Origin of the sequence: Mycobacterium sp. Root265 (assembly GCF_001428895.1) — a bacterium.
Classification (GTDB): domain Bacteria; phylum Actinomycetota; class Actinomycetes; order Mycobacteriales; family Mycobacteriaceae; genus Mycobacterium.
Genome location: NZ_LMJA01000009.1, coordinates 113746 through 203040 on the forward strand (window position 1 = coordinate 113746; position 89295 = coordinate 203040).

At 67.6% G+C, this 89295-nt stretch carries 84 protein-coding genes and 1 pseudogene (1 of these 85 only partly in view); 48 read left to right on the plus strand and 37 right to left on the minus strand.

The genetic code is table 11. The features are described 5' to 3' along the window. A protein-coding gene (gene map / locus ASE48_RS10770) for a type I methionyl aminopeptidase (protein ID WP_057167065.1) crosses the window boundary here: on the plus strand, positions 1-547 show its 3' portion. It extends 248 nt beyond the left edge of the window; the window shows 547 of its 795 coding nt (coding positions 249-795); its start codon lies off the left edge, out of view; its stop codon occupies positions 545-547. A 10-nt stretch (positions 548-557) separates the two neighbouring features. On the opposite strand, the gene ASE48_RS10775 is transcribed toward map, so the two are convergent. From ASE48_RS10775 to ASE48_RS10785, 3 genes are read right to left on the minus strand one after another with little or no spacing between them, the layout of a single operon-like run. Then, positions 558-1223 (minus strand): GntR family transcriptional regulator, encoded by a 666-nt coding sequence (locus ASE48_RS10775; RefSeq protein WP_057167066.1) that lies wholly within the window; start codon positions 1221-1223, stop codon positions 558-560. Between the two features lie 10 nt (positions 1224-1233). Further along, positions 1234-2808, minus strand: coding sequence for a GMC family oxidoreductase (locus ASE48_RS10780; protein ID WP_057167067.1), 1575 nt, complete (start codon positions 2806-2808; stop codon positions 1234-1236). Between the two features lie 47 nt (positions 2809-2855). Beyond that, the gene (locus tag ASE48_RS10785) at positions 2856-3671 is read right to left on the minus strand and encodes an alpha/beta fold hydrolase (protein WP_057167068.1); all 816 of its coding nucleotides are present in this window, start codon (positions 3669-3671) and stop codon (positions 2856-2858) included. Between the two features lie 208 nt (positions 3672-3879). On the opposite strand from ASE48_RS10785, the gene ASE48_RS10790 reads away from it, so the two are divergent. From ASE48_RS10790 to ASE48_RS10820, 7 genes are all read left to right on the plus strand, one after another. Further along, positions 3880-4404 carry a sigma-70 family RNA polymerase sigma factor gene (locus tag ASE48_RS10790; protein ID WP_057167069.1) on the plus strand — a complete coding sequence of 175 codons (525 nt, stop codon included), beginning with the start codon at positions 3880-3882 and terminating at the stop codon, positions 4402-4404. Beyond that, positions 4401-5114, plus strand: coding sequence for an anti-sigma factor family protein (locus tag ASE48_RS10795; RefSeq protein ID WP_057167070.1), 714 nt, complete (start codon positions 4401-4403; stop codon positions 5112-5114). The genes ASE48_RS10790 and ASE48_RS10795 overlap by 4 nt, the downstream gene beginning before the upstream one ends. Before the next feature lie 70 nt (positions 5115-5184). Continuing rightward, positions 5185-6861 carry a thiamine pyrophosphate-binding protein gene (locus ASE48_RS10800; protein ID WP_057167071.1) on the plus strand — a complete coding sequence of 559 codons (1677 nt, stop codon included), beginning with the start codon at positions 5185-5187 and terminating at the stop codon, positions 6859-6861. Beyond that, positions 6842-7498 carry a hypothetical protein gene (locus ASE48_RS10805; RefSeq protein WP_057167072.1) on the plus strand — a complete coding sequence of 219 codons (657 nt, stop codon included), beginning with the start codon at positions 6842-6844 and terminating at the stop codon, positions 7496-7498. The genes ASE48_RS10800 and ASE48_RS10805 overlap by 20 nt, the downstream gene beginning before the upstream one ends. After that, positions 7495-8526: a 3-oxoacyl-ACP synthase III family protein gene (locus ASE48_RS10810; RefSeq protein ID WP_057167073.1), complete on the plus strand. Its 1032-nt coding sequence runs from the start codon at positions 7495-7497 to the stop codon at positions 8524-8526. Before ASE48_RS10805 ends, ASE48_RS10810 begins: the two co-directional genes overlap by 4 nt. Then, positions 8523-9557 (plus strand): pyridoxal phosphate-dependent aminotransferase, encoded by a 1035-nt coding sequence (locus tag ASE48_RS10815; protein ID WP_057167074.1) that lies wholly within the window; start codon positions 8523-8525, stop codon positions 9555-9557. Before ASE48_RS10810 ends, ASE48_RS10815 begins: the two co-directional genes overlap by 4 nt. A 33-nt stretch (positions 9558-9590) precedes the next feature. Continuing rightward, complete coding sequence (locus ASE48_RS10820; protein ID WP_057167075.1) at positions 9591-10094, plus strand: MarR family transcriptional regulator; 504 nt, start codon at positions 9591-9593, stop codon at positions 10092-10094. 6 nt (positions 10095-10100) lie between these two features. On the opposite strand, the gene ASE48_RS10825 is transcribed toward ASE48_RS10820, so the two are convergent. Beyond that, positions 10101-11306, minus strand: coding sequence for a GAF domain-containing sensor histidine kinase (locus ASE48_RS10825; protein ID WP_057167076.1), 1206 nt, complete (start codon positions 11304-11306; stop codon positions 10101-10103). Further along, positions 11303-11965: a response regulator gene (locus tag ASE48_RS10830; protein WP_057167077.1), complete on the minus strand. Its 663-nt coding sequence runs from the start codon at positions 11963-11965 to the stop codon at positions 11303-11305. Before ASE48_RS10830 ends, ASE48_RS10825 begins: the two co-directional genes overlap by 4 nt. 119 nt (positions 11966-12084) lie before the next feature. Between ASE48_RS10830 and ASE48_RS10835 the strand changes: the two genes are divergently transcribed. Beyond that, a complete protein-coding gene (locus ASE48_RS10835; RefSeq protein WP_057167078.1) occupies positions 12085-12882 on the plus strand; it encodes an HAD family hydrolase in 798 nt (265 codons plus the stop codon). On the opposite strand, the gene mmsB is transcribed toward ASE48_RS10835, so the two are convergent. The 7 genes from mmsB to ASE48_RS10870 form a co-directional block, all read right to left on the minus strand. Further along, entirely contained in the window at positions 12879-13754 is an 876-nt protein-coding gene (gene mmsB / locus ASE48_RS10840; protein ID WP_082614110.1) for a 3-hydroxyisobutyrate dehydrogenase, read from the minus strand. The genes ASE48_RS10835 and mmsB overlap by 4 nt on opposite strands. Before the next feature lie 18 nt (positions 13755-13772). Then, positions 13773-14927 (minus strand): acyl-CoA dehydrogenase family protein, encoded by a 1155-nt coding sequence (locus tag ASE48_RS10845; RefSeq protein ID WP_200962127.1) that lies wholly within the window; start codon positions 14925-14927, stop codon positions 13773-13775. 6 nt (positions 14928-14933) lie between these two features. Further along, positions 14934-16454 carry a CoA-acylating methylmalonate-semialdehyde dehydrogenase gene (locus tag ASE48_RS10850; protein WP_057167081.1) on the minus strand — a complete coding sequence of 507 codons (1521 nt, stop codon included), beginning with the start codon at positions 16452-16454 and terminating at the stop codon, positions 14934-14936. Between the two features lie 401 nt (positions 16455-16855). Beyond that, positions 16856-17737 carry an LLM class F420-dependent oxidoreductase gene (locus tag ASE48_RS10855; RefSeq protein WP_057167082.1) on the minus strand — a complete coding sequence of 294 codons (882 nt, stop codon included), beginning with the start codon at positions 17735-17737 and terminating at the stop codon, positions 16856-16858. A gap of 37 nt (positions 17738-17774) precedes the next feature. Further along, a complete protein-coding gene (locus ASE48_RS10860) occupies positions 17775-18620 on the minus strand; it encodes an LLM class F420-dependent oxidoreductase (RefSeq protein ID WP_057167150.1) in 846 nt (281 codons plus the stop codon). A gap of 58 nt (positions 18621-18678) precedes the next feature. Further along, complete coding sequence (locus ASE48_RS10865) at positions 18679-20217, minus strand: ATP-binding protein (RefSeq protein ID WP_057167083.1); 1539 nt, start codon at positions 20215-20217, stop codon at positions 18679-18681. 26 nt (positions 20218-20243) lie between these two features. Next, on the minus strand, positions 20244-21947 hold the full coding sequence (locus tag ASE48_RS10870; protein WP_057167151.1) for a response regulator: 1704 nt from the start codon (positions 21945-21947) through the stop codon (positions 20244-20246). A 113-nt stretch (positions 21948-22060) separates the two neighbouring features. Between ASE48_RS10870 and ASE48_RS10875 the strand changes: the two genes are divergently transcribed. The 9 genes from ASE48_RS10875 to truA all read left to right on the plus strand — a co-directional run bounded on the left by ASE48_RS10875 (position 22061) and on the right by truA (position 27461). Next, on the plus strand, positions 22061-22531 hold the full coding sequence (locus ASE48_RS10875) for an SRPBCC family protein (protein ID WP_057167084.1): 471 nt from the start codon (positions 22061-22063) through the stop codon (positions 22529-22531). Positions 22532-22771: 240 nt separating this feature from the next. After that, a complete protein-coding gene (gene infA / locus ASE48_RS10880) occupies positions 22772-22993 on the plus strand; it encodes a translation initiation factor IF-1 (protein WP_003418601.1) in 222 nt (73 codons plus the stop codon). Between the two features lie 81 nt (positions 22994-23074). Continuing rightward, positions 23075-23188, plus strand: a complete 114-nt coding sequence (rpmJ, locus tag ASE48_RS10885; protein WP_003879483.1) for a 50S ribosomal protein L36 — start codon at positions 23075-23077, stop codon at positions 23186-23188. Between the two features lie 178 nt (positions 23189-23366). Then, positions 23367-23741: a 30S ribosomal protein S13 gene (rpsM, locus tag ASE48_RS10890; RefSeq protein ID WP_057167085.1), complete on the plus strand. Its 375-nt coding sequence runs from the start codon at positions 23367-23369 to the stop codon at positions 23739-23741. A 6-nt stretch (positions 23742-23747) separates the two neighbouring features. Further along, the gene (rpsK, locus tag ASE48_RS10895) at positions 23748-24164 is read left to right on the plus strand and encodes a 30S ribosomal protein S11 (RefSeq protein WP_019512358.1); all 417 of its coding nucleotides are present in this window, start codon (positions 23748-23750) and stop codon (positions 24162-24164) included. A 17-nt stretch (positions 24165-24181) separates the two neighbouring features. After that, entirely contained in the window at positions 24182-24787 is a 606-nt protein-coding gene (rpsD, locus tag ASE48_RS10900; protein ID WP_057167086.1) for a 30S ribosomal protein S4, read from the plus strand. An 83-nt stretch (positions 24788-24870) separates the two neighbouring features. Next, positions 24871-25923 carry a DNA-directed RNA polymerase subunit alpha gene (locus ASE48_RS10905; protein ID WP_057167087.1) on the plus strand — a complete coding sequence of 351 codons (1053 nt, stop codon included), beginning with the start codon at positions 24871-24873 and terminating at the stop codon, positions 25921-25923. An 88-nt stretch (positions 25924-26011) separates the two neighbouring features. Continuing rightward, positions 26012-26584, plus strand: a complete 573-nt coding sequence (rplQ, locus tag ASE48_RS10910; RefSeq protein WP_057167088.1) for a 50S ribosomal protein L17 — start codon at positions 26012-26014, stop codon at positions 26582-26584. Positions 26585-26591: 7 nt separating this feature from the next. Beyond that, entirely contained in the window at positions 26592-27461 is an 870-nt protein-coding gene (gene truA, locus ASE48_RS10915; RefSeq protein WP_057167089.1) for a tRNA pseudouridine(38-40) synthase TruA, read from the plus strand. Between the two features lie 23 nt (positions 27462-27484). On the opposite strand, the gene ASE48_RS10920 is transcribed toward truA, so the two are convergent. From ASE48_RS10920 to ASE48_RS10940, 5 genes are read right to left on the minus strand one after another with little or no spacing between them, the layout of a single operon-like run. Beyond that, positions 27485-28174, minus strand: a complete 690-nt coding sequence (locus tag ASE48_RS10920; protein WP_082614111.1) for a cutinase family protein — start codon at positions 28172-28174, stop codon at positions 27485-27487. A 50-nt stretch (positions 28175-28224) separates the two neighbouring features. Continuing rightward, positions 28225-28935 carry a cutinase family protein gene (locus ASE48_RS10925; protein WP_082614112.1) on the minus strand — a complete coding sequence of 237 codons (711 nt, stop codon included), beginning with the start codon at positions 28933-28935 and terminating at the stop codon, positions 28225-28227. A 24-nt stretch (positions 28936-28959) separates the two neighbouring features. After that, positions 28960-29607, minus strand: coding sequence for a cutinase family protein (locus tag ASE48_RS10930; RefSeq protein WP_057167091.1), 648 nt, complete (start codon positions 29605-29607; stop codon positions 28960-28962). A 40-nt stretch (positions 29608-29647) separates the two neighbouring features. Further along, positions 29648-30325: a cutinase family protein gene (locus ASE48_RS10935; RefSeq protein WP_057167153.1), complete on the minus strand. Its 678-nt coding sequence runs from the start codon at positions 30323-30325 to the stop codon at positions 29648-29650. Positions 30326-30340: 15 nt separating this feature from the next. Then, positions 30341-31351: an EamA family transporter gene (locus ASE48_RS10940; RefSeq protein WP_156409146.1), complete on the minus strand. Its 1011-nt coding sequence runs from the start codon at positions 31349-31351 to the stop codon at positions 30341-30343. Positions 31352-31424: 73 nt separating this feature from the next. Between ASE48_RS10940 and ASE48_RS10945 the strand changes: the two genes are divergently transcribed. After that, positions 31425-31982 carry a CGNR zinc finger domain-containing protein gene (locus ASE48_RS10945; RefSeq protein ID WP_057167092.1) on the plus strand — a complete coding sequence of 186 codons (558 nt, stop codon included), beginning with the start codon at positions 31425-31427 and terminating at the stop codon, positions 31980-31982. Here ASE48_RS10945 and ASE48_RS10950 read toward each other — a convergent pair. The 8 genes and pseudogenes from ASE48_RS10950 to ASE48_RS10985 all read right to left on the minus strand — a co-directional run bounded on the left by ASE48_RS10950 (position 31949) and on the right by ASE48_RS10985 (position 43575). Beyond that, positions 31949-35070 (minus strand): annotated as a pseudogene (locus tag ASE48_RS10950) (FAD-dependent oxidoreductase). The gene ASE48_RS10945 and the pseudogene ASE48_RS10950 overlap by 34 nt on opposite strands. Continuing rightward, a complete protein-coding gene (locus tag ASE48_RS10955; RefSeq protein WP_057167094.1) occupies positions 35067-35471 on the minus strand; it encodes a hypothetical protein in 405 nt (134 codons plus the stop codon). The pseudogene ASE48_RS10950 and the gene ASE48_RS10955 overlap by 4 nt, the downstream one beginning before the upstream one ends. Next, positions 35464-36486, minus strand: coding sequence for a hypothetical protein (locus ASE48_RS10960; RefSeq protein WP_057167095.1), 1023 nt, complete (start codon positions 36484-36486; stop codon positions 35464-35466). The genes ASE48_RS10955 and ASE48_RS10960 overlap by 8 nt, the downstream gene beginning before the upstream one ends. Further along, entirely contained in the window at positions 36483-36749 is a 267-nt protein-coding gene (locus ASE48_RS10965) for a hypothetical protein (RefSeq protein ID WP_057167096.1), read from the minus strand. The genes ASE48_RS10960 and ASE48_RS10965 overlap by 4 nt, the downstream gene beginning before the upstream one ends. After that, a complete protein-coding gene (locus ASE48_RS10970) occupies positions 36746-37204 on the minus strand; it encodes a hypothetical protein (protein WP_057167097.1) in 459 nt (152 codons plus the stop codon). The genes ASE48_RS10965 and ASE48_RS10970 overlap by 4 nt, the downstream gene beginning before the upstream one ends. Next, positions 37201-38400: a polyprenyl synthetase family protein gene (locus ASE48_RS10975; protein ID WP_057167098.1), complete on the minus strand. Its 1200-nt coding sequence runs from the start codon at positions 38398-38400 to the stop codon at positions 37201-37203. Before ASE48_RS10975 ends, ASE48_RS10970 begins: the two co-directional genes overlap by 4 nt. After that, positions 38366-39202, minus strand: a complete 837-nt coding sequence (locus ASE48_RS10980; protein ID WP_057167155.1) for a hypothetical protein — start codon at positions 39200-39202, stop codon at positions 38366-38368. The genes ASE48_RS10975 and ASE48_RS10980 overlap by 35 nt, the downstream gene beginning before the upstream one ends. A 68-nt stretch (positions 39203-39270) precedes the next feature. Further along, positions 39271-43575 (minus strand): AAA family ATPase, encoded by a 4305-nt coding sequence (locus ASE48_RS10985; protein ID WP_057167156.1) that lies wholly within the window; start codon positions 43573-43575, stop codon positions 39271-39273. Between the two features lie 565 nt (positions 43576-44140). Here ASE48_RS10985 and eccB point away from each other — a divergent pair. Beyond that, positions 44141-45517 (plus strand): type VII secretion protein EccB, encoded by a 1377-nt coding sequence (eccB, locus tag ASE48_RS10990; protein ID WP_327049647.1) that lies wholly within the window; start codon positions 44141-44143, stop codon positions 45515-45517. Here the strand turns inward: eccB and mycP are convergent. Further along, the gene (gene mycP, locus ASE48_RS10995; RefSeq protein WP_156409147.1) at positions 45446-46786 is read right to left on the minus strand and encodes a type VII secretion-associated serine protease mycosin; all 1341 of its coding nucleotides are present in this window, start codon (positions 46784-46786) and stop codon (positions 45446-45448) included. The genes eccB and mycP overlap by 72 nt on opposite strands. A 17-nt stretch (positions 46787-46803) precedes the next feature. After that, on the minus strand, positions 46804-48108 hold the full coding sequence (gene eccD, locus ASE48_RS11000) for a type VII secretion integral membrane protein EccD (protein WP_057167101.1): 1305 nt from the start codon (positions 48106-48108) through the stop codon (positions 46804-46806). 110 nt (positions 48109-48218) lie between these two features. Here eccD and eccCb point away from each other — a divergent pair, with 110 nt between their 5' ends. From eccCb to glpK, 9 genes are all read left to right on the plus strand, one after another. Beyond that, positions 48219-51785 (plus strand): type VII secretion protein EccCb, encoded by a 3567-nt coding sequence (eccCb, locus tag ASE48_RS11005; RefSeq protein WP_057167102.1) that lies wholly within the window; start codon positions 48219-48221, stop codon positions 51783-51785. Further along, entirely contained in the window at positions 51782-52927 is a 1146-nt protein-coding gene (locus ASE48_RS11010) for a type VII secretion-associated protein (protein ID WP_057167103.1), read from the plus strand. The genes eccCb and ASE48_RS11010 overlap by 4 nt, the downstream gene beginning before the upstream one ends. A gap of 99 nt (positions 52928-53026) precedes the next feature. Continuing rightward, complete coding sequence (locus tag ASE48_RS11015; protein WP_057167104.1) at positions 53027-53335, plus strand: WXG100 family type VII secretion target; 309 nt, start codon at positions 53027-53029, stop codon at positions 53333-53335. A gap of 35 nt (positions 53336-53370) precedes the next feature. Next, on the plus strand, positions 53371-53667 hold the full coding sequence (locus ASE48_RS11020) for a WXG100 family type VII secretion target (protein ID WP_057167105.1): 297 nt from the start codon (positions 53371-53373) through the stop codon (positions 53665-53667). A 180-nt stretch (positions 53668-53847) separates the two neighbouring features. Beyond that, entirely contained in the window at positions 53848-55128 is a 1281-nt protein-coding gene (locus tag ASE48_RS11025; protein ID WP_057167157.1) for a helix-turn-helix domain-containing protein, read from the plus strand. A 102-nt stretch (positions 55129-55230) separates the two neighbouring features. After that, the gene (locus ASE48_RS11030; protein ID WP_057167106.1) at positions 55231-56151 is read left to right on the plus strand and encodes an alpha/beta hydrolase; all 921 of its coding nucleotides are present in this window, start codon (positions 55231-55233) and stop codon (positions 56149-56151) included. A gap of 97 nt (positions 56152-56248) precedes the next feature. Beyond that, a complete protein-coding gene (adh, locus tag ASE48_RS11035) occupies positions 56249-57772 on the plus strand; it encodes an aldehyde dehydrogenase (protein ID WP_057167107.1) in 1524 nt (507 codons plus the stop codon). Positions 57773-57806: 34 nt separating this feature from the next. Next, positions 57807-58235: a DUF779 domain-containing protein gene (locus ASE48_RS11040; RefSeq protein ID WP_057167108.1), complete on the plus strand. Its 429-nt coding sequence runs from the start codon at positions 57807-57809 to the stop codon at positions 58233-58235. Positions 58236-58243: 8 nt separating this feature from the next. After that, positions 58244-59761: a glycerol kinase GlpK gene (gene glpK, locus ASE48_RS11045; RefSeq protein WP_057167158.1), complete on the plus strand. Its 1518-nt coding sequence runs from the start codon at positions 58244-58246 to the stop codon at positions 59759-59761. 72 nt (positions 59762-59833) lie between these two features. Here the strand turns inward: glpK and ASE48_RS11050 are convergent, their stop codons facing one another. Then, complete coding sequence (locus tag ASE48_RS11050; protein WP_057167109.1) at positions 59834-60232, minus strand: GlcG/HbpS family heme-binding protein; 399 nt, start codon at positions 60230-60232, stop codon at positions 59834-59836. A gap of 279 nt (positions 60233-60511) precedes the next feature. Here ASE48_RS11050 and ASE48_RS11055 point away from each other — a divergent pair, with 279 nt between their 5' ends. Beyond that, positions 60512-61225 (plus strand): MIP/aquaporin family protein, encoded by a 714-nt coding sequence (locus ASE48_RS11055; protein WP_057167110.1) that lies wholly within the window; start codon positions 60512-60514, stop codon positions 61223-61225. A gap of 31 nt (positions 61226-61256) precedes the next feature. On the opposite strand, the gene cobA is transcribed toward ASE48_RS11055, so the two are convergent. The 3 genes from cobA to ASE48_RS11070 form a co-directional block, all read right to left on the minus strand. Next, on the minus strand, positions 61257-62408 hold the full coding sequence (gene cobA, locus ASE48_RS11060) for a uroporphyrinogen-III C-methyltransferase (protein ID WP_082614122.1): 1152 nt from the start codon (positions 62406-62408) through the stop codon (positions 61257-61259). Next, the gene (locus tag ASE48_RS11065; RefSeq protein ID WP_057167111.1) at positions 62401-63135 is read right to left on the minus strand and encodes a response regulator transcription factor; all 735 of its coding nucleotides are present in this window, start codon (positions 63133-63135) and stop codon (positions 62401-62403) included. The genes cobA and ASE48_RS11065 overlap by 8 nt, the downstream gene beginning before the upstream one ends. A gap of 69 nt (positions 63136-63204) precedes the next feature. Then, positions 63205-63930 (minus strand): (2Fe-2S)-binding protein, encoded by a 726-nt coding sequence (locus ASE48_RS11070; RefSeq protein ID WP_057167112.1) that lies wholly within the window; start codon positions 63928-63930, stop codon positions 63205-63207. Positions 63931-64135: 205 nt separating this feature from the next. On the opposite strand from ASE48_RS11070, the gene ASE48_RS11075 reads away from it, so the two are divergent. From ASE48_RS11075 to ASE48_RS11140, 14 genes are all read left to right on the plus strand, one after another. Further along, entirely contained in the window at positions 64136-64564 is a 429-nt protein-coding gene (locus ASE48_RS11075) for a diol dehydratase small subunit (RefSeq protein WP_057167159.1), read from the plus strand. A 9-nt stretch (positions 64565-64573) separates the two neighbouring features. Further along, positions 64574-66301, plus strand: a complete 1728-nt coding sequence (locus tag ASE48_RS11080; protein WP_057167113.1) for a propanediol/glycerol family dehydratase large subunit — start codon at positions 64574-64576, stop codon at positions 66299-66301. Between the two features lies 1 nt (position 66302). Then, positions 66303-66875 (plus strand): propanediol/glycerol family dehydratase medium subunit, encoded by a 573-nt coding sequence (locus tag ASE48_RS11085; protein WP_057167114.1) that lies wholly within the window; start codon positions 66303-66305, stop codon positions 66873-66875. Further along, a complete protein-coding gene (locus ASE48_RS11090; protein WP_057167115.1) occupies positions 66875-68743 on the plus strand; it encodes a diol dehydratase reactivase subunit alpha in 1869 nt (622 codons plus the stop codon). The genes ASE48_RS11085 and ASE48_RS11090 overlap by 1 nt, the downstream gene beginning before the upstream one ends. Next, on the plus strand, positions 68736-69131 hold the full coding sequence (locus ASE48_RS11095) for a glycerol dehydratase reactivase beta/small subunit family protein (protein WP_235571029.1): 396 nt from the start codon (positions 68736-68738) through the stop codon (positions 69129-69131). Before ASE48_RS11090 ends, ASE48_RS11095 begins: the two co-directional genes overlap by 8 nt. Positions 69132-69375: 244 nt before the next feature. Continuing rightward, complete coding sequence (eat, locus tag ASE48_RS11100; protein ID WP_057167117.1) at positions 69376-70788, plus strand: ethanolamine permease; 1413 nt, start codon at positions 69376-69378, stop codon at positions 70786-70788. After that, positions 70785-72194, plus strand: coding sequence for an ethanolamine ammonia-lyase subunit EutB (locus tag ASE48_RS11105; RefSeq protein ID WP_057167118.1), 1410 nt, complete (start codon positions 70785-70787; stop codon positions 72192-72194). Before eat ends, ASE48_RS11105 begins: the two co-directional genes overlap by 4 nt. Beyond that, positions 72191-73003, plus strand: a complete 813-nt coding sequence (gene eutC, locus ASE48_RS11110) for an ethanolamine ammonia-lyase subunit EutC (protein WP_057167119.1) — start codon at positions 72191-72193, stop codon at positions 73001-73003. The genes ASE48_RS11105 and eutC overlap by 4 nt, the downstream gene beginning before the upstream one ends. A gap of 229 nt (positions 73004-73232) precedes the next feature. Further along, positions 73233-73676: a 50S ribosomal protein L13 gene (gene rplM / locus ASE48_RS11115; protein ID WP_057167120.1), complete on the plus strand. Its 444-nt coding sequence runs from the start codon at positions 73233-73235 to the stop codon at positions 73674-73676. A gap of 95 nt (positions 73677-73771) precedes the next feature. Next, the gene (gene rpsI / locus ASE48_RS11120) at positions 73772-74206 is read left to right on the plus strand and encodes a 30S ribosomal protein S9 (RefSeq protein ID WP_082614123.1); all 435 of its coding nucleotides are present in this window, start codon (positions 73772-73774) and stop codon (positions 74204-74206) included. A gap of 390 nt (positions 74207-74596) precedes the next feature. Beyond that, entirely contained in the window at positions 74597-75088 is a 492-nt protein-coding gene (locus ASE48_RS11125; RefSeq protein WP_156409148.1) for a hypothetical protein, read from the plus strand. A 157-nt stretch (positions 75089-75245) separates the two neighbouring features. Beyond that, positions 75246-76583, plus strand: a complete 1338-nt coding sequence (gene glmM, locus ASE48_RS11130; protein WP_057167122.1) for a phosphoglucosamine mutase — start codon at positions 75246-75248, stop codon at positions 76581-76583. A gap of 49 nt (positions 76584-76632) precedes the next feature. After that, the gene (locus ASE48_RS11135; protein WP_082614116.1) at positions 76633-76938 is read left to right on the plus strand and encodes a type VII secretion target; all 306 of its coding nucleotides are present in this window, start codon (positions 76633-76635) and stop codon (positions 76936-76938) included. Further along, positions 76935-78260 carry a hypothetical protein gene (locus ASE48_RS11140; protein WP_156409149.1) on the plus strand — a complete coding sequence of 442 codons (1326 nt, stop codon included), beginning with the start codon at positions 76935-76937 and terminating at the stop codon, positions 78258-78260. The genes ASE48_RS11135 and ASE48_RS11140 overlap by 4 nt, the downstream gene beginning before the upstream one ends. A gap of 1 nt (position 78261) precedes the next feature. Here the strand turns inward: ASE48_RS11140 and ASE48_RS11145 are convergent, their stop codons facing one another. From ASE48_RS11145 to ASE48_RS11160, 4 genes are all read right to left on the minus strand, one after another. After that, positions 78262-78939: a histidine phosphatase family protein gene (locus ASE48_RS11145; protein ID WP_057167125.1), complete on the minus strand. Its 678-nt coding sequence runs from the start codon at positions 78937-78939 to the stop codon at positions 78262-78264. 112 nt (positions 78940-79051) lie between these two features. Then, positions 79052-80422 carry a DEAD/DEAH box helicase gene (locus ASE48_RS11150; RefSeq protein WP_057167126.1) on the minus strand — a complete coding sequence of 457 codons (1371 nt, stop codon included), beginning with the start codon at positions 80420-80422 and terminating at the stop codon, positions 79052-79054. Between the two features lie 168 nt (positions 80423-80590). Further along, complete coding sequence (locus ASE48_RS11155) at positions 80591-81631, minus strand: LLM class F420-dependent oxidoreductase (RefSeq protein ID WP_057167127.1); 1041 nt, start codon at positions 81629-81631, stop codon at positions 80591-80593. Between the two features lie 47 nt (positions 81632-81678). Beyond that, complete coding sequence (locus tag ASE48_RS11160) at positions 81679-82521, minus strand: dienelactone hydrolase family protein (RefSeq protein ID WP_057167128.1); 843 nt, start codon at positions 82519-82521, stop codon at positions 81679-81681. 110 nt (positions 82522-82631) lie between these two features. Between ASE48_RS11160 and glmS the strand changes: the two genes are divergently transcribed. After that, positions 82632-84500 carry a glutamine--fructose-6-phosphate transaminase (isomerizing) gene (glmS, locus tag ASE48_RS11165; RefSeq protein WP_057167129.1) on the plus strand — a complete coding sequence of 623 codons (1869 nt, stop codon included), beginning with the start codon at positions 82632-82634 and terminating at the stop codon, positions 84498-84500. A 5-nt stretch (positions 84501-84505) separates the two neighbouring features. Here the strand turns inward: glmS and ASE48_RS11170 are convergent, their stop codons facing one another. Continuing rightward, positions 84506-85261 carry a helix-turn-helix domain-containing protein gene (locus ASE48_RS11170; protein ID WP_057167130.1) on the minus strand — a complete coding sequence of 252 codons (756 nt, stop codon included), beginning with the start codon at positions 85259-85261 and terminating at the stop codon, positions 84506-84508. A 217-nt stretch (positions 85262-85478) separates the two neighbouring features. Between ASE48_RS11170 and cynS the strand changes: the two genes are divergently transcribed. Together cynS and ASE48_RS11180 are read left to right on the plus strand one after the other, a co-directional pair. Continuing rightward, the gene (gene cynS / locus ASE48_RS11175) at positions 85479-85925 is read left to right on the plus strand and encodes a cyanase (RefSeq protein ID WP_057167131.1); all 447 of its coding nucleotides are present in this window, start codon (positions 85479-85481) and stop codon (positions 85923-85925) included. 23 nt (positions 85926-85948) lie between these two features. Then, positions 85949-86806, plus strand: coding sequence for a formate/nitrite transporter family protein (locus tag ASE48_RS11180; RefSeq protein WP_057167161.1), 858 nt, complete (start codon positions 85949-85951; stop codon positions 86804-86806). On the opposite strand, the gene ASE48_RS11185 is transcribed toward ASE48_RS11180, so the two are convergent. Then, entirely contained in the window at positions 86779-87681 is a 903-nt protein-coding gene (locus tag ASE48_RS11185; protein ID WP_057167132.1) for a DMT family transporter, read from the minus strand. The two genes, ASE48_RS11180 and ASE48_RS11185, sit on opposite strands and share 28 nt — an antisense overlap. A 66-nt stretch (positions 87682-87747) precedes the next feature. Here ASE48_RS11185 and pdxR point away from each other — a divergent pair, with 66 nt between their 5' ends. Beyond that, positions 87748-89163, plus strand: a complete 1416-nt coding sequence (gene pdxR, locus ASE48_RS11190; protein ID WP_057167133.1) for a MocR-like pyridoxine biosynthesis transcription factor PdxR — start codon at positions 87748-87750, stop codon at positions 89161-89163. Positions 89164-89295 lie beyond the last annotated feature (132 nt).

Here is an 89295-nt window from a genome sequence, read left to right on the forward strand (position 1 = left end):
CCGCGTCGTGCACGGCATCCCGTCGGACTCCGAGATGCTCGTCGCCGGCGACCTGGTGTCCATCGACTGCGGGGCGATCCTCGACGACTGGCACGGCGATTCCGCGGTCACCTTCGGCGTCGGCACGCTCATCGCGGCCGACGAACTGCTGTCCGAGGCCACCCGGGCGTCCATGGAGGCGGGTATCGCCGCGATGGTGCCCGGTAACCGGCTGACCGACGTGTCCCACGCGATCGAGGTCGGCACCCATGCCGCCGAGGCCCGCGATGACCGGAAGTACGGCATCGTCGCCGGCTACGGCGGTCACGGCATCGGCCGCGAGATGCACATGGACCCGTTCCTGCCCAACGAGGGAGCGCCCGGAAAGGGCCCTTACCTGGAGGTCGGCTCGGTGCTGGCGATCGAGCCCATGCTGACGCTGGGCACCGCGAACACCAAGGTGCTCGACGACGATTGGACCGTCGTCACCACCGACGGTTCACGCGCCGCGCATTGGGAGCACACGGTGGCTGTCACCGCGGACGGCCCGCGCATCCTGACGCTGTAGCGCGGCAGGCTCAGTGCACGTCCTGGTCACTGGCCAGTAGCGTGAGCGTCTCCCAGTTCTGTTGCGTGGCCGCTGCCGCCGCGTCGGCGTCTCCCCGGCGGCACAGTTCGATGATGCGGTCGTGTTGAGCGATCGACTGACGCCCGGACAGCGATGAGAAGCGCTGGAATTCGAGGCGTCTGAGCACCGGGGTCACCGATTCCAGAGCCACCGGAATCACCTGGTTCTGACTCGCCTCGACGGCGACCTGATGGAAGCGATCGTCGGCCCGCATGGCCGCCGCGGGGTCCCCCGCGGTGAGCGCCTCCGCGAACTCCTTGTTGGCGTCCACCATGGCGGCGAACTCACCCTCGTGCATCAGCGGAACCGCGATCCGGACGGCAAGAGCATGCATGGCGGCGGCGACGGCCTGCGCGTCGAGGACGGACTTGCGTTCGATGGTCGACACCACCGTCGACCGTCCGGGCAGTGTGTGCACCAGCCCGGCCGTCTCCAGACGGGCCATCGCCTCCCGGATCGGTGTGCGACTGATCCCGAGCCACTTCTCCAGCTCCGGGTCGCGCAGTTTCTCCCCGGGAGCCAACGTGCCGTTGACGATGGCATCCCGCAGTGACAGGTAGGCCTGCTCGCGGAGCAGCGACCTCTTGTGTTTGCCCTGTTCACCCGGTACCGGCATGGAGAGGATCTTAGTTTGCGTGCTGATGGACACCGACTTCTGCAGGGTCTTTGGGATCCCGGCGTGGCCGGATCAGGTCGGCGGCCTTCTCGCCGATCATGATGGTGGCCACGTTGGTGTTGACCGACACGATCCTGGGCATGATCGAGGCATCGGCCACCCGCAGCCCGGTCAGGCCGTGCACGCGCAGCTTCGGGTCGACGACTGCGCCCGGTCCAATGCCCATCGCGCAGCTGCCGACCGGGTGGTAGTAGGTACTGGTCGCGTGGGCGATGAACGCGCGCAGTGCCGGTTCGCCGGTGGCGTCGGGGCCGGGGAGCACTTCGCGGCCGCGCCACGGTGCGAATGCCCGGGTCGCCGCGACCTCGCGCGCCACCGTCAACCCGTGGATCATCCGCCTCATGTCGGACTCCGCACCGAGATAGTTCGGATCGATCAACGGCGCCGCGGCCGGATCCGGTCCCGTCAGCCGGATGGAGCCGCGGGCGTCGGGGACCGTCGCGAACGCGATCGTGAAGCTGTTGGCCGGCGCCACGAGATGCGGCGGGTGAAAGGGCACGTGGATGAACATCAACTGCATATCGGGCCCGGAGAGTGCGTCGCTGCTGCGCCACTGCATCGATGTCTCAGCCAGGTTGGTGCGCCCGGCAGGAATCGGCTGCAGCGCTTCGTAGACGACACCGCACAGGGGATGGTCGTGCAGGTTGCGGCCCACACCGGGCAGGTCGTGGCGCACCGGAACCCCGGCGGCCTCGAGTTCTCCGGCTGGGCCCACACCGGAGAGCAGCAGCAGGCGAGGGGTGTCCACCGTGCCCGCACTGAGCACCACCTCGGCGCGGGCACGGGCGGTCAGCAACCGGCCCGCTCGCTCGAATTCCACACCGATGCAGTGCTTTCCGTCAAAGATCAGCCGGTGTGCGCGGGATTCGGTGGCGACGTCGAGGTTGGCGCGCTCGCGTGCCGGGTGCAGGTAGGCGGCCGCGGTGCTCTGCCGGATGCCACCGGAGATCGACAGATCGTGCCAGCCGGCGCCTTCGGGGTGGGCGCCGTTCAGATCGTCGGTCAGCGGGAAGCCGGCCTCCGATGCGCCGTCGAGGAAGACCTGCGACAGGACATTGGCCGCATCGGCCGCCGCCGGCGCGGGCAGCAGCGGCCCATCGGTGCCACGCACGCGCGGGTCCCGCCCAGAGGTTGTCTCCATTCGCCGGAAGTACGGCAGGACGGACTCGTAATCCCATCCCGTACAACCATTGTCGGCCCATCCGTTGAAATCGTTCGGGTGCCCGCGCAGGTGCACCATGGCATTGATGCTGCTGCTGCCGCCGAGAGTGCGCCCGCGTGGCCAGTTGTGGGATAGCCCATCGGTGCCCGGCTGCGGGACCGTGCGGTACCGGTGGTCGACATCGCTGCCCCACAGGGTCGGCCACGCCGGAGGCAGGGCAATCGCGGGATGGGAGTCGGCCGGCCCCGACTCCAGCAGCAGCACGTCGATATCGGGGTCCTCGGCAAGTCGCGCGGCCACGACGCAGCCTGCCGAACCCGCTCCGACGACGATGTAGTCATAGTCCTTTTTTGATCCCGGCATGGTTCTGTCTCCTCGGTCATGGGAGCTGGGCCCCGACATGTTGGGCATCAGCTGTTGGTGGCGTCGGCGGCCTGGTCGATCAGGTCGGCGACGGCCTCGGGCCGAGAGACGGTGACGGCATGGGAGGCGTCGATCTCGACGGTGTGCGACCTGGCACGGTCACCCATGAAGCGCATCGATTCGGCGGGGATGGCCAGGTCCTTGGTGGTGACCATGTTCCAGGACGGGATGGTCTTCCATGCCGCCTTGGTTGCCGGATCCGCAAGCGCCGCAGCGGCGATGGGCCGCTGGGTGGCCGCCATCAGGGTGGCGACATCGGCGGGGACGTCGGCGGCGAACACCGTGGCGAACTGGTCCTGCTTGATGTAGAGCTCGTCGGCGGTGCCACCTTCGGGCAGCGGATAGGGCACGGCGTTCAGGGCGGGTCCGAGTTCGGCGCCGGGGAACTGTGCGGCCAGTTGCCCGGTGCTCTCGCCCACCTCGAGGATGAAGCTCGCCACGTACACCAGGGCCTTGACGTGGGGGCTGCGGTCTGCGGCCTCGCTGATCACCGATCCGCCGTAAGAATGTCCGGCGAGGACCACCGGCCCGGCCACACTGTCCACCACGCTGCGCACATAGGCGGCGTCGGAGGCCAGGCCGCGCAACGGATTGGCCGCCGCGACGACCGGGTAGCCGTCGGCCTCAAGTCGTTCGATGACGCCGTTCCAGCTGGACGAGTCCGCAAAAGCCCCGTGCACGAGCACCACGGTGGGGCGGTTCGTCGGGTCGGGCGGTTCGGCTGCTGCGCCGGTGCAACCGGCGCTCAGCGATGCCGCGGACAGCGCGGCGGCCAGGGTGATCAGAGCGGTGCGGATGGTCATCGGGTGTCTCCAGGGTCGGTGGTAAATGCAATATATTGCATATCGGTGGTTTGCGTCCAGCCCGAATGGGGAGGAACGGGTGGCGTCGAGCCTCGGGCCTCCCGCACGGGGAGGGTCAAGCAGTGCCGACGGCGGGCCACCGCCCTGGTGTTCGGCGTTAGTTTGAACTGGACCGCCACCCACGTCGTGTCAGAGACGGAGGTTGGGAGTGGACGATCCGGAGGCCGCGATGATGCGGGTCTTGTATGACGAGCACGCGGGAGCGCTGTGGCGCTACGCGCTGCGCTTGACCGGCGATGCCGCGCGGGCCGAAGACGTCGTGCAGGAAACGCTGCTGCGGGCATGGCGCCATCCGGAAGTCAGCGCCGATCCCGAGCGGCCGGCCCGGGCATGGCTGTACACCGTGGCGCGTAATCTCGTCATCGACGAGCGGCGCAGCGCGCGGTTCCGCAATGAGGCAGGAACGCCCGATGTCGAAACGGTCGCCGGCAATACCGCCGCTGCCGGCCCCGACGAAGTGGATACCGCGTTGGACCGACTTCTGATCAGTACCGCACTGAGCGAACTCTCCGAAGACCACCGTGCGGTGATCCGGCGCGCCTACTACCAGGGCTGGAGTACCGCGCAGATCGCCGCCGACCTCGGGATCGCCGAAGGCACCGTGAAATCCCGGCTGCACTACGCTGTGCGGGCACTGCGACTGAACCTGCAGGAAATGGGGGTGACCCGATGACCGATTTCGAGCAGGCCGGCGCGGGCGACCCGTACCGCACCTGGGACGCCGGCTACGTGCTGGGTGCGCTGTCTCCCAGCGAGCGCCGAGATTTCGAGGCGCACCTGCAGACCTGCGCACGCTGCCGCGACGCGGTCGGCGAGCTGACCGGGATGCCGGCGCTGCTGGCGATGGTGGATCTCGACGAGGTGGAGGCACTCGACCACCGACTGCCCGATCCGCCGCTGCGCCCGGAGTTGCGTGAACAGGTGCTGGACCGGGTGCGTACCCGGCGCCGCCGCTCCAGGTTTGTGACCACCGTCGCGGTGGGCCTGGCCGCCGCCCTGCTGGCTGTCGGTCTGGTGGTGGTGATCGCGCCGGAAACGCTGGGCCTGCAGCAGGGTTCACCGCCGGTGGCGATGCTGGAGATGAACAAGATCAACGAGACGCCGATCAATGCGAGTATCGCGTTGTCCGGCTACAGCTGGGGCACGCGCATCGACATGGCCTGCAGTTACGGGGACTGGGGCCAACGCGACGCCGCGGCACAGAATCTCGGGATGGTCGTGATAGGACGCGACGGTAGCCGCACCCAGATCGCGACCTGGCTCGGGTTGTCCGGCGCGACCGCGCTGCCCAGCGGGAACATTCCGCTGCCGCAGAGTGAAATTGCCTCTGTGCAACTGGTTTCCGCCGACGATGGAAAGGTCCTGCTGGAAAAGAACCTGTGAATCACCTGGTGTGGTGAACCCGGGCACGAGGCGCCACGTGTCTCCTGCAGAACGGGAAAGCAGGTGCACGATGAACAGCAGTCCGCGGGTGGTCGACCATATCGTCGACCGGCTGGTCGGCTACGGTATCGGCCACATCTTCGGGGTCGACGGCGCCAATATCGAGGACCTGTACGACGCCGCCGCTCCCCGTGACGGCCTCACCGCCGTGCTGGCCAAACACGAGTTCTCCGCGGCGACGATGGCTGACGGCTACTGCCGGTCCGGGGCGTCGCTGGGCGTGGTGGCCGCAACTTCCGGTGGTGGATGCCTCAATCTCGTTGCCGGCTTGGGTGAGTCGTACGCCAGCGGGATACCGGTGCTGGCGCTGGTGGGTCAGCCGCCCAGCGCGCTGGACGGTCACGGCAGCTTTCAGGACACCAGCGGACACAACGGCGCGCTGGACGCGCAGGCGCTTTTCGCGGCGGTCTCCGTGTACTGCCGCCGCATCCTGGAGCCCGGCGACATCGTCGACGCCCTACCCGCGGCCGTCGCGGCCGCGCGTCGCGGCGGGCCCGCGGTGCTGTTGCTGCCGAAAGACATTCAGCAGAGCCGGATCAACGCTGCTGGGGGTGAGGTGCCGGACTGTGCATACGTGGGAGACCCGGCCGTGTTGGCCGAGCGGCTCCGCCACGCCCGCGGACCGGTCACCATCATCGCCGGGCAACAGGTGGCCCGCGATGACGCGCGCGACGAACTCGAACGACTACGCGCGACCCTGCGGGCCAGGGTGGCCACCGAGCCGGATGCCAAGGACGTCAGCGGAGCGCCGGGGCTGGGCAGCTCATCGGCACTGGGCATCGTGGGCGTGATGGGCCACCCCGGAGTGGCCGAGGTCATCGCGGACAGCGCGGTGTGCCTGTTGGTGGGGACCCGGCTGCCGGTCACCGCACGGGCCGGGCTCGATGCGGCGCTGGCCCCGGTATCGGTGCTCTCCATCGGGTCGGCGACCCCCCACGTGCCCAGCGTGCATGTGCGGACGGAGGATCTGCGGGCCTCACTGGCTTTGCTCAACGCGGCACTCTCGGGTGCGGGGAGGCCGGTCGGTATCACTGTGCCCGAGAGCATCCCGCATCGAGAGCTGGATCCTCCCGCCCACCGGGGCCCCGGCATCCGCTACCGCGACGCCATCACCGCACTGGACCGCGCGCTGCCCGACGGCACCGATGTGGTGGTCGACGCCGGCAACGGCGGCGCGTCGGCGATCCACCTGCTGCCGGTACGGCGGGACGGGAGATTCCTCGTCGCACTGGGGATGGGTGGCATGGGATACAGCTTCGGCGCCGGCATCGGCATGTGCTTCGCGCGGCGCCGCCGCACCGTCATCATCGCCGGCGACGGTTCCTTCTTCATGCACGGTCTGGAACTGCACACCGCGATCCAGTACCGGTTACCGGTCACACTGGTGCTGTTCAACAACAATTCCCACGCCATGTGTGTCACCCGCGAGCAGCTGTTCTACGGAGATCGATACAGCTACAACCGATTCACCGAGAGCCGCCTCGGTGCGGGGCTCGCCGCGATGTTCCCCGGCCTGCCCTCGCAGGATGTCGACGATCCCGCAGTGCTGCCGGACGCCTTGCGCGCGGCACTGGACGCCGATGGACCCTCGGTGCTCAGCATCGGGTGCTCCGCCGACGAAATACCCACGTTCGCAACGTTTCTCACCACACAGGAGGTTGGCGCCCATGTCCCTGCCCGCACTTGACGATATCGCCGAGCCGATCGACGGATTGGTGCGCATCGAGTCCTCGCCCAGAGAGCGCGCGACGCCGATCATCATGGAGATGATGCGCTCGGTCTATCCGCACGACCAGGTGTTCGGTGCGTTCTGCACCGTGCACAGCTATGTCGATTGCCCGCCGGCCGAACTGTTCGAATACCTCTCGGACACCCGCTCGCTGGAGGAATGGACCTACAGCCTGCGCGGTTTCGTCCGTACCGAGGAGCCGGGTCTGTGGCTGGCCTATGACCGACTGGGCTCGGAGACCAAGATCTTCACGCGCACCGTGACCGACCGCGCCGCGATGACCGTCGACTACCACTGCGCCTGGGATCAGGGTCGCCACCTGTGGATGGTCTACCTGATGCGGGTGGTCGACGCCCGGGTGGTGCTGAACAAGCCGGGATCGGTGGTGTTGTGGACGAATTGTCACCACCCGTTCTACGACGACAACCCGTACCCGGAAGCGGCGCCGCCGCAGCGCCCGGTGTGGGTCGGGGACTTCTGGGACATGTTCGGCGCCGGCCACGAACTGGAGCTGCGCAACCTCAAGGAGATCGCGGAGTACCGGCACCGCAACGGCTTGCCGGTCACCCCCGCCTGGATGAAGGAATCCCGATGACTGCAGCCACTCCCGTGAGCCTTCTGGATGTCGCCACTTACCTGCCGGGCGAACCGATCGGTGCGGACTACTACCTGCAATTTCAGGCGCAGGGCGCGACATCCGATGACCTGCGCGAGAACCTGATGTTCCGGGCACCCGCCTTCCGGCATCACGTCGCACCCGAGGAGAGCGCCACCGATATGGTCGAGCGGGCCGCCGCCGGATTGGTCGAGCGGCACGGCGCCGATGCGCTGGCCGGCGTCGACGTGCTCATCACCCACACCCAGCTGCCCGATATGCCGTTCTACGGTGGCGGCGGCGCCATTGCGCACCGGCTGGGTATGAAACCCGAATGGGTGCTCGACCTGCACAACGGTGGCTGTGCCGCATTCGTGCTTGGGCTCAAGCTCGCCCGCAATCTGCTGGCTTCCGGGCAGGGGCGCACCGCTTTGGTCGCCGTGGTGCAGAACGCGGCCGGACAGATCTTCGATCAGCAGACCGTTCGGTGCAAGGCCCAGGCGGCGGTACCCGGTGACGGCGCCGCGGTCGGTCTGGTGGCCTGCTCGGATCGGTCACCGATCCTCGATGTCGAATGCCGCACCTACGGCGAGTTCGCCGGCGACATGACCATCGCGGTCGACCCGCCCCGCAAGTGGTGGGCGGCCGGTCCGGGGGAGGGCTGCATCGGCTTCACCGAGTCCAAGATCACCAAAGTGCTCGCCAGGGGCAACCGGCAGGTTCCCGAGGTGTCCTACGCGGTGTGTGACCGGATCGGTGTGGCGCCCAGGGATATCGACATACTGGTGACCAACCAGCCCAACCGGGTATTCCTGCGTAACTGGCGGGAAGCACTCGAACTGCCCGCCGAACGGCACGTCGACACCTTCGACGAATGCGGCAACTTGTTCGCTGCGGGCATCCCGGTCAACCTGGACCGGGCGGTGACCGATGGCCGGGTCGGCGTGGGGGACACCGTGCTGATGGCCGCCTTCGCGCACGCCGGGGACTTCGCGGGCGCCGCCGCGGTCCGTTGGGGTGGGCGATGAGTATGCCGCGACCGGAGCCTGCCGCGCGCTGCGTGGATCTTCCGGCCGCGGTCGATCCATCGGCACTGTCGCTGAACGAGAACCCCTTCCCGCCACTGCCATCGGTGCAGTCCGCGCTGATCCAGGCCGTGGGGTCGGCCAACCGGTACCCGGAGTTCCTGCCGCTGCGCATGCGGTCGCTGATCGCCGCCCAGATCGGTATCCGCGACGAGCAGGTGGTGATCGGTGCCGGCGCCACCGGAGTGATCCTGCAGGTGCTGCAGGCCCTCACCGAACCCGGCGATGCCATCGTGCTGACAGCACCGACCTTCGACGGGTACCCGATCCTCGCGCAGATGGCGCGACTACGGTCGGTGACGGTGCCGTTGAATGTGCACGGCCACCACGATCTCGACGCGATGGCCGATGCCGCCGGCACCGCACGGGTGGTGGTGCTGTGCCGGCCGCACAATCCGACGGGAACCATCGAACCGGCAGCAGATGTCGAGCGTTTCCTGCACCGCGTCGGGACGGACACCACGGTGCTGCTCGACGAGGCCTATGTGGAGTTCCTGGCCCCGGCGGAGCGTGTCGATGCCCGGGCACTGGTATGGCGTTTCCCGAATGTGGTTGTCATCCGGACGTTCTCGAAAGCCTACGGACTGGCCGGGCTGCGGATCGGATACGGCATCTGCGCGCCGGATCTCGGCCGCCGGTTGTGGAGCATGCAGCTGCCTTTCGGGACCGCCTTGACAGGACTGGTCGCCGTCGCGGCGTGCTACCGGGCCGAAGACGAACTCCAGCACCGGATCCGGGTCATCGGCGCGGAGCGCAGGCGGCTGCGCGCCCAATTGTCCCGGCTCGGCGTCTACAGCACCGATGCACGCGCCAACTTCGTCTATCTGCCCGGAGGCCGGCCCTGGCCCGAGGTGTTCGACCGCGCCGGTCTGCGGGTGCGGCACTACGCCGACGGCGGGGCACGCGTGAGCGTCGGCACCCGGCAGTCGACCCGCGCGGTGCTGGCCGCGGTGAGCACCGCGGGGCTCCGATAAGGGAAAAGCCCAGCCGGTGCGGTAAGAAAGGTCATGCCCTCACATCCCGGCAAACGTGACCCGATCACGCTGGCGCGCGCGAACTGGGAACGCGCCGGCTGGGGGGAGGTCGCCGACGGCATGGTCGCGGTGACCTCGGTGATGCGGGCCCACCAGATTCTGCTGGCCCGGGTGGAGAACGCGCTGCGACCCTACGACCTGAGTTTCTCCCGGTTCGAACTGCTGCGCCTGCTGGCGTTCACCCGCAACGGTGAGCTGCCCATCACGAAGGCCTCCGACCGGCTGCAGGTCCACGTCACCAGCGTCACGCACGCCATCCGCCGGCTGGAGAGCGACGGCCTGGTGGAACGTCTGCCGCACCCCACCGACGGACGCACCACCCTGGTACGGCTCACCGAATTGGGCCGCTCCACCGTCGAAGACGCCACCGAGACGCTCAACAAGGACGTCTTCGCCGATATCGGTATCTCCACCGACGAATCGCGGTCGCTGGCAACGTCGATCGAGACGCTGCGCCGGCACGCCGGAGATTTCTGAGGCGGGCTACGCCGAGGGCAGCGGGATGGTGGCGGTGACCGTGGTGCCGGCATCCGGCCGGGAGCGGATATGCAGTCTGCCGCCGACGATCTCGGCACGTTCGGCCATCGACAACAACCCGTATCCGCCCATCTCGTCGCTGCCCAGCGGGTGCTCGAAGGTATCGAATCCGACTCCGTCGTCGACGATTTCGAGGCGCGCGAGGTCGTCTCTGACGCTGTAGGTCAGCTTCGCGCGGGTGGCCTGCGCGTGCTTGACGACGTTCTGCAGGCATTCCTGGGCGATCCGGTACAGCGCCAGTTCGATGTGATCGGGCAGCCGGTCCTGCGCGAGGTCGACGTCGATGGCGGGCTCGGGTATCGACCGGGCCAGACTCGCCAGACCGCCGGCCAGCCCCAGATCATCGAGCACCGGTGGACGCAGCCCGCCGATCGCGGCGCGGGCCTCCTGCAGCGTCAGGTCCACCAGTTCGCGGGCCTTGGCGAGATGATCCGCGGCGACGTTCGAGGACGCACCGGCCTCGGCGGCCACTGCACGGGTGGCCGCGTCCAGCCAGTAGGACAAGGTGACGAGGCGCTGGGAGATGCCGTCGTGGATGTCGCCGGCCAGCCGACGGCGTTCCAGTTCCTGGGCTTGAATGACCTGCTCGACGAAGTTCTCGTGGGCGCGTTCGCGGGCCACGAGCTGGCGGTGCAGCCGGGCCTGGTGCAGCGCCCCGGCGATCAACCGCCCGATCACCAGCAGCAGTTCGACGTCACGCGGGGTGAATTCGCGCCGGTGCACGGTGTGCACGTTGAGCACCCCGACCAGCCCACCCGGGTCGGTCTCCATCGGCACCGACACCATCGAGGTGAAATCCGAGCCGCGCAGCGACTCGAACGGCAGGTAGCGCGGGTCGGATTCCTTGTCGTGGCTGATCACCACCGGCTGCCGGTTGCTGGCCACCCAGCCGGAGATGCCGCTGCCCAGCGGCAACCGGATCTTGCCGACCTCGCTGTCGAAGGGTGGGGTGGCTCCGGTGAGTGTGAGCGAGCGATCGGTGTCGTCGAGGACGTGCACGAAGCAGACGTCGGTGGCGGTGGCATCGGTGATCATCCGGGCGGCGGCCGCGGCCAGCGGCTCCACACCCGGCCCGCTGGAGGTCGCCTGGATCAGTTCGCGCAGCAGCGCCAGTTCACGATCGGTGGTCAGTACGTTGCGGCGGGCAGTCACTGGTAGATCCCCTCGCGCAGCGCGGTGGCCACCGCACCGGTGCGGTCACTGACGCCGAGCTTGCGGTAGATCGAGCTCAGGTGGGTTTTGACCGTCTCTTCGCCGATCACCAGCTTGCCGGCGATGCCACGGTTGGACAGCCCGTTGACCACGTAGGACAGGATCTCGCTCTCGCGCTGGGTCAGGCCCTGCCGGACGCCGGGCCAGAACTCGTCGCGCTGCAGGCGGGCGGCGGTGTCGGCGGCGCGGGCAGCCATGCTGGGGTCGATCGCGGTCTGCCCCCGGTGCGCGAACTCCAGCTGGCGCACCAGTTCGTCACTGCTGATGCTCTTGAGCAGGTAGCCCGACGCCCCGACCCGCAGAGCCTGGAACAGATATTGCTCATCGTCGTAGACCGACAGCATCACGACCTTGCGGTCGGGATCCCGTTCGCGGAGGGTCAGGCACAGATCCAGGCCGCTGGATCCCTGCATGCGGACATCGCACAACACTATGTCGGGTTGCAGCTCCTGCACCACGGTGACGGCCTGTTCGGCGCCGATGGCCTGCCCTACGACCTCGACCCGGTCCCCGAAGGTCAGCAGCATCGCCTTGAGGCCCTCGATGACCATCTCGTGGTCATCGACCAGTACGAGGCGCAGGGGGCTGGGGGGCGCCATGGCATCACCTTAGAGGGGGCGACCCACCCGCTTCCGAACTTTGGCAAGCCCGACTTGGCCTGCCCAATCCCCCTTACGGGGGACGCGGCCGGTATGTGATGTGCGCCACTCTGTGGGGCATGTCCACGCATGAGGAAAAAACATGGCCCGCCGCCGGTCAGTTCTGGTGGCATGGCGACGAGCCCGACGACCCGGCCGCCTACCCGCTGCACGCGGTGGTGTTCGACCTCGATGCCCTGTCCGACATGGACCTGGAAGGGCATCGCGTGGTGTACAACGCGGCGTTCGCGTCGCTGGGGCTGGACCTGCAGTGGAGCGTCGGGCGCTACCAGCGGCTGATGGCGCTGCCGGACGAACGCCAGCGGGTAGCCGCCGAGCTGCGCAAACGGTGCGTGGGCACGGAGTGCGATGTGCTGGTCAACCTGCTCGTCGACGAGATCTGCGCCGCCAAGGACATGATGTTCGAGGAGATGATCCTGGACGCCGGTCTGACCCCGCGCCCGGGTCTGGTGGACCTGGTGATGGACGCCTTCGTCGCGCATATCCCGGTCAGTGTGGTCACGACCGGACGGCGCAGCTGGGCCGAGCCGTTGGTACGCCAACTCGTCGGTGAGGGTCTGGTGGAATCCGTGGTGACCGCCGACGACGTCACCGGACCGAACCTGTTCGGTCACGCACTCGCCGAACTCGGCGTCGCGCCCCACGATGCGCTGGCGGTGGCCGGTTCACCGGCCGGGTTGCGCGCCGCGAACGCGGCGGGCCTGGCCACGGTCCTCATCGATGCCGACGCCGGACGCGGACGGGCGGCCGCCGCGGTGCGCTCCGGGTACAGCGACACCGGGGATGCGTTGCGGCTGGCGAACTGTCGACGGCTACACGCCCGGTGGTGGGATCAACACACTCCGTCGGCGGCTTAGCCGTTGCGGATGTACTCGATGACGGCGCTGAAATCTTTGTCGCCGTGGTCGCGAGCGAACTCGGCGTAGATCTCAGCGGCGTGACTGCCCAGCGGCGCCGCCGCCCCGGTCGAGGTCACGGCGGCCATCGCCAGACCCAGGTCCTTGTTCATCAGAGCTGTCGCGAACCCGGGCTTGAAATCGTTGTTGGCCGGTGAGGTGGGAACGGGCCCGGGGACCGGGCAGTTCGTGTGCACCGACCAGCAGTTGCCGGTGGCGCCGGTGATGACGTCGAACAACGACTGCTTGTCCAGACCGAGCTTCTCGGCGAGCACGAATGCCTCGCCGACGGCGATCTGCTGAACCGCGAGCACCATGTTGTTGCACACCTTCGCGGCCTGGCCCGCACCGCAGTCACCGCAGTGAATGATCTTGCCCGCCATGGCTTCCAGCACCGGGCGGCCACGCTCGACAGCCTCGGTGTCGCCGCCGACCATGAACGCCAGCGTGCCGGCCACCGCGCCCTTGACGCCACCGGACACCGGCGCGTCGAGCTGGGCGAAACCGTGGTCGGCTGCCAGCTTGTGCACGTCGCGGGCGTCATCGACCGAGATGGTCGAGCTGTCGATGAACAGGGCGCCCTCGGCGGCCTTGGGCAGGATCTCGGCGTAGCAGCTCTTCACCAGCGCGCCATTCGGCAGCATCGTGATGACGACATCGGCCCCGGCCACAGCCTCGGCGCCGCTGTCGAAGACACTGGCGCCGTTGGCCTTCGCAGCGTCCTTGGCTGCGGCGACGGGGTCGAAACCCTGCACGGCATGCCCGGCCGCCAGCAGGTTGGCGGCCATCGGGCCGCCCATGTTGCCCAGTCCCAGAAAAGCAACGGTGCTCATCTTCTGCCTCACCTCTCGTTAGCCGGCGGCCTTGGCCCGGGCAGCTTCTGCCCGGCCGATGACCACGCGCATGATCTCGTTGGTCCCCTCAAGGATGCGGTGCACCCGCAGATCCCGGACGATTTTCTCCAACCCGTATTCCTTGAGGTAGCCGTAGCCGCCGTGCAGTTGCAGGGCCTGATCGGCGACCTCGTAACAGGTGTCGGTCACGTAGCGCTTGGCCATCGCGCACAGCGTCACCTTGTCGGGGTGATTGCTGTCAAGAGCAGATGCCGCCCGCCACAACATGTTCCGGGATGTCTCCAGGCCGGTGGCCATATCGGCGAGCGCAAACCGGATGGTCGGCTCGTCGAGCAGCGACCCGCCGAAGGCCTGGCGGTCGGCCAGATAGGCCACCGTCTTGTCGTAGGCGGTCTGCGCGCCGCCCAGCGAGCACGCCGCGATATTGATGCGGCCGCCGTTCAGCCCGTTCATCGCGATCCCGAACCCGGTGCCCTCGGTGCCGCCCAGCAGCGCCTCAGCCGGCACCCGGGCACCCTCGAAGACGACCTGAGCGGTGGGCTGGGCGTTCCAGCCCATCTTCTGCTCGGCGGCGCCGAAACTCACGCCCGGCGTGTCCTTCTCGACGACGAACGTCGAGATACCGCGGGGCCCGTCGGCGCCGGTGCGGGCCATCACCACATACAGGTCCGAGACACCCGCCCCGGAGATGAACTGCTTCACCCCGTCCAGGACGTAATGGTCACCGTCCCGAACGGCCTTGGTGCGCAGCGCCGCCGCGTCCGATCCCGCTCCGGGCTCGGTGAGGCAGTAGCTGGCGATGGACTCCATGGACGCGAGCTTGGGCACCAGCGTCTTGCGCTGCTCGTCGGTGCCGAAGCTGTCCACCATCCAGGCACACATGTTGTGGATGGACAGGAACGCGGCGATGGTCGGGTCGGCGGCGGCCAGCGCCTCGAAGATGCGCACCGCGTCCAGGCGGCGTAACCCGCTGCCGCCGGCGTCCTCGGCACAGTAGATTCCCGCCATGCCCAGTTCGGCGGCCGCCCGCAGCACATCGGTCGGAAAGTGATGGGACTCATCCCATTCCAACGCGAACGGCGCAATGCGTTTCTCCGCGAAGGCAGCCGCCGTCTCGGTGATGACGCGCTCGTCATCATCCAACTCGAACACCGGCACCTACTTCATGGTGGGGATGACGAACTCGGCGCCATCCTTGATGCCGGAGGGCCAGCGCTCGGTGACGGTCTTGACCTTGGTGTAGAACTGGATCGAGGCGGGTCCGTGCTGGTTGAGGTCGCCGAATCCGGATCGCTTCCAGCCACCGAAGGTGTGATAGGCCACCGGGACCGGGATCGGCACGTTGACTCCGACCATGCCGACCTGCACGCGGGAGACGAAGTCGCGGGCGGCATCACCGTCGCGGGTGAAGATCGCCACACCGTTGCCGTATTCGTGCTTGGTGGGCAGTTCCAGGGCCGCTTCGTAATCCTCGGCGCGCACGATGCACAGCACGGGCCCGAAGATCTCGTCGGTGTAGATGGACATGTCGGTGGTGACGTGGTCGAACAGGGTGGGCCCGATGAAGTAGCCGCCTTCGAGGCTCTGGTCGTCGAAGGTGAGTTCGTCGGTGGCGCGTTCGCGGCCGTCGATCACGATTTCGGCGCCGGCGTCCACGCCCTGGCCGATGTAGTCGCGGACCCGCTCCAGCGCGGCGCCGGTGACCAGTGGGCCGTAGTCGGCCTTGGGGTCCAGGCTGTGCCCGACGCGTAGTTGGTTGACCCGCTCGACGAGCTTGGCGCGCAGGCGGTTCGCGGTTTCCTCGCCGACCGGTACCGCGACACTGATGGCCATGCAGCGCTCACCGGCGCTGCCGTAGCCGGCGCCGATCAGGGCGTCGACGGCCTGATCGAGGTCGGCGTCGGGGAGCACGATCATGTGGTTCTTGGCGCCACCGAAGCACTGTGAACGCTTGCCGTGCGCGGCGGCGGTGGAGTAGATGTACTGCGCGATATCGGAGGACCCGACGAATCCGACGGCCTGGACGTCGGGGTGGGTGAGGATGGCGTCGACGGCTTCCTTGTCGCCCTGGACGACCTGGAAGACGCCCGGGGGCAGCCCGGCCTCGATGAACAGCTCGGCCAGGCGCAGCGGGACCGAGGGGTCACGCTCGGAGGGTTTGAGGATGAACGCATTTCCGCAGGCCAGGGCGGGCCCGGCCTTCCACAGCGGGATCATGGCCGGGAAGTTGAACGGGGTGATGCCCGCGACGACGCCGAGCGGCTGGCGGATCGAGTACACGTCGATTCCGGTGCCTGCGCCTTCGGTGAACTCGCCCTTGAGCAGGTGCGGGATGCCGATGGCGAATTCGATGACCTCGATGCCGCGCTGGATGTCGCCCAGCGAGTCGGCGACGGTCTTGCCGTGCTCGATGGACAGCAGCTGGGCCAGCTCGTCGGCGTTCTGGTTGACCAGGTCGACGAAGCGCATGAAGACCCGGGCGCGGCGCTGCGGGTTGAACCCGGCCCACACCTTCTGGGCTTCGACCGCGTTGGCGACGGCGGTCTGCACGTCGGCGGTCGAGGCCAGCAGTACCTGGGCCTGGACCTCGCCGGTGCTGGGGTTGAGCACATCGGCAGTGCGGGTGGATGCGAGGGTGCTGCGCTCGCCGTTGATGAAGTGCGGAATCTGTGTGGTCATGACGTCCGTCCAAGGGGTGAGCAGAATTCAGGAGCCCGGCGCACGGCCGAGATACTTGCATATCCTAGTAATTGGTTTCGGGGTTTGGCAAGGACTGTTTCTGGGGCAGGGACCGATCAGTGGTAGGCGCGCAGTTGCTCGACGAACGCGCGGGTGTCCGCCCAGGGTGTGCACGGGCCGCGGCGCGTAGCCCGCGGAGCACAGGTGCATCTCCGTCGAATCATCTTCCAGCACAAGGAAGTGTGGCCAGACCCTCGGACAGGTAGATCGATGTACGTTCGCGGTCGTCGAAGAGCAGGCCGCCGTCGACGTGCAGGGTCGGCGTCATCTCCCAGGCGCCGGGGGAATCTTGAACCCGGCGCCATCGGTGACCGACAGTCCCGTGGGTGAAACCTGTCGGGCTACTTCTTGAGGCCGAGCGGGCCCGCCAGTTCGGTCAGCGTCGGGATGAGCTTGTCCCAGCCGCCGAGCACCTGGATGGCCACGTGATCCGCCCCGGCCTCCAGATGCTGGTGCAGTCGCGCCGCGACGGCACCCGCGTCGCCGTGTGCCACCACCGCGTCGATCAGTCGGTCGCTGCCGGGCTTGGCGATGTCGTCCTCGGTGAAACCGAGCCGGCGCCAATTGTTCAGGTAGTTGCTCAAATTCAGGTAGAAGTCGACCGCCCCACGACCGACCTCCCGGGCCTCGTCCGCGGCAGCATCAGGGTCCTCGCGCAAGCGCTCGTCCGGCGTGAGCACCACCTTGTGCTCGGGCGCCAGGAAAACGGTGTTCCCGATCAGGTTGTGGGCCTGGCCGGTGTGCTGGGGTGTGGTCAGGTAAGGGTGGGCGCCGGCACTGCGGGCGGCCGCCAGCTTGAGCACCTTGGGCCCCAGCGCGGCGATCACCCGGCGGCTGGTGGGCACCTTCTTCGCGTCGAGGGCGTCGAGGTACTCGACCAGCACGTCATAGGGTTTGCGGTACTCCTCGGTGTGCTCGGGGTGGCCAATGCCGATGCCGAGCAGGAACCGGCCGGGAAAGGCCTTCTCCACGCGGTGATAGGCCTCGGCGACCTCTTCGGCGTCGGCCGTCCACACGTTGACGATGCCGGTCGCCACCTGCAGGTTCTCGGTGGCCTCCAGTAGCGGCTCGACATAGTTGAGATCGCCCTTGGGGGATCCGCCGATCCACAACGCCCCGTAGCCGAGTTTCTCGATCTCGGCGGCCTGATCGGGCTTGGGGACGCCGAATGTCCAGACGCCGTAGCGGCCGAGGTCGGGTTTGAGCGTGACAGCGTCGGTCATGTGATGTCCTTAATTCCGGGTTGATTCCGGGTCCGGGTTACTGCAGGCCGAGTGGCCCGGCCAGTTCTGCAAGCGCAGGCACCAGCTTGTCAGTACCCGTCAACACCTGAACCGGAACGTGGTCGGCGCCGGCGCTGAGATGTTCGCGCAGTCGTGCGGCGATGGCCTCGGTCGTGCCGTACGCGACGACCGCGTCGACCAGCGCGTCACTGCCGGGTTTGGCCACGTCCGCATCGGTGAAGCCCAGCCGCTTCCAGTTGTTGAGGTAGTTCGCGAGATTCAGGTAGACCTCAAGCGCGTTGCGACCCACCTCGCGTGCCTTCGCGGCGTCCGTGGTGAGTACCACCTTGTGCTCCGGGGCAAGGAAGGCGTCGGCGCCGATGAGCTCGCGGGCCTCACGGGTGTGCTCGGGGGTGGTGAGGTAGGGGTGGGCGCCCGCGCTGCGACGCGCCGAGAGCTTCAGCACCTGCGGGCCGAGAGCCGCCACCACGATGCGGTCCTTGGGCACACCGTGCTGATCCAGCTCGCCAAGATAGTCGTTGAGCGCGTCGTAGGGCTTCTTGTACTCGGTGTGCGCCTCGGGGTGGCCCACGCCGATCCCGAGCAGGAACCGGCCCGGGTACTCCTTCTCGATGCGATGGAAGGACTCGGCCACCGGGGCGGCCGCCGCGGTCCAGATGTTGACGATGCCGGTCGCGAGCTGGATGGAATCGGTGGCGCCGAGGATCGGGTCGATCCACTCCAGCTCGGCCGGCGGCGAACCGCCGGCCCAGATCGCGCCGTAACCGAGGCCTTCGATATCGCGGAGTTGTTCCCGCGAGAGCTGCTGCCACTGGCTGTAGTGACCGAATACGCCGAACGTGCCCAAGTCTGGTTTGCTCATGGTCAGGTCAACCTCGGGCGAAACCGTGCGCATTCCGATCCGCGCACATTGATTCGAATTACTCGGTGCCGGCTGCCGAGAGTTCACCCGGCGTCGGCGTGACGGGCGCCGGGGCGACCAGCGGGAGACAGACCGCGAACCGGGTGTCGCCCGGCTTGCTCTGCACCGAGATGTTGCCGCCGTGCTTCTCCACCACGATGCGCCAGGCCAGATCCAGGCCCAGCCCGGTGCCCTCACCGAACGGCTTGGTGGTGAAGAACGGCGTGAAGATCCGCTCGATGACGTCCTCGTCGATGCCCGGGCCGTCATCGCAGATCTCGACCCGGATCATCTGGTCGTTCTCCCGCGAGGTGCGGATGGTCAGCGTCCCGTGCCCGTCCATCGCCTGAATCGCGTTGTCGATGATGTTGGTCCACACCTGATTGAGATCGCCTGGGTAGCACTGTAATTCGGGGAGTGTCTTGTCGAGGTCCTTGACGAGGGTGACCGGTCGGCCCTTGCCCTGATGTCCGATTTTGTCGCCGAACATCATGATGGTGCTGCGCAACAATTCGTGGACATTTGCGCTGCCGTAGGCTCCGCGGTCCATCTGCGAATACTGCTTGGCGCCGGCCAGCAGTGCCGATATCCGCTTGCTCGCCTCGGCGATCTCGTTCATCCGGAGCTCGTTGTCGATGGTGTACTTCAGCCACCCGACCGCGGCCTGCAGTGACGCTGTCGCGTCGACGGCGTCGACGGAGGTCAGCACCTTTTCCAGCCAGTCGGTGTCCAGGCCCGCCTCGACGAACGTCGGTGCGTAATCCCAGGCCCCGATGATGTCGTGGTCCTCAAGCCAATCGCCGATCGCGTCCTCGCGGTCCGATGCTTCGAGGGCCGTGAGTTCGACATCGCGGTTCTTGGCGACCTGCTCGGCCACGTCGTCCTGAATGCGGACCAGCACCCGCAGCGCCTCGGGGGTGAACTTGCCGTCCGCGAGCATCGACAGCTTGTGCCGCATCTTGCCGACCGTCTCGCGCAGATCCGAGACGGCGCGCGCGGTAGCGGCGGCCGGGTTGTTGAGCTGGTGGGTCAGGCCCGCCGTGATGGTGCCCAGCGCGAGCAGTTTCTCGCGTTGCCCGATGATCTGGCTCTGCCGGCGGCCGCCGACCAGTTGGCCCTCCATGAGATGGACCGCCATCGGGAACTGATCCCGCATGAACTGGGCGAAGTCATTGGAGTCCAGGACGAAGCACCGCGAAGGCTTGGTCAGCCGTACCGACGCCTGGTAGGTCTGCTCCTCACCGGGAATGTAGGCCGACCACGCGCCGAAGTACACGCCGCGCTGCGAGGTGCGGTTGGTCTGGATGTCGACGCCACCGGAGCGCTTCGACATGATGAGCTCGCCGTCGATCATCACGTAGAAGCACGTTGCGGGTTCGCCCTCCTTGCTGAGCGGCCCGGCCGGGAAGATCTCGATATGCCCGGCCTCGCAGAGGATGTCCAGTTGTTCATCGGAGAGGTCCTCGAACAGGAAGAGCGTGCGAAGTTCGTCCCGGATGCACTCCTCCTCATGGGACAGCACGTCTTCTTGAGACAGGACACCGTCGGGTGAGCTCATGGTCGTCTTTCCTCTCGGCCGGAAGGTCAGGCTTCCGCCAGATACCTGTGCACCAACATCACTGCCATCGAGCCTTCGCCGACAGCGGCGGCCACCCGCTTGGCGGACTCCGATCGCACGTCACCGGCGACGAACACGCCGGGAACGCTCGTTTCCAGGTGGTGCGGAGGACGATCCAGCGTCCAGCCGACCTTGTCGCGGAGATCAGGCCCCGACAATATGAAGCCGTTGTCGTCGCGGGCTATTCCCGCTTCCTCGAGCCATTCCGTGCGGGGGGTCGCCCCGATGAAGCAACACATCCGGTTGCACGGGACGGGTTCGGTTTCGCCGGTCCGCTTGTCGAGGAGAACCAGCCCGGAGAGGAAGCCGTCGCCCGGGGTGATGTCGACGACCTCGGTGCAGGTCCGGACCTTGATGTTGTCGGTCCGGTTGATGCGGTCGACGAGGTACTGCGACATCCCGGCCTCCAGCGACGAGCCGCGGATCAACATGGTGACCGACTTGGCCGTCTGCGACATGTACATCGCCGCCTGGCCTGCCGAATTTGCGCCGCCGACGATGTAGACGTCCTCGCCCGCACATTCGTTGTTGTCGGCCACCGAAGCGCCGTAGTAGACGCCGCGGCCGATGTAGTTGTCCCCGGGGGCGTCGGGATTTTCCCAACATCCGGTGATCTCCAACTGGCGGTAGTCCACGCCGGTGGCCAGGATGACCGCACGGGCACCGATCGTCTGGTCGTCGTTGAGGTGGATGGTGTGGGCCGCGCCGATCCCACCGGTCTTGAGCCGGCCGGCCTCCTGGGTGGTGATGACTTCGGCGCCGAACCGTTCGGCTTGCCGCCGTGCGGTCGTCGTCAGCACGGCACCCGCGACGCCGTTCTCGAAGCCGAGGTAGTTCTCGATCTTCGAGCTGCGGCCCGCCTGGCCGCCGGTGGTCGCCTTCTCGATGAGCACGGTCTTCAGGCCTTCGGAGGCGCCGTACACCGCGGCGGCGAGGCCGGCGGGACCGCCGCCGATCACCGCGAGGTCATACATGTCCAGGGAGGGACTGGTGGACAGCCCGAGCAGCGCCGCGAGTTCCGCGTCGCTGGGTGCGACCATCGTGTGGCCCTTCTCGGTGATGACCACCGGAAGAACGCTGTCGTCGAGGCCCGCGGCCTGCAGCAGCTGTTGGCCCTTGGGCTCGTCGGCGTTCACGCTGCGGAACGAGTACTCGTTGCGCGCCAGGAACTGGCGCACCTCCCAGGAACGGTCGTTGTACCGGTGCCCGATGACCTTGGTGTACGGCATGCCGCGGTCGCCGACCGAGCGCCACTCCTCGAGAAGCCCGTCGATCACGGGATAGAGCTTCTCCTCCGGGGGATCCCACGGCTTGAGGAGATAGTGGTCCAGGTCCACGACGTTGATCGCGTCGATTGCGGCGTGGGTGTCGGCGTAGGCGGTGAGCAGCACCCGGCGGGCCATCGGGAAGAACTCCATCGCCTTTTCGAGGAACTCGATACCGCTCATCTGCGGCATCCGGTAGTCCGCGACGAACACGGCGACGGTGTCGCCGCGCAGCTTCAGTTCCTTGAGGGCCTCCAGGGCGTCGGCGCCGGATTCCGCACGGATGATGCGGTAGCGCTCGCCGTAGTGGCGGCGCAGGTCGCGGGCCACCGCACGGGAGACGGCCGGGTCGTCATCGACCGTCAGGATTGCGGGTAAACGGGGTTGGTTCTCAGATCCGGGCATCGCATATAAGTATGCGCCGCTGGTCTGACGAATTTCTGCCCAGATGTCCGGTCCGGCCATGGCATCGCCCAGGGCGAACACGTCACCGTCGCGGACTTTTCTAAACTTCGAGGATGACCATCCTCGAATTCTCCGACTCCGTCACCGTCGCGCTGGCCCCCGAAGAGCTCTACGCGCTGGTGTCCGATGTCACCCGGATCGGGGAGTGGAGCCCGGTGTGCAAGGCGTGCTGGTGGGACGATCCCGCTGCCGGAGCCGTGGTCGGGGCGTGGTTCACCGGCCGCAACGTCTTGCCGGAGCGCACCTGGGAAACCCGCAGCCAGGTGGTCGCCGCGGAACCGGGCCGCGAGTTCGCGTGGGAGGTGAACAACGGCTGGGTGCGCTGGGGTTTCACCGTCGAACCCGACGGCGCCGGGTCTCGGCTGACCCAGCACTGGCGGTTCCTGCCCAAGGGCATCGAAGGGTTCGGTGAGCGTTTCGGTGCGGACGCCGACGCGCAGATCGCCGAGCGTTCCCGGCTGGCGCTCAGCGGTATCCCGGCGACGCTCGCGGCCATCAAGGCGACCGCCGAGCAGACCGGCTGAGCCCTGTCTGGCTCCGCGTTCCCGGTGCCCGCCCGGAGCACTGGTTTCGCGATTTTGAAGCACACCCCGACAGCGGGTATCGTGGACCAACGGTGCGGCTTCCGTGCCGACTCTTTGCGTGCCTGTCTTGGAACCTTAACGATTTCGTTGATCCGGCTCACGTGCTCAGTCGGTGGCGCGGCCGTGCCGAGCCGAGGGCGCACAGGATACGAAAACGAAGGCAAGGATCGCTAACACAGTATGGCCAAGAAAGACGGTGCCATCGAGGTCGAGGGCCGTGTCGTCGAACCTCTGCCCAATGCGATGTTCCGCATTGAGCTGGAGAACGGACACAAGGTTCTGGCCCACATCAGCGGCAAGATGCGGCAGCACTACATCCGCATCCTGCCCGAGGACCGCGTAGTGGTGGAGCTTTCGCCCTATGACCTGTCCCGGGGTCGCATCGTGTACCGGTACAAGTAACACGCCTCTCAACTGCAACAACCACTACCTGTGGCGGGCGCTCATGTGCCCGTCACAACGACCAAGAAGGATCGCGAAGCCGTGAAGGTGAACCCGAGCGTCAAGCCGATCTGCGACAAGTGCAGGGTGATCCGCCGGCATGGGCGGGTCATGGTGATCTGCTCGGATCCGCGGCACAAGCAGCGGCAGGGTTAGTCCCAGCCAAAGCAACGCAGCGTCCAAGCAAGCAGCACCACCCACAACTGAATGCAGACCTCCCAGTACCAGTGAGCGGATTCGCTGCTCACTACACGCCCGGCACGGAGGCCGGGCCCCGCCAAGACGGGGAACGGACTGGGAACAGACCTCCGCATAGAGAAGGAATCACTGCCTGATGGCACGTCTCATGGGCGTCGATCTCCCGCGTGACAAGCGCATGGAGATCGCGCTGACCTATATCTACGGCATCGGCCGTACCCGCTCCCAGGAAATCCTGGAAGGCACCGGCATCAGCCGGGACCTGCGCACCAAGGACCTCACCGACGATCAGGTGAGCCAGCTGCGCGAATACATCGAAGGCAACCTCAAGGTCGAGGGTGACCTGCGCCGCGAGGTCCAGGCCGACATCCGTCGCAAGATCGAGATCGGCTGCTACCAGGGCCTGCGCCACCGTCGTGGCCTGCCCGTGCGTGGACAGCGCACCAAGACCAACGCGCGTACCCGCAAGGGCCCGAAGCGCACCATCGCCGGCAAGAAGAAGGCCAGGTAACCCCGGATGGCACAGGCAAAGAAGGGCGGCACCGCCGCCAAGAAGGGTCAGAAGACCCGCCGCAGGGAAAAGAAGAACGTCCCGCACGGCGCTGCTCACATCAAGAGCACCTTCAACAACACCATCGTCTCGATCACCGATCCCCAGGGCAACGTCATCGCCTGGGCCTCGTCGGGTCACGTCGGCTTCAAGGGTTCGCGTAAGTCGACCCCCTTCGCCGCACAGCTGGCCGCCGAGAATGCTGCCCGCAAGGCGCAGGAGCACGGTGTCAAGAAGGTCGATGTCTTCGTGAAGGGCCCGGGTTCGGGCCGCGAGACCGCGATCCGTTCGCTTCAGGCCGCAGGCCTCGAAGTCGGCGCGATCTCCGACGTCACTCCGCAGCCGCACAACGGCTGCCGTCCGCCCAAGCGGCGCCGGGTCTAGGGAAGAGGATTTAGACAATGGCTCGTTATACCGGCCCCGCGACCCGCAAGTCGCGTCGCCTCGGCGTCGACCTCGTCGGCGGCGATCAGTCGTTCGAAAAGCGTCCCTACCCGCCCGGCCAGCACGGCCGCGCGCGGATCAAGGAAAGCGAATACCGCACGCAGCTGCAGGAGAAGCAGAAGGCTCGCTTCACCTACGGCGTCATGGAGAAGCAGTTCCGCCGCTACTACGAAGAGGCCAACCGCCTCTCGGGCAAGACCGGCGAGAACCTGCTGCGCATCCTGGAAAGCCGGCTGGACAACGTCGTGTACCGCGCGGGCCTGGCCCGCACGCGTCGCATGGCCCGCCAGCTGGTCAGCCACGGCCACTTCACCGTCAACGGTGTGAAGGTCGACATCCCCAGTTACCGCGTCTCGCAGTACGACATCATCGATGTCAAGGACAAGTCGATCAACACGCTGCCCTTCGAGGCTGCACGTCAGGCCGCGGGCGAGCGCCCGATCCCGGGTTGGCTGCAGGTTGTCGGCGAGCGTCAGCGCATCCTGGTGCACCAGCTGCCCGAGCGGGCACAGATCCAGGTGCCGCTCACCGAACAGCTCATCGTCGAGTTCTACTCGAAGTAATCGTGTGACCGTCCCAGGTCACGGTGGCCTGGGACACCCAGACGGCATCAAATAGCGGGTGCCGAGAAGGAGATAGAAACACCATGCTGATTTCACAGCGACCCACACTGTCCGAAGAGGCGTTGGCCGACAACCGGTCTCGGTTCACCATCGAACCGCTGGAGCCCGGTTTCGGTTACACCCTCGGCAACTCGCTGCGGCGCACGCTGCTGTCGTCCATCCCGGGCGCAGCGGTCACCAGCATCCGCATCGATGGTGTGCTGCACGAGTTCACCACCGTCCCCGGTGTGAAGGAAGACGTCACCGACATCATCCTGAACCTCAAGGGTCTGGTCGTGTCCTCGGAAGAGGACGAGCCGGTCACCATGTACCTGCGCAAGCAGGGCCCGGGTGCGGTCACCGCCGGTGACATCGTGCCGCCGGCCGGTGTGACGGTGCACAACCCGGATCTGCACATCGCGGCACTGAACGACAAGGGCAAGCTCGAGGTCGAGCTGGTCGTCGAGCGCGGCCGTGGCTACGTGCCCGCCGTGCAGAACAAGGCCTCCGGTGCCGAGATCGGCCGTATCCCGGTCGATTCCATCTACTCGCCGGTGCTCAAGGTGACCTACAAGGTCGAGGCCACCCGCGTCGAGCAGCGCACCGACTTCGACAAGCTGATCCTCGATGTCGAGACCAAGAACTCGATCAGCCCGCGGGACGCCCTGGCGTCGGCAGGCAAGACCCTGGTCGAACTCTTCGGTCTGGCACGGGAACTCAACGTCGAGGCCGAGGGCATCGAGATCGGGCCGTCGCCGGCCGAGGCCGACCACATCGCCAGCTTCGCGCTGCCGATCGACGACCTCGACCTGACGGTGCGTTCGTACAACTGCCTCAAGCGCGAGGGTGTGCACACGGTCGGCGAGCTGGTCTCGCGCACCGAGTCCGATCTGCTCGACATCCGTAACTTCGGCCAGAAGTCCATCGACGAGGTCAAGATCAAGCTGCATCAGCTGGGTCTCTCGCTCAAGGACAGCCCGGCCACCTTCGATCCGTCCGAGGTTGCCGGCTACGACGTGGCCACCGGCACCTGGACCGGTGACGCCGGCTACGACCTGGACACCGACCAGGACTTCGCCGAAACCGAACAGCTCTAAACAGGGCACAACCCCCGGGCTACGTCAGCCCGGGATCCGTCCCGGTCCTACCTGATACGGGGATCGGCCACATTAGGAGATAGTCGCAATGCCCAAACCCACCAAGGGTCCTCGCCTCGGCGGGTCGTCCTCGCACCAGGCCGCGCTGTTGGCCAACCTGGCCACCTCGCTCTTCGAGCACGGCCGCATCAAGACGACCGAACCGAAAGCACGGGCGTTGCGTCCGTACGCGGAGAAGCTGATCACCCACGCCAAGAAGGGCACGCTGCACAACCGGCGTGAGGTGATGAAGAAGATCCGCGACAAGGATGTGGTGCACACCCTGTTCGCCGAGATCGGTCCCTTCTTCGCCGATCGTGAGGGTGGCTACACCCGGATCATCAAGGTGGAGGCACGTAAGGGCGACAACGCCCCGATGGCCGTCATCGAGCTGGTCCGGGAGAAGACCGCGACCTCTGAGGCCAACCGTGCTCGCCGTGCGGATGCGTCGCAGAAGGTTGCGGCGGCCGCCGCCCCGCAGGCTGCAGTCGAGCCTGAGGCCACCGAAGGCCCGACCGCCGACGAGGCTGTCGAGGAGACCACCGAGGCGCCTGCCGACGAGGCTGTTGCCGAGGAGACCACCGAGGCCGACGCCGAGGACAAGGCTGACGACGCCAAGTAGCAACGCAATGAACAAACCCGCCATCGACTCCGGTGGCGGGTTTGTTCGTTTGCGCTTGGACATCGCCTATGACGGCACCGAGTTCGCCGGCTGGGCCGCCCAGGACGGGCAGCGCACCGTCGCCGGTGTTCTCGAAGAGGCGCTGTCGACGGTGTTCCGCACCCCGGTGATCCTGCGGGCCGCCGGACGTACCGATGCCGGTGTGCACGCCACCGGGCAGGTGGCGCATGTCGACGTGCCTGAGGATGCGCTGGGCCACGCTTACCCGCGCAGCGTGCGGCCGCCGGGGGAGCCCGAATTCCTGCCGTTGACAAGGCGTCTCGCACGGTTCGTGCCCGAGGACGTCCGGGTGCTCGGCATCGTGCGCGCCCCGGACGGTTTCGACGCGCGGTTCTCCGCGCTGCGCAGGCATTACGAATACCGGCTCGCCACAGCGCCATACGGCGCGACCCCGCAGCAGGCCCGGTTCGTCACGCCGTGGCCACGCCCGCTCGACGTGGACGCCATGGTGGCCGCGTCGCGGCACCTGATCGGGCTGCACGATTTCGCCGCGTTCTGTAAGCACCGCGACGGCGCCACCACGATCCGCGAGATGCAACGGCTGGACTGGACGAGGGACGGCGACCTGCTCACCGCCCACGTCAGTGCCGACGCGTTCTGCTGGTCGATGGTGCGCTCACTGGTCGGTGCGCTGCTGGCGGTGGGGGAGGGCCGCCGGGAACCGGCATGGTGCGCGTCGCTGCTCGACGCGACGAAACGCTCCAGCGATTTCGCGGCGGCACCGGCTCGTGGTCTGACCCTGGTGCGGGTGGACTATCCGGCCGATGATCAGCTGGCCGCGCGTATCAACGTGACGCGCGATCTGCGCACCCTCTGAACGGTCAACGAGGGCAAGGGCACTCAGAGGCGCGGCGCCACGAAATCTGCAGCCTGGTTGACCATGCCCGCTTTGATGTACGCCGGTGCCAGGTGATCAGCCCAATACGACTCCCAGTTCTCCGGGTCGGTCGGATTGCAGATCGGATCGTCGCCGTGGCAGAGCTCGATGGTGCGTTCCTGATAGAGCGGGTTGAAGTTCGAGATGGGCCCCACCCAGGCGATCCCGTTGCCGAACAGGGCCACCGCGGCGACCTTCTGGTCGATGCCGGGAGGCAGCGGTTTCTGGAATCCGAAGGCCGCGAAGGGGACCGCGAGCACCACATCGGTCACCGCGGCCCCGAGTGAATAGCCACCCAGAATGAGCCGGGTGTCCGGGCAGTTGGTCGACATGTACTGCGCGCGGGCGCTCATATCGTTGGCGCCGATGTCGATCTGGGTGTCCGCGGGGTACTTCACCGCGTACATCGCCACATTCTTGCCGGTCTTGGAGCGCAGGGCGCTGACGAGGGCGTTGCCGATCTGGCCGGCGCCGGGAGATTCCATCCGGCCGCGCGCGAAGATCAGCTCGGCGTCGGGGCAGGACACCGCCCCGGCCGTCGGCAGGAGGGCGGGCGTGGTGAGAGTGGGCGTGGTCAGGGCGGCCAGCACGACGAGCACTGCAGACGACAGCACGGTGAAGCGGCGGACCCGACCCCTCGGCTTCAAGATCACCGCTCCGAGTGTAGTCGCCGGAATTGACGTCTGTGTTGCGAAGTTCGCGGTTACCGCACGCGCGCAGCGGCGAAGTCGGCGGCCTGGTCGATGAGTCCGGAGCCGATGTAGCCGTCCTGCAGGTGGTCGCCCCAGACCCGCTGGAGGTCGTTCAGGTCGTTCGGCAGGCCGCCCGAGCAGACCGGATCCTCTGCGTTGCAGACGTCGATGGTGCGGTCCAGGTACTGCCCGGCGATCTGATGCCCCGGAATCGACTTGGAGAAATTACCGACCAGCACGACGGCGGCGATGTGGCTGTCCATCCCGGGCGGCAGGGGGCGGTTGAACCCCATGCCGGTCTGGGTGGCCGACAGTGCCAGCGCGGCCGACGCCGCACCGAGCGAGTAGCCACCGACGATCAGCCGGGTGTCCGGGCAGGCGCCGGCCATGTACTGGATGCGGTTGCTGATGTCGTTGGCGCCCTGGGGAATCTCGGTGTTGGCCGGATAGTTCACGCCATAGACGCCGATGGGCTGCGGCAGCCGGGCGTTCAGCGCGGCCACGAGATTGTCGCCGAGGCGTCCGACACCGGGCGCTTCGTTGCGGCCGCGCGCGAAGATCAGCTCCACGGGTGCGCACGGTTCGGCCGATGCGGTGGGAACCTGTGCGGTCGGCCCGGCCGTCGTCGTGGCCAGGAACCCCCCGGCGAGGGCCGCCACCGCGGCGACGGTGGCGGCGAACTTACGCGCACGGCGCTTTGCTGGAAGCGTTCGGATAGGCACCTGATGCAGTGTACCGGGGTGCGCTCAGAGCAGACCGGCCGCGAAGCTTGCGGCCTGATCGGCGGGGCCGCCGTCGTAGGCGCGGTGCGCGGCGACGTCGTCGCCGGGGCTGCAGACCGGGTCGCCGAAGTTGCACAGGTCGATGGACCGGCCACCCCATACCGGGCTGGCCGTCAGCGGCAGGCCCACCTTTGCCGACGGGTTGCCGAACGCCACCAGCGCGGCGACGTGCTCGGGCGTATTGGGCGGCAGTGGGGCGTTGAAGCCGATGCCGGGCACCGGCACCGCGGCGATGACGTCGATGACGGCGGCGCCCTGGGAGTAGCCGCCCAGCACCAGTCGCGTGTTGGGGCAGTTGTTCATCATCCATTGGATGTGACCGCTGGCGTCGTTGGCGCCGCCCGCGGCGGCCAGGAAGTCGAAGCTCGCCGGATAGTTCACCGCGTAGGTGCCCACCGAACGTCCGCCGACCTTGTTGCGCAGCGAGTTGACGAAGGCACTCCCGATGCGGCCCAGGCCCGGATCCTCATTGGTTCCGCGGGCGAAGACGACCTCGATATCGGTGCATCCCTCGGCCTGCGCCGGCGACGCGGGCGTCAGGATCAGTGCACCGGCTGCCGTGGCAGCGGCGGCGACAAGGACAGAACAACGGCGAACAAGATCAATGGCCACGCCAAAGCATAACGCGAAGACGGGCTAAATAAGTCCCGAGTCAGACGCGGCCGGCGATGAACCCGGCTGCCTGCGGAATGAAACCCGACGATTCGTAGTGGGTGTGCGCGAACGGGTTGCGCCCGCGCGAGCAGATCGGATCGCCGTCCGCGCAGAGGTCGATCCCGCGCCCGCTGAACGGCGGTCCCGCTGCGGTCAACGGGTAGCCGAACTTCGCGCCGGCGTTTCCGAATCCGACCATCGCGGCGACATTCCCGGCCAGGTTGCCGGGCAGCGGTGGCGCCGAACCCATGTCGCCGATGCGATCACCGACCGGCGGCAGGCCGACAAGCATGTTGACGATTGCGGCCCCCTGCGAGTACCCGCCGAGCACCACCCGGGTGTTGGGGCAGTTCTGGGCCAGGTAGGCGACACGTCCGGCCGCGTCGACGGCGCCGTCGGCCGCGGTGAAGAAGTCGTAGGTCGCGGGATAGTTGATCCCGTAGGTGCTCAGGGTGCGCCCCCCGAGTTGCGGGCGCAGCGAATCCGCCAGCGCCTGGCCGACGCGGCCGATGCCGGGGGGCTCGCTGGTGCCGCGGGCGAAGAGCAGTTCGACGTCCGAGCACGGCTCGGCGGACGCGATCGGTGCGGGACCGGCCAGGACGGCGAGTGCAGTTATCAGTGCGGATCCCAGTGCGGCCGACCGGGCAGCCATCGTGCGCAGCTTCACGATCAACATCTTCACATTCAAAGGTTAGCTACGGCTAATCGGTTGCCCGGCCGACGGTTGCACGGGCGGGACGTCGGGCCAATTGGCCTGCGCCACCTGCTCGGTGCGGTCGCCCTGACGGGCAAGTGCCAGGCCGAGCAGAACCACTGCGCCGCCGACGGTCTGAGTGATGGTGATCGCCTCACCCAGCAGCGCCCAGGCGGTGAGCACGGCGAACAGCACTTCGGACAGCCCGACCAGCGAGGCGAACCGCGGGCGCAGCCGGGCCACACCCATGATGCCCAGCGTGTAGGCGATGGCGGTCGGGATGAGCGCGAGCGCGATGACGGGGACGAACCACGGCACCGTCAGTCCGGCCACCACGGCGTTCTCGGCGCTGAAGTGCATCGGCATGATGCCGGAGACGCCGAGTGCGGCGACGGAGACGGCGCCGACGACCAGGCCGGCCGCGGCCAGCGTGATGGGGCTCAGTCCGGTGCCGTCGGAGCTCGCCTTCTCCGACATCATGAAGTAGCAGGCCGCGCAGACTGCGGCGGCGAGTCCCCACATCACGCCGGTCGAGTTGATGTGCGCGCCGGCGAAGACGTCGAGTACCAGCGTGATGCCGGTGATCGCGATGGCGACACCGGCCAGCGTCAGATTGCTCGGTCGGCGCCGGGTCCGTGCCCACAACCAGCCCACCACCAGAATGGGCGCGGTGTATTCGAGCAGCAGTGCCACGCCCACCGACAGATGAGAGACGGCGTTGTAGTAGCAGAACTGGGCGCCCGCGACGGGGACCACGCCGTAGGCGATGATCGTGCGGCGATGCTCCAGCGCCTCACGGACCCAACCCGGCCTGGCGAAAGTGGCGAAGACGGCCATGGCCAGCGCCCCGCCGGCCAGTCGTGCGGTCACCGCGGCGGTGGGGGTCCAGCCCGCCTCCATGAGCGATTTCGCCAGGGGGCCGGACAGGCCGAACGCGAAGGCGGACGTGATGGCGAACGTCAGGCCGAGCCGGAACCGGCTCGTGGACCGCGCGTCGGTCATCGTCATGAGGCGCTCCAAGATGTAATGAGTAAAATGAATGTTGCTCATGACAATATCGGTGACGGGAGTCATGCGTCAAATGATTTTCACTCATGACACGGAGCTCACACTGCGGGCCGCGTGCGTACTGATCAACAGCGACAGGGTCGACGGCGACGAGCTGGGCGACATCGCCGGACTCGACGACTACCTGGCCGAGTTCGGCTGGACCGGACGCCGCGACCGCGACGACGCCGAACTCGCCGAGGTGCACCGCTTGCGGGAGCGGATCGGGCGGCTGTGGGCGGCCGCCGATGACGAGGAGCGCGCGGTCGGACAGGTCAACGCCCTGCTTTCCGACACCAAGGCCTCGCCCTGGCTGACCCGGCACGCCGAGATGCCGGAATGGCATCTGCATCTGGCCTCGATCCACGACCCGCTGGCGCGCAGGATGGGCGCCGAGATGGCCATGGCGCTGGCCGACCTGATCCGCGGCGGCGAGCTGCGCCGGCTCAAGATCTGCGCGGCACCCGACTGCGAAGCGGTGCTGTTCGACGTGTCACGGAACCGGTCCAAGATCTTCTGCGACACCGGGAACTGTGGGAACCGCCAGCATGTGGCGGCCTACCGGGAAAGGCGCGGGAAAGAGGGGGACTGAAGGTCGTTCACCGGGCGAACGGACAACAAGTCGGCCGCATGGTGCGACAAAGGGCTCAGCGGGTGCAGCGAACCGCCGGGGTCTCTTGGTCCGAGCAGTTCCTTCCATTTCGGCGGATCGAGCTTCGACCCGTTCGAAGCATCACCAAGGCCGTTGTTGGTGTCGGACTGCGTCTGATCGGCGTCCGGCGCAGACTTCGACTGATCGGAGTCTGGCCTGCCGGCTCGTGTCGGAGCGCCCGCGACGGGGGTCTCCCTGCTCCACCACTCGGTGCCTGAGACTGAATAAGGTTCTGCAGCAGAAGAATAAAGGGATCGCGGCGCCGGATCGGTGGTCCCTCCGTAGGTGCCGGCTCCGCCTTCGGGTGCATAGGCCGAACCTACGCGGGGTGCGGGCGTCTCATATCCCGGGGCCACCCAAGGTGCAGTCTCCCCGGCATCGGCTCCGGTGGTGGTCTCTGAGGTTCGGCCGCCGTTGTCGATCAGCGGTGGAACACGGTCCTTCTCACGGCGTGACGAGTCGTCGACGGGTGCCGGCGCGGCGCCCCCTGCGGCAGGGGTGCGGAGCGCTTGTTCGAGGAATTGCCGCCAGGCTTGCAGTGCCGTCAGCAGCTGCTGGGTGTGGTCGGCGGGCGCGACTGTCGGCTGAATCGGCGGCGGGCCGAAGGCCGGCGGCATCGGGGTGCCGAACCCGGGGGGCATCGGGGGGATCGGCGGCGGAACGAGCGGCATTGCCGGAGAGGGCAATTGGGGCATCACCGGGAATGCGAAGCCGGGCGCCACTGCTGCGCTCGCGACCTGTTCCAGGTACTGCCGCCACGCTTGCAGATAGGCAAGGAGGTTCGGATCGTGCTGCGGCATGGTCATCTTCGTTCCTCCAGGAATGGCGATGGGAAGCTGGCGCTACTCGGTGGCGAGGACGGGGCGTCCAACGGGTGGGGAAGTGACTGCGCGGCATATCGGGCATCGAGGTTACGCAGCGGACGAGTGTCGGCCGGTTCCCGATTCTCCAGATCGAAGATGTAGCAGTAGTCACCGGCCGGTGTCGGCATCCGGATCGGGCTCGACAAGCTCTGGTCGAGGAACCCATAGGGAAACCGCCAGTCGAGCGTGGTGTTTTCGCGACGATCGGCACCCCGGGTCGCGACCCAGACGTAGTGGTCCAGGATGGCGTTGACCGCGTGACGGCCCGATTCGCAGGCCGCTTCCATGGAGGTCATCCGGGTGAAGGTCTTGGTCCACGTGCCGGCGAAGACGACCGAGTTGTGGTGCACCTGATAACCGCCGTGGCGGGCTTGCCACACGTGGCGCTGCAGCAGATCCTCCAGCCACCACTGCTCGTTCGGCCGGTAGGTCCAGGACGTGCCGTGCGGATTCCAGGGATCGCCGCCGGGACGGTTTGGCCAGTCGCCGACGATCGGTATGAGATAGGGCGTTTCGTTGCGGATCGGGTGACCGGTGTCCGGCGCCAGATGTAGCCCGGTGTCGAGTGTGTACCAGGCGGGCCACGGCAGGATCCCCTCCGGACGGGTCCCGTCGACGGTGGTGAGCGCGTCGACGATCTGCCGCCACACCTCGGTGGCGATCTCGTCTGCGGTGCAGTCGCGGGCGGCCTTGCCGCGGCCGGATTCGTCGCGCAGGTGCTGCGACGCAGTGTTGAAATCGCCGATATCCACCGACAGCACCGAGACGTAGCCATTCTGGGCCAGATTGGGTCGCTGTTCCCACATTCCGTGTTGGTTGATCGAGGACAGCGCCCACTCGGTGCCGGAGTAGTACATGTGCCCGCGCAGCAACTGGAACTCGGTATCGAAGAAGTACTGGATACCACTGAGGGTTTGAAACCGGTCCCACGGCACTCGGCCCATCTGATTTACGGCGTATGGATCTCGCCTCGTGTGCGGCCGGGTGGACCCCGGCTGGAGCGGGCCGTCGGGTGGAGGTGCCGACGTCGTGAAGCCGTCCAGTTCGGCCACCGTGCCCCCGGTGCCGGTTGCGCGCATCGTCGCCGTGATCCGCTCGGCGCCGGGAGCATCGACGGCCACCACGGTGTAGTCCGGTGTCACCCGAGTTTCGTCGGCCAGTGTCACCCGGGCGCGGGGGCGAAGATATGGCGGCTGTGCCGGGTCGACCACGGGCGGATCGATGCTCGCGGCCGCTGCATGCACGAATCGCACACCGAGCCGGACCAGATGGCGATACCAATGGTCGAACCACGACTCGGTGGTGGGCGCGTTGAGGACTCCGTCGGCCTTGTTGTCGCGGCGGTCCATCTGGAGTTGCAGCTGCAGATAGGTGGTCAGATTGGTGCGGGCGTCTCCCCAGCGGGCGTCGAATGCGGCCAGCACCTTGGGCATTTCGAGCAGGTACCGATCGAACTGCGGCGAATAGTGGAAGCGACGGGTGCCATCGGCCTGCCGCCCGACGAAGAAGTCGTAGGCCGATTGGTTCTGCAGTTCGGTGGCGCGGCGCGGCGGGCTCGTCACGAGGTACTGCAGCAGCCGGCTCACGAAGTTCTGCACATCGCCGGGCGAGAATCCCAGACTCATGAGTTGTCGAACAACGCTGACGAATTCACCGGGGCTGCGGGGCGCCTCGCGCGGAAACACCAGGGACGGCTTGCCGGCCAGCGTCGTGCCCTGGGTGACAACGCGTTTGACGTTGTCCAGTACCGTCCGTGAACTCGGCTTCCACCGGAGCGCGCCGCCCGGGTCGGTCGTCGGCTCATATATCGGGATGCGGTTGAACAGATCCCAGGTGTGCAGGTAGTAGGCGGGGAAGAAGCGAAAGCCATGCTCGCCCGCGACGGCATCAACGGGCGGTGTCGGGCGGCCGCGGCAACCGGGAAAGGGACGCAGCTGCGCGCAATTTCCCCCCGTGGTTACGGCTTTCGCGTACTGCGACGCCGCGAGTCCGCCGAGTTTGACCGGCAGATTGCCGCGCTCATCCGCTCGGGCCTCGTACACCGTGACCTCGAAGCCACGTTCGGCGAGTTCCTGAGCTGAGGTCAACCCGGCGATGCCCGCACCCAGCACCGCCACGGTGGGGCGGCGGGCGCTGGACGCTGGGGTGATGATCGGTTCGTTCATCCGCGATCCGCCCGGAGCGCGTTCAATAAGCCGGGTTGTGAGGGTGCCCGCACGGCGGCATGCACGTAGGCCTTGAGCGTGTCGTGGGCTCGCAGGATGTCGTCGAGCGTGCCGTGCACAGTCAAACTGCCCGTCTCCACGGCGCGGTCCAGCGTGATCACCGCGTCGAGCACGTCGAGCACCGTGTCCCGTGACACCTTGACCCGAGTGCCGGCCGTCGGGTCGACGCCATTGGTCACCTCGAGCCGCCGGCCCCCGCTCAGTGAGAAGCATTCGGAGTCGATGTCGAGGCCGACCACCAGAGGTCCGAGGGTGTCGAGCACGATGCGGTAGCTGTCCGGTGCCTCGTCGGCAAGGTGGCCGATGGACTGCCGCAGGAGTGCCGAAATACGTTCAGCCATGGAGAAACTCGAATACTCCGGTACCGATGAAGTCGATGTCCTTGCCGTTGATCGACCCTGTGACCGCTGCCGTTCCAGTGGATTCGCAGAGCACAGTGGAGTCGGTGAGTGACATCTCGCTGGGCTGCGCGAGCCGCGCGTAGGACTGCGGCCGGAACTCGACGTGCACGGTGTCACCGGCTCTGCTCGCGGCCACGTCGACGCATTCGGGTACGCCGGGTACATCGCCATCGAGCAGCAATCGCATCGGTGGTGGGAGCGTGCAATCCGCCTGACGGGCGAGCACACCGGACGTACGGACCGTAACTGACGCATGGCGGAAGATGGCGGCAGGTTCGTCCTGGTGCCATACATAGAGTGCCTGTGACAGGTAGCGATGTCGTCGCCGGTCGGTCATCCGCAGGAACACCAGCGACCATGGCACGTCCGGATCGCTGGGAAGCACCGTCGCCCATTCCCAGCCGAAGTCGTCGCCCCACCAGAACCGGCCCCAGTTGTGGTCGTGATAGGCGATGTCGTTGTCGAAGCGGTGTTCTCGGTCGCCAATGCGCAGCCACCCGGTGGCGTGCAGGCGTGGTACGAACAGCCAGCTCATCCGGCCCGACCCCACCGGTTGATTGTTCACGACGAAGGGCCGGCTGACCGAGACGAACCAGAGTTCGCCTTTGATGCCCTGTTGGGGGAGGTCGATTCTGAGCTCGTAGCCGTTGCGTCCGATGTGCATGCCGCTGTCGCCAATGGACAGGTTACCGAGATCGGCTGCAATGACGAGATCGTCCTCATCGAAACGTTGGATAACGCCGTGCCATTCGTCATCGTGTCCGATGACGATGATCCTGGGGACGGCGCGAATCCGGCCGCCCGGCGCGACCTCCGTGTCGAGGCTGAAGTTGATGAGTACACGGCACTCCTCGGCGTGAATGACGAAGTGGTGCCATTCCTTGAATCCGTGTGGGTTGGCCGCACCGATGGTCGGTGTCCGCATGAAGTCGCTGGCGGCCAGTGAGGCGGTCATCGCAACCACCGCGTTGCGTCGGTGGTCGTGCGCACGGTGTTGGTGGCGGCGGTGTCGGTGTGCTGTCCCAGGCTTTCGATGCCGGCACCCATGCTGGCAAGACCCAGCAGCAGGTGCACGAAGTCGTCGGCAGCGCCGGCTGTGACTGCTTCCGGGGCTCCGGCCAGGGTGTGCACCATTCGTCCGATGCTCGCCAGGCCGACCAGATAGCCGATGAAGCTGCAGTCATCGGCAAGTGCGGCAGTGGGATCGGTCAGTGTCATGCGAATCCCTCGGGCCGCAGACGCGCGAGCATGGCGTCGTCGAGGCCCTGCCCGACGACCGCGTCGGCCAGCAACTCGGCCCAGGCGGTCGGTGCGGCATTGGGTTCGGCTGGACCGTCGAGCACGTTGAGGCTGACCGTTTCCCAGACGCGGCGCAGATTCTCCACGGCATCGGAGGCCACCAGGCGATCGCGCAACAGTGCGCCTTCCGGTGTCCGGCCATAGCGCATGCCCTCGGAGACGAGCATGTCGTGAATGCGGCGCGCCGCAGCGGGGTTGCCCAGCACCGCACGGCGGGCACCGAGGAGCAGGTCGAACACTGCCGGGCTCTGTCCCTCGACGTCATCTGGGGGCGCGGGTAACAGTTGCGGTGCCGCGTTTTCGGCGAGGTCGAGGGTGGCTTCCGTGATCCGCTCCAGCTCGGCCAGCACGCCGATCAGGTCCTCGGCGTTCATCGCGTGCGCTCGTGTACGTAGTCGACCAGGCTGCTCAGCATCTCGCGGTGCTGGCTGGGCGGTAGCCAATCCAGCTCGGCCAGCACGGACTCCGCCGCCTCAGCGTGGCGGGCGGCAACGTCGCGGGCATGGCCCAACGAGCCGACCCGCTGGATCATCTCGAAGAGCCACCGGATGTCGTCGAGTGTCTTGGCGTCGGTGTGACGCTGGGCGTGCAGGAATCCGTCGATCTCAGTTCGCCCGGCCAGGGAAAGCTCGCCGCGCCCGGCCAGGCGATCCAACAGGTCGGTGAGGTTGAGTTCAGCGTCCATGGCGGGTCGGCGTCTGCCGAGAATCTGTACGGCGCGTTCGCGCTCACCGTCGGGGAGATTCCGCAGCATGTGCAGCAGCATCAGGGTGCGCTTGCCTTCCCACAGGTCGCCGCCGATCTCCTTGCCGTAGTCTTCGGGATCCCCACGCAGATTGAGCAGGTCGTCGGTGATCTGGAAGGCGGCACCGATGTGCCGGCCGAATGCTTCCAATGGGACGAGCCGGTCGACCGGAGCGCCGGCGGCGAGGGCGCCGGCTTGTAGCGGTGTGATGAACGAGTACCAGCTCGTCTTGAGCTCGACCATCTTCAGGTAGTCCGCGTCGTCCAGCTGCCACGTATTGCTCTTGACCCAGTCGAGTTCGATGGCCTGACCGTCCACGGTCTGCCTGGTCATGTGGGCGACGGCGCGCAGGATGCGCAGAGCCGGTCCGAGCCCGACGCGTTCGACATTGTCGAGCAGTGGTTGGAGCGTGAGCGACAACATGGCGTCACCGACGTTCACGGCGATGGGGACGCCGTGATCGATGTGCATGGTGGGTTTGCCGCGACGCCACCAGGATTCGTCTTCGATGTCGTCGTGGATGAGGAAGGCGTTGTGATACAGCTCGAGCGTTGCCGCGGTGGGTAGGACCGCTTCGAGGTGCCCGCCGAGACCAAGGCAGATGGCGATCGCCAGCGCGGGCCGTAGCGCTTTGCCGCCGCGTTGCGGATAATCGAGGATCAGGTCGTGCAGGCTGCTGGAGCCTTGTTGCCCCGAGCCGTACAGCCTTTCGATCTCGCCGTCGCAGAGGCTCTTGCATTCGGCGAGATACGTTTCGAGCGAGTCCGCCGCATCCTGAGGCCCAGCCGTTTCAGGGACCCTTGACGGCGACGATACCGCTGGCATCCTTGATCCTCGTCGCGAAGCTGATACGCACCGCAAGTTCGACATGGCCTGCAGCAGTTTCTCCGATCACCGCCAGACTCGGTGGAACGCCGATCGCAATATCCACCGGTTCCTCGCCGGGAGACGCACCTGCAGCCCGACCGTGGGCGATCAAATTGCGCCGACCCACCAGAAGAATTCGAACCTTGTCCTTATTGGCGGCGACCCCATCGATCGTCGTCGATCGGTGTAGCGAATTTGCGTTCGCAGCGGCGAGTAGCGAGTCGAGGACTGAGTAGCCGCTTACAAACTGGCTGAGCTTCACGAGACCGGCGGTGTTGGTAAGCAGCGTGGAAGGCGCGCGATATCCGGCGTCCTCTACCCTGGCCCTAGCAGGAATCAGTTGATCGAGGATTTCCTGTGGCGTAATAACGGTTGGAGCGACCGGGGCGATAGTCAGACCGACGGCTTGGACAGCGGTGTAAAGAAATTTCAGAATGATGTCATCGACCGTGCGGGCCAGTTCCACGGTGTGGCTGATGACAGTTGCGAGCAAGGCATCAGGATTGGGACCTGACGCTTGTGCGAGCGTCACGTTGATCTGAACGTCTTTGGGGTCGAGTGTCAGCGAAGCAGTGAAGAACGGTCCAGGAACTGATGGATTCGAAGGCTGGACCGCAGTTGCTGTGTCGCCGCGAACCTTGGTCGCGCCAGGATCGCCCGTCTCCCAGTGAGGAATGCTCTGCCAGACGATACTGGTTTGCTCAAAAGTCTCTCGAACTTGTTTATTGGCGAGCGCCAATCGGTCGGCAGTCAAGTACATGCCCACCACCCCCTCGGTGTGTCATCGATTCTCCCAGATCAGCGTGTGTTTCGCGTCCGCCGATCGAACTATTTCTGTAGCAAGGCGACTTCACCGCCGGGTGGCAACTCTCCTCGCAACGCCGCGTCGCAGTGCGCCATGTGCAGCGTGGCCACCGCATCTCCGGGCAGCAAAGTGCTGCAGTGCTCAAACGCTGCACGCGCTCGGTCGAATTCGCCGTAGTCGAACAATGCAAATGCCTCATCGAATGCGGGCTGCGCAGCGTATTTCGCCGCACGCAAGAGTTGTGGATCCTCGTCGTAGACCTCATAAACGGTCACCGGCCGGCGCCGATTCACCACCATGACCCGTTCCATCCGGCGGATGCGGAACTGCTCTGGATCCGCCAGTTGAGCGTATGTCGCGTCAGAGATGAGCAGGGCCGAGTCGTAGCGTTTGGTGGTGCCTTCGATGCGGGCGGCCAGGTTCACGGCGTCGCCGATGATGCTGAGCACCATACGATTCACGCCGCCGACGAGCCCGAGGCCGACGACGCCGGTGTTGATGCCGATGCCCACCCGAAAGGCATTCGAGCCGAGGGCCAGTCGTTCGGCGTTGTGTTCCTGCAGCGACCGCAGCATCCCGAGGCCTGCCCGCAAGGCGTTGTCGGGACCGGATTGGAACACGGCCAGGATCTCGTCGCCGCGGAGGTCTTGGATCACCCCGTCGGACGCGATGATCGGCAGTTCGACGGCACGGAAGAAGCCGGTCGCAAGGTTGTTCGCCTCAGCGATATCCATGTCCTCCAGCAACGTCGTGTATCCCCGGATATCGGAGATGAGTACCGTCATCTGCCGCTCGACGCGATGGCCGCTGCGGACGCGGCGGATGTCGTCCAATTCCAAGATGCGGAGCAACTCGTTGGGTACAAAGCGCGATTGCATGTCGAGAAGCGACAGCCGCTGCTCGTCGGCCTCGCGCAGTCGCGCCTCGAGTTGAAAGTTCCACAGGGGAGCGGCGCACTGGGCGCACACGAACATGACCGCGTCCTCGTGTTCGGGGGTGAAGTTGCGGTCCAGTTCGGTGTGCTCGGCATAGATGACACCGATGACGTTCTCCTGCAGTTTGATCGGTGCGGCAATCACCGACGGCGTCCCGCTGGTGGGGTTGGCCATCACCCGGATCGGCGCGCCGGTTTCGGCGACCCGGCGGACCAGGTCGCGGTCGAACGGCACGTCGGTCCACGGGCCCTCGACCACCGAGGTGACGCCGCCTTCGTGGACCGCGCGGACACCCAGACGTTCACCCTCGCCGGTGAGCCCCACGATCCGGCCGGCGCCGGTCATGTCCGCAACGGTGCCGAGCGCCAGGCCGGCCAGGCCATCACGGGTTCTCGCTGCCGAGAGGGCACGCACCAGCTGGTGCGCTCCGGCAGGGTCGATGCCGGCGGATTCGTCGTGCACCAGATCGCGGCTGAGCAACCACGGATAGGCATGGGCAAGACGTTCCGTACGCACCGTCAACCCCACGCTCTGGAAGCGTTGGTAGGCCGACCGGAGCATGTGCTGGCGAAGCCTGGGCCGGCCGGACCGGGCGTACAGGGTCGCCGCCTCCTCATAGGCGGTGGCCGCGATCAAGGGCAGCTGATGCGTCTCGGCCAGTTCGATGGCCTGCTCCAGCAACCGTTCCGCTTTGCGGTGTTGTCCGCGGGCGCTGGCCCATGTCCCCTCGATCAGCGCATATTGAGCGGCGTAGTTGGCCGGTGCATCGGCCGCCCATTTACGGTGCAGGGCAAGGGCCGTGCGCACCGAGCGCCGGGTGGCGCGGTCGTTCGGCGCCGCCTGAATTCGGCTCAGGGCGTCCACCATGTGGATGAGCTGCATCACCGGGTTACCGGCCATGCCACCGATATGCCTCAGCGCTTCGTCTGCGACGGCCAGCGCGCCGGTGTAGTCACCAGCCCAGAAATGCAGGCCGACCTTCATGGTGGCGGCCACGCTCAAGCCGACTCCGTCATTTTCGAGCCGGGCAGCGGGAACCACAACGCGTTCGTCGTATCCGCTCTCGCCGGCCAGCAGGAACACATCTTCGCTGCGCCCCATCAGGTTCAGGCAGATCTGTTGCACGGCCTGACACAGCGTGGCGGGCGCGAGTTGCGACCTGATGCCGGGAACGATGGACTGCGCCAGAGCATCGATCTCGGCCAGCGGCCGCCCCAGCCAGAAGGATTGCGAAAGGACCGCTGCGGCTTGGTATCCCGCGAACTCCTGGTCGCCTTGGTCGAGTGCGGGGCCGATGGCCTCGCGAAGCTGGCTCAGGCTCTCCCGAATCGGGTGCCGCCAGTGACGGATGAAGTGCAGGTAGATGAACAACGTGTGTGGGTGCGCTTCGCGGAACTCCTCCCGCTCGGCCAGTGTCAGCGCGACCTCGCCGAATCGTTGGCTACCCGCGCGGTCCCCGGTGACCACCAACAGGATCGCGTAGTTCGCGAGCATGAGTGGCGAGGCCGGGGTGTGGCCGTGAGCCAGCGCGAGATCGAGTTGTTTGCGAACCAGCAGAGGGAAGTAGTTGGGCTGGATGCTGTAGCAGATGTGAAAGAGCTCGCCGAGGATCCGCTGGATCTCGATGACGCGCTGATCTTCGCAGTACCGGAGCGCGAGAAGCCGCTCGTTGCTCCAGTGCCGCATCGTCAGTTTCATATTCGCCAGGGCAAGGCCCATCCGGGGCTTGCCCGGATTCCGCGGCAACGGTTCACCCAGCTCGTCCAGCGCTTGCAGGCCGGTCTCCAGGGCATCTTGCAGCCGGTTCTGGGCCAGTCTCCCCTTGATCCGCAGGTATGCCACCCGCGCGCGATCGGCCGGGTCGGTCAGGACGTCGTCGGCCTCATCGAGCAGGGTGTGCAATGCCGGAACGTCGCCGACGAGCAGCGCGGCCTCGGTGGCATCGAGATGCAACTCCCGACTCAGGGCGAAGTGCGTTTCCCAGCGCCGTTCGCCGAGCAATGACAGACCGTTCCGGCAGTAGTCGAGTGACAGCGGAAAGGACGCCTGTGCACGGGCTTTGCGTGCCGCGCGGCGAAGGACCTCGACGTAGTGAGCGCGTTCGGGACCGTCGGGTAGCCCCTCGCCTCCGATGCCCACGTGGCGCGCGGCCTCGAAGAGTCGGTCTTCGCCGAGTGTGACCAGGCGCCGGCCGATGCGTAGATGCGTTTCCCGGCGTGCCTCTGCGCTGAGTCCGTTCCCGGCCACCTCGGCCACCCGGTCGTGACTGAACCGGTACCGGGCATCGTGACTGATCGCGTTGGCAATCCGCTGACCCCGGTGGTCCAGTGCCTCCAATTGGCGCAGTTCGAGCGCCGCCCACAGTGCCTGTGCCACCGCGTGTGGTGGCTGGGCGGCCGCGGCCACGGCGTCATCGAGATCGAATTCTGCACCGATGCACGTCAGCGACCGCAGGACCTCGCGGTCAGGCGGACGAAGCTGATCCAGGTAGCGGCCCATCGACTCGGCGGCCGTCGCCGTGACCTCGATGGAGCTGAGCATCCGTAGGTCCCAGCTGGGATCGCCGGTCACGGCTGTCGGCGTGAGTGCCCCTTCGATCTGGGCGCGGTATAACAGCTGTCGGATCTGGAGTGGGTTGCCGTCGGTCCGGTAGTGGAACTCTGCGGCCACGTCGGAGAGCTCCGCAGTGGGACCGCCGGCCGTGGCCAGCAAGTCGTGGACGTCTGCGCGAGACAGCGGCTCCAGGCGCATCTCGCGCACGTTGGCCAGTGTGATGCCGGCTGCGGCCGGATCGAACTCGCCGGCACGATGCGCACCCAGCATTACGACGTTGCGCGGCGATACCGTCAGCAGTTCGGCCAACAACAGCAGAGAGTCACGATCCGCCCACTGCAGGTCGTCCACGGCGAGCACCACAGGACGGTAGGCGGCCGTCTCGGATATCAGGCGTATTGCCGCACGGTGCAGGCGCCGCCGGGCGTCGGCGGCGTTGAGGTCGGTGATGCGAGAGCGCTCACCGAGGACGGCAGCGAGTTCGGGCACGAGGTCGCCCAGCACGCCGGACATCGTCGACATCGCGGCGCTCAGCCCGTCGCGCCAACGGTCGCGTTCGGCAGCGGGGGTGGACTCCATGGACCGAACGATCGAGCTCAGCGCATCACCGAGCGCAGCATAGGGAGCCGGCGCGCCGTCTCGGCAGCGCCCGTAGGCGAATATGCAATTGCGGCTTGAGACCTCGGCGCCGAAGGCCTGGATGAGCGTCGACTTGCCCACTCCCGGTACGCCGGCGAGCAAGATGCATCCGCCGCTGTCTCGGCCCGCTTCATCTACTGCTGTTCGTAGATCCGCAATCTCCTGCCTTCGATCGACCACCCGCCCGTCGAAGTCGAACACGGGCGTTGTCATGGACAGCGTGCCCGAAGGCGTGAGCCGGACGAAGGCCGTGGAAAGGGAACGGTTGGACCCTGCGCCCGACCGTTTCGAGACGGTGCCAGTTCTGAGTGCATCGCCTGACCGAGACTCCTCACGATCACCGGTGACCTGCTGCGTAGCCGGTGACCGGGATAGTGCGGAAGCTTAACCTCTTCCTCCATCACCGGCTTGGTGTTTTCCGTTGCGCGCGATATCGATGTCGCGGCTCTCGCATCCGGCTAAGTTGATTCAGCGCACTTCGCGACGTTGTCCCTCCTGGAGACCGAACCGCGGACGGCCTTTGAACTCGCAAATAAGTTGCTGTGCAATGCATTTTGGGTGATGCGCGGTTGACCACGTTTCGCGAGATTCTGCTATTCGGGTGTAGTTGCACCCAACGCGGATCGCGTAAGTCTTCGGACCGTCCGTCACCAGCTAACCCGTATTCCGATCCCCATGTTTCGCCGGCAAGGACCAGAATTGGTGCGGCGGACCTGCTCGCAGCCCGGTTAGGGTCGAATCCGGGGGACATATGGTTCGGCGTTCGGTGACACGGCTACAGGTGAGCGGCTACCGCTTCCTGACGCGCAGAATGGAATACGCGTTGGCATGCCGGGATACCCGCATGCTCGACGACCCCATCCGCAGCCAGTCGATGGCACTGGCGGCCGGCGTCGTGCTGGCCGCGATCGTGGTGGCGGTGTGTGCGGTGCTGGCACTGATGCGTCCACACGGAAGCCTGGGCGCCGATCCCATCGTCATGGCCCGGGACTCCGGTGCGATGTACGTGCGCGTCGGCGACATCATGCACCCGGTGCTGAATCTGGCGTCCGCGCGGTTGATCGCCGGGACCCCGGCGGTGCCGCGGCTGGTGAGCGCGGCCATGATCGCCGACGCCGAACACGGTCCGCTGATGGGTATCCCGGGCGCGCCGGGCAATATCGCACCGGCGCTCGCAGACGATCAGCAGGCCTGGACCGTATGCGATGACGGCGGCGACCGGACCACCACGGTGATCATCGGCGCGCCCGGGCAGCACCCGGTCGCTCCGCCGGTGCTGGTCACCGCGGCCCAGGAACGCGCGCGCGGAACCTACCTGCTACACGCCGGGCGCCGCGCCGCGGTGGATCTGCGCGACCGCGCAGCGGTGCGCGCGCTGCGACTGGACCGCGTTGTCCCGCTGCCAGTTTCGGCCGCACTACTGGACCCCCTCCCGGAGGCGACGCCGATCGTGGCGCCCCGGGTGCCCGGCGCCGGAGGACCCGGACCCGCCGGGCTGGCCGAGTTCCGGGTCGGCGAGGTGCTGCGGGTGCCGCGGGCGGACGCGGCCGATCACTACGTGGTGCTCGCTGATGGAGTGCAGCGCGTGGGGCCGGTGGCGGCGGATCTGATTCGTTTCGCCGACTCTCACGGCGGCGGCGAGATACCCGATGTGCCGGCCGACCGTATCGCCGCCGTGCCGGTGGTGGACACGTTGACGGTGACCGATCTGGCCGATCCGACGGTGGCCGGTGCCGACCTCGGTGGCGGGCTGTGCACGCGCTGGCAGTGGCGCAACGGATCGGTGCCGGACACGGCCGTGCTGGCACCCGGCACCCTGCCCGACCAGGAACGCGCCCTGACACTGGTCCAGGCCGATGGCGACGGGCCCCGGGTCGACGCCGTGTCGGTTCCGCCCGGGCACAGTCTCTACCTCCGGGCGGCAGGCGTCGCCGGGGAGGGCATGTCGACCGGACCGCGGTACCTGGTCACCGAATCCGGGGTGGCATTCGGCGTCGGTGACGCGCACGCTGCCGAAGCCCTCGGGCTGCCGCAGGCACCGGGCGCCGCGCCGTGGCCGCTGCTCGCGCTGCTACCGCGTGGACCGGAGCTCAGCGTCGCCCGCGCTGCCGTCGTGCAGGACAGCGTCCGCGTCCCGTCGTGACCTCAGAGCCGCCGAGGCCACCGCGAGTGCCGCACACACCGCGGCGCCCATCAGCGCGAACCGCCGTGGCTCAGCGTCGGTGACCACGGTGGGCGGCGACGCCAGTGGACGCGGTGCGTCCGGCGGCGCGGGAGCGGCGATACCGCGCATCGCGGCCAGCACATCGACCACGCCGTGTCCCACCAAGGGATTCCAGTCCGACCCGGGATGGCGTGCGGTGCTCTCGATACGGTGCATCACCTGGCGGGCCGTCAAGGTCGGGGCCGCCGCGCGCAGCAGCGCCGCGACGCCCGACACCACCGGGGCCGCGTAGCTGGTCCCGGAGATCGGTTGCGGATCAGGGTGTCCCGGCATCGTGTCCGCCAGTCCCTCCCCGGCCGGATTCAGCGATGTCACGGACTCGGCGGGGGCGGCGACGTCCACCCACGGACCGGCCAGGGTGAAATCGGACGGTGCCCCGTCGGCGTCGACCGACCCGACCGTCAGCACGTAGTCGTCATACCAGCTGGGGCTCGCCACCACGTCGACGCGATCCCAGTCGGGCCCGCCAGCAGGATCGGGCAGCGGATTCTGTTTCGGGCATGTGCCCTGTCCGCCCACATTTCCGGCCGCGGCGACCACCACCACGTTGCGGGTGTCCACTGCGTACGCCAGGGCCGCACCCAGCGCCCGGTCATCGAGAGCATCGGCGACGGCGAGGCAGGCCACCGAAGAGATGTTGATGACGGTGGCACCCTGGTCGGCGGCGGCCCGCACCGCCGCAGCGAGCGACTCGACGTCCCCGACGCCGTGGCCACCGGCATCGGCGGCGCGGAACTTCATGCTGGACTGGCGGATCGCGAGAATGGCGGCATCCGGTGCGATACCGCTGAACCCACTGGCCGGGTCGGGAGCCGCCCCGATGATCCCGGCGACGATGGTGCCGTGGCCGTCACAGTCGGCGGTGCCGTCGCCATCGGCGACGTAGTCGCCACCCGGCACCAGATGCGGCAGCAGCCGGTGCCGCGCCACACCGGTGTCGATGACCGCCACCGTCTGCCCGGCGCCACGGGTGCGAACCCACGCGGTGCGCAGATCGGGTCGTTCCCGGCGCGGCACCGTCTCGACGAGCGGGGCGGTCGCGCAGGTTTCGAATTGTTCGGTGGGGTAACGCGAAGCGGCCGGCCCGGGCTGCGGCAGTAACCGGCTGTCGATCGGCGGCGGACCGACCGCGACGGCGGGCGCCGCGGTGAGGACCGGTGCCACGGTGAACAGCACGGCCGCGAGCATCGGGGCAGCCCGGCCGATCATCCGACACTCAGCGATCGCACCAACCCGTACACGTCGGCGGCCCAACATGCCAGTGGCACGACGGCAGCAAGCAGGACGTATTCGGCCACATCGCTTGCGCGCGCCCACGACGAGGCGTGCCTGCCTTGGCCTGCCCGGCACCAGCCAGCCAGGCCAACGGCCAGCAGCACCGCCGGACCCGCGTACCGCGGCGCCGATACCGTGGCCAGCGCGGCGACCGCCGCGACACCGCTCAGGCCGCACCAACCCAGCGCGGCCCGGCACCGCGGGTCGGCGTAGAACCGGGTTCGCAACAGCAGCAGTGCCGCAAGCACCGCGGCCAGCACGAATCCCGGCAGCCATGAGCTGCCGCCCCGACAGCCCGCGGCAATCGCGCCGATGGCCAGCGCGGTGGCCGTCGCACCTCCGGTCACCAGGCCCGCGAAGACCGTGTGGCCACCGAACGCGGCCGCCTCGGACACCGGGTCGGCACTGTCGCCAGGAAACGGCGGACGAAGTCCGCTGACCGACAAAGTGATCCGGCCGGCGACGCCCAGTGTGCCCAGGGCCAGCACACCGAGAACTGCACCCGATGCCACGAGGTCCAGGGCCGCCATGAGTGAGAAAGCGGACACCGCGGCCACCGCTGCGGACGCGGTGGCCACAGCGGTGAGCAGCCAGGCATCACCGCGTCCCGCACGCAGTAGCCACAGCGAGGCGAGACCACCGGCAGCCGCGCCGAGCGTCAACCCGGGGCCGCCCCCACCGGGCACCGCGAGAAAGCCTGCGACGCCGACGAAACCGACCGACAAGCCGTGCAGGGTCGCACGCATGGCATCGTGTCGCCACCCGACGATGAGGCACCCCGCCGCACTGATCAGGGCGATGCCGGCGGCCACCATCGGCACGCCGCCGCGGCTGCCCGAGAACCCGAGCGTGATCAGCGCGAGCACACCGACGCACGCCCACATCCGGGCAGAGGTCGTGTGATCCGGTGCGGGGCTGGGTCCGGCCTCGGCCACGGCGCGGAAGGGATCCGCGCGGAGTGGGCCCGGCGCCGGCGCGCCGACGGGGGAGAGCACCATGACGTCGCCGTCGGATACTCCGCTTTCGTGCAGCGTCATCGACTCATCGCAGTGCCCGCCGCTGAGACGGTCCAACCGCCAGCCCTGGGATGCGGTACCCGACTCCGGTTCTGCGGCAAAGAGGTCGACGATATCGGGCAGCAGCAGACCGACTTCGGCATGGCGCGGCAGCATGAGGTCCACCGCCCTCGGCTCGGTGGCACTCTGAATCGACACCCGGCACAACGGATCATCCATCGCCCATCCCCCTGCACGTTCCCCCGATGCCACGGTAACGGGGCGGTGAGCATCCGCTGCGCACCAAAATTGAGGGGAACCCGAGGCGCGCGCGCTGCGTCGAAATAGGAATGGAGTTCCTGAGGGAGAAGCGTCTGCCCGCTCCGCCCGTGCCGGACGGAGAGGTGGTACTGCGGCGACCACCTGACGTGCCCGTGGTAGAGCCGGCGAGTCCGTTGGCGCGCCTGTTGCCGGTGCTGATGCTCGTCGCGGTCGGCGGCATGGTGGTGCTCTACCTGACCTCGTCGACCGGCTCGGGCGCGACGACGCCGCGCAACCCGGTGTACATGATCTTCCCGGTGATGATGGTGATCTCGGTGCTCGGCACACTGGCCCACACCGGGCGGGGCCGGACTGCCGAGCTGAACGCCGGCCGGCGTGACTACCTGCGCTACCTGGACACCGTGGCAGCGGATATCGGTGAAACCGCACGCAAGCAACATGTTTCGGCGCACTGGAGCGATCCCGATCCCGCGACGCTGTGGACACTGGTGGGCGGCAGGCGAATGTGGGAACGCAGACCCGTGGACCCTGACTTCTGCCGCGTTCGGGTCGGAGCGGGCCCCGCCCCGCTGCTCACCCCACTGACCACCGCACCGGCCGACCGGGTCGCCGAGCCGGACCCGGTGACGGCCGGGGCGCTGGAGGGCCTACTCGTCGGCCGAGCGGTGGTGGCAGACCAGCCCGTGACGGTTGATGCCTCCGGTCACCTCGGGTTCGACGGTGAGCCGGCTGCGGTGCGAGACCTGGTGCGTGCCATGGTCTGCCAACTTGCGGTGCTGCACAGCCCGGGTGATGTATCCGTGATGGGGCCCGCCGGTCCGTACTGGGACTGGCTGAAATGGCTGCCCCATCACGCGCAGCGGCCGGGCGCGGGGCGCACCGTGGCGATCCTGGAGGGGGACATGCCCGCCCCGGTCGGCGCCGAGGTCACGGTGCTCGACCTCAATGGAGGCGGCGACACGACGATCGAGCTCGCGGCCATCGCTCACGTGGACGGCCTGTCGCCGGCGCAGGCAAGGATGTGCGCGCGCAGGCTGTCCCGGTGGCGTACCGGCCCGGATGCGGGCGTCGCCGGCACGACATGGGCGGGTCTGGTCGGTGTCGGTGTCGGTGCCGCAGCGGATCTCGATCCGGCGGCGGTATGGCGCCCCCGCGCGGATCAGGACCGGCTGCGGGTACCCATCGGTGTCGGCGACGGCGCGGACAATCGGGGTGAACCGGTGTTCCTCGACATCAAGGAGGCCGCCGAGGGCGGTATGGGCCCGCACGGACTGTGCGTCGGAGCCACCGGATCGGGGAAGTCGGAATTCCTGCGCACGCTCATCCTCGGACTGGTGGCCGCCCATTCCCCCGATGACCTCAATCTCGCCCTCATCGATTTCAAGGGCGGCGCCACATTTCTCGGCTTCGAACAGCTGGCCCATGTGTCGGCGGTCATCACCAATCTCGATGACGAGGCCTACCTGGTCAGCAGGATGCACGAGGCGCTTTCCGGTGAGATGAACCGGCGCCAGCAGGTCCTGCGGGCAGCCGGAAACCTCGGGAACATCGCCGAGTATCGGCGCGCTCGGACGACGGAGTCCGGTCTGCCCGCGTTGCCCGCGCTGTTCATCGTCATCGACGAGTTCTCCGAGCTGCTCAGCCAGCACCCCGACTTCGCCGAGTTGTTCGTGGCGATCGGGCGGCTGGGCAGGTCGCTGGGGATGCACCTGCTGCTGGCCAGTCAGCGTCTCGATGAGGGCAGGCTGCGCGGGCTGGAGACCCACCTGTCCTACCGGGTGTGTCTGAAGACATTCTCGGCCAGTGAATCCCGCGCCGTTCTCGGACTGCCCGACGCGTACGAACTGCCGACCGCGCCGGGCGCGGCCTATCTGAAGACCAGCGACGGCCGGCTGGTGCGGCTGCGCACCACGTATGTCTCCGGACCGGACATCGCCAGGGGTGCTCCGGACCTGCGCGCGCGCCGATTCACGTCGGCATCCGATGACGATGCCGGCGGGGCTGAGGTGCATATCGACACCGGTGCGACCGTGCTGGAGACCGTACTGCACCGGCTGGCCGGTCACGGCAGGCCGGCGCACCGGCTGTGGTTGCCCGCGCTACCGGCATGTCCGGCGTTGGAGGAACTGCTCGCGCTGCACGACGGTGCCCGGCTGACCGCGCCGATCGGGCTGGTGGACAACGCCTTCGCGCAGCGTCGTGACCTGCTCACCGTCGACCTCAACGGGTCCGGTGGGCACGTCGCCGTGGTGGGTGCGACGCGATCCGGCAAATCCACCGCACTGTGCGCACTCCTGCTGGCGCTCGCCGCCACGCACAGCCCCGCCGACGTCCAGTTCTACTGTCTCGACTTCGGTGGCGGCACATTGACTGCACTGCAACACCTTCCGCACACCGGGGTGGTCGCAGGACGCGGTGACGGCGAACTGGTGCGCCGGACCGTGGCGCAGCTACAGACGCTGATCCGTCGCCGCGCGGGCGCCGGACGCACCGCCGCGCCCGACGGCTATGGCGAGGTATTCCTGGTGGTGGACGGCTGGGGCGCGCTCCGGCATGTCGACGACAACCTGGAGGAGGTCATCACCGCAATGGTCGCCCAGGGTCTCGCGCACGGAGTCCATGTCGTCATCGCCGCCTCCCGCTGGGGCGAACTGCGGCCCGCCCTCAAGGACCAACTCGGCACCCGCATCGAGTTGCGTCTGGGCGAGCCTGCGGAATCCGAGATGGACCGCAAGGCGGCCCGCCATCTGGTGGACAGCCCGCCCGGAGCCGCCATCACCCGGGACGGCAGGGTCGCGGCGATCGCCGTGCCGCGCCTCGATGCCCTCGACACCATCGCCCAAGACCTGCGCACGCGTCATGCCGGGCGCTGCGCCATCCCGGTCAGGCTGTTGCCCACGTTGGTGGAGCGCAATTCGGTCCCTGCCCAGGATGCAGGCCCCACCAACGTCACCATCGGCATCGGAGAGTCCGAGTTGAAGCCGGTAACAATCGATTTCGCCGAGACGTCACATCTGATCGTGCTGGGTGACAACGGCTGCGGCAAGACCACGGTGCTGCGCACACTGTGTACCCAATTGGCCCGAACCTGCACGCCGCAAGAGGTGCAGATACATCTCGTCGACATGCGGCGGACCCTGCTCGGCGTGGTGGATGACGAGTACCTCGCCGGCTACCTGATGTCCAACACCATGCTGCAGACACACCTCGCCGGACTGATCGAACACCTTCGCGGCCGGCTGCCCGGCGTCACGGTCACCCAGCAGCAGTTGCGCGACCGATCGTGGTGGACGGGTCCGGAAATGTACGTCGTCGTCGACGATTACGAGCTGATCGCGGGCGCCGGCACGGACCCGTTGGCACCGCTGCTGGAGTTTCTGCCGCACGCCCGCGATATCGGCCTGCACGTGGTCATCGCGCGGCGCGCCGGCGGTGCGGCGCGGGCGCTGTTCAACCCGATGCCCGCCACCATGCGTGAGCTCGGCTGTGCCGGGTTGCTGATGAGCGCGGGCCCCGACGACGGCGCCCTGCTCGGCGTCGCACGGCCCACGCCGTTGCCGCCGGGGCGGGCCACCCTGACCAACAGAGGGCACACCGACGAGCGGGTGCAGATCGCCTGGACCGCCGAGCCGTGAGAGCGACGGTACTGCTGATCGGACCGGGCACGGTCAGCGGTCCTCATCCGGTGCCCGCTGACATCAGCGGTGCGGCAGTCGATGCCATCGATGACGAGTACACCCTCGTCGATGAACGGCCGGTCGCCGTCGACGATGTGTGGGCGTGGGTCCTTCGCGTGGCGGCCGGAGAACCGGACGGCAGCCTCCTGCTGGTGTGTCCCGGCTGGTGGAGCGATGCCCGGCTGAACCGCATCCTGCACGCGGCGCGACAGCACCGCGAACCGGTCCTGCTGCGGCGGCACGAGGCGCTTGAAGCCATACGGAGCGACGGGGAATCACACCGATCGCCGACGGCCTGCATCATCGAGATCGCGCCGGAGTTCGTGATCTGCCGCATCCCGGGCTCGCCGATCACGGTGACACCTCGCCTCGCTGAGATGGGGGAGGTCGCCGGCACCGTCACACGCGGCATCCTCGGGGCCGGACCGGTGGTGATCGACGCCCCGGTGGGCGTGGCCGGCGCAGCAGAACTCGCCGCCGCTCTCGCGAATGACCTCGACGGCCGCGATGTGCAGATTGTGGACGATGCCATGCTCGCTGCGGCGGTCACCGCGGAGCACCTGCCGGCACCGGTGGCGCGCCGGCGGCGCACCACGGTGTGGGCGGTGCCTATCGGCCTGCTGATGGCGCTCGGTGTGCTGCTCGGCCTGCCGAGAGCGGGCCAGCCCACCGAGGCGGCCCTCACGGTGCTGACCGAGGGCCGCGTGACGGTGAAGATCCCCGCGGGCTGGGAGGTCCGGCGGATCACCGACGGTGCGGGTTCGCCACGCGTTCAAGCACATTCGCCGACCGAGGAAGTGGCCGCGATCCTGCTCACGCAGTCGGCGGCAGGACCGGACCTGCCCCGCACCGCGGACGTCCTGGAGGCTGCGCTGGCACTCCAACCGCCAGGGGTGTTCACCGGGTTGCGCACCGACGACCACCAGGGCGGGCGCGCCGTGCTGAGCTACACCGAGACGCGCGCGGACCGCGAGATCGCCTGGGCGGTCTTCCTCGACGGTCGGGTGCGGATCGCGGTCGGATGCCAGCAGCCGCCGTCGGCTGCGGTGATCCGGAAGTACTGCGATGAGGCCATCCGGTCGGCCCACGCAGTGCAGTGAAAACGAATTCGGCACAGACGGAACCGAATCGGGTGCCGCTGCGTCCTATTCACAACAGCAATTCCACACGCAAGTCATCTCACCCGGGGGAGGACCACCATGCCCGCACTGAACACCGATCTGGAACTCATGCACTCGGTCGCCGGCCAGATCGATGCCCGCAACCAGGAGGTCCGGGCCATGCTCGGCACCTTCATCGGACGCATGTGCAGCGTGCCGGCATCGGTATGGGGCGGTGCGGCGGCGGTCCGCTTCCGGGAGGTCGTCGACCGCTGGAACGCCGAATCGCTGGCGTTGCACAACGCCCTGGAGCGCATCGCCGAGACCGTTCGGCTCAACGAGCACACCCTGCGCGAGGCCGCCGAGGGCCACTCGCACGGCATCGGCGCCGTCAGCAATCAGCTGTAGCGAGAACCGAGCTGCAGAGATCAGGAGTCAGGAACATGGACATGATGTTGACCTACAACTTCGATGAGATCGAGTACACGGTGCGGCAGGAAATCCACGCCACATCGGCCCGGTTCAACGCGGCGCTGGAGGAGTTACGGGCCCAGATCGCCCCCCTGCAGCAGACCTGGACAGCCGAGGCCGCCGAGGCGTACCGCGCCGAACAGCTGCGCTGGAACCAGTCGGCGGCCGCGCTCAACGACATCCTCTTCCGGCTGGGCAATGCGGTACGCGACGGGGCCGACGATGTCTCGGCAACCGATCGCCGCGCAGCCGGCGCCTGGGGTCGCTGACCAGCGACCCGCGCCCATGACCCTGTGCGGTCCCGCTTCGGGGGAGAGACCGGCGGGACCGCACAGTCATGGCAAAGCGCCCCCAGGAGGGCGAATTCGATTCAGACTGTCAACCGTCAACTATCCTGATCTCATGCGCTGGTGCCGGCTCTTCGGCTGTGCGCGGGGAGTGTGAGCTTGGTGGCGATATCGAAGACGACCGGCGGCCGTGTGCCGCCGGCGCAGGTGCGCGCCGTCCATGACCTCTTCGTCGCAGGTGAGGTCGACGCGTCCTATCTCGATTCGGTGCCGCTGCGCCGGGTCGTCGCCGAGAGCTGGCAGCGCAGCCTGGCCACGGGTGTGGATCCGGACAGCATGGGCCGCACGGCCGAGGCCGTGAACGCGCTCGACGAGTTGCGCAAGACCCACCCGCTGGCACCGACGTTGCCGCTGATCCGGCGCCTCCTCGTCGAAGATGCGGTGGACGCGGGCGTCGTCGTCGCCATCACCGCCGCCGACGGCACGCTGCTGTGGGTCGAGGGTGACCGGCTGGCCATCCGCAAGGCCGAGGCGATGAACTTCGTGCCGGGCACCGACTGGAGCGAGAACATCGCGGGGACCAACGCACCCGGCACCGCACTCGCGCTGGACCGGGAGGTGCAGATCCGCGGATCCGAGCACTACTCCCGCATCGTGCACCCCTGGAACTGCACCGCGGTGCCCGTCCACGACCCCACCACCGGGGCGCTGCTGGGCGCCATCGATCTCACCGGCGGATCCCGCGTCGCCGCGCCGGAGACCCTGGCCTTGGTCCGGGCCACCGCCGTGGCCGTGGAAAACCAGCTCGCGCTGCTACGCCTGACCACTCCCGCGCAGCCCACCCCGGCCCCCGATGCGGCCGCCGCCCCCCGGCTCTCGGTGCTCGGTGCCGACCGGCCGCGCTGGCAGGCGGACTCGCGTTCCACCACGCTGACCGGCAGGCATGCCGACATCCTGGTGTTGCTGATCCGCCACCCGGAGGGACTGAGCGCCGACCATCTGGCGATGCTGCTCGACGACAAGGACCTCGACGTGGTGACCATCCGCGCCGAGATGTCCCGGTTGCGTCGGGTGATCGGCAACAGCTTCATCGCGTCCCGGCCGTACCGGCTGCTGGGTCCGGTGACCAGCGATATGGGCGACGTACTCGAGGCCTTGCAGGCCGGTGATGTCTCGGCCGCACTCACCGCGTACTCCGGCGCGCTGCTGCCGCAGTCGGTGTCACCGGCGATCGGGCGGCTGCGCACCGAGTTGATGACCAGCCTGCGCGGTGCGGTCCTGGCCGGCGCGGATCTCGGCCTGCTGCGGCGCTGGCTTGAACTGCCCGACGGTCGCGATGACCGGCGCGGGTGGACATTGCTGCACGACCACGCCGAAACCGACCCGGTGGCTCGTGCCGGCGCGCGTGGTCATCTGGCCGGGCTCGACTCCGAACTCGGCTGACCGCAAAACCTGAGCAGAACCCCGCGCGTCAGCTCTGAACTGCACCGACGGTGCCTCCGTAAGCGAGTTGTCAGCTCCGCGGTGGCACCCGACGATCGACACATGGATATCGACCGCTATGCCGCGTTCCTGCCCGCCGACCGTCGCGGCCCGATCGCCGCGCCACGGCAGACCTGGATGGACTGGCGCGGACGCCGCATCCACATCGCGCGCGGCGGAAACACCGACGGGCCTGTGCGCGGAATTCTGGTGCACGGCGGCGGCGGATACTCCGGCGCCCTGTGGCCATTGGCCGGGCTGGTCGCCGGCAACCGGGACGGAATCGGCGTGGAGATCGTGGCACCGGATATGCCGCTGTACGGCTACACCGAGGAACCCGCGCCGGGCCAGGTGCGCTACCCCGACTGGGTCGACCTGCTGTGCGACATCATCACCGCCGAACGTGCCCGCGACGACCGGCCGATCATCCTGTTCGGCGCGAGCATGGGCGGGATGCTGGCCTACGAGGCGGCGCATCGCACCGGCGCCGTCGATGCGGTGCTGGCGACCTGCCTGCTGGACCTGTCCGATCCGGCCGCGCTGGCGGCGGCCTCCCGAATCAAGGTCGGAGGCGGGCTCACGGGGCCGATACTGCGGGCGGCCGGCGCGGCACTGGGATCGGTCCGCGTACCCATACGGTGGATGGCCGACATGTCGGCGATGAGCAGCAATCCGGGCCTGTCGACACTGTGCGCCACCGACCCGCGTGGCGGCGGCGTCCGGGTGCCGATCGGCTTCCTGTCGAGCTGGCTGAACTACGAACACACCCCACCGGAGCGCTACCGCGGCGCCCCGGTCACCCTCGTCGCTCCGGCGGCCGACACCTGGACGCCCCCGGAACTGAGCGTGAAATTCCTGCAGCGGATCGCCGGCCCGACGCGCGTGGAGCTCCTGGAGAACTGCGGGCACTATCCGATCGAGGAACCGGGCCTGAGCCGGCTGGAGGCCGTCGGCCGAGAGGTGCTCGAGGCCGTCGTCGCGTAGGTCATCCGCATTGTCGCGTTGCAACCGTGATGCAACCTCTGCGCGCCTAAGTTGAGTGACGACCGACACACCTCGGTGTCACAACGCAGGAGAAGCCATGACTGTTTATGCACGTCCGGGCGCAGACGGCGCCCTGATGTCGTTCGACGCGCGATATGACAATTTCATCGGCGGCCAGTGGGTCGCACCGACCGCCGGCCGCTACTTCGAGAACCCCACCCCGATCACCGGCCAGGTGTTCTGTGAGATCGCCCGGTCCGACGAGTCCGATATCGACAAGGCTCTGGACGCCGCGCACGCCGCCGCTCCGGCCTGGGGCAAGACCTCGGCCGCCGAGCGCGCGCTGATCCTCAACAAGATCGCCGACCGTATCGAGGAGAACCTCGAATCCATCGCGCTCGCCGAGTCCTGGGACAACGGCAAGCCGATCCGCGAGACGCTGAACGCCGACATCCCGCTGGCCGTCGATCACTTCCGGTACTTCGCCGGATGCATTCGCGCGCAGGAGGGTTCGCTCTCGGAGGTCGATGAGGACACCGTCGCCTACCACTTCCACGAGCCGCTCGGCGTCGTCGGCCAGATCATTCCGTGGAACTTCCCGATCCTGATGGCCGTGTGGAAGCTGGCGCCGGCGCTGGCCGCAGGCAATGCGGTGGTGCTCAAGCCGGCCGAGCAGACCCCGGCCTCGATTCTGTACCTGGTGTCGCTGATCGGTGACCTGCTGCCCGCCGGTGTGCTCAACGTGGTCAACGGCTTCGGCGTCGAAGCCGGCAAGCCGCTGGCCTCCAGCAACCGGATCGCCAAGATCGCCTTCACCGGTGAGACCACCACCGGCCGACTGATCATGCAGTACGCCTCGCAGAACCTGATCCCGGTGACCCTGGAACTCGGTGGCAAGAGCCCCAACATCTTCTTCAACGATGTGCTGGCTGCCAACGATGCCTACCAGGACAAGGCGCTCGAGGGCTTCACCATGTTCGCCCTCAACCAGGGGGAGGTGTGCACCTGCCCGTCGCGCAGCCTGGTTCAGGCCGATATCTACGACGAGTTCCTGGCGATGGCTGCGATCCGCACCAAGGCCGTGCGCCAGGGTGACCCGCTGGACACCGAGACGATGATCGGCGCGCAGGCCTCCAACGATCAGCTGGAGAAGATCCTGTCCTACATCGAGATCGGCAAGAACGAGGGCGCCCAGGTGGTGACCGGCGGCGAGCGTGCAGAGCTCGGCGGCGATCTGAACGGCGGCTTCTACGTCGCACCGACGATCTTCACCGGCCACAACAAGATGCGGGTGTTCCAGGAGGAGATCTTCGGTCCGGTGGTCGCGGTGACCTCGTTCAAGGATTACGACGAGGCCATCAGCATCGCCAACGACACCCTCTACGGCCTGGGCGCCGGGGTGTGGTCGCGCAACGGCAACACCGCCTACCGCGCCGGGCGCGACATCAAGGCCGGCCGGGTATGGACGAACTGCTACCACCAGTACCCCGCGCACGCCGCGTTCGGCGGTTACAAGCAGTCCGGTATCGGACGCGAGAACCACAAGATGATGCTGGATCACTACCAGCAGACGAAGAACCTGCTCGTCAGCTACAGCGACAACGCACAAGGGTTTTTCTGATGAGAGCTTGCGCGAAGAAGATAGCGCACAGCTGATGGATTCCCCGGCAGCCCGGGTGTTGATCACCCGGGCTGCTGCAGGGCTGGTGGTGCATCTTCAAAACCGGAACGGCGCGTTGATGTTTCGTCAGTCCGGCGGCTTCGGTGTGAGCTCCACGCTCATGTGTCATCCCGTCGGTGAGTTCTCGATCGAGGACAGCGATGTGCTTCTCGGCATGCTCGACGTCGTCTCGGACCGCCAGCCGTACGGGGTTCCGGTATGGGTCTCGGGCCCGCAGGTGCCGGTGTGGGAGCACAGTCAATTGGTGATCGATGTGGAATCCGGCCGCGGTACCGGCTTCAGCCTGGAAGAATCAGAAGGGATGCGGTTCGTGTCGCTGGCCCGGGTCGTCCCGGCGCGCCACGTCGATGCGGCCCGCACACCCATCGCAGAACCCGCACGGGTACAACCCTTTCGACGCTAGGAGCAGTGTTGCCCGATTTCGTCGCAGCCATCGATCAGGGCACCACCAGCACCCGAGCCATGATCTTCGATCATGCCGGTGCCGAGGTGGGCCGTCACCAGCTCGAACACGAACAGATCATGCCGCAGCCCGGCTGGGTGGAGCACAACCCGGTGGAGATCTGGGAGCGCACCGCCTCGGTGCTGACCTCCGTGCTCAACAACACCAACCTGCAACCCGATGACATTGCGGCGCTGGGTATCACCAATCAACGCGAGACCACCCTGGTCTGGAATCGCAAGACCGGGCGGCCGTATTACAACGCCATCGTCTGGCAGGACACCCGCACGGACCGCATCGCCACGGCGCTGGACCGGGACGGGCGCGGTGATGTGATCCGGCAGAAGGCCGGTCTGCCGCCGGCCACCTACTTTTCCGGCGGAAAGATCCAGTGGATCCTGGAGAATGTCGCCGGTGTGCGGGAGGCCGCCGAGAACGGTGACGCGATCTTCGGCAACAGCGACAGCTGGGTGGTGTGGAACCTGACCGGCGGAACCCGGGGCGGAGTGCACGTCACCGACGTCACCAATGCCAGCCGCACCATGCTGATGAATCTGGAAACCCTGGACTGGGACGACGAGTTGTTGTCGTTCTTCGGAATTCCGCGCCAGATGCTGCCGGAGATCCGTCCGTCGTCCTCGCCGGAACCCTACGGCGTGACGCTCAGCACCGGACCCATGGGCGGCGAGGTCCCGGTGACGGGAATCCTCGGCGATCAGCAGGCCGCGATGGTGGGCCAGGTGTGTCTGAAGGCCGGCGAGGCCAAGAACACTTACGGCACAGGTAATTTCCTGTTGCTGAACACCGGTGAGAAGATCGTCCGGTCCACCAACGGGCTACTGACCACCGTGTGCTACCAGTTCGGCGATGCGAAACCGGTGTACGCGTTGGAGGGTTCCATCGCGGTGACGGGTTCGGCGGTGCAGTGGTTGCGCGATCAGCTGGGCATCATCAGCGGTGCGGCGCAAAGTGAGTCGCTGGCCAAGCAGGTCGATGACAACGGCGGGGTCTACTTCGTGCCGGCGTTCTCCGGGCTGTTCGCGCCGTACTGGCGTTCGGACGCTCGGGGTGCGATCGTCGGGCTGAGCCGCTACAACACCAATGCTCACGTGGCCCGGGCGACGCTGGAGGCGATCTGCTATCAGAGCCGTGACGTGGTCGATGCGATGGAAGCAGATTCCGGTGTGCACCTTGAGGTTCTGAAGGTCGATGGCGGTATCACCGCGAACAGTCTGTGCATGCAGATTCAGGCCGACGTGATCGGCGTGGACGTGGTCAAACCGGTGGTCGCCGAAACCACGGCGCTGGGCGCGGCGTACGCCGCCGGGCTGGCCGTCGGCTTCTGGGCGAACCCGGACGACCTGCGTGCCAACTGGCAGGAAGGCGAACGCTGGAGCCCGGAATGGTCGGAGGAACAGCGCAGCGGGGGATATGCGGGTTGGCAGAAGGCGGTGCAACGCACGCTGGACTGGGTCGACGTCTCGTAGTTCGAGTGCCCTGAAATGATTGCAGCCCTGCGGATTCCGATCCGCAGGGCTGCAATCTTTGGCGCTGTCGTGTCAGAGTGCCGCCACGCCGGCCTCGGCCACGCTGATGTCCTGGTCGACGCTTCCCGCGCTCACGCCGATCGCGCCGATGACCACGTCGCCGTCGGTGAGCGGGATGCCGCCGCCGAAGATCACCAGGCCGCCGTTGGTCTGCTCCAGACCGTAGAGTTCCGCGCCCGGCTGGGCGAGCGGCATGAGCGCACTGGTGGGCGCATTCATCAGAATTGACGTGCGCGCCTTGCTGATCGAGATGTCGATACTCGCCTTGATGGCGCCGTCCATGCGCGCGAACGCCACCAGGTGTCCGCCGTCGTCGACGACCGCGATGTTCATCGGCTGGCCGATCTCACCGGCCTTCTCGACCGCCGCTTCGACGACTTTGGTGGCCCTGGTCAGGCTGATGGCACTCATTGGAAGACCTTTCGAATCGGTGTTCCCGCAACCAATTTTGACGTTTACGGGGGCGTATTGCCTCGGTTCGATCATAATCTGAACCAACCCGGTGCGGCAGCCGTTTGGACGGCCATTGCCGATCGGCGGCAGACCCTAGCCAAAAACTCGCCAACCGATCAGTTGCGGTACTACCTCCGGTGAGGATGCCACCCAGGTTCCGCCGGTTTGCGCCCCCGTGCCGAGCATCACGACAACCATTGTGCAGCAGAGCATCTTGCCGATCAGATAGGTGGGTTCGTGGCGAACATCGACATCTTCGTATGGGAGTTCCTGGGCACCGCAGTGCTGTGTCTGCTCGGCAGTGGCGCGGTGGCCGCGGTGGCGCTGAAGAATTCGTTCTCCTATGGCGGCGGCGGCGATTGGATCGTGATTGTGCTGGGCTGGGGGTTCGGGGTGTTCACCGGCGCCAGCATCGCCGATCCCGCGGGAGGTCACATCAACCCGGCGGTCACTTTCGCGGTGGCATTGTCGGGCGACGTGCCCTGGTCGAGCGTGCCGGTGTACTGGGCGGCCCAGTTGTCGGGTGCCTTCGTCGGCGCCTCCCTGGCCTGGGCTGCCTTCAAGCTGCAGTTCGACAAGATGGACGACAATTCCGGAACGCGCGGGATCTTCTGCACCTCACCGGCTGTGCGTTCTTTCGGGTGGAACATCGTCACCGAGGTCATTGCCACCTTCGTACTGATCATCTGGGTCCTGACCAACCCGGAGATCAACACGACGCTGGGGTACGCGGCGGTCTCGTTCGTGGTGATCACCATCGGGTTCGGCCTCGGTGGTCCGACCGGTTACGCCATCAACCCGGCCCGCGACCTGGGACCCCGTATCGCGTACGCACTCTTGCCGATTCGAGGCAAGGCCAAGCCCGATTGGGCTTACTCGTGGGTCCCCGTGGTCGGACCGTTGCTCGGCGCCGCGCTCGCCGCCGGCGTGGCCATGCTGCTCCCGGCCTGAGCCCTACTCGCCACCCGATTCGCCGGCTGAATCAGCCGGCGAATTGTGCTGCAACAGGTACGTGACATTCCCCGGGTCGCTGCGCGCCTGCCCGCCGATCGCACTCGCCGGCCACAAAACCGGCCACCGCGCCGATGATGGTGGTGGCGGGCGGCTTGACTCCTGCGGTCCGTGCGGCAGCGCCGACGGTGCCGATGGTGGCACGGATCTCCTGCTGACCGGACAGGGTGCCGTCCGCGATCACCGCCGCCGGGGTGTCCGGGTGCATCCCGCCATCGACGAGGGCACGGGTGATCGTGTCGAGATTGGCCACGGCCATCATCAGCACGATCGTGGTGTTCGCCCGTGCCAGTGCCGCGTAGTTGACCGTGCACTCGGGATGGTCGGGTGGGACATGACCCGACACGACGGTGAAGCCTTGGGTCAGACCGCGGTGGGTGACCGGGATGAGCGCCGCGGCGGGCGCGGCGATCGCCGAACTCACCCCGGGAATCACGTCGACGGTGACACCGGCTCGTACGCACTCGTCGAGTTCCTCGCCGCCGCGGCCGAAGACGAAACCGTCACCACCCTTGAGGCGCACCACGATGCGACCGGCGCGGGCATGTTCGATCAGCATGGCGTTGATCGCGCTCTGCTCGGTGCGCCGGCCACCGGGGATCTTCGACACGTCGATGATCTGGGCTGTGGGCGCGATCTCGTGCAGAGCCCCCACCGGGGCCAGCCGATCGGTGACGATGACATCGGCCTCGCCCAACGCCGCATGACCGGCGACGGTGAGCAGACCGGGATCGCCGGGACCGCCGCCGACGAGCACGACCCTGCCGGTGCCCGCAGCGGCACCCGAGGACTCCGCGTGTCCGTCATCGTCCGGTCCGATGCAGAACAGGCCACGAGCCGTCGCCAGCGCGGCGAGCGCGCGGTCCGTCTCGGGGTCGCCGCTGTACGCACAGAGCAGATCGGCCGTGTCCAGGTCGGAGGCGCGGAATTCGCGCTGTTGCAGGGCGATCAGTGTGCGCTCGGCGAGATCCGCGAGATACGGCGCCGGCCGGGATGCGATGACCGTGACGGCCGCGCCCGCGGTCGTCAGTGCGCCGACCGCCGACAGTGCCCGGTCGGATGAACCGACCACCGTCACCGAACGGCCGCGCACCGGAAGCCGTACCGTCACACCCTCAGGCATTCCGGCGCCCACGCAGCACCGCGGCGACCAGGGCCGCGCGGCTGTGCACCCCGAACTTGCTCTTGATGTTGTGCAGGTGGAACTTCACGGTGGCCTGCGAGATGAACAAGGCACCTGCGATCGCGCGGTTGTCGAGTCCCTCGATGAGCAACCCGACGACCTCGCGCTCACGCCGGGTGAGCGTGCCCGATTCGCCGGGGCGAGCCTGCTCGCGCAGTTCGGCCATCAGGGTCTCGGTGCTGCGGGCATCGAGGGCGCGATGGCCCTCGATCACCCGCAGGACGGTGTTGCGCAGGTCCGCGGTCGATGAGCGACGGTCGATGACCGCGTCGGCGCCGGCCCGGACCAACGGCAGCGCACGTTCGCGCGGATCGTCGCCGTCGATGACGGCCAGGATCTTGGGCGCCGGGTCGAGTTCGGCCAGCAGCGACGCCAGGTCGGCCACCGCCTCGGCGCCGACGAACACGAGTGCGGGCCGCAACAACCGCAGCCGCTCGACGAGTCCGGGACCGTGCGCGAGATCACCCACCAGCTTGATCCCGACACCCTGGGTGACGACATGGATGAGGCCGTGCCGGAGCAACTCGTCGTTCATCACGAACACCGTCCGGATCGGTGCGGGTTCGATGAAAGATGCTGCTATATCGATGTTTTCGACTGAAGCGTCGGCATCGCCGACGCTGTGTTCCCGCTGGGTCGGTGCGTCGCGGGTCTGTGTCCAGCCCATGGTCGAACTCCGTCCTGCTGCTGAGCGGCGAATGCTAGCGCAGGCAGCGTTGCATCGACGTTGCAACGTTCACGGCGCGGCCTCGGGGACGAGCACGCAATCACCGCACAGCCCGGACCGTGGCGCCTGGTAGTACAGGCAGCAGCTCTGCCTGCGGAACCGGCCCTCGACGAACGTCCCCGTTCCGCGCAGCGGACCGGATGCCAGAAGCGCGCGCACCAGTGCCCGGCCCGACGCCTCCAGCTGCGGTCGCGACAGGGCCAGCACCGTCACCGCGCCGTTGGCGGCCGACGTGAGATTGCCCAGCGTGATCCGTGGGGACAGCGACACCAGGGTGTTCAGCCTGGTGCCCAGTTCCGTCAGCACAGGGATGACCGATTCCGCGATGACCTGCGCGGACGTCGTCGGATCGACCATCCGCCAGGCCGGATCGGGTACGGCGAACTGCGCTGCGTGCCCGTCGCTCGGCGTCCACCGCAGCGACTCGTGGTCGAGCACCGGTACCGCCCCGAAACACAACGCGCCGCCGATGACGGGTGAGAGCAGGCGCGCCGCGACGGCGAGCTGGAACGACGACGCCGCCATCCGGATCGGGATCTGGTCCGGTGCACAGTCCGCCGAGGCGGCGAAGGCGGCGCGGGTGCGGTCCACGTGCCCGGTGAGCACGGTGTCGGCGAAAAACTTTGACAGGCAGAGTGATTGGGTTCCAGCCTGGGTGGGAAGCGCGAAGTACCCGCCCAGCGCGCTCAACTCGGCCAGAAAGTCGGCGCGGGCAGGTGACGGCACATCGGTCATGGTGGGTGCACGGTAACCCGCAGGCCCGGCCCCGGACGAGTGGGTGGACCGAATACTGCCCGTACGGCCAGGTTGGTCACCGCTGGTGCAACGTTGTTGCAACGTGACGGGAGACACAATGGGCGGGTCGCGGTCATCCCGCGTCACACAAGCGAAAAGTCGGGTGGCCCCGCACCTGCGGTCACCCCTCACCTGGGAGCTGTGCATGACGGAACCGACCCTCGATCCAACGGTGGACTACCCGTTGAGCCTGAACCGGCAGGATCTGCTGTTCAGCCCCAACGGCAAACCCATTGCTGACATCACCATGGAGGCGGTGATGTCGGGCGAGGTGATTGCCTCGGACCTGCGCATCACCCCGCAGACGCTGCGACTGCAGGCTCAGATCGCCGAGAAGGTGGGTCGCAAGCAGTTGGGTGGCAACCTGCGCCGGGCCGCGGAGATGACCACCATCAGCGATGAGCGCGTCCTTCAGATCTATAACGCGTTGCGCCCCAACGCATCGACCAAGCCGGAACTCGAAGCCATCGCCGAGGAGCTGGAAGGCGAATACGGCGCCACCCTGCTCGCGGGCCTGGTGCGCGAGGCCGCTGACGTCTACGAGCGTCGCGAAATTCTCGCGACCAACGAATAGGAGAGATCGGTGACCGCAGTAACCCCGCAGGCGGCCTCGACCCCCAACACGGGTCAGAAGCGGCAGTCCGAGCGGACCAGGGTTCTCGAGGAACGACCGGTCAATCTGGACGGCTTCGTGCAGGAATGGCCCGAGGTCGGCATGGTCGCGATGGACAGCGAGTTCGACCCCGAGCCCAGTGTGCGGGTCGTCGACGGTGCGATCGTGGAGATGGACGGGCGCGCCCGCGCCGACTTCGACTTCCTGGACCAGTTCATCGCCGATCACGCTATCGATGTCGCGACCACCGAGCAGTCGATGGCGATCCCCGCGCAGGAGATCGCGGCGATGCTGGTCGATCCGCGGGTCACCCGCGACGAGGTGATCGCCGTGACCGGCGGCCTGACCCCGGCCAAGCTGCTCGAGGTCGTCAAGACGATGAACATCGTCGAGATCATGATGGGCATGCAGAAGATGCGGGCCCGCCGAACCCCCGCCAACCAGGCGCACTGCACCAGCGCCCGGGACAACCCGCTGCAGGTTGCGTGCGAGGCGGCGGAGGCGTCGCTGCGCGGTTTCTCGGAAGTGGAAACGACGCTGGGTGTGGTGCGCTACGCACCGCTGGTCGCGATGGCGCTGCAGATCGGCAGCCAGGTCGGCACCGGTGGACGGCTGACCCAGTGTGCGCTGGAAGAGGCCACCGAGCTGGAACTGGGCATGCGCGGCATCACCGCCTACGCCGAGACGATCTCCGTCTACGGCACCGAATCGGTGTTCGTGGACGGCGATGACACCCCGTACTCCAAGGCGTTCCTGGCCGCGGCGTACGCCTCCCGCGGTATCAAGATGCGGTTCACCTCCGGCACCGGTTCCGAAGTGCAGATGGGCAACGCCGAGGGCCGCTCGATGCTGTACCTGGAGATCCGCTGCATCCTGGTCACCAAGGGTGCCGGGGTGCAGGGCCTGCAGAACGGTTCGATCTCGTGCATCGGTGTGCCCGGTGCCGTACCCGCCGGTATCCGGGCGGTGGCCGCCGAAAACCTCATCGCCTCGGCGGTGGATCTGGAATGTGCCTCCGGCAACGACCAGTCGTTCTCGCATTCGCCGATGCGCCGCGTCGCGCGCCTGCTGCCGCAGATGATGCCCGGCACCGATTTCATCACCTCGGGTTACTCCGCAACTCCCAACTACGACAACATGTTCGCCGGATCCAACGTCGACGCCGAGGATTTCGACGATTTCAACACCATCCAGCGTGACCTGCAGATCGACGGCGGACTGCAGCATGTGAAGGAAGCCGACATCCTCGCCGCGCGTCACCGCGCGGGTAAGGCGTTGCAGGCGGTGTTCCGCTATCTGGAGCTGCCGGCGATCAGCGATGCCGAGATCGAGGCGGCGGTGTACGCGCACGGCAGTCGCGAATTGATCCCGCGCGACGTGTTGGAGGACCTCAAGGGTGCCCAGCAGGTGATGGACCGCAACGTGACCGGCCTGGATCTGGTCAAGGCGCTCGAATCGACCGGTTTCAGTGATGTCGCCGAGAACCTGCTGACCGTGCTGCGCCAACGTGTTTCGGGAGATCTGCTGCAGACCTCGGCCATCATGACCCGCGATCTGCAGCCGCTCTCGGCGGTCAACGACCGCAACGACTACGCGGGCCCCGGTACCGGTTACCGTCCGTCGGGGGCGCGGTGGGAAGAGATGAAGCGGCTGCGTCACGTGACGAGTGCCGAGAACCCAGAAGTAGAGGTGGACTGAAATGTCGGAAAGGGTACTCACTTTCGTCGATGAGAAGCCGGCCGAGTCGGGGAAGCGGACCGATGAGGTGCTGGTGGGAATCTCGCCGGCGTTCGCCGATTTCTTCAGCCAGACCATCACCGGGATGTCGCACGCCGATGTGATCCGCCAGATTCTCGCCGGTATCGAGGAGCAGGAGGTGTCGGCACGCATCGTGCGGATCCGGCACAGCAGCGACCTGGCCGTCGTCGCGCACACCGCGGCGAAGCTGTCCGGATCCGGTATCGCGATCGGCCTGCTGTCCCGCGGCACCACGATGATCCACCAGCGGGATCTGCCGCGGCTGTCGAGCCTGGAACTGTTCCCGCAGAGCCCGCTGATGACGCTGGAGACCTACCGGCAGGTCGGCTCGAATGCGGCCCAGTACGCCAAAGGCGAATCACCCGAACCCGTTCCGACGCTGAACGATCAGATGGCCCGGCCGCGCTGGCAGGCCAAGGCGGCCCTGCTGCATCTCAAGGAGACCGAGCAGATCGTCAAGGGTGCAAAGCCGGTCGAGGTGGTGCCGCAGTTCGCTGAAGCCCTGGCGAACTGATGTCGCAGACCGTTGTCGGTGTCGACATCGGCAACTCGACGACGGAGGCCAGCGCCGCGACGATCGGACCCGACGGGTCGGTGCAGTACCTCGGGGCTGCCCTGGCGCCCACCACGGGCGTCAAGGGCACCCCGCGCAATGTCGACGGCGTGGCGGATGTGGTCGAACGCGCACTGCGGGTGGCAGGTGTCGCGGTGGGCGATCTCGACGTCGTGCTGCTCAACGAGGCGACCCCGGTGATCAGCGGGATGGCGATGGAGACCATCACCGAGACCATCATCACCGAGTCGACGATGATCGGGCATGACCCGCGCACCCCGGGTGGCCGCGGCTTGGGCGTCGGCACCACCGTCGGTTTCGATGCGCTCGCCGAAACCTCCACGGCGGAACCGGTGATCGTCGTCGTACCCAGAGGTGTGGACTTCGAGGTCGCGGCGGGACAGATCAACACCGCGACCCGTCGCGGTGTCGCGGTGGCCGCGGCGATCCTCGGGAACGACGATGCCGTCCTGGTGGTCAACCGGCTGGACGGCGCCATCCCGGTGATCGACGAGGTGTCGCGTATCGACGCCGTGCCGCTGGGCATGTTGGCAGCGGTGGAGGTCGCCGGACCGGGCCAGTCGATCCGCACCCTGTCCAATGCCTACGGGCTGGCCACCATTTTCGAACTCGATGCGGCAGCCACCAGGGTGGTGTCACCGGTGGCCCGGGCGCTGACCGGGAACCGCTCCGCGGTGGTCGTCCGCACACCCGCCGGCGATGTCGCCGATCGCACCATTCCGGCGGGATCCCTCGAACTCAAGGGCGAGAGCCGTCGTGCGACAGTCGACGTGTCGCGTGGCGCCGTCGAGATCATGTCCGCCGTCGAGCGGGTCAGCCCGTTGGCCGATGTCAGCGGCGAGGCGGGCACCAACACCGGCGGCATGATCGCGAACGTGCGCCAGAGTATGGCCGACCTCTCCGATCACGCCGTCGCCGACGTACACATCAAGGACCTGCTTGCGGTGGACACCTTTGTCCCGCAGGAGGTTCGCGGCGGTGTGGCCGGGGAGGTGGCGCTGGAGAACGCAGTGGCACTCGCCGCGATGGTGCGCACCCGGGACAGCGGAATGCAGGCGGTGGCCGCCGCGGTGGCCGACCGCCTGCGTGCCGGCGGAGCCGAAGATGTCGAGGTCATCGTGGGCGGGGTCGAGGCCGAGATGGCGGTGCTCGGTGCCCTCACCACCCCCGGCACCGACAAACCGCTTGTCGTGCTCGACCTCGGCGGCGGATCCACCGACGCGGCGCTGATCGAGATCGACGGTTCGATCGAGGCGGTGCACCTTGCCGGGGCGGGCGATCTGGTCACCAAGCTCATCGATGCCGAACTCGGCCTGGACAATCTGGAACTGGCCGAGGACATCAAACGATGCCCACTCGGCAAGGCCGAGAGCTTCTTCCATGTCCGGCTGGAGAACGGCACCGTGCAGTTCTTCGAGAAGCCGCTGCCGGCAACGGCATTTGCCCGGGTGGTCACCCTCGATGGGCACAGCATGAACCCGATTCCGGGACGGCATTCGATGGAGCGGATCAGAACCGTCCGGCGGACCGCCAAGGAACGCATCTTCGTCGTCAATGCGCTGCGTTCGTTACGCACGGTCGCTCCGGGCGGAGATCTGCGTCAGATCGGCTTCGTGGTGCTGCTGGGTGGCTGCGCCCTGGATTTCGAGATCCCGCAGCTCATCGCGGATGCCCTGGCCCCGTATGGGATCGTCTGCGGCACAGGCAATATCCGCGGCACCGAGGGGCCGCGCAATGCGGTGGCGTCGGGCCTTGTCGCCTCCTACGCGGGCCGATCTGCCGGCGTGCTGGTGGGCGACAGTGGCTGAAAGGTCCACCGGCCGCGGTGGCCAGCCGTCCCGGCCGGTGATCGTCGTACTCAGTGACGGCGCCGGACCGCCGGTGCGTGAGGTGCTGGCGGGGATAGAGGAAGAGGGCGTGCCGTCGTCGGCGCGGCCGGTGGCCGACGCCGATCGAGGCATCGCCGCAGCAGATCTCGCCGTGCGGGCCGCAATGCAATCACCGCTGCAGGTCGGGGTGGGCGTCAGCGCGGCGGGGGATATCTGTGTATGCCACGCGAAGCTCGCGCAACCGGTGTTCGAACTGTCTGCCGGAACGCCGGACGCCGCGGCGCGGACCATGGGGCACAACGCCGCCCGCATCGTGGCCGGACTGCCGCTGAAGTCGCTGACCGATTACCATCTCGGCCACGTTTGAGGCCATGTTGGGCTGGACACGGCAGCCTTAACGGACGATACTGCTGTATCAAAGGTTGGGTATCAGACCTTTAGGCTGCCCGGAGTTGAGCAGTCGAACGCTGGAAGTCCGTGGCCGGGCAGGAGCATCTCGCAAGGTTTCGGTTGCCGCCACGCCTTCCCGGTCAGCCCGAGGCTGGCAGTAGTCAGGCAGCGTCGTGAAATTCAGAAAAGACTTGATTGCACTGTGAACGAAGGAGTTCCAAGTGGCCGGTGTTGAAGAACACCTCGAGAGTGCGGACTATCTGCAGAAGCGTCAGCTCAAATCGGGCACCGCGGGCTGGGTGCTGCTGGCAGGTCTCGGCATCAGCTATGTCATATCCGGCGACTACTCGGGCTGGAACTTCGGCCTGGAGCAGGGCGGGTTCGGCGGTCTCGCGATCGCCGCGGTCATCATCGCGGGCATGTACCTGGCGCTGGTGCTGGGCATGGCCGAGCTGTCCTCGGCGCTGCCGGCCGCCGGTGGCGGCTACACCTTCGCGCGCCGCGCGATGGGCCCGTGGGGTGGTTTTGCCACCGGCACAGCCATTCTCATCGAGTACGCCATCGCGCCGGCGGCCATCGCCACCTTCATCGGGGCCTATGTCGAGTCGCTGGGGCTGTTCGGCATCACCGACGGTTGGTGGGTGTACCTGGTGGCCTACGCCATCTTCATCGGCATCCATCTGGCCGGTGTGGGTGAGGCGCTCAAAGTGATGTTCGTGATCACCGCCATCGCACTGGTCGGTCTGCTGGTGTTCGCCATCGCCGCCGTCGGGCACTTCGATGTCGCCAACCTGACCGATATGGCCGTCGACGAGAGCGCCGCCGGCGCCTCCAGCTGGCTGCCCAACGGTTACCTGGGCATCTGGGCCGCCTTCCCGTTCGCCATCTGGTTCTTCCTGGCGATCGAAGGAGTGCCGCTGGCCGCCGAGGAGACCGCCAACCCCGAACGCAACGTGCCGCGCGGCATCATCGCCGGCATGGGCGTCCTGCTGGTCACCTGCGCCGCCGTGCTGATCCTCACCACCGGCGCCGGCGGTGCGGCGGCGATGTCGTCATCGGGTAACCCACTGGTCGAGGCGCTCGGCGACGGCACCGCCGCCAAGATCGTCAACTACATCGGTCTGGCGGGCCTGATCGCCAGCTTCTTCTCCATCATCTACGCCTACTCGCGACAGCTGTTCGCGCTGTCGCGGGCCGGATATCTGCCCAGGGTGCTGTCGGTCACCAACTCGCGCAAGGCGCCCATGCTGGCGCTCATCGTGCCCGGGATCATCGGGTTCGTGCTGTCGCTGACAGGGCAGGGCGCGATGCTGCTGAACATGGCGGTCTTCGGTGCGGCGCTGAGCTACGTCCTGATGATGATCAGCCATATCGTGTTGCGCCGCCGCGAGCCGGATATGCCGCGGCCGTATCGCACCCCCGGCGGTGTCGCCACCACCGGCTTCGCCCTCGTCATCGGGGTGTTCGCCGTCATCGCCACCTTCCTGGTCGACCCGGTCGCCGCGGGCTGGTGCCTGGCTGTCTTCGCCGCATTCATGCTGTATTTCGCGTTCTACAGCCGGCACAAGCTGGTGGCCAACTCGCCCGATGAGGAATTCGCCATGCTGGCGCGGGCGGAGGACGAGCTCAAGTGATCTACCGGCAGCAGGTCTCCGGCGTGAACTACGCCTTCGACGGACTCGTGGAGGTGATGGCCAAGGCCACACCGCTGCGCTCGGGCGACCAGCTCGCCGGGTGCGCCGCCGAGCACGATGCCGAACGCGCGGCCGCCGCGTGGGTGCTCGCAGACCTGCCGCTGGACACTTTTCTCAATCAGGAGATCGTCTCCTACGAGACCGACGAGGTCACCCGGCTGATCATGGATACCCATGACCGTCAAGCCTTTTCGGCGATATCGGGACTGACGGTGGGCGGCCTGCGGGACTGGCTGCTGGAGACTTCCGCGCATGACGACAGCGCCACGCGCATCGCGGCCGTCGCCCCGGGCCTGACTCCGGAGATGGTGGCCGCGGTCAGCAAGATCATGCGCAACCAGGATCTCATCGCGGTCGCGGCGGCCACCCGGGTCACCGCGTCGTTCCGCACCACCATCGGCCTGCCCGGCACGCTCGCGACCCGGCTGCAGCCCAACCATCCGACCGACGACCCGCGCGGTATCGCCGCGGCCGTCCTGGACGGGCTGCTACTGGGCTGCGGGGATGCGGTGCTCGGCATCAACCCGGCGACCGACTCTCCGCAGGCCACCGCCGACCTGTTGGTGCTGCTGGACTCCATCCGCACCCGCTACGACATTCCGGTGCAGTCCTGCGTGCTGTCGCACATCACCACCACCATCGGGTTGATCGAGAGCGGGGCGCCCGTCGACCTGGTGTTCCAGTCCATCGCCGGGACCGAGGGCGCGAACTCCGCCTTCGGCGTGGACATCGCACTGCTGCGGGAGGGACGCGACGCCGCGATGAGCCTGGGACGCGGCACCGTCGGTGACAACGTGATGTACCTGGAGACCGGGCAGGGCTCGGCGCTCAGTTCACACACCCACCTGGGTGTCGGCGGCAAACCGGTCGACCAGCAGACCCTGGAGACGCGGGCCTACGCCGTCGCGCGCGACCTGAACCCGTTGCTGGTCAACACCGTCGTCGGTTTCATCGGGCCGGAATACCTCTATGACGGCAAGCAGATCATCCGGGCCGGGCTGGAAGACCACTTCTGCGGCAAGCTGCTCGGGCTGCCCATGGGCGTGGATGTCTGCTACACCAACCACGCCGAGGCCGACCAGAACGACATGGACACCCTGCTGACGCTGCTGGCGGCGGCCGGCGCAGCGTTCGTGATCACCGTGCCGGGAGCCGATGACGTGATGCTGGGCTATCAGAGCCTGTCCTTCCACGACGTGCTCACCACCCGCCGCACCCTGGGACTGCGGCCGGCCCCGGAGTTCCAGGCCTGGCTGCGCAAGGTCGGGATGGTCGACGAGGCCGGCCGACTGACACCGTTCGATCTGACGCACTCACCGTTGCGTGCGCTCACCTCCGCTACATGAGGAGCGCTGTGAGTAGTAGTGATGCCGCCGACATTCCGACCCGGGAGGGTGATTCGGCGGTCCAGGAGTTCTGGGCCGAACTGCGCAAGACCACCCAGGCCAGGATCGGGCTGGGCCGGGCCGGCAATGCCCTGCCCACCCGTGAGGTCCTGGCGCTGGCGGCCGCGCATGCCGCGGCCCGCGACGCCGTGCACATCCCGCTGGACACCGATGCCCTCGCCGCCGCGGTGCGCGAGGCCGGGATCGGTGACCCGGTGGTCGTGACCAGCAGGGCGAGCACGCGCGAGGAGTACCTGCGCCGCCCGGATCTGGGCCGGATGCCCGCCGAGGACATGCAGGTACCCAGCGCGCCCGCCGATATCGGCTTCGTGCTGGCCGACGGACTGTCGCCCACCGCGCTGAGCCACCACGGCGCCGCCCTGCTGAAAGCCCTGGTGGGGCGGCTGGGTGACCGGTACACCCTGGCCCCACCGGTGATCGCCACCCAGGCCCGCGTCGCGCTCGGCGATCACATCGCGGCGGCGCAGGGCGCACGCACACTGGTGCTGATCATCGGGGAACGTCCCGGTCTGAGCGTCGCCGACAGCCTCGGCATCTATTTGACGCACCTGCCCCGGCCCGGCCGCACCGACGCCGACCGCAACTGCATCTCCAACATCCATCCGCCCGACGGGTTGGGCTACGCCGAGGCGGCGCGGGTGGCCGCAGGCCTGATCGGCGGGGCGCTGGCCCTGGGGCGATCCGGCGTCGCGCTCAAGGACACCTCGCGGCTCGACGCGCTCAACGAGACCGACACTGCTGAACTCTGATCGGGCGAGTGTCGGCTCGTGTGTCACTTCCGGCCGATTCTTCGCACACAAGCCCACAATGGTCCCCAGGAACCGCGTTTTGACCTGGGCGGATGGCGGCCGGTAAGCTCCTCCGTTGGCGTGTGCTGCCCATCCGGGCATACGGGTCCCGGGTCAACGTCGGTCGCCGGGTAACCCTGAGCGCGTCCGCCTGACCGGCACCGTAACCCGAGAGTAGAAGGTAAGCACTGTGCCTACTTACACGCCGAAGGCGGGTGACACCACGCGTTCGTGGTACGTCATCGACGCCCAAGACGTGGTGCTCGGCCGTCTCGCCGTCGAAGCAGCCAAGCTGCTGCGCGGCAAGCACAAGCCGACATTCACGCCCAACGTCGACGGTGGCGACTTCGTCATCGTCATCAACGCCGAGAAGATCGCCGTCAGCGGCGACAAGCTCACCAACAAGTTCGCTTACAGCCACTCGGGTTACCCGGGCGGTCTGCGCAAGCGCACCATCGGCGAGCTGCTGGAGAAGCACCCCACCCGTGTCGTGGAGAACGCGATCATCGGGATGCTGCCGCACAACAAGCTCAGTCGCCAGGTTCAGAAGAAGCTGAAGGTGTACGCCGGCCCGGAGCATCCGCATGCCGCGCAGCAGCCGATTCCGTTCGAGATCAAGCAGGTGGCCCAGTGACCGAAGTGAACGAGACCGAGGTTGTCGAGGTGGAAGTGACCGAAGACGCCGTGCAGGCGCCTGAGGCGACCGAAACCGCCGACGAGACCGTCGTCGTGGAAGCCGCAGTCGAGGAAGCCGCTCCGCGCGAGCCGATCTACATCGACCGCCCCATCCAGACGGTCGGCCGCCGTAAAGAGGCCGTCGTCCGGGTGCGCCTGGTGCCCGGCACCGGCAAGTTCCATCTGGACGGCCGCACCCTGGAGGCCTACTTCCCGAACAAGGTGCATCAGCAGCTGATCAAGGCTCCGCTGGTGACCGTGGACCGCGTGGACAGCTTCGACATCTACGCCCACCTCGACGGTGGTGGCCCGTCCGGGCAGGCCGGCGCACTGCGTCTGGCCATCGCGCGTGCACTGATCATCGTGCAGCCCGAGGACCGTCCGGCCCTGAAGAAGGCCGGCTTCCTCACGCGTGACCCGCGTGCCATCGAGCGCAAGAAGTACGGCCTCAAGAAGGCCCGTAAGGCTCCGCAGTACAGCAAGCGCTGATCTGTTCAGTCTTGGCACCGCCGGGTGTGGATTCCGATCCACACCCGGCGGTTTCTTTTTATCGTGACCTTGTTAGCTGACGTCTTTGCCGCAGGGTGTGGGTAAAGGCGTCGGGGGTGCCGACCTCGCCGGGTCCGTCACTGTTCATCTCGGCGTTTTGCCTTGCAAGGCCCTCGCCCGCAGCGAATTTTCGAGCCTCGGCGATATGTTGGCCCTGACGCCGATGTTTGCGGGGTGGGTTTGACACTGCGTGCGGCGCTGCACCACCTTGGGTGTGGAGCGGGGGCGCTGCAGCATGCGCCCAGGCAGAGAATCTGCCGTCGGTACGAGTCAGTCAGCTCGTGGGGGACCGGCACCGCTTCGCTGACTGAAAGGATGAATATGAACAAGATGACCTTTACGCGAGTGACCGCCGGTGCCGCCCTTGGTAGCGCACTGCTTCTGTTCGGAGGAGCCGCAGCGGCCAACGCCGAGCCCGGCGACGGACGTGTGGACCTCGCCATCGGCACCGCCGGCGTTCTCACCGGTGTGCCCCTTGAGACGGCCACCCAGATCGCCGCAGGAGTCTGCGACAGCGATGCCACCACGATCTCCACCGTCGCCGAGAGCGTCGACGCCAGTGGCGCGCAGCAGAGCGTGTGCAACAACGACATCGGTGCCGTCGACTTCCGGCAGAACACCGCCACCGTCGAGGACGGTTCCTCCGGTGTGATCGATGCGCCGGGTACCGCCGAGGGGGCTTCCTTCTCCGAGGAGCCCGCGACGGAGACCGAGGCGCCCGCACCCGATGACGTGACCGGTGACGAGGAGCCTGCGATCGAGGGTTCCGAATCTCCGGTGACGCCCACCACCACGACCCCAGTTCCTGCCCCTGTCGGGTAGTCAGATCAGGTCGACCAGCAGCATCCCCACCGCCCGTACCCGCCAGGGTGCGGGCGGTGGTCCGTTCCGGCCACGAGCGGGTATCGATCGGGCGCCGACACGGGTTCAGGGGTTGCCAGTTGGCTCTTTGGGCGTCTCGTGTGAGAAATTTGTGGGCATGGCTCGACTGTTCGGCACCGACGGCGTGCGCGGAGTCGCCAATCTCGACCTGACCGCCGAGTTGGCGCTCGCACTGGGCGCTGCCGCTGCCCGGCGGCTGGGATCTGCCGGCGGCTCCCGGCGCAGGGTCGCCGTGGTGGGGCGCGACCCGCGCGCCAGTGGTGAAATGCTGGAGGCCGCGGTGATCGCCGGCCTGACCAGTGAGGGCATCGATGCGTTACGTGTCGGGGTGCTCCCCACTCCCGCGGTGGCCTATCTGACCAGCGCCTATGACGCGGATTTCGGCATCATGATCTCCGCGTCGCACAATCCGATGCCCGACAACGGCATCAAGATCTTCGGCCCCGGCGGGCACAAGCTCGACGACGCCACCGAGGACCGCATCGATGAACTGTTGACCTCCGGTCCGGGCGTCCGTCCACTCGGTGGTGGCATCGGGCGGGTCGTCGATGCCGAAGACGCCCTGGACCGCTATCTGCGGCACGTCGCCAAAGCCGTCACCACCAGGCTTGACGGGGTCAAAGTGGTGGTCGACTGTGCCAATGGCGCCGCCTATACCGCCGCCCCGCTGGCGTACCGCGCGGCCGGCGCCGAGGTCATCACCCTGAACGCCGCGCCCAACGGGCTCAATATCAACGACGGCTGCGGATCCACCCATATGGAGGAGCTGCAGGAGGCCGTCGTCGCGCACGGCGCCGATCTGGGTCTGGCCCATGACGGCGACGCCGACCGTTGCCTGGCCGTCGACGCCGCCGGTGAGCTCATCGACGGTGACGCCATCATGGTGATGATGGCGCTGGCCATGCAGGAAGCCGGCGAGTTGGCCTCCAACACCCTGGTCGCCACCGTGATGAGCAATCTGGGACTGCACCTGGCGATGCGGGCGGCCGGTATCGAGGTCCGCACCACTGCGGTCGGTGACCGGTACGTGCTCGAGGAACTGCGGGCCGGTGAGTTCTCGCTGGGTGGCGAACAGTCGGGTCACATCGTGTTGCCGAGCTTCGGCACCACCGGCGACGGGATCGTCACCGGGCTGCGGCTGATGTCGCGGATGGCGCAGACCGGCTCCACACTTGCCCAGCTGTGCGAGCCGATGCAGACCTTGCCGCAGGTGCTGATCAATGTCGCCGTCGCCGACAAGGCGACCGTTGCCCAGACCGACACGGTGCGGACCGCGGTCGCTGCGGCCGAGGCCGAACTGGGTGACACCGGCCGGATCCTGCTACGCCCGTCGGGCACCGAGCAGGTCGTCCGGGTGATGGTGGAAGCCGCCGACGCGGACACCGCCCGCCAGCTCGCGGTGCGGGTCGCCGAATCGGTCAGCCAACAGAAATAGTCTCTGCCGGAGGGGAACCGAACCGGGCGCCGCTGCGTCCAATTCGGGTATGGGACTTTTCGACTCTGCCCGGATGGATGCCGCCGCGGTACTCGATATCGCGCACCACTACGACAACGCCGCCGACCAGGTGGACAGCGCGTTGCAGCGATGCCAGGCAGCGCTGACGTTCACCGGTACGCGCGCCGGCCGGGAGTACACCGACGGAGGCGGCGAGGTGCGCCGGTCTGTCGAGCACACCATCGGCGCACTGCGCGGCTGGTCGCGCAGCTGCCGCGAAATAGCTTCGCAGCTTCGGGTTTCCGCCGAGGATTACGCGCAGATCGATGACCGCGCCGCACGCCGGATCGGATGATGGACGTGCTGGAAGCGGGAGCGCCCGCGGTCGAGGTGATGACCGAGTATGTGCGGGCCTGTCGCCTGCTCGGGCATTCGGCGCCGGAGCCGGCCGGCCTGCACGCCGCGTACACCGCCGAGGACGGTATGGACCTGCAGGCGCTGGATGACGATCATCGCACGCTGTCGGCAGCCGTCGCCGGAGCCGAGGGGGCACTGCTGCTGCAGGAACAGGCACGGCGAGCGCTGGCCACGGCATGGCGGGGTGCCGGAGCCGAGGCGGCCGCCGATCACCTGGCGCGCCACGCGGAAGCGGCGGCCACCGCCCTCGACGGGCTGCGCGGCACCGCGGCCGCGCTCACGGACCTGCGAAACCGGCTGCGGCAGTTGATCGATGCCAAGGTCGGCACCGCGCAGGACATCGAGGCGCGGGGGATGAGGGCCGAATGGTTGAGCGCATCCCGCATCGTGACGACCGGAACCGGGGACCGGGCCGGCGCCAGCGAAATGGTGGACATGCAGGTCGCGCCGTTCGTGGCCAACGATATTGCCCTCGACTGGGTTTGCGCGATGCGGGACACCGAGTCGGCGGTCCGGCAGGCGTACCGCGATGCCGTTGCAGCGATCGTTGCGGAGGCCTCGGTCGTGTTCGAGCGACCCGGCCTGTCGGTGACCGAACCTTCTGTCGCCGAGTCGGTTTCCGGTCCGTCATCCCCGGCTCCGGTGGCGCCGGCCGGGTATGTTGCGGGCCCGGTACCTGCGGGTGCGGCCCCCGCTCAGGCCCCTGCCGTCCCGATGGCACCGCCATTGGCGGCGCCACCTGCGCCCCCACCGGCGGCGCTGGATCCGATGGCCGCGGCACCCATGCCGACTGCCGCTTCGCCGCTCGGTCCGGGCATGTCGGGCATGTCGGGACTGTCCGGTCTCGGACAGTCCTTCGCCGACCTGCTGGGCAGCCTGTTCGGTTCCGGCGGTGACGGACTCGGCGAAAGTCTGGGGGCTGCCGGTGATCTGGATTCCCTCACCGACGATGTCCCGGAGGACACCGAGCCGGACGACCTGGACGGGATCGAGGACGAGGGCGACGTGGACGACGAAGACGCCGAGGAGGAGGAACCGCTGGAGGACGAGACATCCGTGGCGGAACCGGGGGAGCAGCCTGCCGAGGAGGAGGCGCCGGTGGAAAACGTTGTGCCCGTTGCGGTGCCGCCGGAACCGTTGGCGCCGACGCCGGTGGCCGAACCGCCGGCCGAGCCCGTGGTGGCGGAGCCCGCCGAGCCGGTGCCGTCCGACACGCCCTGCGAGATCGCCGCCGACGAACTGCCGCAGGCCGGGCCGTGAGCTAGGGGCTGCGGGTGACCAGGTTCCAGCCGTCGGCCGGATTACCGCGTATCACAAAGTATCCGGTGTTCTGCAGCGGTGTGGTCGCCAGAGTCGCCGTGTCCACTCCGCGCACGTTCATGGCGACCCACATCATGATGGCGGCCCCGTGCGAGTAGGCAAGGACGTTGGGGTCCGGGTCGCCGACGGTGTCCCGGTACATGGTCTCGACGGCCTCGTCGTACCGGGCGTCGAATTCATTGCCGTCGATCGAACCCGGTATGCGCGCGGCGCGATCACCACGCAGCCACTGTAGGGGAGCGTGGAAGTAGGTGGCGCCTGCCTCGGCCTCGGGCAGGCCCTCGTAGTTGCCGGCTTCGATCTCGCGCAGGCCCGGCAACACCACGACCGGCTCATGGAGAGCCGCCGCCATCGGCTGTGCGGTCTGCTGGGTCCGGACCATGGTCGACGCGAAGATGGCGTCGTAGGTCTGGCCCTTGCCCCGTAGCGCGCCGGCGACGGACTCCGCCTCGTGCACGCCCAGTTCGGTGAGTACCGGCCCGGGGGTCGAGGTGTCGATGAGACCGGAGGCGTTGCCCGCGGACTGCGCGTGGCGGACCAGGGTGAGGGTGATGTCGCGCAGCTGCGCGAGGGCCACCGGCGCTGCGCCGATCGACAGGGTCAGCGCGATCACCAACATGACTGCTGTGCGCGTGCTGCTGCTCCGGGCCACGGGAGATCCTTTCAGAGAGACAACACGGTCGCGACTGAAAATTCAGCCGCGACCATGTCGCCCATCTCATTGCAAAAAGCTAGCGCGAACCGGTGCGCGCCGTTCCGGAACCGGTGCGGCGCTGTCCGCCGCGACCGCCACTGGAGCGACCGCCGCCGGTGTGGCCCGAGCCGGCCGGAGCTGCGCCGCCGGCACCGTTGTGGCGCTGGGGCCTGCGGCGGCGTCCGGGCTGCTGCGAGGTGCGTGCAGGTGCTTCCGGAGTCTCGATCACGAGACCGCCGGTGAAGGAACGCTCGCCGGGGGCGATCTCCTGCAGCACCGGGTGCGAGGCGCCGCTGAACTTGGTGATGGTCGGCTTGACGCCGGCCTTGCGGGTCAGCACCCGCACATCGGCGACCTGATCGTCGACCATCAGGGTCACCACGGTGCCGTCGTTACCGGCGCGGGCGGTACGCCCGGACCGGTGCAGGTAGGCCTTGTGCTCGACCGGCGGGTCGGCGTGCACCACCAGGTTGACGTCGTCGACGTGGATACCGCGTGCGGCGATATCGGTGGCGACCAGCACCGAGGCGGAGCCGTCGGAGAACGCCCCGAGATTGCGGGTACGGGCGTTCTGGGAAAGGTTGCCGTGCAGTTCAACTGCCGGCACGCCACGTGAATTCAGCTTGCGAGCAAGGCCTTTGGCACCGTACTTGGTGCGGGCGAACACGATGGTGCGGCCCGGCGATGCGGCCAGGTCGGCCAGCACGTCGAAACGCGCTGCGCCATCCACGTGCAGGACGTGGTGCACCAGGGTGGAGACCGGTGAATTCTCGGAGTCGACGCTGTGCACGATCGGGTCGCGCAGGTAGCGCTGGACCAGCACGTCGACGCCACCATCGAGGGTGGCCGAGAACAGCAGCCGCTGGCAGTCGCGCGGTGTGCGGTCGAGCAGGCGCTTCACCGGAGGCAGGAAGCCGAGGTCGGCCATGTGATCGGCCTCGTCGAGCACGGTGATCTGCACCGCGGACAGGTCGGCATGACCGGACTTCACGTGGTCTTCCAGCCGGCCGGGGCAGGCGATGACGATATCGACACCGTCGCGCAGCTTCTGGATCTGCGGACCGGCGCTGACGCCGCCGAACACGGTCACCGAACGCAGGCCGGTGGCCTTGGCCAACGGTGCGAGCGACGCGTCGATCTGGGTGGCCAGCTCGCGGGTCGGCGCCAGGATCAGCGCACGCGGCCGACCGGCACGCCGCGGCGTGTCCGAGGCGGCCAGGCGGGCGACGACCGGAAGCAGGAATGCGTAGGTCTTACCGGATCCGGTGCGACCGCGGCCGAGCACATCGCGGCCGGCCAGCGAATCGGGAAGTGTCGCGGACTGAATGGGGAAAGGGGACTCGATGCCTGCGGCAGTGAGTGTGTTGACAACGGCTTCGGGCAGGCCGAAGTCGGCAAACGTAGACAAGAATGCTCCATGGATAGGAATGGTCGTCCTGCCCGGCGCGGATGGTTCCCGCGGCTCTCGGTGTGACGATCGAGCAAGGCTCAAGAAATGGCCTTGGCGAAGCGGCAAAAGGCAGAACAGACGATGCCGCTGTCACCCAGGATACCCAAGGAAGCCCAATGCCGGAAACTATGAGGTGAGCGTCACCAATTCCTCGGTGAATCGCACGGCCTCGGCCTCGTCGGTGGCCAGCGGATGGACCAGCATCGTCGTGACGCCGGCCTCCTTGTAGGCAGCCAGCCGTTCCTTCACGAATCCGCGCGGTCCGACCAGCGACACGTGGCGCACCAGCTCGTCGGGCACCGCGGCGATCGCCTCGTCCTTCTTGCCCGCCAGGAACAGGTCCTGGATGTGGTCGGCGACCTCGCCGAACCCGTATCGGGTGGCCAGGTTGTGGTAGAAGTTCTTGCCCTTGGCGCCCATGCCGCCGATGTACAGCGCCAGTTGCGGTTTGGCCCAGGCCAGCCGGTCCTCGACGTCATCGCCGATGGCGAGGCTGGCGCTGACCATGATGTCCAATGGGCCGCGGGCGGGATCGCGCTTGGCATAGCCGGCGCGCAGGGCGTCACCCCACACCTCGTCGGACTTCTCCGGGTAGAAGAACACCGGCTGCCAGCCCTCGGCGATTTCTGCGGTCAGCTCAACGTTTTTCGGCCCCAGTGCCGCGATGGTGATCGGGATATTCTCTCGCACAGGGTGATTGATGAGGCGCAGCGGCTTGCCGAGCCCGGTGCCGCGACCCTCGGGCAGCGGGATCTGGTAGTGCTTGCCGTCGTAATTCACCTTCTCGCGGCGCCACACCTGCCTGCAGATTTCGACAACCTCACGGGTACGGCCCATCGGGGCGTCGAACGGGACCCCGTGGAAGCCCTCCATCACCTGCGGGCCCGACGTGCCGATGCCGAGCCGGAAGCGCCCGTCGGACACGTAGTCCAGGCCGGCTGCGGTCATGGCCAGCAGGGTCGGGGTGCGCACGTAGATGGGCACGACGCCGGACCCGAGTTCGATCGTCGAGGTCTTGGCCGCCAGGTATCCGAGCTGGCTGATGGCGTCATAGGAATAGGCCTCGGCCACCAGCGCGATGTCGACGCCGACCTTTTCCAGTTCGACGACCTGCTCGACGGCCTGTTTGAAGCCGCCCGCATAGCTGAGGAAGATTCCTGTGCGCATGGAAGAGTTATATCACCAACCGGTTGGTTGGGAGTGCGTCGAGGGCGTCAGCCCTTCAGCAGCGCGACGACCTTGTCCTCCAGCGAGGGCTGGGCGGCCTCCGGGTCGGGTGCCACCGTCTTGGGCAGCACCACCTCGGGATCGGCGAAGTCGCGGTACTCCTTGTCGCCGGTCAGTACGTACAACAGGTAGCCGGTCAGCAACGCGCGGGTCGCCTTCTGGGTGCCCTTGTCGGCGCCGGGCAGGCCGACCGCCTTGGCCAGCCGGCGTCCCTCGATGAGGCCGCCGGCCTCGGCCTTGGCCACGGTCCGCAGAATGGCTCCGGGCCAGGCGTGCGCGAGTGCGTCGGCATTGGATTTGAGGGCCGTGGTGTCGCCAGGTGCTCGCAGGATCAGACCCGGCAGCGTCAGCGCGGCGGCGGGCTGTTCGGCGGGTGGGCTGGTGACTGCGGGGAACAGCGCCGCGGCGGCCTTCAGTCGCGAACCCAGGCCGGCGGCGGTGAAGACCGCGGCCGATCCGCCGAAGCCGTGGCCGACGACGCCCAGCTTGGCGGGATGCACGCTGATCTGGCCGGGCCCCAGACGCACCCCGGCGATGATGTCCAAGGTGGTGCCCAGGTCGACGGCCAGATTGAGCGCCGATGGGGCCAGTGAGCGTTCGGTGTCGGGGGCGGCCGCCACGATGCCCCAGGACGCCAGGTGCTCCAGGGTGCCCGCATAGCGGTCGGCGGCGGCCAGCCAATCGTGGCCGAACGCCACACCGGGCAGGCTCAGACCCGACTCAGGGGTGTAGACGATGCCGGGCTGGCCGGCGAAAGCAAGGTCTCCGCGCAGGACGCGGTGCGGTCCGCGCCGGGTCAGAGCAGCGAAGAGTTTCTTCGTCTTGGCCACGCATAGACCCTAGTCGACGCCTGCGGGCCGTCATCGCCGACTGTGGCGATGAGCACCTCGCCGCCGCGCAAGGCGGGGCTGCGAAGGCGGCTGCACTACCCTGGGTCCCTATGTGTGGAATCGTCGGCTATGTCGGGCAGCGCCCTGCCTGCGAGGTCGTCGTCGATGCGCTGCGGCGGATGGAATACCGCGGCTACGACTCCTCGGGGGTGGCACTGCTCGACGGCGCCGGTGGACTCACCGTGCAACGACGGGCGGGCCGGCTGGCCAATCTGGAAGAGGCCCTCAAGGACGCCGACGCGGGCGACCTCGGCGGGACGACCGGTATGGGGCACACCCGGTGGGCCACCCACGGCCGTCCCACCGACCGCAACGCCCATCCGCACCGCGATGCCAGCGGCAAGTTCGCCGTCGTGCACAACGGCATCATCGAGAACTTCGCGGCCCTGCGCGCCGAGTTGGAGACCGCGGGCGTCGAGTTCGCCAGCGACACCGACTCCGAGGTCGCCGTGCACCTGGTCGCCCAGGCCTACCGCACCGGGGACACCGCCGGAGATTTCGTCGCCTCGGTGCTGTCGGTGCTGCGACGGTTGGAGGGTCATTTCACCCTGGTCTTCGCCTTCGCCGACGAGCCCGGCACCATCGTCGCCGCCCGCCGTTCCACCCCGCTGGTGGTCGGCGTCGGTGACGGCGAGATGTTCATCGGCTCCGATGTCGCAGCGTTCATCGAATACACCCGTGACGCAGTCGAACTCGGCCAGGACCAGGCGGTGGTCATCACCGCCGACGGGTACCGGATCTACAACTTCGCCGGCGACCGTGACGACGCGAATGCTCGCCCGTTCCATATCGACTGGGACCTCTCGGCCGCCGAAAAGGGTGGCTACGAGTACTTCATGCTCAAGGAGATCGCCGAGCAGCCCGCGGCCGTGGCCGACACCCTGCTCGGCCATTTCGTGGACGGCCGGATCGTGCTCGACGAGCAGCGGCTCTCCGACCAGGAACTGCGTGAGGTCGACAAGATCTTCATCGTCGCCTGCGGTACCGCCTATCACTCCGGCATGCTGGCCAAGTACGCGATCGAGCACTGGACTCGGCTGCCCGTCGAGGTAGAGCTCGCCAGCGAATTCCGTTACCGCGACCCGGTTCTGGACCGCAGCACCCTGGTGATCGCGATCTCGCAGTCCGGCGAGACCGCGGACACCCTGGAGGCCGTGCGGCACGCCAAGGAGCAGAAGGCCAAGGTCCTGGCCATCTGCAACACCAACGGCAGCCAGATCCCGCGCGAGGCCGACGCGGTGCTCTACACCCGCGCCGGTCCGGAGATCGGGGTGGCCTCGACCAAGACATTCCTGGCGCAGCTGACCGCCAACTATCTGGTCGGGCTGGCGCTGGCGCAGGCCCGCGGCACCAAGTACGCCGACGAGGTGGCCCGCGAGTACCACGACCTCGAGGCCATGCCCGATCAGGTTGCGCGGGTGCTGACCTGCATGGAGCCGGTGACGGCGCTGGCGCAGCGGTTCGCCCAGGCCTCCGCCGTGCTGTTCCTGGGTCGCCATGTCGGCTACCCGGTGGCGCTGGAGGGTGCGCTCAAACTCAAGGAACTCGCCTATATGCACGCCGAGGGGTTCGCTGCCGGCGAGCTCAAGCACGGCCCGATCGCGCTGATCGAGGATGACCTGCCGGTCATCGTGGTGATGCCCTCGCCCAAGAGCGCGGCCACCCTGCATGCCAAGCTGCTGAGCAACATCCGCGAGATCCAGGCCCGCGGTGCGATCACCATCGTCATCGCCGAGGAGGGCGACGACACGGTGGCCCCGTACGCCGATCACCTGATCGAGATACCGGCGGTGTCAACGCTTTTCCAGCCGCTGCTGTCGACGATCCCCATGCAGGTGTTTGCCGCCGGCGTCGCGCAGGCGCGTGGCTACGACGTGGACAAGCCCCGCAACCTGGCCAAGTCGGTCACTGTCGAGTAACCGTTTCAGCCGGTCCGTCTGGCCCATTCGCTGGGCGGGACGCCGAAGTGGCGGCGGAAAGCGCGGTTGAAGGTACCCGGGTCGGCGAAGCCGCTGGTGCGCGCTGCGTGACCCACCGAGGAGCCCTGGGCAATCAGGGCGCTCGCGAGTTCCAGTCGCTGACGGCGGATCTCCGTTGCCGGCGAGCGACCGTCCTCGGCCAACACCTGCTGGACAGAGCGCAATGAGAGGTGGAACTCGGCGGCCAGTCTGGCCGCCGTGAAATCCGGGTCACGGAAGCGCGTGCGGACATGCTCGAGCAGTCGCGCCCGCAATTCCGTGCGGGACGGCGCGGATTCGGCGATGACGCCGCCGTGCGGTTGGGCCGCCAGCCGTTCGGTGGCATCGGCGAACGCGAGAAGTCGGGTGCCGTCGGACCCCAGTGGTTTCGCCGACCAGGTGACCGGCACGGGCTGACCGGACCGGGTGATGAACCATTCGTGTGCCGTGACCCCGGGTGAGCCGCAGCCGTCGAGGATCGGGCAGGAATGCGACGGGTACCGCGAACCGTCGGGGTGCCACTCGTGCAGGGTGTCGTGGCTGGGTGCGCCGATCACGTCATCGCCGGATCGGTAGCCGAGCATGCTCAGCGCTGCCTGATTCGCCAGCGCCACAGTGCCGTCCGGGCCGATCACCCACAGCGGGGTCGGCGCGACATCGATCGCCGCCGACAACGTCCCGGCGTCGAGCGGGGTCACGCTGAAGTTCGTCTGGTTGACCATGCTCCCACCTGGCTTCCGATGATGAGCCGAGGCTAGGCGCAGGGCGTTTCGAGGTGTTTCTCCGTTCGTTACGGCGCGGTTAAACGATGGGCAGACGCTGCCGGGCTGCGCAAAATGCCGGATTCCCTGCGTCTTCTGCCATGGGCACGATGCCGCCGAAGCGGTGGTATTGAGCCACCACAACCCCACCGCCACGTTTCACGGAAGGAACCCGCACATGGTCTACGACCCCGCCTCGCCCGTCATCACCGAGATCGAACAACGTCGTGTCGACACCGGGATCAGCTGGCAGAAGCTCGCCGAGCACATCGACCGGCCGCTGGTGTGGACGGTGGCGGCCCTGCTGGGCAGCCACCCGATGCCCGCCAAAGAGGCCACCGCTGCCGGCGAACTGCTCGACCTCAGCCCGGAAACCGTTGCCGCACTTCAGCGACAGCCCTACCGGACGGCCGACCCGGCGCTGCAGACCGACCCGACGATCTACCGCTTCGTGGAACTCATCAACGTCTACGGCCCGGCCTTCAAGGCGCTGATCCACGAAGAGTTCGGCGACGGCATCATGAGCGCGATCAACTGCAACGTCTCCTTCGAGCGGCGCGCGGATCCCGGGGGAGACCGCGTCGTCGTGACCATCGACGGCAAATTCCTGCCGTACCAGTGGTGAATCCGACCGAAAGGAATCAGCCCATGTCGTATGTCAAACCCGCCGAACTCGCCGTCCGGATCATCGATGCCGGCGAGTCCAAGGTGTTCATGTCCACCCGTGACACCTTGATCCGCGCGTTCATGGCCGGTGCGATCCTCGCACTCGCCGCGGCCTTCGCGGTGACGATCTCGACGCGCACCGGTGAGCCGCTGTTGGGTGCGGTGCTCTTCCCGGTCGGCTTCTGCATGCTGCATCTGCTTGGATTCGACCTGCTGACAGCGGTTTTCACGCTGGTGCCGCTGGCGTGGCTGGACAAGCGTCCGGGTGTCACGCTCAAGCCCATGCTGCGCAACTGGGGGCTGGTGTTCATCGGCAACTTCGCCGGTGCGCTGACCGTCGCGGTGTTCATGGCGGTCTATTTCACCTACGGGTTCAGCGTCGAACCCGACGCCGTGGGACAGGCGATCGGTCAGATCGGTGAAGGCCGCACGGTGGGCTACGCCGACCACGGCGCCGCGGGAATGCTGACACTGTTCCTCCGCGGTGTGATGTGCAACTGGATGGTCTCGATGGGCGTCGTCGGCGCCATGATGTCCGACAGCCTGCCCGGCAAGGTGATCGCCATGTGGATGCCGATCATGGTGTTCTTCTACCTCGGTTTCGAGCATTCGATCGTGAACATGTTCCTGTTCCCGTCCGGGCTCATGCTCGGTGGTGACTTCACCATCGGCGACTATCTGCTGTGGAACGAAATTCCCACGGTGCTCGGCAATCTGGTGGGCGGACTGGCGTTCGTCGGGCTGGTCATCTACGCCACCCACGGCCGGACGGCGCCGTCGCGGCCGCGCCCGAAGGATCTGGTGTCGGTGGATCAGGTTCCGGTGCCGAGCAAGATCTGATCGCCGGCGGACTCGCGGTCCTCGCGCATCCCGGCCGCGAGTCCGACCCCGATCAGCGCGATGCCACCCCACACCGCGGGCCCGGGTACCGCGCCGGTCAACGGTATGCCGATCAGCGCGGCGGCGACGGGTGCGATCCCGGTGAGCAGCCCGGCCCGCCCGGTGCCCAGTGCACCCACACACGAGTACCAGAGAATGAAGGCCACCGCGGTGACGCCGACCGCGAGGTAGCCGATGGCGGCCACCTCGGCGACGTCGAACCGGGTGACGGCCCCGACACCTTCGGTACCGACCGCCAGGACGGTGAACATCGCCGCCGCCATCCAGGTGCTGTGCACCGACACCCCGACCGGTCCGTGCCGGCCCAGCACCGGCAGCGCCAGCAGGGTGAAGCCCACCTCGCAGAGAAAGACGGTCAGCGCCCACAGCAGACCCACCGTGTCCGCGCGGCCCAGACCGACCACGGCGACAGCACCGGCGCTCACCACCACCGCGGCCGCCAGCACCTTGGCGCGCGGTTGTCGGCCCTCCAGATACGGTCCGAGCGCCGCCAGAGCGACCGGTACGCAGGCCACCGCCACGGCCAGCACCGCGGGCTCGGCGTGCCGCGATCCGTGCACGAGGGCGAGGTTGAACACCACCAGACCGCTGAGCGCGACTCCGGAGAGCCAGAACCATTCCGTGCCCCGCGGGCGATGCAGGGTGCGCCGGGTGAGGCAGGCCCATCCGACCAGCAGGGCGCAGGCCAGCCCGTAGCGCAGTGCCTGAGCGGTGTGCAACGGTGCGTCGGCGAGCAGGCCGGACACGGCGACGCTACCGCCCACGAAGGTCATGCCGGCGGCCCCGGCGAGGGTGACCCGATCGGTGCTGGACATGTGGCCATGATGGCGCGAATATGGTCCTCCCAATAGCACCAAAGGGGGCGTTATCCAGTGGACCAAATGGGGGGCGGTGCCGATTTTCTGCTGCTGGATCCGTCGGGTGTGCCGCCGCGTGGCATCACCGACTGGCTGGTCGGTGCGATGCGCGGTGCCATCGGCGACGGGCGGCTGACCGCGGGGGCCCGGCTGCCCGCCACCCGCACACTGGCCGCCGATCTGGGGGTGTCGCGTGGTGTCGTCGTCGAGGTCTACCGCCGGCTGATGGACGAGGGGTTGGTATCCGGGCGCAGCGGTGGCGGCACCATCGTGCTCGACGCGCCTGCCCCCGCGGCACCGCAGCACCGGGTGCCGGTCGCAGCCGTACCGGACCGGCTGCCGCGACCCCGGCTGTCCCCGGGCGAGGGAGTGGATCTGTCGCCCGGCGTGCCTGATCTGTCGGCCTTCCCGCGCAGCATGTGGTTGCGCGCGGAACGCCGGGTGCTGACCGAGACGCCTCCCGAGGAGTTGGGTTACGGGGATCCACGCGGGCACCCGCGGCTCCGGGCTGCGCTGGCGCCGTGGTTGGGCCGAACCCGTGGTCTGCGGGTCATACCGGAGGACATCATCGTGGTGTCCGGTGTCGCGCAGGCGATGGCGCTGCTGGCTCAGCAGTTGCACCGCCAAGGCGTCACCGACATCGCGGTGGAAGATCCCGGATCACGCGGTGCGGTCGACGAACTCGCCTACTGGGGGCTCAATCCAATCCCGATTCCGGTGGATGAGGACGGACTCGTCATCGCCGATCTGGCCTCGAGCGGGGTGCGCGCCGCGTTCCTCACACCGGCCCATCAGTTCCCGACCGGTGTCGTGCTGGGGCCCGCCCGGCGCCGGGAACTGTTGGCGTGGGCGGCGCAGGCCGAGCTGATCATCGAGGACGACTACGACGCCGAGTACCGTTACGACCGGGCGCCGGTGCCGGCGTTGCACGCCGGTGCGCCGGAGCGGATCGCCTACGCGGGAAGCACATCCAAGAGCCTAGCGCCGGCGCTGCGGCTGGGATGGTTGGTGGCACCGGCGGAGCGTCGTGCGGATCTGGTCGCCGCCAAACACGCCAGCGACCTGGGCAGCCCGACCCTGCCGCAGCTGGTACTGGCCCGGCTGCTGGAGAACGGGGACTACGACCGCCACGTCCGGACGGTGCGCGCCCGGCACCGCGCCCGCCGCGACGCGTTGCTGAACGGTTTCGAGCGGCTTCCCGGCATCGAGGTGCGGGGCGTCGCGGCCGGGCTGCACGTTCTGATCACGTTTGCCGACAACGGGATCGACGATGTCGACGTGGTCGAGGCCCTGCGCGCTGCCGGCGTGGTGGTTCAGCCGCTGTCTCTGCATCGGCAACTACCCGGGCCGCCGGGGTTGGTCATCGGCTATGCGGCACATCCGCCGGACCGGCTGGCCGAAGCGGCCGGAATAATCGCGCACACGCTGCGACGGTCCTGACACAAAGTTCCGATTCAACGTGTCACACCGGAGTTGTCTTGAGTCAAGAAGTTGGCAGGTTTTTTTGGTTAATTGGGTTTAGGTATGCCTGCTGTGGGGTGTGGTCCTGGATGGCTTGGTGTGGTCGGATGG

Bases quoted from the DNA above. Each gene is read 5' to 3' on its own strand.
- ASE48_RS10775 (WP_057167066.1), bottom strand. From the start codon at position 1,223: ATGCCGGTACCGGGTGAACAGGGCAAACACAAGAGGTCGCTGCTCCGC.
- ASE48_RS10780 (WP_057167067.1), bottom strand. From the start codon at position 2,808: ATGCCGGGATCAAAAAAGGACTATGACTACATCGTCGTCGGAGCGGGT.
- ASE48_RS10785 (WP_057167068.1), bottom strand. From the start codon at position 3,671: ATGACCATCCGCACCGCTCTGATCACCCTGGCCGCCGCGCTGTCCGCG.
- ASE48_RS10795 (WP_057167070.1), top strand. From the start codon at position 4,401: ATGACCGATTTCGAGCAGGCCGGCGCGGGCGACCCGTACCGCACCTGG.
- ASE48_RS10800 (WP_057167071.1), top strand. From the start codon at position 5,185: ATGAACAGCAGTCCGCGGGTGGTCGACCATATCGTCGACCGGCTGGTC.
- ASE48_RS10805 (WP_057167072.1), top strand. From the start codon at position 6,842: ATGTCCCTGCCCGCACTTGACGATATCGCCGAGCCGATCGACGGATTG.
- ASE48_RS10810 (WP_057167073.1), top strand. From the start codon at position 7,495: ATGACTGCAGCCACTCCCGTGAGCCTTCTGGATGTCGCCACTTACCTG.
- ASE48_RS10815 (WP_057167074.1), top strand. From the start codon at position 8,523: ATGAGTATGCCGCGACCGGAGCCTGCCGCGCGCTGCGTGGATCTTCCG.
- ASE48_RS10820 (WP_057167075.1), top strand. From the start codon at position 9,591: ATGCCCTCACATCCCGGCAAACGTGACCCGATCACGCTGGCGCGCGCG.
- ASE48_RS10830 (WP_057167077.1), bottom strand. From the start codon at position 11,965: ATGGCGCCCCCCAGCCCCCTGCGCCTCGTACTGGTCGATGACCACGAG.
- ASE48_RS10835 (WP_057167078.1), top strand. From the start codon at position 12,085: ATGTCCACGCATGAGGAAAAAACATGGCCCGCCGCCGGTCAGTTCTGG.
- mmsB (WP_082614110.1), bottom strand. From the start codon at position 13,754: ATGAGCACCGTTGCTTTTCTGGGACTGGGCAACATGGGCGGCCCGATG.
- ASE48_RS10850 (WP_057167081.1), bottom strand. From the start codon at position 16,454: ATGACCACACAGATTCCGCACTTCATCAACGGCGAGCGCAGCACCCTC.
- ASE48_RS10855 (WP_057167082.1), bottom strand. From the start codon at position 17,737: ATGACCGACGCTGTCACGCTCAAACCCGACCTCGGCCGCTACGGCGTC.
- ASE48_RS10860 (WP_057167150.1), bottom strand. From the start codon at position 18,620: ATGAGCAAACCAGACTTGGGCACGTTCGGCGTATTCGGTCACTACAGC.
- ASE48_RS10865 (WP_057167083.1), bottom strand. From the start codon at position 20,217: ATGAGCTCACCCGACGGTGTCCTGTCTCAAGAAGACGTGCTGTCCCAT.
- ASE48_RS10870 (WP_057167151.1), bottom strand. From the start codon at position 21,947: ATGCCCGGATCTGAGAACCAACCCCGTTTACCCGCAATCCTGACGGTC.
- ASE48_RS10875 (WP_057167084.1), top strand. From the start codon at position 22,061: ATGACCATCCTCGAATTCTCCGACTCCGTCACCGTCGCGCTGGCCCCC.
- infA (WP_003418601.1), top strand. From the start codon at position 22,772: ATGGCCAAGAAAGACGGTGCCATCGAGGTCGAGGGCCGTGTCGTCGAA.
- rpsM (WP_057167085.1), top strand. From the start codon at position 23,367: ATGGCACGTCTCATGGGCGTCGATCTCCCGCGTGACAAGCGCATGGAG.
- rpsK (WP_019512358.1), top strand. From the start codon at position 23,748: ATGGCACAGGCAAAGAAGGGCGGCACCGCCGCCAAGAAGGGTCAGAAG.
- rpsD (WP_057167086.1), top strand. From the start codon at position 24,182: ATGGCTCGTTATACCGGCCCCGCGACCCGCAAGTCGCGTCGCCTCGGC.
- ASE48_RS10905 (WP_057167087.1), top strand. From the start codon at position 24,871: ATGCTGATTTCACAGCGACCCACACTGTCCGAAGAGGCGTTGGCCGAC.
- rplQ (WP_057167088.1), top strand. From the start codon at position 26,012: ATGCCCAAACCCACCAAGGGTCCTCGCCTCGGCGGGTCGTCCTCGCAC.
- truA (WP_057167089.1), top strand. From the start codon at position 26,592: ATGAACAAACCCGCCATCGACTCCGGTGGCGGGTTTGTTCGTTTGCGC.
- ASE48_RS10935 (WP_057167153.1), bottom strand. From the start codon at position 30,325: ATGTTGATCGTGAAGCTGCGCACGATGGCTGCCCGGTCGGCCGCACTG.
- ASE48_RS10940 (WP_156409146.1), bottom strand. From the start codon at position 31,351: ATGACGATGACCGACGCGCGGTCCACGAGCCGGTTCCGGCTCGGCCTG.
- ASE48_RS10945 (WP_057167092.1), top strand. From the start codon at position 31,425: ATGATTTTCACTCATGACACGGAGCTCACACTGCGGGCCGCGTGCGTA.
- ASE48_RS10955 (WP_057167094.1), bottom strand. From the start codon at position 35,471: ATGGCTGAACGTATTTCGGCACTCCTGCGGCAGTCCATCGGCCACCTT.
- ASE48_RS10960 (WP_057167095.1), bottom strand. From the start codon at position 36,486: ATGACCGCCTCACTGGCCGCCAGCGACTTCATGCGGACACCGACCATC.
- ASE48_RS10965 (WP_057167096.1), bottom strand. From the start codon at position 36,749: ATGACACTGACCGATCCCACTGCCGCACTTGCCGATGACTGCAGCTTC.
- ASE48_RS10970 (WP_057167097.1), bottom strand. From the start codon at position 37,204: ATGAACGCCGAGGACCTGATCGGCGTGCTGGCCGAGCTGGAGCGGATC.
- ASE48_RS10975 (WP_057167098.1), bottom strand. From the start codon at position 38,400: ATGCCAGCGGTATCGTCGCCGTCAAGGGTCCCTGAAACGGCTGGGCCT.
- ASE48_RS10980 (WP_057167155.1), bottom strand. From the start codon at position 39,202: ATGTACTTGACTGCCGACCGATTGGCGCTCGCCAATAAACAAGTTCGA.
- mycP (WP_156409147.1), bottom strand. From the start codon at position 46,786: ATGCTCGCGGCCGTGCTGTTCACCGTGGCACCGGTCCTCACCGCGGCG.
- eccD (WP_057167101.1), bottom strand. From the start codon at position 48,108: ATGGATGATCCGTTGTGCCGGGTGTCGATTCAGAGTGCCACCGAGCCG.
- eccCb (WP_057167102.1), top strand. From the start codon at position 48,219: ATGGAGTTCCTGAGGGAGAAGCGTCTGCCCGCTCCGCCCGTGCCGGAC.
- ASE48_RS11015 (WP_057167104.1), top strand. From the start codon at position 53,027: ATGCCCGCACTGAACACCGATCTGGAACTCATGCACTCGGTCGCCGGC.
- ASE48_RS11020 (WP_057167105.1), top strand. From the start codon at position 53,371: ATGGACATGATGTTGACCTACAACTTCGATGAGATCGAGTACACGGTG.
- ASE48_RS11030 (WP_057167106.1), top strand. From the start codon at position 55,231: ATGGATATCGACCGCTATGCCGCGTTCCTGCCCGCCGACCGTCGCGGC.
- adh (WP_057167107.1), top strand. From the start codon at position 56,249: ATGACTGTTTATGCACGTCCGGGCGCAGACGGCGCCCTGATGTCGTTC.
- ASE48_RS11040 (WP_057167108.1), top strand. From the start codon at position 57,807: ATGGATTCCCCGGCAGCCCGGGTGTTGATCACCCGGGCTGCTGCAGGG.
- ASE48_RS11050 (WP_057167109.1), bottom strand. From the start codon at position 60,232: ATGAGTGCCATCAGCCTGACCAGGGCCACCAAAGTCGTCGAAGCGGCG.
- cobA (WP_082614122.1), bottom strand. From the start codon at position 62,408: ATGCCTGAGGGTGTGACGGTACGGCTTCCGGTGCGCGGCCGTTCGGTG.
- ASE48_RS11065 (WP_057167111.1), bottom strand. From the start codon at position 63,135: ATGGGCTGGACACAGACCCGCGACGCACCGACCCAGCGGGAACACAGC.
- ASE48_RS11070 (WP_057167112.1), bottom strand. From the start codon at position 63,930: ATGACCGATGTGCCGTCACCTGCCCGCGCCGACTTTCTGGCCGAGTTG.
- ASE48_RS11075 (WP_057167159.1), top strand. From the start codon at position 64,136: ATGACGGAACCGACCCTCGATCCAACGGTGGACTACCCGTTGAGCCTG.
- ASE48_RS11085 (WP_057167114.1), top strand. From the start codon at position 66,303: ATGTCGGAAAGGGTACTCACTTTCGTCGATGAGAAGCCGGCCGAGTCG.
- ASE48_RS11090 (WP_057167115.1), top strand. From the start codon at position 66,875: ATGTCGCAGACCGTTGTCGGTGTCGACATCGGCAACTCGACGACGGAG.
- eutC (WP_057167119.1), top strand. From the start codon at position 72,191: ATGAGGAGCGCTGTGAGTAGTAGTGATGCCGCCGACATTCCGACCCGG.
- ASE48_RS11125 (WP_156409148.1), top strand. From the start codon at position 74,597: ATGACCTTTACGCGAGTGACCGCCGGTGCCGCCCTTGGTAGCGCACTG.
- glmM (WP_057167122.1), top strand. From the start codon at position 75,246: ATGGCTCGACTGTTCGGCACCGACGGCGTGCGCGGAGTCGCCAATCTC.
- ASE48_RS11135 (WP_082614116.1), top strand. From the start codon at position 76,633: ATGGGACTTTTCGACTCTGCCCGGATGGATGCCGCCGCGGTACTCGAT.
- ASE48_RS11140 (WP_156409149.1), top strand. From the start codon at position 76,935: ATGATGGACGTGCTGGAAGCGGGAGCGCCCGCGGTCGAGGTGATGACC.
- ASE48_RS11145 (WP_057167125.1), bottom strand. From the start codon at position 78,939: ATGTTGGTGATCGCGCTGACCCTGTCGATCGGCGCAGCGCCGGTGGCC.
- ASE48_RS11155 (WP_057167127.1), bottom strand. From the start codon at position 81,631: ATGCGCACAGGAATCTTCCTCAGCTATGCGGGCGGCTTCAAACAGGCC.
- glmS (WP_057167129.1), top strand. From the start codon at position 82,632: ATGTGTGGAATCGTCGGCTATGTCGGGCAGCGCCCTGCCTGCGAGGTC.
- ASE48_RS11170 (WP_057167130.1), bottom strand. From the start codon at position 85,261: ATGGTCAACCAGACGAACTTCAGCGTGACCCCGCTCGACGCCGGGACG.
- cynS (WP_057167131.1), top strand. From the start codon at position 85,479: ATGGTCTACGACCCCGCCTCGCCCGTCATCACCGAGATCGAACAACGT.
- ASE48_RS11180 (WP_057167161.1), top strand. From the start codon at position 85,949: ATGTCGTATGTCAAACCCGCCGAACTCGCCGTCCGGATCATCGATGCC.
- ASE48_RS11185 (WP_057167132.1), bottom strand. From the start codon at position 87,681: ATGTCCAGCACCGATCGGGTCACCCTCGCCGGGGCCGCCGGCATGACC.
- pdxR (WP_057167133.1), top strand. From the start codon at position 87,748: ATGGGGGGCGGTGCCGATTTTCTGCTGCTGGATCCGTCGGGTGTGCCG.